The organism is Tenacibaculum soleae (genome assembly GCF_001693415.1).
Classification (GTDB): Bacteria; Bacteroidota; Bacteroidia; order Flavobacteriales; family Flavobacteriaceae; genus Polaribacter; species Polaribacter soleae.
The window spans coordinates 403,701-519,043 of sequence record NZ_MAKX01000001.1; the positions used below are offsets into that span (position 1 = coordinate 403,701).

The following is a 115,343-nucleotide window of genomic DNA, read 5'->3' on the forward strand; positions in this document are numbered from 1 at the left end:
GCTATTTCATTTTCCTTTGCTAAATCTTTTATTTTATTAGTGTGTACTTCACTATCATACTTATTAATAAGACTGTTCATATACCTAATATTATTATTACTAGATATTTGATTTTCTAACTCCATTGATTTATGATAAAAGTCTAATGCTTTTTTATAATTTCCTTTTTTCTGATGTAATTCAGATAAATGATTATATGTTGAAACCAAATTTGAAGGAAGGTTATTTTTTAATCCTATTTTTAAAGATTTTTTTAAATATTCCGCTGCTTTTTTATATTTATTTAATTTTATAGATACCCAACCTAAAGTGTTATATACTTCGGATAAGTAATAATTATTTCCTATTTTTTCAATAGCAGTAACTACTTCTGTAATGTAATTATTAGCTTCTTCAAAAGCTCCTTTTTTAATTAAAACGGCTGCAATACTATTATGACAAATTACTTTCCCTAAACTATCATTATTTAAATTATTATAAAACAATGATTTTTTATAACTATTTAAGGCTATATCTATATTTCCAATATTTTTATGCGCAAACCCAATGTTTTGATAATTTATAGCTAAACCCCTTATATCTTCAAGTTTTTCTTGTATTATAATTGATTCTTTAAATTTATCTAATGCTTTTTCATACTGTTTAAGTGTTAAATAAATATTTCCAATACTATTTATTGCAATACTTTTACTTTTCTTTAAATCATTAGAAGTAATACCTATTTTATTTATAATTTCTAAAGATTGTTGATGATAATTTAATGCTGATCTAATTTTATCTTGACGCCTGTAAACAACTCCTAATTGATTTAATGTTACTATTTCAGCTTCAATACTATTTATTGTTTTTATTATTTTTAACGCTTCATTATATTTTTTAATTGCTTTATTGTATACAGCTTTGTTTCTATAAGAACGCCCTTGAATATTTTTTGCATAAACAACCCCTAAAAGATAATTATTTTGCTTACTATTTTCTAAAAGAAAGTTTGTTTCTTGATCGGTAAAATAAACGTTGTTAAAGAATTTTTGAAGTTTAAAATAGTTCTGTTCTTTTTTTTCTATTCCTGCTAATATTAAACTATCTACATTTTTTTGAGATAGACAAATACTAGTTATCAAACAAAATAAAACTATTATAAAGGTGTTTTTCATTATTAAAATTTATCTAAAAAGTCAGATTTTCTTTGACGTGAAACAGGTATTTTATGGTTATCTTCTAATACGATATATCCATCAGATTTTAAAAACTCTTTAATTTTATTTAAATTTACTACAAATGAATTATGAATTCTAAAAAAATGTTCATCAGGTAATAATGAGTTTACTTCTTTTAACTTTTTTGTTACTACTATTTTTTTATTGTTAACTGTATGTATAGAAGAATAATTACCATCAGATTCAACAAATAAAATATCTGATTCTTCTAAAAAAATTAATTTTCCATCAGTATTTATAGTAATTTTTCTTTTATTAAATTTTTTATTGAATTTTAAGAGTATTTCTTCAAACTTATCATTATTTGTATTTTTGGTATGATAGGTCTTAATTCTTTTTATTGTTTCCTCTAAATCGTCTGAATCCACAGGTTTTAGAAGGTAATCAATAGCTTCATTTTTTAATGCTTTTATAGCATACTCATTATAGGCTGTTGTAATTACAATTGCAAAATCTTTTTTCTTTAATTTTTCAAGTAATTGAAAGCCATCCATCGTAGGCATTTCAATATCTAAAAAAAGACAATCAATAGTATTTTCATTAATATACTTTATCGCCTTTTCTGCTTCGGTAAAGGTTTTTATAACTTCTAAATCATTATTAAAATTAGATAACTCCCAAGTAAGACCTTGTATTGCTTTTGGTTCATCATCTACAATTACGGCTTTCAACATTTACTACTTTTTTAATCAAATATAACTTATATTAATGCAATATTAAAACGCAAAAAGTAGTGAAACAACACTTAAACTCCACAAAAAACACCTAAAACCACAAAACAAAAACCATTTATACATTAATAAACACCATTTACACATTAACTATTTTATAAAATATATTTACATAGTATGTTTGCACTGTAATACACGAGGAAATCGTATTGATAAATTGGGGGATTAATCAATAATGATAATAATAAAAAGCACTACTATTTAGTAGTGCTTTTACTTTTATATAACTTTAACAGTTATTTTATTTATACCCATTTACATAATACACCTCCTATAATAGCTAAAATCACTAATCAATAACTGGTATTAATTGCTATATATTTAAAACTTTTTCTTTCAAATATTACTAAAGTTTGTAACAAAAAAGCTATTAAAAACTAGCTACATATGACAATCCGAAAAACATTACTATATTACCCCCTTTTAAACTTTCTTCAGTAAACTCCATTTCTTTCATCCATGATTTTGCAAAAAGTGGTCCATACCAAATAAACCCTACAATTATAGGTAGAAATGCTGTTAATACGCATATCAAAAATTAAATTTAATTTTTATAAACCTATGATTTATAGTTAAATATAATAATAAAAAGCATCAAATAAATATTTGATGCTTTTCAATAGATTCCTGTATATTTCAATTATTTTATTTTCATTGATTTAGCAATTGCTTCTAATTCAAACAAAAAATCACGTTTGTTTACCGATGGTGCATAGGTAAACCCTTCAAAAATAATTAAACGATTATTTTTCTTATCAACTATTGTATAATTAATAAATGGCCCTGCCATAAAATCATTTTTAACCTCCCATTTTCCTCTTGTCTCATAGGCTTTTTTATCATCTATTTCAGCATCAAAAGTAAATGGTGTATAGGCTTGTTCGGTAATCATATACATACCCTCTTTACTTCCTGGTATGTATTTTTTACCAATAGTATCACGCACTGCAGTAATATTATCAGCAACCGCATTTTCATCGCCTAATGGGACACTATATATTAAAATGTTATTTGTACCATCTCCTCTAGCTATTCCACTTTTTAAATGCTGACGAAACCAAATAAACTCACCTGTATCTTCTACCAATCTAAATCTCTTTGGAATATCTAACGTTAGTCCTATATTGTTTATAGTTTTAAATGCTGTTTCATCGATTCTATCTTTTTTAAAGAGACGTTGTGTAAATTTAATATCTTCATCTTTAAATAATTTAATAATCTCTTTACCTCTAGTGTTTAAAACGTTTATTAACCCTTGCTTATTTTTAGCTGTTACATGAACTATAATTTGAGGAGAGGCATATCTATTATTTTCAATAGTAATAGCTTCTTTTTCTCCTTCCTTTAAGGTTAAAATAGCTTTTCCATGTCGCATAAAACTACTAAACCCAACAGGATCTATTTGACTTACTGACAATAACGTTTCAGGCTGTGGTAATCCCACTTGATGCTCACCAAATACTTTACGTATTTGATCTCCTAATTTTCCTTGCCAGTCTGCACCTTTTACAACCACCATTATTTTATTGGTGTTACCATTAGATGTTGGTAAAATATAACCTTCTTTGCCAGCACCTGATTTACATGACATCCCTATAAATACCAATACAAGTAAAATTATTTTTTTCATAGTTTGTAGTTTTTAGTGTTGATTTTTTAACTCTTAAATATTTTTAGCTTCATTCCTGGTTTCAGACTTTTTACACTCCAAATATTGTTCCACTTTTTAATTTGTTCTATAGAAACTGATGGATATTTTTTAGATATCGTCCATAACGAATCTCCATTTTGCACTACATAAACATCGTGTTTACCTATTGGCACTTTATATTTTTTCTTTGAAACTTGTTTTGAAACCGCTAATCTCTTTGGATAAATACTTAAACGTTGCCCTATTTTTAAGCGATGGCTTCTCATACCGTTCCATCGTTTTATATCACTAACCCTTACACCAAATTTGTTTGCAATTTTCCCTAAATAATCCCCACTACGCACTTTATAGCGAATGCGTTTGTCCATTTCAAAATACTTTGGCAATGGTTTTTCTCTTTTTGCATCATCTTCATTTGCTAATGTGTAAATTTCTTTTTCTTTATCTAAAAAATCTATTATGTTTTTTCGAGGCAATCGAACTGCATAACTTTTACTTTTTACATAAGGAATGATATCTAATTTATATGACGGATTTAAAAAAGATAATAATTCTGTATCTATCTTTGTTTTTTCTGAAATTTGATCAAAACTAATCGTTCTTTTTACGCGAACAGTATCAGTTTCAAAATGAAAAATATTTGGTGGCTTCGGGTAAATATGATGCTGCTCTGCATATTCAAAAATATACATCGTTGCATAAAATGCTGGTACATAACTGGCTGTTTCGCGAGGTAAAAACGGACGAATATTCCAATAATTTCGATACCCCCCTGATCTTTTTATTGCTTTAGAAACGTTTCCTGGCCCTGAATTATAGGCTGCTAAAGCCAAATCCCAATCGCCAAAGATTTTATATAATTGACTTAAATATTTACAGGCTGCTATAGTTGCTTTTACAGGGTTTTGACGTTCATCAACATACGAGTTTACCTTCAAATCAAACTGAATTCCTGTGCCGTACATAAATTGCCACAAACCCGTTGCTCCAACTCTTGACTTTGCCGCAGGACGCAAGGCAGATTCAACAATCGCTAAATATTTCATTTCTAGCGGCACATCAAACTGATCTAAATACTGTTCAAACATCGGAAAATAATACTGTGCCTTTGCCATTAAGGCTGGATAATATCTTTTACGGTGTTTTAAATAACTATTAATTACTTTTTCTAACGCTGGGTTATAAGCTAAATTAAAAGGTGTTTTTAAATTTAAGTCACTCAATCGTTTTTTTAATAAATCGGTAGAAAGTATTGTGGTAGTATTACCTATAATTTCTTTATCGTTAATTACATATTGAATACTATCAAACAGCGAAGAATTAAATTTTTCTTCTATTAATAAACTATCAATAATTTTTAAATCGGCATCAGTGTATAACGTATCAATTTGTTGTGTTTTGATAGTATCTTTAGCTATTAATGTTGAATCAACAACTATTTTTACCTGCTCTTTTGTTACAAAAACACTATCAACAGGTTGCTGTGCAGCAATTGAAAGTGTAAAAAAAAGTAATCCTAAAATATTTTTCATAAGTAGTTTTATAGCGTTAATTCAACAACAATCGGACAATGGTCTGAGTGTTTTGCTTCTGGTAAAATATAGGCTCTTGAAATTTTATCTTTTAACGGCTCAGAAACCATTGCATAATCCAATCGCCACCCCTTATTATTGGCTCTAGAATTTGCTCGATAACTCCACCAAGAATACTCTTGTCTTTCTGGATTTAAATGACGAAAACTATCAGTAAATCCGCTATCAATAAACTGCGTTAACCACTCACGCTCTTCGGGTAAAAACCCAGAAACACCTTTCATTTTCGGGTTGTGAATATCTATTGCTTCATGACAAATATTGTAATCGCCACAGATAACTAAATTTGGAATGGTTTTACGCAAATCGGTCGCATATTCCAAAATTTCATCCATATAATTAAACTTATAATCTAATCTTGCAGCATTGGTTCCTGATGGTAAATACATGCTCATTACCGAAACTTCATCAAAATCTACACGTAAATTTCTCCCTTCAAAATCCATCGATTCAATTCCTGTTCCGTATTCAATATGATTGGGTTCTTTTTTACAAAAAACAGCTACCGATGAGTAGCCTTTTTTTTGTGCTGAAAACCAATAATGATAAGGATAACCTGCATTTTCAAATTCAGATAGGTCTAATTGTTCTTTGTGTGCTTTGGTTTCTTGAATACAAATTACATCTGGATTTGCAGCCTGTAACCAATCAATAAATCCTTTTTTTAATGCAGCACGAATTCCGTTTACGTTGTACGAGATTATTTTCATTAATCTAAAAATATTGGTTTTTTAAGAAAAATCCACGTTAGCTGCTTCCTTTTTCCTGTTTGCGTTTCTATTATTTTTATTCTTGGTGATAAAAAATATCCTAAAGCAATTGCTATCGCTATTCGTAACCAATCAGGCTCTACATGAAATATTTTATCTAAAATCAACAAAAAAAGTATTGCTTGAAGAGGATAAATTAATCTATGAAATTTTTTAAAAAAACCTTCCATATTAAATATTCATCTCAGGAATTTCTCCATCAACAATTAAAGTTCCTTCAGTAGCTTCTTTAATTTCTTCAACAGATACTCCTGGAGCTCTTTCTAACAAATGAAAAGCACCATTTTTAACTTCTAAAACAGCTAAATTGGTAACTACTTTGGTTACGCAACCAACACCTGTTAGAGGTAATGAACATCCTTTTAATATTTTAGATTCGCCACGCTTATTCGTATGCATCATAGCAACAATAATATTATCTGCTGATGCTACTAAGTCCATCGCTCCACCCATTCCTTTTACCATTTTTCCCGGAATTTTCCAGTTAGCGATATCACCGTTCTGTGCAACTTCCATCGCTCCTAAAACAGTTAATTGAACGTGTTTACCTCGAATCATAGAAAAGCTTGTTGCTGAATCAAAAATAGACCCTCCATCTAACACAGTAACTGTTTGTTTACCGGCATTTATTAAATCTGCATCTTCAGTTCCTTCAATCGGAAATGGTCCCATACCTAACAATCCGTTTTCTGATTGAAACTCCACTTCAATACCTTCTGGAATGTAATTAGCCACTAAAGTCGGAATTCCGATTCCTAAATTAACATACCATTTATCTTGTAATTCTTTTGCTATTCGTTGCGCTATTTGTTGTTTACTTAATGCCATTTTATTACGCTTTTGGAGTTACCGTTCGTTGTTCAATTCTCTTTTCATATTTTTCTCCTTGAAAAATACGTTGCACAAAAATTCCAGGAATATGAATTTGATTTGGATCTAATTCTCCTGCTGGCACTAATTCTTCAACCTCAGCTACGGTAATTGTTGCCGCTCCACACATATTTGGATTAAAATTGCGTGCTGTTCCTTTAAAAATTAAATTTCCGGCAGTATCTCCTTTCCATGCTTTTACAAATGAAAAATCTGCTTTAAAAGCTGGTTCTAACACGTACATTTTTCCGTCAAACTCACGCGTTTCTTTTCCTTCGGCTACTTCTGTACCATAACCTGCTGGTGTATAAAAAGCGGGAAATCCTGCTTGTGCAGCCCTACATTTTTCTGCTAAAGTTCCTTGTGGTGTAAGCTCAACCTCTAGCTCACCCGATAACATTTGACGTTCAAATTCGTCGTTTTCTCCTACATAAGAAGAAACCATTTTTTTAATTTGTTTATTCTGTAATAATAAACCCAATCCAAAATCATCAACCCCTGCATTGTTAGAAATACAGGTAACGTTTCTTACATTTAACTTTACAAGTTCAGCAATGGCATTTTCTGGTATACCACATAAACCAAAACCTCCTAACATAAAAGTCATAGAATCTTTTACACCAGCAACAGCTTCTTGTACGTTATTTACTTTTTTATTTATCATTGTAGTTGTTTGTTTAATACTAAAAATTTCTTACAATCTTAAAAATCAGTTTCTTCGGATGATTTTTCATCTTTATTTTCCTCTTTCTGCTTAGCACAGTTAATTTCAATGGAAAGTTTTTCTGATGGCTTTTCAAAATCTGACTGACTAATATTTAAGCTTTTATCAGCATAGCATTTTTGCATAAATAATGCCCATGTTGGTAACGACATTGCTGCTCCTTGCCCTTTTCCGATTCCTGCAAAGTGGGTTGCTCTATCTTCACCACCTGTCCAAACTCCTGTTGCTAAATTTGGTACAATTCCCATAAACCAACCGTCAGACTGATTTTGAGTTGTTCCTGTTTTTCCTGCAATAGGGTTTGCAAATTTATATGGATGCCCTGTAATATAATCTGGATATTTATGTGATAAACGTAAACGGATACCTGATCCTCCTGTTGTTACTCCTTTCATTAAATCTAACACTACATAGGCAGATTCTTCACTTAAAACCTCTTTTGTTTCAGGAACAAATTCTTCTAAAACTGTTCCGTTTTTATCTTCAATTCGAGTAATCATCATCGGACTTACACGTAATCCTTTATTTGCAAAAGTTGAATACGCACTTACCATCTCTATCAACGATAACTCTACAGCACCTAAGGCTATTGATGGATTTGCATCAATCTTTGATTTTATTCCTGCCGATGCTGCTAAACGTGCAACATTTATTGGTGAAACTTTATCAATTAGTTGAGCTGACACTACATTTACTGAATTTGCTAATGCTTTTTTTAATGTTAACTCACCACCGTATTTATTACTGGAGTTTTTAGGTGTCCAATCTTCTGGCATTCCATATTTTTCTTTAGGAATGGTGTACAATACATTTGGCAACTGATCACAAGGTGACATTTTTAGCTGATTAATTGCTGTTGCATATACAAAAGGTTTAAAAGTAGAACCTACTTGACGTTTTTGTTGTTCTACCGCATCATATTTGAAATATTTATGATTAATACCTCCCACCCATGCTTTAATATGACCTGTTTGAGGCTCTATAGAAACTAATCCTGACCTTAAAAAGTGTTTGTAATAACGTATAGAGTCATAAGGTGTCATAACAGTATCTATTTCTCCTTTCCAAGAAAAAACACGCATATCAACATCAGTATTAAAAGATTTTTCAATCTCTTCTTCTGATTTACCTGCAGCTTTTAATCGTTTGTAGCGTGTTGAATTACGTTTACCTCGTTTCATTATTCCGGTAATCGTTCTTTTGTCGATATCGTAAAAAGGGGCTTTTTTATTTCTTTCTTGTTCTTTAAAAAAGAAAGATTGCAGGTTTGCCATATGCTCTCTACTTGCCTCTTCGGCATATTTTTGCATACGAGAATCAATCGTAACATGTATTTTTAATCCATCTTTATAAATGTTATAAAACTCTCCATTATCTTTCGGATTTTCTTTTGCCCACTTTTTTAAACGCTGTTTTAAGTTTTCTCTAAAATAAGTTGCCAATCCATCACTATGACTTTCTGGTGTGAAATTTATTTTTAGTGGTAATTTTTGTAATGAATCTCTTTCTTGATCAGTTATCACGTCATTTTTTGCCATTTGAGCAAACACAACATTTCTACGTTGTAATGATTTATTTCTTGATATCTTTCTATATGGATTAAACTGCCTTGGGTTTTTTAACATGGCTACTAAAATAGCGGACTCTTGCAAGTCTAACTCCATCGGTTCTTTACCAAAATAAATACGTGATGCTGAACGAATACCAGTCGCATTAAATAAAAAACCTTGTGTATTTAAATACATGGTTATAATTTCTTGCTTAGTATATTGTCGTTCTAATTTAACAGCAACTACATATTCTTTAAGCTTTTGAGTAAGTCTTATTAATTTATTACTTGCTCCTCCTTTATTAAATAAATTTTTTGCTAATTGTTGTGTAATAGTACTTGCACCACCACCTGCTCCTAATTTTGAAATTGCCCTTGCCAAACCTCTAAAATCAATCCCTGAATGTTCATAAAAACGTTCATCTTCAGTGGCTACTAATGTTTTTATTAATTTTTCTGGTAAATCTTTGTATTTAATAGGTGTACGGTTTGCTTTTACGTAATATTTTCCTAAAGTTTTTCCATCTGCAGAAATTACTTCAGTTGCTAAATCGCTTTTAGGGTTTTCTAACTCTTCAAAGGTTGGCAATGCTCCAAAAACTCCCCAAGAAGCAAGTAAAAATAAGGACCCTATAAGAAGGAAACCACCTAATATGATTCCCCAAAACCACTTGATGTATTTATTAAAATTAGTTGTTTTTTTCTCTTTCATTATTGCATTTTTTCAATTCTAAATCCTACTTCAGAAATACCTTCAAGTGTATTTATTCCTTTAATTTCACCATTTTTTCTCATGGCTTGTTTTACTTTAAAAGTATATTCTCCTGTATTAGGAAATGTTATATTTTCTTTATAAAATAATTTATTTTCTTTAATATTTGAAAAACCTTTGCCTAAAAATTTCCCTGTAACATCTGCCATATCATACTCTAAAGTATCTATAATTGTTTCTCCGTCAGGAAAGTTTATTTGTGCTATTAAAAACAAATTACTGTACTCGTAATCTTGATTGTTTCTAAGGTTTATAAACAAGTTTTTCTTTTGTATTGAATCTTTTATCGAAAAAGTAAACGTAACAGTATTATTTTTATTCCATAGGCTATTTGGCAATGTTATATACTCATCATAAACTCTTTTTGAGTCACATGATGTCATTGCTAAAAAAACAAAAACTAATGCTAGTATACTATTCTTTTTCATTTTTAGGTTTGGTTGATTTATTTTCGTTCGGTTTTCTATTTCTTTGATTATTATTTCTTCTTTTCTGATTGTTTGGTTTTTTATTTTGAGGTTGAACACCTTTGCTTTTATTATTTGGGGTTTTATCTGTTTTTTGGTTATTCTCTCTAGGATTTTTTCTAGGTTTCGGTTTCCTTGTTTCAACTGAGGCAACACCTGTGTTTTTATTACCTTCTTTTTGTCCTGGTTTTCTTTGAGGTTTTTTATTTGTCTTTACTTCACCAGGTTTCGTACCATTTCTTTTATTTACTGGTTTTCTTGGAGGTCTTCTTTTTGGTTTGGTTTCGTTTGATTGATCACCCTCTGAGTTGTTTGCTGGTTTTCGTGATTTTCTTCTACTATTACGAGATTTCTTTTTAGGAGCATCAAAACGAGTTAAACTATCTTGTCCTACAACATTTTCAAAATCTACCGTTGGTTCCGTTATAATATCTAATTCATATTCATCTAACGGTAAAGAAACTTCATTATTTTTATTTAATTCGATAATTTCATTTACTTGCTCTAATGATAATCGAAACCATTTAAAACTTTCATGCTTATAAGTGTACCAAAGTATTTTTTTAAAGATATCCATCTTTACAAAAACAGCATCTCCTTTTTCTGTTTTCAGTATTTTATCTTGCTTCGGAAAACTTTGTAAAGCATCTAAATACGTATCCAACTCAAAATTTAAACAACATTTTAACTTACCACATTGTCCTGCTAATTTTAACGGGTTTAATGATAGTTGCTGGTAACGAGCTGCTGCTGTATTTACTTTTCTAAAATCGGTTAACCAAGTAGAGCAACATAACTCTCTACCACAAGAACCAACACCGCCTAAGCGCGCTGCTTCTTGACGCATACCTACTTGTTTCATTTCTACACGAATAGAAAAAGTTCCTGCTAAATCTCTAATTAATTGACGAAAATCTACTCGTTCATCTGCAGTATAATAAAAAGTAGCTTTGGTACCATCCCCTTGATATTCAACATCAGATAATTTCATTTTTAGCCCTAAACGGCTAATAATCTCTCTTCCTTTTCGTTGAGTTTCTTGTTCTCTATCTCTGGCGGTGTGCCAAATATCAATATCTTTTTGAGTAGCTTTTCTGTAAATTTTCTTTACATCTTCACTATCTACACTAATTTTTCGTTTTTTCATTTGAACTTTTACAAGCTCTCCTGCTAAGGCAACTATACCTATATCATGCCCCGATGATCCTTCAACCGCTACGACATCTCCCATAGAAACAGTTAGTTTCTCGGTATTTTTATAAAAATGTTTACGTCCGTTTTTAAAACGAACTTCAAAAATATTAAATGGTGCTTCACCCGTAGGTAAAGTCATATTCGATAACCAATCAAAAACGGCAAGTTTATTTCCACTTCCACAAGTACCTGTTGCACAATTTCCATTGCTTTTACAACCATTAGGCACACCGTTTTTGTTAGTTGAGCAACTGCTACAACTCATAAAATAGTATATTATTAGAAATGCTTTTTAAATCTGAATTTTCCCAGTATCAAAAAACACTTTTTTATTATTGATTTTCAGTTAGATAAAAATTAATTATCACAACTTTCCTTAATCAGTAAAGATACGTATTCTATCGAAAATTAAAAATGGAATTTTTTTATAAAAAAACCTTTCTTAATTTTATAAAAATTAAGAAAGGTTGCTAATTAAAATAACTATTGCTATTTAGTTCTTTTTTGCCCAATTATCACGCAAACCAACGGTTTTATTAAATACTAAATTATTGGCAGTCGAGTCGTCATCAACATTAAAATATCCTAAACGTTGAAATTGAAATTGTTGCCCTATTGTTGCTGTTTGCAAGCTTGGTTCTACAAATGCGGTAATTTTTTCTAAAGAATTTGGATTTACAAACTCCATAAAATCTTTGTCTTTATGACTATCTGGTGCTTCATCTAAAAATAAACGATCATAGGCTCTTACCTCAGCTTTTACAGCGTGTTTTACCGATACCCAATGTAAAGTTCCTTTTACTTTTCGTTTACTTTCTTCTGTATTACTTCCTGACTTTGTTAACGGATCGTACGTACATTGAATTTCTGTAATATTACCCTCTGCATCTTTTGTACAGCTATTAGCTGTAATAAAATAGGCATTTTTTAAACGAACTTCTTTTCCTAATTTTAACCTAAAAAACTTCTTATTTGCTTCTTCTCTAAAATCTTCTCTTTCAATATAAATTTCTCTTGAAAAAGGAACCATTCTTGTTCCTGAATTTTCATCTTCAGGATTATTTTCTGCAATTAAAACCTCTTCTTTATCTTCTGGGTAATTAGTAATCACCACTTTTACAGGGTCTAAAACCCCCATTACTCTGTTGGCTGTTTTATTTAAATCTTCTCGTATTTTAAACTCTAACAACGAAACGTCAATAATATTTTCTCTTTTTGATACGCCTACTGTTTCGATAAAATTACGGATAGATGCTGGTGTATACCCACGACGTCTTAATCCAGAAATTGTTGGCATTCTTGGGTCGTCCCATCCTTTTACAATTCCTTCTTCAACCAATGTTAATAACTTACGCTTACTCATTATTGTGTAGCTTAAGTTTAAGCGCGAAAATTCACGCTGTTTTGGTGGATTTGGAAATTCTGTCTTGCTGTATTCGTATACATTATCGCGAAACCAATTGTATAACTCACGGTGAGGTTTAAACTCTAACGAACATAACGAGTGTGAAATTTGTTCTAAATAATCACTTTCACCATGTGTCCAATCATACATCGGATAAATACACCAATCGTTTCCGGTACGGTGATGTGCTTTTTTTAAAATTCGATACATTAAAGGATCGCGCATTAACATATTTGGCGACTCCATATCAATTTTAGCACGTAAAACATGCGTTCCTTCATCAAATTCACCAGCTTTCATTCGGCTAAATAAATCTAAATTTTCTTCAACCGATCTATTTCTAAAAGGACTATTAGTCCCAACCTTTGTTGGTGTTCCTTTTTGAGTACGCATTTCTTCAGAAGATTGACTATCAATATACGCTTTACCATCTTTTATTAATAAAACTGCCCAGTCGTATAATTGCTGAAAGTAATCAGACGAATACAATTCATTTGCCCATTTATACCCTAACCAAGTAACATCTTTTTTAATAGCATCAACATATTCTTGCTCTTCTTTTGCTGGGTTTGTATCATCAAAACGTAAGTTTACTGGTGCGTTATACTTTTCACCTAAACCAAAACTAATTCCGATAGCTTTCGTGTGACCGATATGTAAATATCCATTAGGTTCTGGCGGAAAACGAAAACGTAAATTTTCTTTTGGCAATCCGTTTGCTAAATCTTCTTCTATGATTTGCTCTAAAAAATTCAATGATTTTTTTTCTTCTGACATCTTCTGTTGAAATTGAAGTGCAAAATTACGGAAAATTGTTGAAGAAAATTTTATCCTAAAAAAAGAAAAAGTGAAAACTCTACATAGAGTTTTCACTTTTTTATCAATACCATTTTATAGTGTGATTCTGAAATAAATTCAGAATAACCTTCAAAAGTTTATTTACCAAACGAGTTATTTTCTTGATTGATGTCTGCCATTAATTTTGATGGATCAATTTCAACAGATTTTACTTCTTTAGAAGTTGCAAAAGTATAGGTTGGGTGCGCCCAAGTCCAATCAGTTATTACTGTTGCTTTGGTTGGTTTTTCGCCACGCATCATACGTAACGGAATATTAAATGTTTCTTTACTGCCATCTGTGTAAGTTACCTCAACATCAATAGGCATCGGCATTCTTCCTATTCTTTCTAACACCACTTCTTTACCGTTAACCGATTTTACTCCGTAATCTATGGTGTGCGTTGTTTGTGTCCATTCGTTTAAATACCAGTCTAAATGAATTCCTGAAACTTTTTCGGCAGTTCTTTTTATATCATTTGGCGTTGGGTGTTTAAATGAAAAATCAGTAAAGTATTTTTTTAATGTTTTTGCTACATTTTCCTCTCCAATAATATACTCTAACTGTGATAAGAAAATATTTCCTTTAGAATAACTTGCTACACCGTAAGCTGTGTTTGTATGATACCTATCTGCATGTGTAGATAATGATTCTTCAATGTTATTTTTTACTACATAATTGTAGCCCATATATGAACCTCTGTGTGGATTTTTTACATTTTTACCTAAAATTGCATTTTCTGCTTTGTTAGATATATAGGTAGTAAACCCCTCATCCATCCATGGATGCTTGCTTTCGTTACTTGCTAATAAAAACTGAAACCAAGTATGTGCCATTTCGTGTGCTGTTACACCAAATAAACTTCCCCAGCTACGTTTTCCGGTAATTAAAGTACTCATTGCGTACTCCATTCCACCATCACCACCTTGTATTACTGAATATTGTTTGTATGGATATTGCCCTATGTTTTCAGAAAAATAATTCATTAATTCAGCAGTTTTAGGCTGTAATTTTTTCCAATTTTCTAGATATTTAGCCTCTAATGTTTTTTTGTAAAGGAAATGTAAGTCGATTCCGTTATCCATTTTATAGGTGTCGTGAATATATTCTGGGTCGGCACCCCAAGTAAAGTCATGCACATTTGGTGCTTTAAATTTCCATGTTAATTTTTTTCCTGAAGGAAGATTTAAGGCTTCATTTTTATTCTCATAACCATGCCCTACTTCTTGTGGATTCTGCAAGTAACCTGTACCTCCAACTACGTAATTTTTATCAATATGAAGTGTTACATCAAAATTACCCCAAACACCATGAAACTCTCTAGCTATATATGGTGGTGTATGCCATCCTTCAAAATCATATTCTGCCATTTTAGGATACCATTGACTCATTGATAATGCAACACCTTCGGCACTATTACGCCCAGAACGACGAATTTGATTTGGCACTTGTGCATCAAAAACCATATCAAACGTTACGCTTTCTCCTGGTTGAATTGCTTTATTTAATGTTACTTCTAAAATAGTTCCTACTGTTTCGTGGTTTACTGCAACTCCATTTTGTGTTAACGAGTTAACCTTTATGTAACCTATTTCTGTTGGCGATAGTTTTACAATTTTGTCGGCAATCTTTTTACCTGGATCTTTAATGTTTCTCGAACGAATATCCATTTGAGAATTTGGTTGAAAAGCATTAAAATATAAGTGATAAAAAACTTTATCTAAAACATCTGGCGAATTGTTTGTATACACCACTTTTTGCTTTCCTTTATATTGATATGTTTTTACATCCATATCAATATCCATCGTATAATCAATATGTTGTTGCCAATAGTTTTGACTTTTTGTTTTTTTTATTGGATTTTCTGTTACCTGTTTGCTTGTTGCTGCACAAGAAACAATTGATAATAATGAAAGTCCTAAAATTATTTTTTTCATATTAAATTGATTTAATTCCTATTGTAGTTAGGGTGTTTTTTAAACTATTAAATTCGTTTTCATTTTTTAAAATAGAAAAACTTCTTTTTTTTCCGTTATGTAATTTTAAAAAAATGCGTTCTTTACCATAAATTTTCTTAGTTTCAACACCTTCAATTTTAGATAACTTATAGGTTGTTTTCCATGATCTTTTAAATAAATAAAAGAGTATTGCTACTACTGATATTACTCCTAACAATAACATGAAAATAAATAAAATTTCATTTTTAGAATAACTTATAGAAACCAATTGAAAACTCATATTAACTACATTTACTGATAATAATATTAGTACTAAACGTGAATGTAATGGAACATCATCTTTAATAATTAATAACTCTTTTTGTTTATCAAACTCTAACTGCATAAGGCGTTTTATAACAAAAAAAGAGCATCAAAAATAATGCTCTTTTTTACTTTGTAATTCTACATTTTATTTTCTACCGTTTACCATTCTATCGGCCATTCTAACTGCATTGTATGCATTTACAACACGTCCAGAAACTGATAAATCTGCAAAAGGAACTTTTTCAACTGGCTTACCATATCTAGCACCTGTACCTGGTTTATTAACGTCTAAATTAATTTTAGTACCAGAGTTCATTAAAATATGTTTTACTTGACTTGCTGATAATTCTGGGTAATAAGAACGAACTAAAGCAGCTACACCTGCAGCTGAAGGTGCTGCCATTGAAGTACCGCTAAATTTTTTGTATTCACCATCAGGTGTAGTAGAGTGTACTTGTACTCCTGGTGCAAAAACATCTACATTTAATTTACCATAGTTAGAAAAAGTTGCTGGTAATTTTTCATTATAGTTAGCACTCATTGCTCCTAACGTTAATACATTATCAGAAATTTCGTTTACTAAATCTGGTGCATCATTAGGAAAAGTTTTTTCAACATCGATATTTTTACCATCGTTACCTGCTGCGTTTACAATTAAAACATCTTTAGAAGCTGCATATTTTAATGCTTCGTAAACCCATTCTTTATTTGGTGAAAATGCTTTACCAAAACTAGTATTAATTACTTTTGCTCCGTTATCAACTGCATAACGAATACCTAAAGCTACATCTTTATCATACTCATCTCCGTCAGAAACTGAACGTACTGCCATCATTTTCACATTATTTGCAACACCATTCATTCCTTTACCATTGTTACGCGTAGCACCAATAATACCAGAAACATGAGAACCGTGTGCTTCTCCTTTTTCTGAATGCCCAATATTTCCATCTCCATAACCAGGCTTATCGTTAATATCATAAGCATTATCACCTACAACAGTACGGTAATCTGTTTTTAAGTTATCTCCATTTATTGTTGCATTTGCAGTTTTAACTAACTTAGCTAATTCTTCTTTTGCTTGTGTTAATGAACTTAATCCAAAACCATACATTTGCTTTGCACCTTCAGCAGCCTTTGTTAAAGCAACATCAGTAGTTTTTAAAGCTAATACTTGTTCTTTTGTATAATCTGCTTTTCCAAAATGTTTTGCTAAAGCTGCATCAGCCATAGTTACTCCATCTAACATTTTTTTATAACGGGCTGCATTCTTTTTAGCTGCATCTACTTTTGTTTTTTGAAATGCTTTTACTTCTTTTAAAGTTTCTGCATCAGCAACAGAAGGATTCATTAAAATACGTTCGTACTCTAAATGTTCTTTATAAGAGCTTCCTAAAAAGTTCCATCCGTTAATATCATCAACATACCCATTTTTGTCATCATCAATCCCGTTTCCGGCAATTTCTTTAGTGTTTACCCAAGCAACATCTACTAAATCTTCGTGCTTTAAATCGGTACCAGAATCTACTACTCCAACAACAACTTCAACTCCTTTTTTTCCTTTTAAGAAATCGTAAGCTTTATTAACACTCATTCCAGGAATAGTATCTGTAGCTAAATCTAAATGTTGCCAATTATCTTTTTCATAAGCTGTTAATTCAGCTTTTTTTGCTGAAATATTTACCACAGTATTACTTCCTGTTGGTACTGCCACTTTACTTACTGATGAACAACCTACTAATGTAGTAATTGCAATTGCTGAGTAAAATACGGGTTTCAAAACTCTCATAATCTTTATCTTAATTAAATATATCTGTAAATTTATAACTCTCTTTTAATCGTACTCCTTTTTCGGTGTGCTTTACTGTAATCAACTCGTTATAAGCATCGTGCTCTAAGAACAAGTAAAACTCTTTATCAGCTGCTTCATTTAAAAAGGCTTCTTTTTCTTTTAATGTTAATAATGGCCTGGTATCATAGCCCATCACATACGGTAAAGGTATATGACCTGCGGTTGGTAATAAATCGGCCATAAAAACAATAGTTTTATCTTGATATTGAATTTTTGGTAGCATTTGTTTTTCGGTATGTCCATCTTTAAACAATACATCAAAACCAACATAATCTTTTGCATTTAAGTGTAAAAAATTAAGTTGTCCGCTTTCTTTAATTGGTTGTATGTTTTCTTGTAAAAATGATGCTTTTTCTCGTGGATTTGGGTTTACTGCCCAATCCCAATGACGTTGATTACTCCAAAAACGAGCATTTTTAAATGCTGGCTCGTATCCTGTTTTATCTTTATTCCATTGAATAGACCCTCCGCAATGATCAAAATGTAAATGTGTTAAAAAAACATCGGTAATATCATCTCTATGAAAACCGTGTTTTGCCAAGGAAACGTCTAAAGAAAAATCGCCAAACAAATAATAATATCCGAAGAATTTATCGGATTGTTTGTTTCCGATTCCTGTATCAATTAAAGTTAATCGATTTCCATCTTCAATAAGCATACAACGCATACTCATTGATATCATGTTTTTATCGTCGGCAGGGTTTGTTTTTTGCCAAATTGATTTTGGAACTACGCCAAACATAGCGCCACCGTCTAATTTAAAATTACCTGTTTCTATGGGATAAATTCGCATAACTACAAATATGCGGAATTTTAACGTAACTTTTTGTTAAGAAAAACAAAAAAGATACTCTATTTATGAGCATCTTTTAGTTTATCTTTTTTAAATATTAATTAGTGACTTTTTCTTTTCTATACTATCTTTACTTTTTTTAATTGAAAACAATGCATACTACATCCTTATTAAATTATATACATAAATATATCAATTTAACTTCTGATGAAGAGGCTTTGTTGCTTTCTAAAATAGTTCGCAGAAAATATCTTAAAGATCAATATATTGTACAACAAGGAGATATTTGTAAAACAGAATGTTTTATTTTGTCTGGATGTACCAAAACTTTTTATGTTGATGATGAAGGGCAAGAACATATTGTAATGTTTGCTATTGAAGATTGGTGGACATCTGATATGGGAAGTTTTATAACCCAAACCCCTGCCGATTATAATATACAATGTATAGAAAATACCGAACTTTTTCAGATTTCTTACAATATTATTGAAGAGCTTTATATCGAAATTCCGAAGTTAGAACGATTTTTTAGAAAAATTATTGAACGCGCCTTAGTTGCTTCACAAAAACGTATTGTTAGTAATTTTAGCCTTACCGCAAAAGAAAGATACCTTCTCTTTAAAGAAACCTATCCTAAAATAGAACAACGTGTTCCGCAATATATGATTGCTTCTTATTTAGGAATCACCAAAGAGTTTTTAAGTAAAATTAAAAGTCAACTTATCCAAAATCAATAAATGTTAATCTAGTTTAACATCATTTCATAATCTACTTCATTTTCTAAAAATGTTTTGTTTTAGACATTTGTATCATCATATTTAAAACACAAAAGATGAATACATTATTAGAAAAAATTAGCACAATTAACGATATGATTTTACAAGGAAAAGCTTTAGAAGCTTTTGATGAGTTTTATCATAACGATGTTGTAATGCAAGAAAACGACAACCCAATTATTAAAGGAAAAGCAGCTAACAGACAACGCGAAGAAGAATTTTTTGCTGCAATTACCGATTTTAGAGGCGCCCAACCTTTAAAAGTAACCATAGGCGAAAACACCACTATGGTTGAATGGCATTTTGATTATACCCATAAAGATTGGGGAATTAGAAACTACACTCAAGTTGCCGTACAAGACTGGAAAGATGGTAAAATAATTAAAGAAAAATTTTATTACGGAGCTTAAACTATAACATTAACAATTAAAAAAAATAAACAATGAATAAATCAATAAAAAACATCGCAACTATTGCCTTTATGGCTCTTTTAACTTTTTCTTTTACAACTATAAAAAAGGAAAGAAAGGAAATTAACGTTACTAAAAGTAATGTAATTTGGAAAGGTTATAAAGTTACAGGATCACACCAAGGAACTATTGCAATAAAATCGGGTCATTTAAATTTTAATGACAATAAATTAACTGGGGGAGCATTTGTTATTGATATGCTATCTATTAATAATACCGACTTAGACGGAGAATACAAAGGTAAATTGGAAGGGCATTTAAAATCGGATGATTTTTTTGGAGTTAAAAAATTTCCAACAGCAACTTTAAAGTTTAAAAAGGTAAAAAGTATTGGAAAAAATGCTTACAAAGTTACTGGAGATCTTACTATTAAAGGAAAAACAAACTCTGTTAAATTTACACTATCTGTGTATGGAAATAAAGCTAGTGTATCTTTAAAAATTGATCGTTCAAAATTTAATGTAAAATATGGTTCTACAAGTTTTTTCGATAATTTAAAAGACAAAGCTATTTATGATGAATTTGACTTAGTTGCTGATTTAGAATTTTAAAATTTAATTCAAAGTAAATTTTAAGCGTAAGTATTTTTTACTTGCGCTTTTTTTCAATTTAATAATGATAATGCTAAATTTACGGAACTTGTTAATTCTTTTTTATCTGGATTAATTTTTGAAACTACTCGTACCCCACTATAGATGGTATATAATAAAGAAGCTACTGTTTTTAAATCTTGCTTTGATTTTAATTGTCCTTTATCTTTTCCTTTTTGTAAAGCATTAAAAAATACTGTTTCCAATTCTTTTTTATTTTCTTCTAATGCTTTAAAAATTGTTGGGTCTCCAGGAACCAATTCGGTTGTTGCATTTACCACAAAACAACCTTTTTTATCAGCGTCACAAATTGCCTCATCAATGGCTATTTCAAATAATTTAGAAAATGCTTCCTTTACATTTTCATGATTTTTAAAAAATTGTCTTAAACCTTCAATTCCTGTTTTTCTGTAATACTGAAACGCTTTTTTAAATAACGTATCCTTATCACCAAAAGTACTGTACAAACTAGCTCTGTTAATACCTAAATGGCTCACTAAATCATTAATTGAAGTTGCAGCATATCCTTGTTTCCAAAACAAATTCATTGCTTTGATTAAAACTTCATTCTCATCAAATAACTTAACTCTTGGCATATATAAAAAATGTGGAAGCGTAAAACACTTCCACAAAGATAAAATTATTGGAATCATCATTCCAAAAAATAATAAAAAAATTTAACTCACTAGCGGATTTACATTCGTTCCACCATCAATATTATATTCACTTCCTGTAATAAATGATGCGTCGTCACTTGCTAAAAACGATACTAATTTGGCAACATCTTCTGGTTGACCAAATCGCTTTAAAGGTATGCGATTTTGCAAGGTTGCTGCAAAACCGTTTAATTGCTCCTCTGGCATACCTGTTTTTCTAAAAATTGGCGTTGCTATTGGCCCTGGATTTACCGAATTAATTCTGATTTTTCTTGGTGCTAACTCAGTAGCTGCCGTTCGTGTGTATGAATTTAATGCTGCTTTTGAAGCTGCATAAATTGCTGTATTTGGCATACCTGTATACGCGTTTATTGACGATAAATTAATAATTGAAGCACCATCATTTAAAACTGGTAAAAACTTTTCGGTAGTAAATACAGCGCCTTTAAAATTAATTCCTATTTGATGATCAAACATTTCTTCTGTTATTTGTCCAACAGGTGCAGGTGCAAAAATTCCTGCGTTTACAAATAACACATCTACTTTATTAAAATCGTTTTTTACTGATGCCACTAAGCTATCAATAGCGTTTAGATCGTTTACATCTGCAACAATTCCTTTTACTCCTAATTCTTGCGCTGCTGTTGCTACTTTTTCGGCATTTCTTCCTGTAATAATTACGGTAGCACCTTTGCTTTTTAATTCTTTAGCAGACGCATAACCAATACCACTATTTCCACCAGTTACTACAGCTACTTTTCCATTTAAATTACTCATAATTTCTATTTTTTTTATGTTTTAAACAATACCAGAACAATCGTTCCGTTTGCAAATATATAAATAACAGAATGATTGTTCCAAATAAAATAGTTGATTTTTCAAAAGTAAAAACCTGTATTATTTTTTACTTTTGAAAACCTAAATTTGCTACATTGAAAACTTAAGAAGAACAGTATCTATGAGTGATTTTAACGAAATATCTAATTTTTTTGAAACAGAATATCCTTTAAATCAAAATGGATTAAAAGAGTTGCTTTGTTTATTTAAAAAAGAAACTATAAAAAAAGGTACACAAATATTAAAAGCTGACACTGAAGAAAAACAACTTCGTTTTTTAAATTCTGGAGTTATAAGAGAGTATTTTGCTACTTCAGAAAAAGAAACTAACATTAATTTTTATACCAAACCACAATTTATTACCGATTTATCTTCGTTTAATAACGATTTAAAAACCAAAAAAAATCAAGAAACATTAACTGAAGTAACACTTCTTGTTGTTGATAAAAATGCGTTTGGAGAACTCTTAAAAAAATATGAATGTGGAAAGTCATTTATCGATTTATCTTTTCAAAAATTATTAAAACACAAAGAGCTTTTAGAATATAACAGAATTACGAAAACCGCTGATGAGCTTTATAAAGAATTGTTTATTTATAAACCTACTTGGTTAGAGAAAATTCCACAATATCACATCGCTTCTTATCTAAATATTTCTCCAGAAACCTTAAGCAGAATACGAAAACGCATTTCTTGATTTGAATCAATGGATACTGATCTTTCTTTTTTCAATTTTGTGTCTTAAATAATATAATTATGAAAATACATCATGTAAGAAATGCTACACTCGTTATTGAAGCTAATGATAAAGTTATTTTAGTAGATCCAATGTTAGGAAAAAAAGGAACTGCTGGTCCGCCATTTACATTGTTTAGGTTTAAACCATTACGGAACCCAATACTCGATTTACCTGATAATGCAATGGAAATCGTAAACAAAACCACACATTGTTTAATTACACACCTACATCCAGATCATTTAGATAGAGCAGCTGAAACGTTTTTAAAAGAAAGAAATACTCCAGTAATTTGTAGTATAAAAGACAAAAAAATACTTGTAAAAAGAGGTTTAAATGTAACTCAAACGGTGGCATATTGGAAACAATCCGATTTTCTTGGCGGAACAATTGAAGGTATTCCAGCAAAACACGGTTATGGATTTATTGCCAAGCCTATGGGTAACGTTATGGGATTTTTTATCAATCTTAAAAATGAAAAATCAATTTATATAAGTGCTGATACTATTTACACTAATGATGTTGATAAAGTTCTTAAAGAATACAAACCAGATATTAGTATTGTAGCAAGCGGAACAGCGCAACTAGACATTTTTAAACCGCTTTTAATGACCTTAAAAGATATTACCAAATTTGTTAAAAATGCGCCCAAATTTGTTATTGCTAATCATTTAGAAGCGGTTAACCACTGCCCTACTACTAGAAAACAATTAGAAACAGAATTAACGAAACATCAACTTATTAAAAAAACTTTCATACCAAAAGATGGTGAGGTTATGGAGTTTGAATAAATTTTAAGCACCTTTGTAATAGTAAATATTTATAATGAAAGAGCAATTACAAAAATACTTAATACGTTATGCTGAATTTACTGACCATGAAATTCAACTCATTTATAGTACTTGCACTGAACAAATCTACCAGAAAAAAGAATTTATAATCGAACAAAATCATATTTGTAAATACAAGTATTTTATCCTAAAAGGATTGGTACGTCAGTTTAGAGTGGAAGAAAATGGCAATGAAAGCATCAGTGCTTTTGGGATTGAAAACTGGTGGATTACCAATTTAGATAGCTTTATAAATAAAACACCTACAATTAACTCAATTCAAGCGATAGAAGAAACTACAGTACTTCAAATTACAAAGACGCAATTAGAAGATTTATATGTAAAAGTTCCGCAATTAGAACGTGTTTTTAGAATAATTGCTGAAAATACATTGATTGCACTTCAACGTAAAGATGAAATTTACATGAAAAAAAGCAGTAAAGAGCGTTACTTTATTTTAGTAGCTCAAATACCAGATTTTGCCCAAAGAGTTCCGCAATATATGATTGCTTCTTATCTGGATATTACACCAGAATACTTGAGTGAAATTAGAAAAAAAGGGAATCAAAATTAATTTCTTAAGATATCTTAAGGAAACTTCATCTGTCTGTAAAATACCTTTGTTTCATAATTAAAAACAAATAGTATGGAACGAATAGCTTACAAAGACATTCCAAATGGGATGTTTGAAAAATTACGAGAAATTGAAAACTTTATTGAAGAATCTGCATTGGAAATGCAATTACTTGAAATTATAAGATTACGAGTAGCACAAAAAAATGGTTGTGCTTATTGTGTAGACATGCATTATAAAGAGCTCAAAAAAACAGGCGAGACCGAATTGCGATTATCCTCGTTATGTGTTTGGGAAGAAACTCCGTATTTTACAGATAAAGAAAGGGCTGTTTTAAAGTTTACTGATGCTTTAACAAAATTGTCGCGAGGTATTATTCCAGATGAAATTTATAATCCGTTGTTAGAATTCTTTTCTAAAGAAGAAATATGCTACTTAGCTTTGGCTATATCACAAATAAATACGTGGACTCGATTGATGAAAGTATTTCAATTTACTCCTGGAAATTATAAGGTAACCGAATAAAGAATCATAAAAAAAGGAGTACTAAATTTAGTATTCCTTTTATAGTTTTAATCTTTCTAAGGCATTCTTTTTATACAAATCACCTATCGGAATTTCAATTTTACTTATTTCAATATCTTGTTTCGTATATGCAGTTACCTTTTGAGAGTTTACAATATATGAACGATGCACTCTTATAAAACGATTGTCTAATTTTTCTTCAAAAGCTGAAATACCATGTTTAATTACCAACTTAGCAGCTAACGTATGTATTCTGATATAATCCTTTATACTTTCTATATATAAAATATCTTCAAACAAAACCTTGATGTTTTTTTTATTACTTTGAACAAACATGTGTGTAGCCTCTTCCTTTTTATTAGCAGGTTTCTCTACCGTTTGTGTGTCTAAAAATTTTTCTATCGCCTTAAAAAACCGAGTAAAAACAATAGGTTTTAATAAATAATCAACCACATTTAATTCGTAACTTTCAATAGCATATTCTCTGTGTGCGGTTGTAAATATTACTTTAGGCTTGTTGGCTAAGTTTTTTAAAAATTCAATGCCTTTTAAAACAGGCATTTCAATATCTAAAAACATTAAATCTACCAATTCAGTTTTTAACACACTACTGGCTTCTATTGCTGATGCGCAAACAGCCACAATTTCAAAATCTGGTAATTGATTTAAATGTGTAGCAATTAACTCTCTTGCCAATTCTTCATCATCAACAATTAAACATTTATACTTTTTCATATACCGTTAATTTTAATTCTAAATAATAACTTAATTCTTCATTATTAATTTTTAAAGAATATCCATTATTTGGATACAATAAATTTAATTGTTTTTGGGTGTTTTTCATACCAATTGAATGCTTTTCAACATCTTCTTTTCTTTGATGTGATTTAGGTTTAGTATTCTTTAATTTAAAAATAATTTCTTTTGTAGTAGCTGATAAATCTAACTCAATAATTCCTTTGTTTAATTCTTGACTTATACCGTGTTTAAAAGCATTTTCAACAAAAGTTAGCAAAATTAATGGTGCTATTTTTACATTTTGATTACTATTTTTTTCAAAAATAACTCTTACCCTATTTCCATACCTAACTTTTTCTAAAGCGATGTAGTTTTCTAGTAAATCTATTTCTTTAGCAATAGGCACATATTTATCTTTACATTGATACAATATATAATCTAAAATTTCAGAAAGTTTGGCTATTACTTCTGGGGTTTTATCTGATTTTTTTAATGCCAATGCATATAAATTATTTAAGGTATTAAATAAAAAATGTGGATTTAATTGATGCTTAAGTAAATTAAGTTCGGTCGTTTTTTTTTGCTCCTTTAAAGCAATAATATCCTTTTGATCTTGATAATATTTTATAGCAATTAATATGATTGAAGGAAAAACAAGCCACATAATATTATTGATAAAAGAAACCAAAGAAAGTAATCGATCCCACAATAAAAAAGGCGGTCGCATTTTATAAATTTCAGGAAAAGAAATTTGAAAATAATTGATAATAACAACGATATAAAAAAATCGTAATAAGTAAATAACCATTAAAGCCCCTAGTACAAATAAAACAATTCGTTTTTTATTTAAAAAATACGGAATTAGAAGATAAAAGGTAAAAATGCTAAATAGAAACTGCAAAAATACTTTAAACGCAATATACTGCACCACAAATAATTTATCGTGTTGTTTAAACCAATAAGTACTTAACAAGTAAATAAACATAACAATCCAGAAGATTGTTTTTTGTAAAACGTTTGCAGGTACAATTTTTTTCATCAATATTAAATATACAATTTATGCGAACGCTAAAATCACGTTTTACTTCAAACTTAAAAAAATAAATTATTGCTGCTGATTTTAATAGACAAAAGCTTATAAAGTATGGTTAAACAGTTTTTTTAAGCAAATTAATCGCTCTAAATATAAAAAAGTATTTTCTGTCAACGTTTTGACTCATTAAGTCTACAAATAAATAAAGCTGTCAATTACTTTTCTAGTTTCGTTTGATTTTTAAAATTAAAAAAATGACCATTAAAAAATTAGCAATTTCGTTACTTACACTGTGTATTACTAGCATTACACTAGCCCAAAACACCAATAATTATTTTAGACATTTACGGTACAATCATGTTTCGCCTTATATAAAACTAACCGGAACTTATCCCATTAATGCGGTAACAGCCAAAAAAACGTCGCATTATATTTTTACATACAATAATGCTAATCAACTTATTGAAATAACAAACAATCATTATTTTACTGAAAGAAGACATCCGTTGGCTTCAATCGGCGCATACAAAACAATAATTACTTACATAAATAATACAGAAACGAGGACTTTTTTTAATAAAAATGGAAAAAGAATAACCAATGATAGACAAGTTTATAAAGAAGTTTTTACTGTTGATAAAAAAGGAAATTATTCGAAGCTAGAATTTTTTGATATAAATAATAAACCAATGGAATCTAATTGGCAAATTGCCTGTTACCAATGGTTTAAAAACCGTAAAATGGTGGTTGAGAAAAGATTTGATTTAGATAATAAACCAAGAAATATTTCAAACTATTTTGAATTTGGTATTACAGGAATGACCTTTAGAAAAGACGGATCACCAATAGGAAATTATAATTTAAATAAAAATTTAGATGTTGTAAATAATTCTGTTGGAGTTGCCTCATATCAGGATACTTATGATAAAAACGGCAACCACATAAAGTATACTTATCATGATAAAAATAATAAGTTGGTTATAAATCAATTTGGGTTTTCAATTGGTACTAAAGAGTATGATAAATTTGGAAATTATATCAAACAAGGTCATTACGATCCAAATATGAAATTTTTACGAGGACGAAATATTGCTAATAATCAACATATTACTTTAAGCAAAAAAGCTTCACAAAAAGACAGCTTAGAAATTAAGCGAATTTCATTGGGTTATTTAATTGCGCTGCAAGAATTAAAACCTAATTTAATGCAAGAGGTTATGAATGATAGCTTAAACAAGGTAACGATAGGTTATAATAGAAAATTAAGAAAAGAGGTTGTTACAGCCATTCCTAAAAAAAGAATGCTTAAAAATGCTGCAAATTGGAATAAATCAAATACTCGTTTTCCACCTACCCCAAACAATCAAATTAAAATATTAGATGTTTATCATCGTATAGCAACCGTTAAATTATATTCTGATAATTGGGTAGAATATTTGCATTTAATAAAACTTGATGGTAAATGGAGTATTGTTAATCTTTTATGGCAGCATAAAAACGTTAAGAGATATCCGTTTTAAATAGAAGAGCCTTTTGTAAACAAAAAACCTCAGGATTAAGTTTAATTCTGAGGTTTATGTTTTAACGAATCTAAATACTTTTACTATTCAGCCTCTAATTTAAACCAAGCATTTTTAAAAGATGCTATGGTTGTTTGATAAACCCAAACATCTAAGATTTTTGTTTTTGTAGCGGTTCCATACAATATCCATAAACCTGTTTCTTTATTAAAGTTATAAACTTTTACAGTTTCAGGAGCTGTTGGTAATAAATCGTCGTCAATATCAAACTCTAACGTAGCAGAATGCCCGTTTGCAATATCTAGCCAGTTTTTGGTTGCGTCTTCTAACTTTACGTATACAAATCCATAATTATCTTCACTCATACTATTTTCTCCAGGAATTATAGTTTCTATAGCTAGATTAAATGGAGTTATATGATGAATAACTGGATACATAAATCCAGCGAAAGGACTTCCATCTTCTTTTTTAATATTACCATTAATTTTAAATTTTAATCCAGTCGGAAAATTCACTTCACTATCACCACCAGTACCTAATATTGTTACTAAATGATCGTTTAATAAAGAAAATTTTATAGTGTTGTTTTCTTCTAAACTGGTCAGCATCCGTAAACCACCTATATAATCATCTTTAGCTACTTTAATATACGCATAATCGGTTTCTAAGGTTACGTTATTTAATGTGAAATTTCCATTTTCATCCGTAGTTACTTCGTGTGTGGTTAAAGTTATTGTTGCATTTTCTATAGGCGCATTTGAACCGTCTACAACGGTACCTGTAAAATTATATATTTCTGTGGCAACGATAATTGGTATGTCATCATTATCTGAATTACATGCTGTAAATAGTAAAATACATATTGATAATAGAGGGACTAATTTTTTCATATTAATTTGAATTGTTTATTTTAATCACAACTTAGATTTACTTGCTGATAGTCTGACAGTTGTAAAGTTGGTATATGTTGACCATTTTTAATTTTTATACAAGGTAGATTAGGGTTTCTGTCAGCTAATAAATAATCAAGATTATCAAAATTACTTACATCTAATTGAGTTATAAAGTTTTCGAAGATTGATAAATAATAAAGTTTGTTTTTTAACCCAAAATTAATGTTGGTTAACTTATTATTAGATACATTAATAGCTTCTAATTTAGGATTATTAGCAAAATCTATTGACAGTATTTTATTGGTTAATAAATACACTGTTTCTAAATTAATGGCTTTACTAGCGTCAAACGATACTAATTCGTTATGGCTCATTAAAATGTTAGTTAAACTAGTGTTGTCTAATGTAAATTCTTCAAACAAATTATGTGATAGATTTAACCATTTTAAATTGGTTGCTTTTGATAATCCTTTTATACTTTTTAAATCATTAGCCATTAAATGTAAAGTATCTAATTTTGTGTTTTTACTTATATCTACTGAAGTTAAACGGTTAGCTATTGCGTATAATCGTTTTAAATTGGTAAAACCTTCAATTCCTGTTAAGTCTTCAATTATTTGTGAAGCCCCTGGGTAAGAAATGTTTAAATACTCAACATCTATTACATCTATTCTAAGAACTTTTTGATTTACAATTCCGTCAGAATCAATTCCTTGATTAATCAATTCTTTTTCAAAATTTGCATCAGGAATAACAATAAATTTACTTGTTGAAGAGACATCTATAATATCATCAGAACAAGAAACCATTATAGCTCCTACTAATATTATTATTGTAAAAAGGTGTTTCATTTTCATTTTTTTAGTTGTTAAGTTTATTCGTTAATTTTCACCTTTTTCCTATAAATTTCTCTAGGATAATCAGACATTCTAACGGTATCTTTCTGCAGTTCTGTTAATGCATTTTTTGCTATCCATTTTGCTGATTTATTTTCTAATTTTAGAATATCATTGGCTACTTCTATTACCATTTCGTTTAAGTCAACATTTCGTTTTCCGATATTTCTTAACGCCCAGTTCACCGCTTTTTTAACATACAATCTATCATCTGTTGCTTGTTGTATAATAATCGGAAAAAATTGCTCAAAAAGCTCATTGTCTGATTTTTTATCGGCCATACAATAGGATGCTAAAATTGCAAACCCTGCTCTTTTTTCAAATTCAGCTTTTCGATTTGTCCATTCTAATATTTTAGCCAATGCTAAATCACTTTTTGCAAATAATCCCATAGAAAAACTGTCGCATATTTCCCAATTTTCAAAAGTTACAACCCATTTTTCCATTAACTCTTCCGTAATATCTTTTGGGTTGAATATTTTACTACACAGAAGTCGTGCTTCATAAATTCCGCTATCAAATAACTGCAACGCTAATTCATAATTTGTTCCTATTTCTTTGGCAATCATTTTTAATTCTTTGTGATAAATACCAAAAGAGTTATGCGCTACAATTCCGAATTTCTGCTCTTTAAAAACAATTTTTTCAGGGTCTTGTAAATCATATAAGCATTGTATAACTTCGTTATAGTTCATTTATTTCTATGGCTTGTTTTAGATAATATGTAACCACATTCTTATCAAACTCTTTTACTGATAAAACCCGAACTACTTTTCCCTTTCCTGTAAGGAAACCTAATTCATCCTTCATTTTTGCGCCTTTTAAAAACCCAAAATCAATACCATAAGGCATGGTTCTTAAATAACAAATTCCACCATTTTTATTAGCATACGTTGTAATGCGTTCCTTTTTTGTTTCTATAATTCCATCAAAAGACAAAAGAAATGCTCGTGCTTCTAAAAAAAGACTTTTGTGTACAGATTCTAAATCTTTATCGTATTGCATTGTTTTATCTTTTAAGAATTTACAGCGATAAAAATATCTACTTCGGCATTTAATGGATCTTGAGCTGCTGCTCCGTATATTTCAAAATCGGCGGTGTAACTCCTATCTAAATCTGTTTTCCATATAGTATTCCATTTTTCATAAACAGCTCCTTTGGTTAAATCTCCTTTTGCTATAAATTTTTTATATGATGAAGCTTCTATCGTTATTGCGACAAAACCTTCAGGAATTTCATCAATATTGTTTACGCGGCATCCTAAAATTGTAGTATACGGCTTGGTATAATCACTTTCATAATCGGTATATATTGAATATATATCGGATGCTGTTTTATTCGGAATTTTTTCTAAAATACCTTCCGTCATAAAAGTGTTCCATAATGTGCCTATGTCTTTGGCGGCTTGATTATTTTCATTGGTTGTTCTTACTGCAATACCAATTATTTTAAATGCTTCTAATTCTTGTTTCATAGTTTATTTTGTTATTCTTTATTTTTAAAGACCTAAACGACCCATTGCTTCTTTTTCATAACGACTGTCTTCTGCTGGATAACGTAAAATTGAATCGTATTTTTTTGTTTGCTTTGCTAACGCCCATAAAAGACTTTCGCCTGCTGGAATTGTCACAGGAGTTTTAGCATAAATAGGATCTTTATAAGCTTTTTCTGCATTAACAATCTCCCAACCATTTTTTTTAAAGTGTTTGATTAAATCATCAATAAACAATGCTGATGTTAAATTATGATGCAATAATATATTGTGATGAATTTGTCTGCCAGTTAACTCTTTTCCTAAAGAATTATAATATTCCGCGCGATTAAAAAGATGTTTTAAATAGTAATTTCTATATCCTGAAATATCGCTTTGCGGATTTTCTTTTAAACGTTTTACTAAACGCTGATTAATATACCAATCAGAAGCATCAATTGTTACGTGGCCAGTTTTATAATTCTGTTCTTTTAAAAATTTTCTAAAGCCATCTCTTTTTTCAACAGTGTTGCCTTCTTTTAAATACGGAAACCGAAATAATTTTGTAAAATTTGAATACTTGTTAATTAAAGAATCATTTTTTAATAGTTCTTGTTTAAAACGATTTAAACTTACTTTTTTACTATTAAAATACGGATGAGAATACGTGTGATTTGCGATTAAATGACCCGCATCATTCCAATTTTTTATAATCGTTTTTCCTGCTTCATTATCTAAGTTTTTTCCTTTAACAAACAACACTGCTTTTACATTTTCTGCTGCCAGTTTACCTAGTAATAATTGATTCCAGTCAGCATTTTTATATCCCGGAAAATCTTGTGTAGCACCATCATCAAACGAAAAAGAGATTTTAGGTTTTTCTATTTTCTTTTGATCATTACATGCTGATAGCATTAAAAGACCACAAATTAAAAAACTATATAATAATGAAAATCGGTTCATTTATAATGAATTTTTAATTTCATTTACAATTAAGATATTATCAACCGAACTCTGTACGTGTTTAGACCGCTCTAATAAAATCACTTTTTTTAATGATGGAAATATTTTTTTAGCTCTTTTAATCATTTTTTCGCCAGGAAACATTAAATCATTTTTAGCTGCAAAAAGCGTTATAGGAGTAGTAATTACTTGTGCAGCTTTTGTACTGATTACAGGAACGGGTGTAAAATCCATTGTAAAATGTAAAAACACTTCTGATAAAAACTGTATTGCAAAATTGTCTTGTTCTGTAAATAACTCTTTTAAAAAACGCTGTACATACTTCTCTTTTTTTGTTTTCATATAACGTTTCATCGGAATAAAAACCTTAAACAATGCTTTTAACGGATTCCCATTTACAATGTACGCAGGAGCTGTTAAAAAAACTTCTTTTATATTTTCTTGTTTAAACGCTAATGTTTTTAAAATAACCAATCCTCCAAAGGAAAATCCGGCAAGCGATACATTTTTTAAATGTAAGGCATCAATTACTTCATGCATCCATTTTCCGTAATCATCGTTTTTCATCGACAACCTAGTTTCGGCACTTTTATTAGGCTGTGCTAATACATCAATAGCAAAAATTTGGAAACTTGATTCTAACCCTTTGTAAGTTTCTAAAGCAATGGGTGCACAGCCATTAGAGCCATGCACAATTAACATCGGAGGACTTGACGCATTGCCTGTTACAATAACATTTGTTTTTCCGAAAGAAGTAGTAATTTCTCTCGAATTATAATCAATATTCAAATCTCTTAATTTTTCATTGTAGAGATTTAAAATTGCTATTTTTCCTTTTATAGATTTATAAAGTGAGTTCATTTTTAAAATTTAGGACAAGTTTACTAAAATTAATAATTTTAACCCTATTTTTATGCGTCAAAAAAATGTTAATTATTAAAGGGTGATTAAAAAAACATAATTAGTTACTACACTCTTATTTTTTTGCTTATTTCTGATGTATTATAAATTACAGGCATTTTACCTTTCCACTGTTCCCAAAGTTCATTTTTTGTGATTAGCTTACTCATAAAACTAGCTACATTATTTCTGCTAACGTCACCTGCATTAAAAATAGCACTTCTTGTTGGTGAAGGATGAATTTCATAATCGGTAACTTTATTTTCATTAATCAATGAATCAGGTCTAACAGCAGTCCATTCAATATATTTATTATTTTGACCAATTTGAGAACGTAAATAATCAGCTGCTTTTTCATTATCAACATGTGGAGGTAATAATAATCGAAGTAAAAAAATTACGAATCTTTGTGCAATAGAAATCGGCTCGTTTAAGTCGCGGTTTCTATTCCCTGTTGTATTCATTAAAACAAACTTAATTGTTTGATTTGGGTTGTTGCTTTTTACAGCATCGCAGAGTTTTTTTACCGCATCAGTAACCAATCGCCTGGGTTTTCCATAAATTCCTTTCCAACTCAATGTATGCCCTAAACAAGAAGCTATTGCAGTACAATCGGCAACGATTCTACTCATTTTCTCATCATTTAGTTCTAAAATACTTGCATGAATAATTTCTAAATCACGGTTGTTTTTCCACGATTTTGGTAATTTTTCTGGTGATCTTACAATTACTTTTACCTTATGTTTTTGGGCTAAAAGTTGTGCTACTAATTTTGATCCTGTTGCGCCGCTTGCGCCAACTACTAATGTTTTCATGGCTATTATTTAAGCAGTTTTTCAACTTCATTATCAGTTAAATTCTGAATGTTTTTGGTAATTTTTTCAATATCCCAATTCCACCATTCCAGTTCTAAAAGTTGTGCTATTTTTTCATCAGAAAAGCGTCTTTTAATCTCTTTTGCTGGATTACCTCCAACAATTGTATATGGAGGTACATCTTTTACAACGGTAGCATTAGTAGCGATGATAGCACCATCGCCAATAGTTACACCTGCCATAATTGTTGCATTGTAACCAATCCAAACATCGTTACCAATGTTAATATTTCCTTTTTTCGGATAGGTTTTTCCTTCCATCGCATTTTCCCATCCATTTCCAAAAATTGCAAACGGATAAGTAGAAATACTATCGGTTAAATGATTTGCTCCATTCATAATAAACTTTACATCAGAAGCTATCATACAAAACTTACCAATAATTAATTTATCGCCTGTAAAATCGAAATGATATTTTACATTTTTTTCAAAGTTTTCTACATTTTCAAAATCATCATAATAGGTATAATCGCCAACAATAATATTCGGGTTTTTAATGATGTTTTTTAAAAAACAAAGTCGATCGTAATTAGCTAATGGAAATTTTTGGGTTGTATCTGGTCCTGTCATAATTAGCTTGTTTTTTTGTTTATTTTTTTAGCAGTGAATACTATGAATAGTACAACCAAGCTTATAAAATATGCGCTAGTTGTAATACTTTTTATAATTGTAAACGCACTTGTTATTTTTACTAAAAGAGGTGTTATTTCTGTATAATTATTGAGCATTACAATTATTCCAAAATTTTCTAAATAGTCAAATAACCCTGTAATTAATGGAAGTAAACATAGATATATAAAAGGTTTTTTTAATCTATTTATTTTTTTTAGAAAATATCCTGAAAGCAAGCAATAAGAAATACCAAAAAGGAAAGGGTAAATCATATCAACGGGAAGTTGATTTGTTAGGTAGGTTTTACGACCAACATCGCCAAGTGATGTAAACAACTCGGTAACATAATTATAATCATATCCTGTAGGCATCATATCTAACAATTTCATTCCGTTTGAAAACTTCATTGTTCCAGGAATTGTAATTGTTAACATCAAAGCGTAGATTATATTGGTTAATACAAAAAGTAATAACACCTTTTTTCCTGATATGTTTTTCTGTATAAAACTGATCAATTTCCTCATGGTTTTATTCTATATTTTTAAGAGCTTCAATAGTTATTTCTTTTCTAGCTTTGGTAAATAGATTAGGATTGGTATCTAAATTAGGTTCAATGTTTGTTGCAAAAAAATAGACATTTTTGTTCTTTTCAAGATATCCTACAAACCAGCCATTTCTTTTACCACTTCTAACAGATAAGCCTGTTTTTCCTCTTAATTTAAAATTCTCTATATCTTTTACAAGCATCATTTTTTTCATAATCCCTTCTGTTCTTTTAGAAATAGGAAGTTTTGATTCATAAAGTCGCTTTAAAAAATCGATTTGCTCAAATTGATTGATTTTAGAGCTTCCTTCTAACCAAAAATTATCAATGGTGATTGTATCAAACTTCATGTTACCAAATTCTAATTCATCAAGAAGGTTTTGCATTCTGTTTACACCAACTTTTCTTGCTATTCCTTGATAACAAGGCACACACGAATAATGAAATGCGTTTTTTAAAATTAGGTCTTGTTCCCAAATCTTGTACGCTCTCTTTTCGCCGTTCCAAGCAAATAAAGTACTATCATTTTTAACAATCCCTAACTCTAAGGCAATAATAGAGTTCGGAATTTTAAAAGTAGAGGCTGGTAAACGACCAATTGTTGCCCAATCAAAATCATTGGAATAATAGGTGTTCTTTTTTAAATCATAAATTAGTACAGCTCCTGTTACGTTTTGATTGTTTATAATTTTTTGAAACTCAGGTTCTATTATTTTCTTAATTTCAAGATTAACAATTTCTTTTCTTTTGTTTTCAACTTTATTTTTACAAGCACTTATTGCAAAAAACACTACGAATAAATAGAGGCTATTTCTCATTTTTAAATACTACCGTTAGCTGTTGTTAAAATGATTGGTTTTTTATCAGTAATTAAAATAGTGTGTTCATGTTGTGCTACATAACCTCCTTTATTACCAACCAGTGTCCAACCATCTTTTAACTCTACCGCTACCGTTGACTTAGTTGAAATAAAAGTTTCGATAGCTACAGTTGTATTCTTTTTAAAACGCTCTCTGTTGCTTTTAACTCGGTAATTTAAAATGTTTTCTGGCTTTTCGTGTAAACTTCTTCCAACACCGTGACCTGCTAAATTCTCAATTACCTTAAAGCCTCTTTTTTTAGCTTCAGTTTCAATTATATGACCAATGTCAGCAATTTTAACACCTCCTTTTGTACTATTAATCGCTTTCATTAAAATTTCTTTTGATGCATTTACTAAAGGTTGATGATTGTTTACATCTTTTCCAAGAACAAAAGAACTTCCGTTGTCTGACCAAAAACCATTTAATTCGGCAGAAACATCAATATTTATTAAATCCCCTTCTTTTAAAATAATTTTTTTTGATGGAATTCCATGCGCTGCAACCTCATTTACACTAATACAAGTATACCCTGGAAATCCGTAAGTTTCGAAAGGAGCCGATTTTGCACCGTAACTTTTTAACAATTCAGCACCATAATAATCTAATTCTTTGGTAGACATACCCACTTTTGCAAAAGTTTTCATTTTTTTTAACGTTGTACCTACAGCTTCGCTAACTTTTTGCATTCCTACTAATTCTTCTTCTTTTGTTATCGACATTTTTTCTTTTACAATCTTTTAATTAATTCACTTAAAGCCTTTTTAGCTTCTTTCATAACAGGTAATAACGGCCAAATATGTGGCATTTTATCTCCAAAAACAACTTCAACCTCCACATTGTATTTTTTCATTTTTTGAACAGCTAATTGTTGATCTGGATATGTAATATCGTTTTCAGCTAAAAACAAAATAGTTTTCGGAAACTGATTAAAACTTCCGTTAAGGGGGGAAATTATTTCATTTTTTAAATCAACATTTCCGACACACATTTTCTTAGCGCTTAGTACTCCTTTTTTAGACAACATCGGATCTTTTTTATCAACAATAGCAATTGTTTTATTAGACATTGTTGCATCCATCACAGGAGAAATCAATATGATTTTATTAGGTAATTCATCATTATTCTTGATTAATCGCTGTGTTAAAGTGGTAACTAAAGTACCTCCAACAGAATCACCTATTAATGTTATTTGTTTTCCTTTATACTTTTTTAATGCTTGTTGATATACAGCATCAATATTGTTTGAGATTTCAGTTATTTTGTGTTCTGGAGCTTTCGGATAATTGCACATCCAAATGGTTAAATTTGTATGTTTTGCTATTTCACGCAAAGTATCCCAATGGTGTTTTGCTGGCCCAGAAATAAAAGCACCGCCGTGAATAAATAGCACTAATTTATCTAACGTTTTTTCTGATTTTATCTCTGTAATTGAGGTTTTACTGATTTTAAAACTTCTTATTTTTTTATTTTTAAAAGAACTTGTTTTTGGATGATGCACATTTTCTTTCCTAATTTTTTTATAATCTATAGGCTCGGCACTAAAGGTCTTTTTTACGTCTTTTAGTTTTAAAACTAATAAAGTGATGTAATAAGTAATGCTTTTATTCATTATTGCTTTAACAAATTTATACAGTTAGTGCCATAAAAATAAAGCTTATTACAGAGGTATATAAAATTTTGTGACGAACTGTTATTTAAATACCACCAATCGTTAAATATTGATGATAAAGCTTATTTTCTTAATTCTAAAAAGAAGTTACAATCTATACATAATAGAAAAAAATTAAACGACCATCCATCTATAAAACGTAATTCTTGATTAAAAAATCAGCTTGAAAACCTAGTTTTAAATACAAACCTTTTCCCATCTCCGAAGCTTGTAAAACCATATATTCATTATTGTTTTCGATACCTTTATTTATCAATGCCTTCATGATTTTATCTGCATATCCTTTTCTACGATTATGTGGAGGAACGCCAACTGAATGTGCGCCAATAATAGAATCAGTTTCAAATGTCAACGTAGTTCCTACAGGTTTGTTTCCATCAAGGGCAAGGTAATAGTTAATGTTTTTTAATGTTTTTAACACTGTTTTATCACCAATCACATATCCAAAAGATTTTTGAAACAGCTCCGCCCAAATATTTGCTTCTTTTTCGTTTGAAACCAGTAATAATTTAAAATTCTCGTTTAACTCATAAGATGTTTCTAATTTTAAAGACATACCTACTTGTTCGAACTTTAATTTGAAATCATTGGCTACAAAAAGCTGTATATTATTATTCGGATAATAATCCCAAATAGGAATGGTAATATTTGAAGAAGTTATTGCTAGCTTGCTTTTTATTTCATCAATATTTTTTTGATCTATTTTTTGATCAAACCACAATCTATTTGGCCATTGCGTTCCAAAAACCTCAGCATATTCAAATGCTGGAAATTGATGATATCCATTAAAATAAACTCCAACTGTTTTCCATAACTCTGTTAAATTTTCAATATTTTTTTGTTGTATATTTTTTTCTTTTTTCATTTTAAATTAATTAATAATATTCCTGATAACATGGTAAAAACACCAATAATTCTTTTAATAGTTATGGGTTCGGTTGGTAAATTTAACCACCCAAAATGACCTGCAATTACAGAAAACGCCAATTGACCAAATAAGCCCAACGATATCATTGTTGAAATACCTAATTTTGGAATGGTATAATAATACAAACTGATACCGATTACGCTAAGCAAACCACCTGTAAACCATAAATAAATTGGAATTTCTTTAATAGTTTCTGCTGTTGGTAAATTTTTAGAGCTTATAAAAATAAAAACAATCGCAAAAACTGTACTACTAAAAAAAGCTGCTACAGATGCCATTAATGGGTTTTTTAATAACACTCCTAAATTAGAATTTAAGCCACCTTGAGCTGCCAAAAAAACACCACCAATTACGGCGAGTAATGATAAGCTGTATTGATTCATATTTCTTGAAATAATTCTGTTAATGGTTTTCTAACTTTAGGGCGAAACTGTGTATGATCTTCTGAAGAACGATAACCAATTGGAGCAATAACTGCTGCCGATAAGTTTTGTGCATCTAACCCTAAAATTTCATTGTATTTTTCAACCTCAAAACCTTCCATCGGGCAAGCATCAATTTGTAATTCGGCACAGGCATTTAGTAAATTCCCAAGCGCTAAATACGTTTGTCTTTTTGTCCAATTGATTTTCTCTTTTGAACTCATTTCATCAATTTTACTTTTCATAAAATCGCCATATTCTTCTAAGTTTTTAACAGCTATTTGTTGTGTATTTGCTGTTAATTCTATAAATGCATCTATATCTTCATTTTTAGCTTTTGTATAATTACAAAACACCAATAAGTGAGAAGCATCTGTAATTTGATTTTGATTCCAAGATGCTGGTTTTAATTTTTCTCTTATTGCTTTTTTTTCAATAATTAACACCTTATACAGTTGCAATCCGTATGAAGAAACGGAGAGTTGTACTGCTTGTTTTATTTTTTCTAAATCTGTAAGAGAGACTTTTTTTGCCGAATCAAAAATTTTGGTAGCATAACGCCAATTTAAATGTTTTATAAGTTCCATAATAATCTTGTTTTATAATGATAACACAAAATTATATGGAATTTAAATTGTTCACATCAACATATGTTGATGTGCTACTTATTTTTTTAAATCTTTTCTAATTCGGCTTAATTGAGTTGGTGTAATTCCTAAATGAGCTGCAATATGTAATTGTGGTATTCTTTGATCAATATTTGGATGTTTGGCGAGTAACATTAAATACCTATCGGTCGCATTTTCCATAACCAAAGCTACTTCTCGTTGTTCTTTTTCTACAATCCAATTTTTTTCTAAATAAGCAATATAAAACTCTTTAAGATCATTATTTGTATCGATAAAATGACGATATTTTTTATAATTTAAACTGATTAAAACAGTTTTTTCCAATGCTTCTAATGTAAAATTTGAAGGTGTGTTTTTTAAATACGAAACCGTTGATCCAGCAAAATCATTTTCTAAAAAAATATTTTTATTGTAAATATTACCATCATAATCGGTTACATAAGCTCTTAAAGCACCTTTGCAAATAAAATGAATTTGTGAGGCGGTTTGTCCGTTACGCAATAACACTTCTCCTTTTTTAAGTTCTTGAAAGGTAACAATGGAAGCTATGAGTGATTTTGAGTTTTCTGAAATAGGAGCATAACTTTCAAATTTTTTAAAAAGATCTGCGATGTATTTTTCTTTGTCAATAGGCATTTATAATTCTTTTAAACTTAATTGATACTTTTTTAAATTAACATCCATTTGTTTTTTTGCTAATTTAATAGCTTTTGTATAAACTTGCTTTGCGTGTTTCTTTTTTCCTAGTTTTTTATAGGCATTTCCCAAGCTATTATAGATAAGAGCCGATGTAGGGAATTTAACAAGGTATATATTATATAGCTCAGTCGCTTTTTTTAATTTATGTCTTTGATTTACAATAATAATTTTCAGCTTTTTACTATGGTAATAATTTTTTAAAAACCAATAGCATAAATGTTTTTAACACACCTCACTAACAACTACAAACCAATTGATTAATTATTATTTTTTTTAACGAATAGTTTCCGGATCATATTATTTAATAACATTGGCTCTATATTTATAATACCAAATCAAAACTCAATTTTTCAAATTCAATTCCGTTTACAATAATGGAAACTTGATGCTTACCAATATGAAATTTACGTGTAGTAATTATTTTAAAAGATTGTTTTCTAATTATTGATGTAGCTGAGTTTTCGGCATATACTTTTTCACTAATTTTAAATACTTTTTTAGCTAAGGTTCCGTTTGCTTTTTGATAATACAAACCATATTCTAAACGAATTTTAGCAGCAATAATATCGGTATTTAAAAGGTGAAATGAAAACATTAAAGCCTCTCCAATTTTTACATTTGGAGTTTGAATTTTAAAATTTTTGATCTTTATTTTATCAATAGTACCAAAACCAAATAAGGTCATTATCTCTTGATTGCCTTCTTTTAACAAAGTTCTACTAGCATGTTTTAAAAGTTTGTCAACCTCAACCGTTTTTCCTTGCCAGTTTTTAACAATATCAATTACAATTACTGGATTGTCTTTTGAAATATCGTTTAAATTATTCGCCACACTTCTACGAACAGATTCTGAAACATCGTTTTTTAAGTTTTCAAGAATTGGAAGAATTTCTGATGGATTTTCTTTTAAAGCAGGAATCCCAATTCCCCAAGGTAATCTTGGTCTACAGCCTTCGGTAGCAAGCCTTCTAACCATTGCATGCTTATGGTTTGACCATTCAAATAACTGTGGAATCATAGTAGATGAATAATTAATTATAAAAGGTCTAACAGCAAATTCACAACTTGTAAATTGCGTTGTTTTTTCGATTGCTTTTACTGAAATCGTATAATTATCCAATCCGTAAACTTCAATAAAATCAGGAAAAAACATATATTCTATGCTTTTTTCGCTTATATTATTTTTTTCTAATTGATCAATTATTTTAAAAATAAAATTTATATTTTTCTCGTAATCTTCTGATAAATGATTTTTTAAAACAACGGTAATATGTCGCATTCGTTGTTTTAACTCTTTGTTATCCCAATCAACATCAAAAATATGTTGGAGAAATGATTGTGTGTCAAAATCAGGAATTACTTGTTTAATAATCTTAGTAAATTGATTAAAAAAATCTTGATTATAAATATTCTTAAATAATTCGGCCATTAATTTTTGTAATTTTGAAGCAAAACTACCAAATACATTGATGTATACCACACTTTAAAAATGAGTAAAACCAAAGAAAAAATACTAAACACCTCTAGAATTTTATTTAATGAATTAGGATATGGCAATGTTACCATTAGAATGATTGCTTTAAAGTTAAATATGAGTTCAGGTAATTTAAATTATCATTTTAAAAAACGTGAAGATATTTTAGAAGCGCTTTATTTTGAAATGGTTGCTACTTTTGATGAACGTATTGCTAATTTAGAGCAACAAACTATCACTTTGGATAAAATGCAAATTGATATTAAAACGAGTATGAAAAGAATGGTTGATTATACTTTTTTTTGGAGCGATTTGTATAATTTACTTTCATTAAATAAAAAGATAAAAACACATTTTAATACTGTTTACATCCGAAGAAAAAATGGACTTGATTTTGTGTTTAATCATTTTATTGAGACACAAATTTTAAAACCTTTTGAGTTTAAAAAAGAACGTGAATTTTTAGTTGAAAGAATGATTAATTTCGGCAATACATGGTTGTATGCATCGTCTATATATAAAAAAGAAGCGTTTACAAACAAGTATATTAATAATCAAACAAATAGTTTAATAGCTTTATTATATCCGTACTTAACCGATAAAGGTAAAAAAGAGTTTCAATTACTTGTGCCAACTTTTTTTGATAAATGAATTTTCAGCAACTATTTTTTATAAAAATAAAAACCTCAATTTCAATAAAGAAGTTGAGGTTTTTTTGAGGTGTCTAGCGGATTCGAACCGCTGTACATGGTTTTGCAAACCATTGCCTAGCCACTCGGCCAAGACACCTTTTATTAATTAAGACTGCAAATTTACAGTTTTTATTTTTTAACGCAAGCTTTTTTTAACTTTTACGCACATCTTTTAATACAATTACTACTTCGGCAACATTACCACCAATTGGCGGATTGATTTTAGCAACGCTAACTTCCGCTTCATCAACCAGTTGTATCTCATTAAAGATTCTATCAATAATTCTTTGTGCAACATGTTCTAATAATTTAGATCGAATTGCCATTTCTTCTTTTACAATATGATTTAAGTGCACATAATCAACAGTATCAGTAAGTTCGTCTGTTTTTGCTGATTTTTGTAAATCTGCTTTCACCTCTATATCAACTCTATATTCTGAGCCTATTTTAGCTTCTTCTTCTAAACATCCATGATTTGTAAATAATCTGATGTTGTTTACACGTATAATTCCCACTTTAAAATTTATTAATGATTATTTATCATGAAAACCAGAAACAAGTTCAGATTATCGAATAAAAACCAAGTATTATCTTATTACAAAAATACTCTTTTTACTTTACATCAAAAGTCTGTTCATTATTATTAATTACAACTTTATAAGTTCCTTTAGGTAAATAATAAACATCATTTTTCGCTTTTTTAACTACTGCTTCTTTATATTTTTTAAGATATGCTTTTCTTCCTTTTACAGAAAAAGAAACATCGTACACCGCTTCATTAAATCCTTTATCAATTGTTACTTCTATCGAGTTTACTAAAATGTCTTTCGCGTAAATTTTTACTTTAGTTTTTCCTGATGTATTACTATAAAACGGAATTGCTACTTCTGGAGTATTTGGTTGTAACCATTTGCTCCATGAACTTCCCCAAGAATCTCTTTTTCTAATATTTTTAATAGAAAAAGCAGCTTCTTGACTATTAAACTCTTGTAAAGGTGCAACATTGGCTTTATACAAACTACGTCCGTGTGTTGCTACAATTAAGTGTTTTGCTGTTGGCTGAATTACTAAATCGTGTACTGCAACGTTTGGTAATCCGTTTTTAAATGATTCCCATTTTGTACCTTTATTAAAAGAAACATACAATCCGTTATCAGTACCTAAGTATAAAATATTTTCTTTCTTCGGATCTTCTTTTATCACATTTACTGGTGATGTTGGAATGGTTTTGCCTATGTTTTTCCATGTTTTCCCATAATCATCCGACATATACACGTAACTTGTAAAATCGTCAAATCGATATCCGTTTAAGGTTATATATAGGCGTTCTTTTTTATGTTTTGATGCAATTACACGACTTACCCATAAATTTTGTGGCAAAGAGTTTGATATTTTTTCCCAACTTCCACCAGCATTTTTACTAACATGTACAAATCCGTCATCAGAACCCACATATAACAATCCGAATTGAAACGGACTTTCAGAAATTGACGTTAACGTTCCGTATGCAACATTTCCTTTTTTTTCTCCTTGTGTTAAATCACCCGAAATTGCCTCCCAAGTATCTCCTTTATCTAATGATCGATGTAATTTATTACCTCCTAAATATAAAATATCTTGATTGTGTTTTGATAACTGAATTGGAGTTTGCCAGTTAAATCGATAAGGTACTTCACCTAACGTATGCTTCGGCTGTATGTATTTTTGTCTTCCTGATGCTCTATCAATACGATAGTAATTACCAAACTGATAGCCTGTATATACAATATTCGGATTACGATCATCAACTGCAACTTGCATTCCATCGCCACCCATTAAACTTTCGTACGGGTTTTTACCTGTTTGTTTCCAGCGCTTATCAATTTTTGCATTGTTGTTTGCTACCCAAACTCCGTTATCTTGCAAACCTCCGTACACTTTATAATTTTTTTGATTATCAGCATAAACCGTATAAAATTGCCCTACCGCAGGCTGATTTGCTTTTATCCAGCTTTCGCCATCATCATATGAAACATTTAATCCTCCATCATTCCCTTCAACTAAATGTCCTTGTTTTTTCGGGTTTACCCATAATGCTTGATGATCGGCATGTACGTTTTCTTTACTGATAGATGTAAATGTTTTTCCACCATCTTTAGATTTAATAATTCCAATACCTAAAACATAAATACTATTTTCATCCTGTAGGTCTACTCTTATTTCACCAAAATAATACCCGTAAGAACTATAAATTCCATCTAAGTAACTTGTGTGCTGCTTTTTCCAATTTTCACCTCCATCTGTTGTTTTAAAAACCTCTGCTCCTATTACAGGTTCTTCAAAAACAATAGCCATTTCATCTTCTAAAAAGGTCATTAATTCTTTTGGTTTAACACCTCCAGGTCTTAATAATTGTTTTGCATTTTCTGCTCTAAATTTTTCTTGAAAACCATAAGCTTTCAAATAATTATCTAAAGTTTTGTTTCTTAACGCTAAAACATCAGCAGAACTTAAATTTTCAAATTGTTTTTTAGAAAGGTTAAAAGATGCTGTTTTCTTACCTTCGGATTTTCTTCTATATTGACTGTCATGTAAAGCGTACACAATGTTTTCATTAAAAACCGCTAATCCAATTCTACCAACTCCGTCTCCAACAGGAAATCCACTTTCATCAGAAATTTTTGCCCAAGTTGCACCTGCGTCTGTAGATTTATAAATTGATGAATTTTTTCCATTACCATCAAAATTCCACGCTTTACGTTCACGTTCCCAAGAAGCTGCATACATTACATTAAAATTTTTTGGTGCTACTGCAATATCTATAATTCCGGTGTTTTCATTAATAAACAGGGTTTTATTCCATGTTTTTCCGCCATCGGTAGTTTTAAAAATTCCGCGTTCGGTATTTGAGGAATATAAATGACCGATTACTCCAACTACAACTTCATCTGAATTGTTCGGGTTGATTAATATTCTACCAATATGATGACTATCTGGTAAACCAACATTTGTCCATGTTTTACCTTTATCCGTAGATTTTAAAATACCAATTCCGGCATAACTAGAGCGCGATGAATTATTTTCACCTGTTCCTACCCAAATAGTCCCACTATTCCAATCAACTGCAATATCACCCACATTTTGTGTTGCTGAATTGTCTAAAACTGGCGTAAGGGTTGTTCCGTTATTGTTTGTATACCAAACTCCACCCGAAGCATATCCAACATAAAATTCAGTAGTATTATTTGGATTTACATCAATATCAACTACACGACCACTCATTACTGTTGGTCCAATGTTTTTAAAAGCGATGTTTTTAACTGTTGATGTTTTAGTTAACGCTTCTTTTTGTTGAAGTGATTGTTGAATTTCTGAATAGCTTGTTGGTTGTTGTGCTATTGCTGCTAATGTAAAAAGAGAAGCAACAAATGTAAAAAGGGTTTTCATTGTTGTTTGTTTAGAGTTGATGAAATTACTACATGTAAAACCTATATCAAAAAAATTAACAAAACATTGGTATTTATAACTTTAAACTGCGTTTTTTTCGACTAAAAAAAGAGTAGATTTGTGATATTTCAACATATAAAACTATGACAATTTTTATTCTTTCTGTTAGCGATCTTATCTATTCAACGCAAAGAATATTTAAAGAAGCTAATCGTCGTGGGCATAAAGTTAAAATTATTAATCACTTGATGTGTTCTATAAAACTTACCAATGGTATATCTGAAATAATTTACAAAGGGGAAAATATTATTGATATTCCGGATGTAATTATCCCCAGAATTGGAACTTCTGCATCGAGACATGGTGCTGCTATTGTTAAAGAGTTTGAAATGAACGGAGTGTATACTACGGCAACTTCTTTAGGTATTTTACAATCGCAAAACAAAGCACGTACCTTACAGATTATGAATCGTAAATATATTCCGATTCCAGATACATTGTTTTCTGTAAACCCTGAAAACATAGGTGAACAAATAGATTTTTTGGGCGGAGCTCCTATTATTATAAAATTGCAAGAAGGTACACATGGGGCTGGTGTTATTTTAGCTGAAAGTAAAAAATCTGCAAAATCGATTATTGACACGATGTATAGTACCAATACGAGTATTTTATTACAAGAGTTTATAGCTGAAAGCAATAGCGAAGATATTCGTGCTTTTGTAATAAATGACAAAGTAGTTTCGTCTATGAAACGAAAAGGTTTGGAAGATGATTTTCGCTCAAATATTCATCAAGGGGGCAATGGATTTAAAGTTAATTTATCATCCGAAGAAAAAGAAATAGCTATTAAAGCAGCAAAATATTTAAACTTACCAATTGCTGGTGTTGATATGGTTCGATCAAAAAGGGGACCGTTGCTAATCGAAGTAAATTCAACACCAGGATTACAAGGAATAGAAGCGTATACGAAAGATAATATAGGAAAAGCTATTGTAAAATCATTAGAAGAAAAACTAACTTAAACCTAATAATCAACCAATTACATTTTTATTTTGTATTATTTTTCCCTTTCTTTAATTCCAATTAACTAATTAAAACAATAAATTTTGGAATTAATTATCAGTTTATTAAGTCGTGCAATTGGAGGTAACGTAGCAGGTGCCTTATTAAAAAAATTCTGGCTAAGAACTCTTTAGAATTCGGTTATAGGTATTTTGGTGCACAACTATTAGGAATGCTTGGTATTGATATTGGTGGTATTTTAGGGAATATTGCTGGTAGCGGTGTTGGAGGGTTAGTACTTTTAATTATTGTTGGACTTATTAAAAGTGCCATGAAAAAATAACCATTTAAAGTATATATTATTAATCAAGACATCTTAAAAGGTGTCTTTTTAATTTTATAATACATCCTAATAAATAGCAGTACCTTTGCAACTTCATAGAAATACTTATTTTAAGTGTATTTCTAAAATAATATATATGACATTTAAATCTTTAGGATTATCTGATGCTTTGTTAAAGGCTATCAGCGAAAAAGGATACGACACTCCATCGCCAATACAAGCAAAAGCGATACCACATATTTTAGCAGGAAAAGATGTATTAGCATCTGCACAAACTGGTACCGGTAAAACAGCTGGTTTTACATTACCAGTTTTACAATATTTATCAGAAACCAAACACCCAAAATACCGACCTGTAAGAGCCTTGGTATTAACACCTACGAGAGAACTGGCTGCGCAGGTTTACGATAATGTAAGAGAATATAGTACGTATTTAGATATAAAATCTACCGTAGTTTTTGGGGGCGTAAAAGCAGCTAGTCAAATAAAAACATTGCGTCATGGTGTTGATTTTTTGGTAGCTACTCCTGGTAGATTGTTAGATTTACATGATCAAAAAGCAGTATCGTTTAAAAGAATTGATGTACTTATTTTAGATGAAGCTGACCGTATGCTAGATATGGGTTTTGTTAGAGATATTAACAAAATTATCAGTTTTATGCCTACAAAGCGTCAAAACTTATTGTTTTCTGCAACTTTTTCAAAAGAAATTAAAAAACTTGCAGAGGGTATTTTAAAAAACCCTGTATCTGTAGAAGCTGCTCCACAAAACTCAACTGCGGATAAAGTTTCTCAAAAAGTATATACAGTTGATAAAGGAAAAAAGACAGAGGTTGTTACCAACTTAATTAAAGATGGTAATTGGAGTCAGGTTTTAATTTTTACAAGAACCAAACACGGTGCTAATAAATTAACTAAAAAATTAATTGGTTCAGGCGTTTCTGCTGCTGCAATTCATGGTAATAAAAGTCAGGCTGCAAGAACAAAAGCATTGGCTAATTTTAAGAGTAACGCTATTCGTGTTTTAGTAGCAACTGATATTGCTGCACGTGGAATTGATATTCCTTTATTGCCACATGTTATTAACTTTGAATTACCAAATGTACCTGAAGATTATGTACATAGAATTGGTAGAACTGGTAGAGCTGGTGCAAAAGGAGAAGCTATTTCTTTAGTGTGTAGTGAAGAAACCGAATATCAAAAAGAGATAGAAAAAATACTGCGTCAAAAATTAAACACTGAAGTAATTGAAGGGTACGAACCTACCGATACTGCAGGGCCAAAAAGAGCAGCAACTCAAAAGAAAAAATCTGGTAACGGAAAGAAAAAAGGAGTAGGCGCTACTCATAGAGGTGCGGTTAATAGAAAACCTAAAAGAGAACGCCCTAGTGATCAATCAAGAAAAAACGAAGGAAAATCTACAAGAAAAAATAAACGTAGATAAACTATAAGATGAATTTTTATAGCTACATAGAAAATGTATTAAAATCTCAGCAGTTTGAAAATCAAATTACTGAGATTTTACGTTTTTTTACTCCGTTAACATTAACAAAAAATAGTTTTTTAGTTAAAAAAGGAAACATTTGCAAATACTTTTGCTATATAGAAAGTGGTATTTTACAACATGCCATTGAAACATCCGAAGAAGAAAAAACTACCTATTTAGCTTTAAAAAATTCATGCACATCTGCCTTAAAAAGTTACTTACAAAAAACACCATCACGCAAAAACATTAAAGCGCTAAGTACTTGTAATTTGCAAGTGATTCTAGTGGATGATTTTAATTATTTACTGAAAAATAATAAAGCATTTCATCAGTTTTATTATAGTTTAATTGAAAATCAAATTTTTTTAATTGATGAATATCGCATTGACTTACTTACACTTACACCAGAAGAACGCTACACAAAACTACTTACCAACGAACCAAAATTACTACAAGAGGTTCCGCTACATTATTTAGCTTCTTTTTTAGGAATTTCTACCAGACATATGAGTAGAATTCGTAAAAATATAAAATAGCGCCAAATGGCTAATATTTGCATAGTATCTTTTCTTATTTTTGAAACACGTTTAGTAATTTAATTGAACCTATTATGAAATACAACCCAATAAACCGTGACTTATTTATAAAAAACCGTAAAAACTTTATGGCGCAAATGAAGCCAAATAGTTTAGCTGTTTTTAACTCTAATGATGTGTATCCGGTAAGTGCAGATAGTATGCTTCCGTTTGAACAACATCGTGATATCTTTTTTTTAAGTGGTGTTGATCAAGAAGAAAGTATTTTAGTATTATTTCCTGATTGTCCGAAGGAAAATTTACGTAAAGTATTATTTTTACGTGAAACTAACGAACATATTGCCGTCTGGGAAGGTGAAAAGCTAACCAAAGAAAAAGCATTAAAAACGAGTGGAATACAAACCGTTTTTTGGTTACAAGACCTAGAAAAAGTTTTAGCAGAAATGATGGCACTTGCCGAAACTGTTTATATAAACACCAATGAACATTACCGTGCTACTATTGAAACTGAAACACGCGAAGCACGTTTTACAAAATGGTTATTAGCAAAATACCCTGCACATTCTGTTGCAAAAAGTAACCCTATTTTACAACGTTTACGCTCATTAAAAGACCCGATAGAACTAGACTTATTACAACAAGCCTGTGACATTACCGAAAAAGGATTTAGACGTGTGTTAGATTTTATTAAACCAGGTGTTTGGGAATATGAAATTGAAGCTGAATTTATTCATGAGTTTATTAGAAATCGCTCTAAAAAATTCGCTTACACGCCAATTATTGCCTCTGGTAACAATGCAAATGTATTACATTATATAGAAAACAATCAGCAATGTAAAGCAGGAGATTTAATTTTGATGGATGTTGGAGCAGAATATGCAAACTACTCGTCAGATATGACAAGAACTGTACCTGTTTCTGGTCGTTTTTCTGACCGACAAAAAGCTGTATACAATGCTGTAAACCGTGTAAAAAACGATGCTACAAAATTATTGATTCCAGGAACTATTTGGGCTGATTATCATGTTGAAGTTGGTAAATTAATGACTTCAGAATTATTAGGTTTAGGTTTATTAGATAAAGCCGATGTGCAAAATGAGGATAAAAACTGGCCGGCCTATAAAAAATACTTTATGCATGGTACTTCACACCATATGGGATTAGACACACACGATTACGGATTGCTACACCAACCTATGGAAGCGAATATGGTTTTTACTGTTGAGCCTGGGATTTACATTCCTGATGAAGGTTTTGGTATTCGTTTAGAAGATGATGTGGTGATACAAGAAACAGGTGATCCTTTTAACTTAATGCGCAATATACCTATTGATGCAGATGAAATTGAAGATATTATGAATAAGTAATTTTTATATAAATAAAATCCCCGCTAATTGCGGGGATTTTATTTATATAAAAACTGTATTTAAGCGTTTACTTAACTGTTAAATTATATTGAGGTGTAGGGTTTAATGGGCAAAAATATACATATTCCCCCTTTTTTAAAGTTACTTTTTTAGAAGTAGATTTAGCATTGTTTTTAACTAAAGAAGTTACATAAGCATCTTTAATATGATGTGCTGCTTCTACCATTCCTTTAGGTGCTAATACAAAACCAACATCATGTCCTACATTATTATTAGAAATTTCAAAAACATAAGTTCCTTCCTTTAATGTTAGCTTTTGTTGTGTAAACTTACCTTTGGTTTGTTCTAAAGACACTGTTTTTACTTCTTGTGCGTTTGCTTGAAAATTAACAGTTAATACGAATACTAAAATTGCGATAATACGTTTCATTTTTATTTACTTTTTGATTATATATTTATATGATGAGTATTACTATAAAAAGTAATCCCTCAATTTTTTATTATGCGTTTATGGTGAATTTTCCTGAGTTTACTTCTGGAAAATCAATTTCGGTTTTTGCAATATGATTTACATAGTTTGTTAATGTATTAGAAACTACATTTAAAACTATTTCTAAAATATCACTATCTGTATATCCTGCTACTTTTGCTGCTGCAATTTCATCAGCACTTATATTTCCTCTATTTTTAGTAATGCTCTGAGCTAAATTTAATCCTGCAGCTACTTTTTCATCTGAAGATAATCCTTGTCTATTTTGTTCTGTTTCAGCATCTGTTAAGCCATTCATTTTACCTATTGCTGTATGTGCAGATAAACAGTAATCACATTCGTTCTCTTCAGCAATTGCTAATGCTAGTTGTTCTCTAAACTTATTAGAAAAATTTCCGTTTGCGGTTAAATCACCTAGACTTAAGTAGGTTTGTAATGTAGCTGGTGAATTACCAAATACTTTTATTAAGTTAGGTATAAAACCTAGTTTGTTTTGTACAGCATCAAATAATTCTTTTGATTTTCCTGTTGTTGTTTCTGGGTTTAATGTTTTAATTCTTGTACTCATTTTTTAGATTCTTTAATTATTATTTAGGTTGCTCACAACTACACATTTCTCTTTCAGGAAATTGCTCGTCGTATTCTTGATATCCCCAACAATTAGGGCATTGATAAGTGTCTGTTGTTTTCATCTTTTTATTTTTATATAACCGATAAAACCATGGTTAAAAATTATACTACAAAGATGCGATAGATAACATCTTTTAAAAATGGACAAAGGTTCCTTAAACTTAGATTTCAATAAAAACTTAAAAAAAATGATTTCTTAACCTATGTTAACATTTTAATTGTAAAAACATTATACATTTGTAATGTTATTATTAATAGCATATCCCCTATATGTTAACCCCCCTTAAATAATAACATCCCTTAAAAACAACCCCTAACTTGTGTGTTATGGGTTTTTTTATGCGGTATAATTGCTTCTTACATTAAAAATAGAAAAGGATTCTTTATAATAAACGTTACTTTTAAATTAAAAAACCATTATAAACATAGGTTAATGTATTAACTAAAAACCTGTTGTACATTTGTACTGTTATTATAACTAATATATCCCTTATATGTTAACCCCCTTAAATAATAACATCCCTTAAAAAAACAACCCCTAACTTGTGTGTTATGGGTTTTTTTTATGCTCTTTCTGAAATTGTTTTGGAGATTTTCCTGTTGCCTTGGTAAAATAACGCGTAAAATATGCTGGGTCATTAAAACCTAAGTCAAAAGCTATTTGTTTTATAATATCTGTAGAATATATTAATTTACGCTTTGCTTCTATTATAATTCGATTTTTAATAAAGTCACTGGGGCTTTCAATTCCTGTTTTATGAAAATTTTTGGTTAATGATTTAGGAGAAATACCTAAACGATTAGCGTAATCAGTAACACTATGTAAGTTTTTAAAATTTAACTCAACCAACAGACTAAAATCTTTAAACAACTTTGTTTCAGTATCTTTTTTAAGTACGTGGTATTCTTTTTTTATCCGTACAGCATGTATTATAAACTGTTTTAAATAAGCTTGCAACATATCGTATTGAGCCGCTTCATTGTTTTTAAATTCATCTACTAAGCTCTCGATTATAAAATTAAACTTTTCAATATCTTTTTTACAAGGTCTTACAAACGGAGTTTCATATATATTATTAAACAATACTCCATTACAAGAAATTTCAGAATCATGCGCCTGAATACAATAAAAATCTTGAACAAAACTTAATTGATAAGCTTCTTTTATTTTTTCTGAAGTAACCGAAAACATTTGTCCAGGAGATAAAAAAAATAATACTCCTCCTTTAAATGAGTAACTTTCAAAATCGATATGATAGGTTCCCTCACCTTCCTTTATCCAAAAAATTTTATAGCTATTAATTTGTGTCGGTTTATTAACCACACAAGCTTTTTCAAACTGTATGGTTTGTAATGAAAAAACATCTTGATATTTATAGGTTTTTATATCTTGAATAGCCATTTTTATAACTTCTTTTATTATTGGTCGTTAAAATATAATTAGCTAACAAAACAAGGTAATACTTAAATTAAAGCTATTATATTGTTTATATTCCTAGTTTTTTATTGATTACAATTTAACAAAAAGATACAATATATTTATTTACTAAAACACCTAAAAAGTTTAACTTACACCGTGTATAAATGTTAATCTTTACCTTACAGTAACAAACTTGTTACTAAGTTTTTTTAAGATTGATAAACTAATTAATACTTGATAAACTATAAAATAAATGCAAAAGGTATATTTTATTTCAGGCACAATGTGTACAGTCGATTTATGGCAATTTGTGTTTCCTCGTTTAGAAAATATTTTTCCTGTTCATATTGATATTACTTTAGCTACTTCTTTTGATGAAATTAACAAAGTAATCTTATCAAAAATTGATGAAAAAGCTATAATTGTAGGGTTTTCTTTAGGTGGATTTTCAGCCTTAAACTTTGCGATTCATTACCCTGAAAAGATAAAAAAACTTGTAATAATTGCAGCAAATACAAATGGTTTAAATGATAATGAAGTTCAGTTACGAAAAAGCACCATTGATTTTTTACAAAACAAAAAATACAAAGGTATTTCGCTGGTAAGAATACAGCAATTTTTACACCCCAATCATCAAAATAAAGAAATTATAAGTATTATTAAAAAAATGGATGCAACTTTAGGAAAAGAAGTTTTAATTCGTCAATTAAAATCCACTTCTTCTAGACTTAATATTACGGAACAAGTTTTAAGCCTGAACATTCCAATAATACTTATTGCTGCTGAAAATGATGCATTAATTTCAATTGCAGATGTAAAAATATTAGTATCTAAATTACAAAATGGAAAACATATAATCATCAAAAATTGTGGGCATATGATTCCGTTAGAAAAGCCCGAAGAGTTAGCGAATCTACTTAATTGGATTTAATCTTTAAATCAAAACACTACTCGTTTATTTAAACCCATTCTAAATATTTAATAAAACAATTCGCAAAATTTGTGCAAGTAGTGCATACCTCTTAAATTTGTGTTATATATTTAATATAACAAACAAAATAATGGGATTATTAAAATCTTCTATTGGAAGAAAATTTGCCATGGCACTTTCGGCGTTCTTCTTGATGTTCTTTTTATTACAACATTTTGCAATAAACATCACCTCAATTTTTCCAGACAACGGAGCAACATTTAACAAATTATCTCATTTTATGGGTACTAATGCGTTAATACAATATGTTATGCAGCCTGTTTTGATTATTGGTGTAGTGTTTCATTTTGTAATGGGATTCATCTTAGAATTAAAAAACAACAGTGCACGTACAGTAAGCTATGCTAAAAATAACGGAGCCGCAAACTCTACTTGGATGAGTAGAAACATGATTTGGTCTGGAGCTGCAATTTTAGCATTTGTAGTATTACATTTTATTGATTTCTGGTTTCCAGAATTAAATACAAAATTTATTCAAGGAGATATGTCTGGACTTATCGACCCAAATGTGGCTGATAGCGGACTTAGATACTTTGAAGAATTACAACACAAATTTGTAAATCCACTTAGAGTTGGTGCATACATCGTAGCATTTGTATTTTTAGCATTACACTTATTACACGGATTTACATCTGCATTCCAATCAGTTGGAGCAAACAACAAATACACTAAAGGATTGAAAACATTTTGTAAAGTGTATGCAATTGGTATTCCTGTAGGGTTTATCATCATTGCTTTATTTCACCATTTCAATCACTAATACGAAACAAGTATGGCTTTAGATTCAAAAATTCCAAAAGGTCCAATTAAAGATAAATGGACAACTTATAAAGACAAAATTGACTTGGTAAACCCAGCAAACAAACGTTTAATAGACGTAATTGTGGTTGGTACAGGCTTAGCAGGTGGTTCAGCTGCTGCAACTTTAGCTGAGTTAGGCTACAATGTAAAAGCATTTGCTTATCAAGATTCTCCTCGTAGAGCACACTCTATTGCAGCACAAGGAGGTATTAATGCAGCAAAAAATTATCAAGGTGATGGAGATTCTTTTTACCGTTTATTTTACGATACGGTAAAAGGAGGAGATTACCGTTCTCGTGAAGCAAACGTTCACCGTTTAGCTGAAGTTTCAGCAAACATTATTGATCAATGTGTAGCGCAAGGTGTACCTTTTGCTCGTGATTATGGTGGTTTATTAGACAATCGTTCGTTTGGTGGAGTATTAGTTTCAAGAACTTTTTACGCTAAAGGACAAACAGGACAACAATTATTATTAGGTGCATACTCTGCAATGAACCGTCAAATTGCTCGTGGTAAGATTGAAATGTTCAATCGTCATGAAATGTTAGATGTTGTTAAAGTTGGTGGAAAAGCTCGTGGTATTATCGCTCGTAACTTAGTTACTGGTGAAATCGAACGTCACTCGGCCCATGCTGTTGTTATTGCCTCTGGTGGATACGGAAATGTATATTTCTTATCAACCAACGCAATGGGATCAAACGCAACTGCAGCTTGGAAAATTCATAAAAAAGGAGCATATTTCGCAAACCCTTGTTATACACAAATTCACCCAACATGTATTCCTCGTTCAGGAGATTATCAATCGAAATTGACTTTAATGTCAGAATCGTTACGTAATGATGGTCGTATTTGGGTTCCTAAAAACATGGAAGATGTGATGGCAATTAGAGAAGGTCGTAAAAAACCAACCGAATTGTCTGAAGATGAAAGAGATTATTATTTAGAAAGACGTTACCCTGCATTTGGTAACTTAGTACCTCGTGATGTTGCCTCTCGTGCAGCAAAAGAACGTTGTGATGCTGGTTACGGAGTAAATGCAACTGGTGAAGCGGTGTATTTAGATTTTAAATCGGCAATTGACCGTTACGGTAGAGAGCAAGCAAAATTACAAAACATATCAAATCCTTCGGATGCAAAAGTATACGAATTAGGACAAGCTATTGTTGAAGCTAAATATGGAAACTTATTTCAAATGTACGAGAAAATCGTAGATGAAAATCCATACGAAACTCCAATGATGATTTATCCTGCAACACACTACACAATGGGTGGTGTTTGGGTTGATTATAACTTAATGACAACCGTTGATGGATTGTATTGTATTGGTGAAGCAAACTTCTCTGATCATGGTGCTAACCGTTTAGGAGCTTCTGCTTTGATGCAAGGTTTAGCCGATGGTTATTTTGTATTACCATATACAATTGGTGATTATTTATCTGGAGATATCCGTACTGGAAAAATACCAACAGATACTAAAGAATTTGAAGAAGCTGAAAAAGAAGTTACTGAACGTATCAATTTCTTCATCAATAATAATGGAGAACATTCTGTAGACTATTACCACAAAAAATTAGGAAAAATTATGTGGGAAAAATGTGGAATGGCACGTAACGAACAAGGTTTAAAAGAAGCAATGGCTGAAATTAAAGCATTGCGTGAAGATTTCTGGAAAAACGTAACAGTTCCTGGAGATGCAAATGAAATGAATCCTGAATTAGAAAAAGCAGGTCGTGTAGCTGATTTCTTAGAATTAGGAGAGTTATTTGCTAAAGATGCCTTAAACAGAAATGAATCATGTGGTGGTCACTTTAGAGAAGAATCTGTTGAGTTAGACGGATTACAAAAAGGAGAAGCAAAACGTAATGATAAAGATTACGCGTATGTAGCAGCCTGGGAATATAAAGGAGAACCTGCAGAGGCAGTTTTACACAAAGAAGAATTAGAGTTTAACGATATTGAATTAAAACAACGTTCATACAAATAAGAGGATATTATGAATTTAACACTTAAAATTTGGCGTCAAAAAAACGCAAGTGATAAAGGGAAAATGGTCGATTATAAAGTAACCGACATCTCTGAACACATGTCTTTCTTAGAAATGATGGATGTTTTAAACGAACAGATTATTAACAACGGTGAAGAACCTGTTGCTTTTGATCATGATTGTCGTGAAGGAATTTGCGGTATGTGTTCTATGTACATTAATGGTGAAGCACATGGTCCTGATCGTGGTGTAACCACTTGTCAATTACACATGCGTATGTTTAAAGATGGTGATACAATTACAATTGAACCATTTAGAGCTGCAGCTTTCCCAGTAATTAAAGATTTAGTTGTTGATAGAAGTTCTTTTGAACGTATTCAGCAATCTGGAGGGTATATTTCTGTAAATACTTCAGGAAACACCCAAGATGCTAACTCAATTCCTATTCCTAAAAAAGATGCTGACGACGCAATGGATGCAGCAACTTGTATTGGTTGTGGTGCTTGTGTGGCTACTTGTAAAAACTCATCGGCAATGTTATTTGTTGGAGCTAAAGTATCTCAGTATGCTTTATTACCACAAGGACAAGTTGAAGCTACAGACCGTGTTTTAAACATGGTAGCTCAAATGGATGCTGAAGGTTTTGGTAACTGTACAAATACAGGAGCTTGTGAAGTTGAATGCCCGAAAGGAATTTCATTAGAAAACATTGCTCGTATGAATACTGAGTTTATGAAAGCTAGTTTAAAAGGATAAACCCTCTTATATAAAAATTAAAAATCCCGAGTATTAAACTCGGGATTTTTTTATTTAGAAGCAACAAGATTTTTTTTGCTAACAAACCCTTTAATTTTTAACACTTCTCTTTTTGATTTTGCGTTTGAAATAATGGTAAACATTTTAGAAAACCCTCCTAATCGACTAGTATCATACGACACCTCTATGCTTCCTTTCTTTCCTGGCATAATAGGTTGTTCTGGTTTTTTAGGTACAGCACAACCACAAGTAGAAACTACTTGCTTAATAATTAAAGGAGTATCACCAATGTTGGTAAACTCAAACACACGTTTTTTTTCAGCACCTTGTGCTATTTTACCATAATCAATAGTAGTTTTATCAAACTTAAATTCCTGAGCATTAACGGTAATTGCTATAAAACAAATAACAATAAATGATACTAATTTTTTCATATTTACATTGTTTAATTAATAGTTTGTCTAATGTAAACGATAACTAATACTTAATAAAAACATCAGTATAAACAACCTGTAAACTTATGCAAAACACCCTTAGTTTGTAGTTGATACTCGTATTAATGTAGTTGGTACTTTATTTATAAATTACTCTTTAAAATTTACCTATTTTTAACTGTATATGAATACATTAAAAAAACACGGCGCTGAGACTTTAATACACCTACTTTTTTGGGTGTTGTTTATCATTATATCATTGTTTGTTTTTACGCCTTATTATTGGACTGAAAATCCGTTTTTACAGTATTTTTTCATCCTTGTTAGTATCGTATATATAAACAATCAAATACTATTACCTTTTTTTATGAAAAAGAAATGGTATGCATTATATAGTTTTCTTTTTTTATCTATATCATTTTTAGCAACACAATTGTATTGTTACGTTTTTGCGCGCTGCGGATGTTCGATTATAAAATGTTTAAGTGATTATTTATGGCAAACCTTAACTCCGTTATTATTCTTTTCCTTTATATGGATGTTATTTCGGTATATTGATCAATCCGAAAAAGTAGCTAAAATTGAGCAAGAAAGAGCTGAGATGGAATTAAAATTCTTAAAATCACAGATTAATCCACATGTGTTATTCAATAATTTAAATACTATTTATTCATACGCTATTGAAAAACCTGACAAAGCCCCTGACTTAATTTTACGACTATCGGATAATCTAAAACATGTTTTGTACGAAAGCAATGCCAAGAAAGTTAGTTTGATTAAAGAAATACAATTTATAGACAATTATATTGCTTTTCATAAAATTAGAACTGAGGGGATTAAGCAGATAAATTATAAAACCTCAACCGATAATGAAAGCTACAAAATTGCTCCATTGTTATTAATTACTATTATCGAAAACGCATTTAAACACAGTGTTATTAATAGTACTATTGATATAAACATTAAGGCAACAAAAAATAAATTGATCTGTATTTGCACAAATGATTATGATGATAAATCAATAAAAAATACTGAGGCAATCGGTTTAAAAAACCTTAAAAAGCGGTTAAACTTATTATATCAAAATAATTATGAACTAACTATAAGTAAAACAGATAGCTTTTCGATATCATTAGCTTTAAACTTAAAATAAATGAATTGTATAATTATAGAAGATGAGCTTCCGGCACAAAATGTATTAAAAAATTATATTCGTAAAATTCCTGATTTAGAGTTAATCAATTCTTTTCAAACAGCAATAAGTGCACATCAATTTTTAAAAAATACAAAAATTGATGTTGTTTTATTAGATATAAATCTGCCAGATATATCTGGCTTAGATTTTATAAAAACAATTAAAAATCCACCTAAAATAATAGTTACAACTGCTTATCCTGATTATGCTGTTACTAGTTTTGAGCTAGATACTATTGTTGATTACCTTGTAAAACCCTTTTCTTTTGATCGTTTTTTAAAAGCCATAACCAAAGCCGAAAAACAAATAAACATCACAGAAACAAAAGAAAAAAAAGCCATTTATTTAAATATAGATAAAACTATTTATAAAATATATTTAGAAGAAATACTTTATTTAGAATCAGACAGAAATTATGTAACCTTTTTTATGACTGATAAAAAACTAACAATTATTGATTCTTTAAAAAATTGGAAAAATAAATTAAGTGATAAGGTATTTGTGCAAATTCACAAATCATATATCATAAATATAAAAAAGGTAGAAAAATACAGCAGTACCAACCTGTATATAAACAATAAAGTTCTGCCAATTGGCAGAACTTATAAAGAAAAACTATTGGTTAACTTACATGCTAACCAATAGTTTTATATTTAAATTATTTACTCCCATGTGTTATTGGCTGTAGTACCACCCCAAATAACAGTTGCTAAATAAGGGTTATCAATCATAGGGTTTCTATTACCTTGCTCTTCAGCAATTACATTATTACGGTTTTTTTCAAAATCAGAAACAGGATCTTGAGCATTCCATTGTAATAACAATTCAATCATATTACTATCTGATGCATTAACAGTACCGATAGCAACATTTTTTGGCAAACATTGATTACCATATCGTAAATACATATACATCATCATACGAGCAACATCACCTTTCCATTCATCTCCAGGATACCAACCATTAGAAACTGCAGCTGCTGTACCTGATCCATTGATAAATTTCTTATTACTTCTATTAGAATTCATACGAATGTCAGATGGTCTTAAATGGTGTGCATCTGAACCAGCACCAGCTGTACCTAAATTAGGGTTTCCTAATGATTTAGGGTACACATGCTCTCTATTCCACTGTGTTCCTTGACTACCTCCATTAGCATTTTTACTACGTGATCTATCTGTCACATAATCTCCGTCAGTATCATTATAACCATAAATTAATAAAACCTTACTATTATCTGAAGGATCTAAGTCTGATTTTTTTACAGCTTCCCAAACACCAGGTGTATAGGTTAAAAAAGTAGTATGAGTACTCGTTATTTTAGTAGCAAGTTCATCTTTTAATGCAGCTCCTGTTAATGTAAAATCTACTCCACTATAATAAGATGTTAGTTCAGCAGGAATATTAAAACTACCAGGAGTTGTAGTTGATTCAGCTTTTACAGTTATTTTAATTGTTGCAGTAGCACAGTTTGTGGTGGTTGTAGCGCTACAAATTGTGTATTCAAAAGAATCTTCTCCAATAAAATCGGTAGCAGGTGTATAAATAAACTTACCATCGTTAAGTGTAATATTTCCGTTATTTACTGTACTATTTGGGTTTGGTACTCCTACGCTTATATTAGTATTGGTAAATGTATCATTTGATAAAAAATCAGAAATAGTTAAAGGTACATTTTCAATTGTTTCATAAAAATCATCAACGGCTACAACTTTAGTTACAGGCGGTTCTGGTATTATGTTATCATCAATTCCATTTTGACCACAATTAACAAGTATCAAAGCTGTAAAGCCTAATATTAATATTTTTTTCATTATTCTATTTGTTTTTAATTATTACTCTCTATTTTGTCGTGCACTTTCGTTGGAATATGATCATTCCATACTGTTAAAATATCAGTAGCTACACTTGCACCACTTCCTGCTGCAATGGCAAATTGACTGCGCCAACCTGCTAAAGTTCCGCAAACGTATAACCCTTTTTTAATTAAGTGATTAAAGTTTCGAAGTTGTATTCTATTTTTCATAGCATTAGCTCGCATGTGTGGCTCTACATATTGTTCTAAACCAGCTATTTCAAATGGTTTAGAATAATTTAAGGCTACCACAACTGACTTACTACTATACTCATTTTTATTAGTGATAATTTTATATTCAGTGTTATCCTCTAAAACAGCTACTACTTTTTCATTTTCAATTTGAGAAACGTGTGGATATTGAGTTTTTAATTGCGCTTTTCCTTCAACTAAAATATCACTTCCTAATGTTGCTGAAGGCAACCCTAAAACATTATTAAATAGTGCATCTTGTAAATGAGAAGCTCGTTGATGTAGTATAATACCAATATTTTTATTTTTAGCATACTCTTTTTTATATGCCGATCCTAAAACCAAGGCACATTGCATGCCCGAAACTCCACCACCAATAATTAAGCAATCATATATCATGTTATCCTAATAACTCTTTAAAATTAGCTGCAAATAATTTTACTGCAATTGCTAATAAGATAACTCCGAATATTTTTCTAATAATTTTTATACCGTTAGCTCCAATAATTTTTTCAATCTTTGAGGAGGTTTTTAAAACCACATATATTAGTATTACGTTAAGTAATACAGCTACTATAATATTTTCTATATTAAATTCTGCTCGTAAAGAAAGTAAGGTTGTTAAACTACCTGGTCCGGCAATTAATGGAAAAGCTAATGGAAAAACTGTTGCTGTTAAAGCTTCATCTTCATCCTCTTTATAAAGTGTAATACCTAAAATCATTTCTAAAGCAATGAAAAAAAGGATAAATGCTCCCGCTACTGCAAAAGAATGTACATCAATACCAATTAAACTTAATAATTGTTTTCCTAAAAAAAGAAAAATAACCATAATTACCCCAGCTATTAGTGAGGCTTTTTCAGATTGAATATGTCCTACTTTTTTACGTAAGTCAATAATAATAGGAATATTTCCAATAATATCAATCACCGCAAATAACACCATAAAGGCTGTAAAAATTTCTTTGAAGTTAAAATTCATAATATTTTGTTTTTCAGCTGCAAAATTATACAAGTATTGTTACAATCTAGTATTTTTGCAACTAAATTTTATGTAAAGTTATTGTTAACTATACACTTTTAAATATATTTTATGTTTCAATTAGGAAAAACCATCGTTTCAGAAGATCTTATTGACAAAGACTTTGTGTGTAATTTATCAGCCTGTAAAGGAGCTTGTTGTATTGATGGAGATGCTGGAGCGCCATTAAATAAAGAAGAAACAATTATTTTAGAAGACATTTATCCTAAGATAAAACCTTTTTTACGTAAAGAAGGTATTGAGACGATTGAAAAACAAGGAACTTGGATTACCAGTGATTTTGGAGAGCTTGAAACCCCTTTAATTAACGATGCTGATTGTGCCTATGTTATTTTTGATGATAAAAACACGGCTTTATGTGCTATTGAAGAAGCTTATAATCAAGGAATTGTAGATTGGAAAAAGCCTGTTTCATGTCACCTTTATCCTGTAAGGGTTAAAGATTACAGTGAATTTTCTGCAGTAAATTACGATAAATGGGAAATTTGTGATGATGCCTGTTCTTTAGGAAAAGAGTTACAAGTACCTGTTTATAAATTTGTAAAGCAAGCACTGGTTAGAAAATTTGGCCAAAATTGGTATGATGAATTAGAATTAATAGCCGAAAAACGAAAAGAAGAAAGTAAATAGCATTTCCTATTGCCATAAAAAAACGACGCCGATGGCGTCGTTTTTATGTATGTATTCATTGGTATATTTAGTTTACACTAAAACTCCAAACTTGACCAATAGACTTTGCTCCTGAGTTATCTATCGTATTTATTTTCCAATAATAGGTTTTACCAGTTTCAACAGTTACTTCATATAATTCGTCACTAATTGAATTGGTTGTTACTTTTTCTGGGTCAGTATTTTCGCTAAAAAAAACATCATATGTTAAAGTATCTGATGTATTAGAATCAGCTCCTTTCCATTGTAAATTAAAATTTACAGTATTTATAGTCCCTTCATCTAAAGGTGCAATTAATTTTGCTGTAAACGGTGCGGTATTAGTTTCTCCTTCTCCTTTTGTATAAAAAGCATTTACCGAAGACGGTGTACCTGCTTTACCTTTACTATCAACTGCAGTTACTCTCCAATAATAAGCAACTCCTTTATCTACTGTAATTGATTTTGTAGAAGAACTTACTGTTTCTGTTTTAACAATAACAGCCATATCTCTACTATTTGAAAACTCTACTTTATAACGAATGTTATCATTATTAGCATCTGTAGCATCTGACCAATCAAAAACAACCGTGTTATCTATACATAGTAAATTTTCTGTTGGATACACTAAATTAACAGTACTTGGTGCTTCATTAACTACTTCTGGTTCTTTACTCGTACTGCCACCACAAGCAATGAATAATGAAACTGAAAATAAAGCGATTTTATTTATTACTTTTTTCATTTTTTTAATATTTTAAAGGTATTATTCTTATCGTTTCCTAATTTTAATATATAAATTCCTGATTTATAATTACTAAATGGAATTGACAATTCATTTCCTTGTCTTTCAATGTTTTCGTTTAATACGACTTTACCTGTTATATCAAATACCGTTGCTTTAATTTTTATTGGTGTTTCTAGTGGTACTAATAATTCTATAGATTCTATAACTGGATTACTCCTTAAGAAAACATTATCAATAGTTGTAGTAAATTTACCTTCACAAGCTTTTGCAGTGGTTACTTCAATAAGTCCTTTGCCTTTAACTTTTACATTAAATGTTGATTGATTGAACGTATTAACTAAATCTCCATTTAAAAATACTTTGTAAGGTGCTGTTCCAGAACTTACGTTTACAGTATAATTTTTAGATTGGTTATTTTTAGCTAATCTTAAAGAAACAGTACTGGCTGGTTTTACCTTTATTTCAAAACATTGTTTGTAATTTTTATCATCAACAACGACACATAACTCATAATTTCCTGGTGCTAAATTTTCAAAAGTATACGATGCTGATGTTAATTGTATTGTTTCATTTGTTGTATTTCCTATTAAAGTTAAAGTGTAACTTACAAATGTTTCATTAACATTAACGGTAACTTTACCGTCATTTTCATTGACACAGGTTTCTGATGTAGTTTGAATAGATATATTCTTTTCATCTAAATAACTAGTATCACATACATCTCCTATTTGGTTGTTATTAACATCGGCTTGATCTGGATTTGATGTATTTGGACAGTTATCTACAGCATCCATAACGCCATCATTGTCAGAATCTTGACAAGCATCTCCAATTCCATTATTATCTGCATCTTCTTGGTTTGGATTTGCTGTATTGATACAGTTATCTACCGTATCAATTATTCCATCATTATCTGCATCTTCACACGCATCTCCTATTCCGTTATTATCTGCATCTGTTTGATTTGGATTTGCTGTTGTTGGGCAATTATCAACATCATCTAAAATTCCATCAGCATCTGAGTCCTGACACACGTCGCCTATCCCATCATTATTAATATCTTTTTGATCGGCATTTGGTGTATTTACACAATTATCAATATTATCTGCAACTCCATCATTATCTATATCTTCACATGCGTCTCCAATGCTATTATTATTAACATCTTCTTGATTAGGATTTATTTTATTTACACAATTATCATTGATATCTAAAACACCATCACCATCTGTATCTTGGCACACGTCACCTATTCCATTATCATCTACATCTGCTTGATCTGGATTTGCTGTTGTTGGGCAATTATCAACGTCATTATTTATCCCATCATTATCTTCATCTTCATTAGGATCTAAAAAACTACCTGAAAATATACCTCTACCATAGGTTGCGGCAAAAACTACATTGTCATCTCTTAAATCTAAATCTAAAACTGGTACGTTACTCATTCCATTATATGCTTGTTTCCATGTTGGAGTAACCGCATCAAAATTACTTGTTTTCCAAATTCCTAAATCGGTACCAATAATAACTTCATTTTCATTATAAGGGTTTTGCATTATTGTTTTAACGGGTAAATCTGGTAAATCACCTTCTTTACTTATCCAACTTACACCTGCATCATTAGAGTACCATATACTTACAACTCCATAGTTATGCATAGTAACAAAAATTTCATCTTCATTTTTACCAAATTCGATATCAGAAACTGAGCCTATAAAATTAGAGCCCGTTATTTCTGTCCAAGTACCAGCTCCTACATTGGCATTTTCTACTCTTAATAATTTACCATTTTTTAATCCTAAAAATAATTTACTAGACGTTGTTGTATATGGTGAAATTTTTAGTGCTGATGGCGCATTGTCCATCAATGAATTTGTTAAATCTACTTTAATAATTGTTTCTAATAAATTTGAATATCTTTTTACAATAAAACCACTATTATTTGAGTAGTTCGAATACAAAATATTAAGATTTGAATCTAATTCTTCTTGATTTATAAAATCACCATTAGAACTATTTTCTTCATTAATTTCTATAGACTGGTTTGTTTTATAATTATACAACAGAATACTTTGATTGTACACATAATTAGTTATAAAGTATTCATCGGAACCATCAATATCAAAAAAACTTGCAGCCCCATCTCCTCCAGATGCTGTAATAGAACTATTAATACCTGATGTAGCTTCTTCTATCAATTGTGTTCCGTTATCTTGTGCGCCAGCAATAAAATATTCTTTACCACCAAATACTGCTGTTGGAGCAACACCTACTGTGTAAAATTGTAAGGTGTTATAATTTTTATTTCTTGGTAAAATATTTGTTCCAGAGTTATTTGAATAATACACTCCCCCATCATTACCAAAAACCATCTTACTTGATGATGCAAATGCTAAACCATGTTGATCGGCATGTACATCCTGATAACCAAAACCACCATACCAATGCGACAATTGATTCCATGTGGCTCCGCCATCTGTTGATTTAAACAAATCTATTCCTCCAACATATAAAACATCTTCATTATTAGGATCTACCCTTAGTAATAAATCATAAAAAGCTTGTCCTCTTGTAAAATCATTTGCTTCAATATCTGTGTCAGCATCATTAGGCAATGGCAACTCAGCTATGTTTGCAAAATTATCAGTTGTTTTAAACATCTTTACTGGTGCTCCTGAGGTATTCATTTCTGTTAAAACATATACTGTATTTTTATTTGTTGGCGAAACCGCTATTTCTGTTCTAACTCCATTTGTTATGGTATATACTTTACTAAAGGTAATACCATCTGTAGATTTAAAAATGACTCCTCCACCATCACCATTTGTATCACTTCTTGTAGTACTAATATATAATGAATTATCTGCTGCAATCTTAATATTATTAGGTTCATGCTCATAACCAGCTGCTGTTTTTGGTATATTTAATTTTGAAAAATTAATTCCATCAACCGATTTATATACTCCATAACTATCTCCTCCTAAAGATGTTGCTCCTGTATAAGCAGATTCTCCTGCTGCTACATAAACTTCTGAGTTCCCATTATTATTTCTAACAACTATATCATTAATATGTTGTACTCCAGGTACAAATGTAAGATTACTAGAGTTTGTATTTGTTGCAGATAATGTACCTGTAACTGTTCCAGATTTTAAAACGTTTATTAAATCATCACCATCTCTTTTACCAATCATTACTGTTGGAATGGTTACTTCTGCTCCATTATCACCTGCTGCCATATTAAATGGCGCCGTATTTTGATTATTAACAATTATAACTGCTATAGCACCAGCATCTTGCGCTTTTTTTGCTTTTGCTGAAAAATTACACGTTCCTCGTAAGATTACTGCTATTTTCCCTGCTAATTCTGAACCATTTGTAATCGTTTCACAACCATCTTCTGTTGGATTGGTTCCATCATTTACTAACACTAAGTCTTTTGTAATATCAATTGATAAACCTCCGCCAAACTCTGTGGTTAACACCGTTGCATAATTTCCTGAAATACTAGAAGGTGTGTTAATTGTTAATCTAGAATTTGTATCTAAATAAGAAGCTGAAGTAATACCTCCAAAAACATTATCCCAAGTATTACCGCCATCAACACTTTTCCATAATCCATCGCCATTTACATCGCCATTTACATACGATTCACCCGTACCAATATAAAATATTTTTGAGTTATTAGGATCTACAGCAATACAGGAAACTGCTAAATTTTCTGGAATACCAACACGTACCCATGCTGAATTTCTGTTTGAAATATTGGTGTTTTTCCATAAACCTCCGCTTACACCACCTGCAAATACTGTTTCATTAGTAGCATCATTAGGATCAAAAAGTAAGGCTCTTGTTCTTCCTCCTACATTATTTGGCCCTCTTTCAACCCAATTATTATCTACTTCTCCTGGCGCTCTTCTACTTGCCCTTAAATCATTTAACTTCTTTTGAAGTGCTAAGACATTTTCTTTATGGGTTTTTCCTGTAGATGGATTTATTTCGCTTAAATACTTTTGTTCAAAGTATGCATTTGGGGGTAACCCTTGTGCTTTTCTTTGTTTTTTAGGAAGTTTTCCTGTTTTTTGAAAAGGGTGATTCTTTAAAAATTCAGCATGTTGATTTCTTAATTTATCAATATCTATACCTTGACTATTTGTTGATTTCAAAACAACAATTCCTATGGCTAATAGTGTGAAAAAGCCAAAAAAAAGCCTTCTTTTATTCATAATAATTTTATTTGTGATATAATAACAGTTAGTATTAAAATCACCCTAAAAACTTAATACAAACTATGTTTATTTAATAACTAATTAGGCAATATTTCCTTTTGCTTTTTTAAATAATCGTATTGCAAAACTATCTGATAAACCTGATACATAACTACATATTTGCATGATTCTATCATATAATTGTTCTTTTTCTTGCTGATATTGATCGGGAAGTAAATTTAAAACTAAGGTATCGTAATTTGATGCTACTCCGTTATACTTATTATTTAATGCTGTTACAAAAACATCTAATAAATCAGCAATAATTTTATAACCTGCTACTTCTTTTTCAATAACATCTTTGCTACGATATATTTTAGCTATACTAATTTTAATAATGTCATTAATTTGAGCTTCATATTTACACTTATCTAATAACGATTTATCAAAACTACCATTTAAAATAGCTGTTTCGTTTTCTAAAAAAATGTCGACTGCTTCGTTAATTAATACCCCTATTGCTAAGGCTCTCAGGTAACTTACACGATCTTTTGTATATTTTAAAGAGTGATATTTTTTACTATCAATGGTGTTTTTTACGAGCTTTATCATATACTCTAAGGCATAATCTTCATCGATTAGTCCTAAATTAATTCCATCCTCAAAATCGATAATTGTATAGCAAATATCATCTGCAGCTTCAACTAAATAAGCTAATGGATGACGGTAATATGAAATTCCGTCGCTCTCTTTTTTCTGTAAACCTAAATCATTGGCAACATCTAAAAAAGCAGCTGTTTCTGACTGAAAAAAGCCGTATTTTTTATCAACTATATGTGTTGTTGGTTTTTTAGGTAATGATTCCTTCGGATATTTCATAAATGCTCCTAAAGTTGCATAACTTAAACGCAAACCACCTTCGCTACCGTGATTATTTTCGGTTAAAATCTTAAATCCGTTCGCGTTTCCTTCAAAATCTATTAAATCTTGGTATTCTTTTTCGGTAAGTTGCTCTTTATATTTTAATCCGTTACCAGTTTTAAAATATTCTCCAATAGCTTTTTCTCCTGAATGCCCAAAAGGCGGATTCCCAATATCATGTGTTACGGATGCAGCAGCAACAATAGCTCCAAAATCGTTAAAAGTGTAGCCTAAATTTACTAACCCCGGATGACGTTCTAACAATACTTTACCAACGCGTCTTCCTAACGTTCTACCTACTACTGATACTTCTAAACTGTGTGTTAATCGGGTGTGTACAAAGTCGGTTTTTGATAACGGAATTACCTGTGTTTTATCTTGTAAGCTACGAAAGGCCGATGAAAATATGATTCTATCAAAATCTACTTCAAAGCCTAATCGGGTTTCGTCTTGTAATATGCGTTCACGTTTTTGCGTATCGCCAAAACGTTTTAAAGAAAGGAGTTGTTCCCAGTTCATTGATTTATTTTTAAGATAAGAAGCTAAAAAAGAAGTATAGCTTCTCGAGGGTTCGAATTTACTAAAAAAAGAGAAGCCTTTCGACTTCTCTTTTTTTACTTTTAAGAATATTTACCCCAATCTCTTTTTAAAAACCAATTAGGCTTCCAGTGAATATATTTTGATGGTTGAAAATACAAGCTAGTAAGCTCAATCTTTAAAACTCTGTCTGGCAATAAAGGTAATGGATGCTTCCCTTTCGGACTATCTAAATCTAAAAAGTGATATCTAATTGACTTATCTTTAGACCTTCTACTTGGTCCAACATCAAAAGGAATACATTTTCTTGTTAAAACTCTATTACCATTTGTTACATAAGTGACTCTTACCATCAATTTTCTATTGATTGACTCAATCAAAATTTTTCTATTCATTCTCGTGGTTTTTAAATTATCAACATTATATTTTATTTTGTTGATAAAAATTAAACGTAGCTCCCTAGTTGTTTTTTAACGGGTTATGCTACTTACAATTTATTTATAGAAACATTTAACTTGGCTGTAAGAATTACATTTTGTATTTTTGAAAAACAAAACGGAGATGAGGTAATCTCTTCTTTCCTTTTGTAATATTATTGGGGCCGAATCCAAAAAATATTAAAAAAACCAAGAGCGATGCTTCAAGTGTCGCTTTTTTTTGTGCTTTTGTTTTACTACCTCAGCTATTTTTTTTAACTATATTTCAACTTATTAAGACGAGGAGTATTTTACAACTCCCCAATCTTAATTATAACTTTATTTTAAGAACCACACATTAAACAATCATCGTCTGGTGCTCCGTTTTTAGAAGCATCTACCATGGCTTTAAATTCTGCTGCACTCATTGGTTTATCATCTTCAATTACCTCTTCTTTCTTCTCAATATTTAAAGTAAACTGTTTTGCATTTACTGCCGATTTGGTGCGTAAATAATACATTCCTGTTTTTAAACCGCTTTTCCAAGCATAGAAGTGCATTGATGTTAACTTTGCAAAATCAGGGTCTTTCATAAATAAGTTTAACGATTGCGACTGATCGATAAAATACCCTCTATGGCGCGCCATATCAATAATATCTTTCATACTCATTTCCCAAACTGTTTTGTATAAATCTTTTAAGTCTTGCGGAATGCTTTCAATATGTTGGATAGATCCGTTGGCACGCATAATATCTTCTTTCATATTATTGTCCCATAAATTTAACTCAACCAAGTCTTCTAATAAGTGTTTATTTACTACAATAAACTCACCAGATAATACTCTACGTGTATAAATATTAGAGGTATAAGGCTCAAAAGCTTCGTTGTTTCCTAATATTTGAGAAGTTGATGCAGTAGGCATTGGCGCTACTAATAATGAGTTACGAACTCCGTGCTCCATTACCTCTTTACGTAAATTACTCCAGTCCCAACGACCACTTAAATCTTCTTCTTTAATTCCCCACATATTGTGCTGAAATTCTCCTTGTGACATTGGTGAACCTTTAAAGGTAGAATATGGTTCTTTTGCCTTCGCAATTTCCATTGATGAAGTTACCGATGCAAAATATAAGGTTTCAAATATTTCTTGATTTAACTTTTTAGCTTCATCAGATGTAAACGGCATACGCAACATAATAAAAGCATCTGCTAATCCTTGAATTCCTAATCCTACCGGACGGTGACGAACGTTAGAGTTTTCAGCCTCAATAACAGGATAGTAGTTACGATCAATAACAGTATCTAAGTTTCTGATTACTTTTTTAGTTACGTCAAATAATTTATTGTGATCAAAAAACTTGTTCCCATTTTCATCTTCAGCAACAAACATTGGTATTGCTATCGATGCTAAATTACACACTGCCACCTCATCTTCAGCAGTATATTCCATAATTTCTGTACATAAATTTGAAGAACGAATGGTTCCTAAATTTTTCTGATTCGATTTACGGTTAGCAGCATCTTTGTATAACATGTACGGTGTACCTGTTTCTATTTGCGATTCTAATATTTTTTCCCATAAATCACGTGCTTTTATGGTTTTTCTACCTTTTCCGGCAGCTTCGTAACTGGTGTATAAACGCTCAAATTCTTTTCCATAAGTGTCAAATAAATTAGGGCATTCATGAGGGCACATTAACGTCCAATCTGCATCTTGCTGAACACGCTCCATAAATAAATCAGAAATCCACATTGCGTAAAACAAATCACGCGCACGCATTTCTTCTTTACCGTGATTTTTCTTTAAATCTAAAAAGTCATAAATATCAGCATGCCAAGGCTCTAAATACATCGCAAAAGAACCTTTACGTTTTCCTCCTCCTTGATCTACATAACGTGCCGTATCATTAAATACTTTTAACATTGGTACAATTCCGTTTGATGTACCATTGGTACCCGCAATATAACTTCCTGTAGCACGAATGTTATGTAAAGATAAACCAATACCTCCGGCTGATTGTGAAATTTTAGCCGTTTGTTTTAATGTATCGTAAATACCCTCAATACTATCATCTTGCATTTGTAATAAAAAACAAGACGACATTTGTGGTTTTGGTGTACCTGCGTTAAATAATGTTGGCGTAGCATGGGTAAAATATTTTTTACTCATTAACTCGTATGTAGCAATTGCTTCGTCAATATCTTCTTTATGTATACCAATAGATACACGCATTAACATATGTTGTGGGCGCTCTACGATATTACCGTTAAGTTTTAATAAATATGAACGTTCTAAAGTTTTAAATCCAAAATAATCATAATTAAAATCGCGACTATAAATAATAGTAGAATCTAATTTATCAGCATTTTTCATGATGATTTCATACACATCATCAGCTAATAAAGGCGATTTTTTTTCGGTACGAGGATTTACATATTCGTACAAATCAACCATTGTTTCTGAAAACGATTTTTTGGTATCTTTATGTAAGTTAGATACCGCAATTCTGGCTGCTAATTTAGCATAATCAGGGTGTGCAGTTGTCATTGTTGCAGCAACTTCTGCTGCTAGATTATCTAATTCAGATGTTGTTACACCATCATATAAACCTTCAATAACACGCATGGCTACTTTAACTGGATCAACAATATTGTTTAATCCATAGCACATTTTTTTAACCCTTGCGGTAATTTTATCGAACATTACAGGTTCTTTTCTACCGTCTCTTTTCGCTACATACATATTATTATTGGTTTTAATTTGGTTAATAGGGTCACTAAGAACACTATGGTTTTATAGTAACTTAATTTAGTTGTTAAATGTTGTTGTTTCTGTACAGAAACTTAGGGCGCTAAAGCATTACTATGCTTTGGCAAAAATTACCGCATGTAGGGGATTAGCAGTGATGTTTTTTGTCTTTTTAAAAGTCAGCGTCGAAACTAATATCTCCTGTACCACCTGATGATACACCTGCTTTTTGATATTCTGAAACTCTTTTTTCAAAGAAATTTGTTTTACCTTCTAATGAAATCATTTCCATAAAATCGAACGGATTGGTAGCATCATACTCTTTATCACATCCAAATTCTAGTAATAATCTATCAGTTACATATTCTAGGTACTGCGTCATTAATTTAGCATTCATACCTATTAAACTTACTGGTAAAGACTCTGTAATAAACTCTCTTTCAATGTTAAGAGCATCTAAAATAATTTCACGAATACGATCTTTAGGCACTTTATTTACCATGTGATGATTATGTAAATGAACAGCAAAGTCACAATGCATTCCTTCATCACGAGAAATTAATTCGTTCGAAAAAGTTAGTCCTGGTAATAATCCTCTTTTCTTTAACCAGAAGATAGAACAAAATGATCCTGAAAAGAAAATTCCTTCAACGGCTGCAAAAGCAATTAATCGCTCAGCAAAAGAGTCCGATTCAATCCATTTTAAAGCCCAGTCTGCTTTTTTCTTAATTGCCGGAAAAACCTCAATAGCTTTAAATAAGTTATCTTTTTCTTCTTCATTTTTTACGTAAGTATCTATTAATAAAGAGTAGGTTTCAGAGTGGATATTCTCCATCATTATTTGAAATCCGTAGAAAAATTTAGCCTCAGAATATTGCACTTCATTTACAAAGTTTTCTGCCAAATTTTCATTTACAATACCGTCTGAAGCTGCAAAAAAGGCTAAAATATGTTTAATAAAATAACGTTCATCGTCTGTTAATTTGGTGTTCCAATCATTTAAATCAGAATGTAAGTCAATTTCTTCTGCGGTCCAAAAACAAGCTTGTTGTTTTTTATACCACTCCCATAAATCGTCGTGTTGAATTGGAAATATTACAAATCTATCTTTGTTTTCTTGTAAAATTGGTTCGGTAACAGCCATGCTTATTTTGTGCTAAATTTTGTTCGTTATTTTCTTCTCTTCAGGGAGAAACAAAGATTCAAAAAATTGCTAAAAACTAAAAGCTATACTTATTCACAAATCCCTTGAAGTTGTCAACAAATCATTAAAAAAAGATAAAACTGCGTCATTTTAACAAAAGTACAAATAACTTTAAAACAAGTACTTACAAAGTAAAAATAAGCTTGCGTAGTGATAATCACTGAGTTTCCTATTTTGGTTTTTTTGTATAAAAAAAGTGATGTTTTCACATCACTTTTTAAAATCATTTTTAGGCTTATTTTTCTACCTTTAAAACATCTTTTATAATTTGTTCTATTTGTTGTTTTGGTAATGCACCATTTGCCATTTGTGGTTGCTCATTCATAGGGCAAAACAACATAGATGGTATACTACGAATTCCGAAAGCTGCCGATAATTCTTGTTCAGCTTCAGTATCTATTTTATAAATATCTATTTTTCCTTCATACTCTTCACTTAATTGTTCTAAAACTGGCGCTAAAGATTTACAAGGACCACACCAATCTGCATAAAAATCAATCAAAGCAGGTTTATCTCCTTCAAATTTCCACTCTTTACCTGCTTCAAAATTAAATACTTTTTTTAAAAAAGTTTCTTTTGTTAAATTTTCTGTCATCTTATTATTGTTTTACTACTTTTTATCAGCTATTTTAAAAGTATAAAGGTAGTCGTTTTTATTTCTTAAAAATTACATAAACTTAAACAAGTGTTAAAGTCTTCTTAAAAACAAGAGGCTACTTATTTTTTCTGCTAACTTTGAAAGAATTAACTATTCTTATATCATGAAAAAAATACTGCTTCCAATTATTTGTGCAGGTACTTTATTGGTATCTTGTAACACCGAAAAAAAAGTTAAAAACGACCCTATTTTGAATTACCCTGAAACAGCAAAAAAACCTGTTGTAGATGAATACTTTGGTACCAAAGTAACCGATAATTACCGTTGGTTAGAAGATGATAAAAGTAAAGAAACTGAGGCTTGGGTAAAGGCTGAAAATGAAGTTACTTTTGATTATTTAAGTAAAATACCATACCGCGAACAATTAAAAAATCGATTATCTGAACTATGGAATTACGAAAAAATAGGAACTCCTTTTAAAGAAGGTGAACATACTTACTTTTATAAAAATAACGGATTGCAAAATCAGTATGTGTTATATAGAAAAGATGAAAGCGGAAAAGAAGAGGTTTTCTTAGATCCAAATACATTTTCTGAAGATGGTACTACTTCTTTAGGTGCCGTAAATTTTTCAAAAGATGGTAGTATTGTTGCTTATTCAATTTCTGAAGGTGGTAGCGATTGGCGTAAAATTATTGTAATGAATGCCAAAAACAAAGAAATTATTGGCGATACTTTAGTTGACGTAAAATTTTCTGGAATTGCATGGAAAGCAAACGAAGGTTTTTACTACTCTAGTTACGACAAACCTAAAGGAAGTGAACTTTCTGCAAAAACAGATCAACACAAATTATATTATCATAAATTAAATACAAAGCAAAGTAACGATCCTGTTATTTTTGGCGCAACTGCCGAAGAAAAAAACAGATATGTTGGAGGTTCTTTAACCGAAGATGACAACTATTTAATTATTTCAGCCTCAACCTCAACCTCAGGAAACAAGCTGTTTTTAAAAGATTTAACAACACCTAATAGTAAACTAGTAACTATTTTAGATAATTATGATAGTGATACTTACGTAATTGATAATCGTGATGATAAATTATACTTAGTTACAAACCTAAACGCTCCTAATAAAAAAATTGTTACTGTTGATGCTAAAAATCCAACTCCAGAAAACTGGAAAGATTTAATTGCTGAAACTGAAAATGTATTATCTCCATCAACAGGAGCTGGATATTTCTTTGCAGAATATATGGTAGATGCGGTTTCAAAAATTTTACAATATGATTTTGATGGAAAGTTAATTCGTGAAGTAAAGTTACCAGGAGTTGGATCTGCTGGTGGTTTTGGAGGAAAAACAAGCGCTAAAGAATTGTATTTCTCATTTACCAATTACAATACGCCAAGTTCATCTTATAAATTTAATCCAACCGACGGAACCTACGCTCTTTATTGGAAACCAGCGATATCTTTTAATCCAGATAATTACGAAAGTAAACAGGTTTTTTACACATCAAAAGACGGTACAAAAGTTCCGATGATTATTACTTATAAAAAAGGATTAGAATTAAACGGTAAAAACCCAACAATTTTATATGGTTACGGTGGATTTAATGTTAGCTTAACGCCATCATTTAGTATTGCAAACGCTGTTTGGATGGAACAAGGAGGTGTATATGCCGTACCAAACTTACGTGGTGGTGGTGAATATGGTAAAAAATGGCACGATGCAGGAACACAGTTAAAAAAACAAAATGTATTTGATGATTTTATTGCTGCTGCTGAGTATTTAATCAACCAAAAATATACTTCATCTGATTTCCTTGCCGTACGAGGAGGTTCAAACGGAGGTTTATTAGTAGGTGCAACCATGACACAACGACCAGATTTAATGAAAGTTGCCTTACCAGCCGTTGGTGTTTTAGATATGTTACGCTACCACACCTTTACTGCTGGCGCAGGATGGGCTTACGATTACGGAACTGCAGAACAAAGCAAAGAAATGTTTAATTATTTAAAAGGATATTCACCTGTACATAACGTTAAAAAAGGAGTTTCATATCCAGCAACAATGGTAACCACTGGTGATCATGACGATCGTGTTGTACCAGCACACAGTTTTAAATTTGCAGCAGAATTACAAGACAAACAACAAGGTAAAAGCCCTGTGTTAATTCGTATTGAAACTAATGCAGGTCACGGAGCAGGAACTCCGGTAGCAAAAACTATCGAGCAATATGCTGATATTTTCGGATTCACATTACATAATATGGGCTTTAAACAATTACCAAATAATCCTAAATCAAAAATTAAAAGTTAAAACTGTAACAATTTTAATTTTTAATACTCTTATACAAGAAAAGAAAAGCTAAAGAAGAAAGAAAACGGTTAAATATCACTTGTAATCAAATTAATCAAATCATACACAATGAAAACCATTCACAAAATGCTGTTTACCACTGCTGTTGCTTCTTTAGCTATTGCCTCGTGTAAAACAGGTCCAAAAACTCAGCAAAATCCTGAAGAGAAATCTCAAGGAATTATTTTAGAAAACATGGATACTTCTGTAAAACCTACAGATGATTTTTTTAGATACGTAAACGGAAGTTGGTTAGATAAAACCGAAATTCCTGCCGACCGAACTTCTTGGGGAGGTTTTGGTGAATTACGTAAAAAAACAGATGCTGATGTATTAGTTATTTTAAACAAAGCCATTGAAGAAGGTAATTTTCCAAAAGTAAAAGACGCTCAAGGAAACGAAATAGATTCTGATCAAGAAAAAGCAGTAAACTATTACGAAACCATCATGGATACTGTTGCTAGAAACAAACAAGGTATTGAGCCAATAAAACCTTTTTTAGCTAAAATTGATGAAATTAAAACTAAAAAAGACGTAGAAAACTATATTACAAACATGGCACCTTACGGTGGTGGTGGTTTTTATGGTTTTGGGGTGTATAACGATTTAAAAAACAGTAGCCAATACGCAGGCTATATGGGCGCTGGTAGTTTAGGTTTATCGCGTGATTATTACGTAGATGCTAAAGTAGCAGACAAGCTAGCTAAGTATCAAGAATTTGTTGCTAAGATGTTAGTTACTTTTGGTGATGATGAAGCTACAGCTAAAAAGAATGCAGAAACTATTGTTGCTTTCGAAAAAAGTTTAGCAACACCAATGATGACCAAAGAAGAGCGTAGAGATACACGTAAAATGTATAACCCTATGACAGTTGCTGAATTAACTGAATTAGCTCCTGCAATCGATTGGGAAGCTCATTTAAAAGGTATTGGTGTGAACATAGTTGATAAAGACAACGGTGATTTAAAAGGAGCTCCAGCTGGTAGTATTGATAAAATAATTGTTACCGATCTTGGATACTTTAAAGCATTAAGCGGAATTTTAGATGCTCGTTCTGTAGAAGATATTAAATTGTTATTACGTTGGAACACCATTAACGGTTCATTAGGAGTATTATCTACCGATTTAGAAACTGCTAACTGGGAGTTTTACAGTAAAGAAATGCGTGGTGCAAAGCAACAACGTCCAAGAAACGAGCGTGCTTTAGGTAACTTAAATGGTGCTGTTGGTGAGGCTTTAGGTAAATTATATGTTGATAAAATGTTTCCACCAGAAGCAAAAGCGAAAGCAAAAGAAATGATCGACAATGTAATGTTAGGTTTCGAAAAGCGTATTGCTGGTTTAGAGTGGATGAGTGAAGAAACTAAAACAAAAGCATTAGAAAAATTACACAAATTAACGGTTAAAATTGCCTATCCTGATGTTTGGAAAGACTATTCTGAATTACAAGTAAAAGGATTAGAAAACGGTGGTTCTTATTTTGATAACGCTAAAAATGTTACCAAATGGAATTACAACAAAAACATGGAAAAACTAGGGAAAGCTGTAGATAGAACAGAATGGGGAATGGCGCCTCAAACTGTAAATGCTTACTTTAATCCTGTAAATAACGAAATCGTATTTCCAGCTGCAATTTTACAACCTCCTTTTTATGATTATAAAGCTGATGAAGCTGTAAATTATGGTGGTATCGGAGCAGTAATTGGTCACGAAATTTCTCATAGTTTTGATGATTCTGGAGCTCGTTTTGACGGTGACGGAAACCTTAAAAACTGGTGGACAGATTCTGATTCTGAAAAATTTGCCGTAATTGGTAAGCAATTAGTAAAACAATACAGCAATATCGTTGCTATTGATAGCATGCATTTAAACGGTGAATTTACTTTAGGTGAAAACATTGGTGATTTAGGTGGTGTACAAGCTGCTTATGAAGGTTTACAAATTTTCTTAGCAAAAAACGGAAGACCTGCTGATATTGACGGATTTACTGCTGAGCAACGTTTTTTCCTTTCTTGGGGAACAATTTGGAGAACAAAAATGCGTGATGAAGCTTTAAAAAACTTAATCATGACAAACACCCACGCACCTGGTCAATACAGAGCTTACATGCCTCTTAAAAACGTAGATGCTTTCTATGAAGCTTTTGATGTTAAAGAAGGCGATAAAATGTACTTAAAACCAGAAGAAAGAGTTAGAATCTGGTAAACACAGTATCTTTTGTAATGATTTTCTTTACGGGGAATTGTACAAACTATATCAAAGAAAACCGATACGAAAGTGTCGGTTTTTTTATTCCTGTCACTTCGAGTGATTTTTGAGGCACGAAAAAATTGTATCGAGAAGTTGGGCGTTACCACAAGTGGTCGCGCTTTCACTACTCGCTTTTTTTTTCGTTCCTCAAAAAAAGAGCTCAAACAAACCGTTCAATCACTAACGCAACAAACGATAAAAACATATTTTTGCAAGTATGCTACAAGTTAACAACATTTCATTTGCTTATTCTAAAGAAAAAGCAACACTTAAAAATATAAATTTTCAACTTAAAAAAGGAGAACATTTATGTATTATGGGCGAAAGTGGTTGCGGAAAATCTACCTTATTAAAAGCCATTTATGGGTTATTAGATGTAAATAAAGGAACCTTATTTTGGAATGACATACAAATTTTAGGACCAAAACATCACTTAGTTCCTGGAATGGATTTTTTTAAATACGTTGCGCAAGATTTCGATTTAATGCCTTTTACATCCGTAACTGAAAATATTAAAAAGTTTTTATCTCGTTTTTATCCTCAAGAAGCTGAACAAAGAACTCAAGAATTATTAGAAGTTATAGAAATGACTTCTTTTGCTAACACAAAAGTAAAAAACTTAAGCGGCGGACAACAACAACGTGTTGCAATTGCTCGTGCATTGGCAAAAGAGCCTGAATTATTATTGTTAGACGAACCTTTTAGTCAAATAGATAACTTTAAAAAAAGTTCGCTTCGTAGAAACTTATTTAGTTATTTAAAAGAAAAAAATATTGCCTGTATTGTAGCCACTCACGATGGTAACGAAGCACTATCATTTGCTGATAAAATGATTGTTATTAGAAACTACCAAATAATAGCAAATGATACCCCTAAAAACCTGTATCAAAATCCTAAATTAAAATATATCGCTTCGTTGTTTGATGATGTGAATGAAGTATTTATCAATAATAAAACAGTTTTATTATACCCACATCAAATAAAAATTATTGAAAAATCAAAAATAAAAGCTATTGTTGTTAACAATTACTTTAAAGGATATTATTGGCTTATTGAAGTAAATTATAACGGAAAAATTCTATATCTAAACCATACATCAGTATTAGAAACTAAAAAAACAGTTTCTTTGAAATTTAAAGAAACTGTTTTAAATTAATTCAAAATAATTACTCAACTCTTTTAAAACTTTTTAAGCCTTTTAAAAAAATACACTTCTATCTTGTTAAATAAAAGTGCATTATAAAATTCTTTTTCATTTGAAGGGTGTAGCAACCTTTCCTATTTTACAAACAGTTAACTATTAAATTACCCTACTTTAAAATTAAAAAACGTCTTTTATCACTTGTTTAATATTATTAAAAACAAAACTATCTCCTACCCTTTTTCCTAATAAAATACTCCCTATTGGTGAAGATACAGAAACAGCAAAATAATTTTGATTATTCACCACAAATTGACCTGCACTAATACTTAAAAAAAAAGTAGCGTTAGTGGTTTTAACTACACTTCCTAAATGTGCAATATTTGAATTGTTATCAATTTTTATTTTAGAAAGTATCTCCTTCATTTTTGTGATTCCGGTGAGTTGTTGCCCTGCTTTTTCCATTTCTAACTGTAACATTGCTCTACCAGTTTCATGTTTATCGCCTGCTGAGCTTTTAGTTTCAGATTGTAATGCTTTTTGATTGGATAAAATTATCTCTTCAACCGTTTGCTGTCTTTTATTTACATACGCAATGCATTGAGCGTATAATTCTTCTTTTACTTTCATAATAAATCAGCTAATTCTTTTCCTACCAAACTACCAATCGCAATTCCCATACCACCTAAACGAACTCCGCAAAAAACATTATTTGACAATTGTTTTACAATTGCTTTTTTCTGACTTCCAACACCCATAATTCCACTCCATCTATGTTCAATTTCAAAATTAGTATTGGGTAAAATAGTTGTTTTTAAAATCTTTTCTAATTTATTTTGAATGATTGTTGTTTCTCCAAATTCTGAAGTTTCTTCTGCCTTAAAATCAAGATTTCTTCCACCTCCAAACAAAATTCTATCATCAATATTTCTAAAATAATAATAGCCTTTATCTAAATGAAAAGTTCCTTTAACATGAAGATTTTTAATAGGTTTTGTAATTAATACTTGTGCTCTTGCTGGTTGTATGTTTTCTTTTAATAATTGATTTGCAAATCCGTTAGTTGCAATGCACAATTTATTGGTGGAAAAGCTAATTTTATTGGTTTGTATAGCCACTTTATTTCCAATTTCTTCAAAACTTTTAACGGTAATATTATTTAAAATTTTTATATTACTTTGCTGAATTATCTGAAGTAACTGTGCTACCATTTTACCAGTATCAATTTGCCCTTCAAACTGATTGGTTATATAGTTTTGTTGTATGTTTTTAAATTTAAAAATATTATCATCTACAGAAAAAACATCCGAAGAAAAAAGTGGTTTTAATAATTGGTTAATCTTATTTTTTTCAACCAAGCATTCATCATAAAACTCTTTATCTTCAAATAATTCAAAACCCTTCTTTTGTTGAAAATCGATATTTTTATCACCAAGTGTTTTTCGTAATAGTTGTAGACCTTTCCAACGTTTTTCAACCAAATTATATACCTCTTGTTCGGTATGAGTTTTTAAATCATCAATCAGTTCCGATAAACTACCAAAACACGCAAAACCGGCATTTTTAGTACTTGCTCCTTGAGGCAACATTCCTCTTTCTAAAATTATTATTTTAGCTTTCGGATATTTTTTTCTCAAATTCAATGCACAATTTAAACCTACAATTCCACTACCAATAATGGTAAAATCTACATTTGTAAACCACTCTTTTAACTCCCAATAACTGTAATTCAACATCTTAAAATCTATATATATTTGTACCTTGGCACGCTACTTGAATATTTAAATTTAAACAATAAAAAGTAATATTATGAAGTTATTCGGAATCTTAATTTTGGCTTTAAGCTTTACGCAATGTGCAAGTACAAAGCTAGATACTAATCCTCCTTTTATAATAAAATCAGCAGCATACTCTCATATTACTGGTGGTTTACCAGGCAACAATACCCTTAATTTAATGATTGAATTTACTTCAAATAAGACTATTGATTTTCAAAAAGTATATTTTCAAAATAGAATGATTACCCCTGTAATTGAACAAAAACAAGGTAAAAAATACATTGCTGCTCGTTATAAAACCTCAATAAATAAAAATAGAAAAGATTTGGTTTTAAATGCAAATCCTAAAAAAGAATATGGAAATACCCCAAAAACCAAAGAGGAATTTCCTTTTGAATTAAAAGAGAATGAAGCTATAGTTGCTTATAAGGTAGATGAGAAAATTCATTATTATAAAATAGAAAGTATTAAAAAAAATAAAAGAGTTTTTATGCCCACAGTAAAACCTCAAAACTAACAAAAAACACCTCATATGAGGTGTTTTTTATTTTTGGCACGTATTTTGAAATTCAGTAAGTATAACCATAAAACCAATGCTTATGAAACGTGTAAAATTACTCTTATTAACCCTTGTAACAAGTATAACATTAACATCTTGTGTGGTTCAGGATACTGATTTTTCATTAAACGAATATATTTCAAGCTATGATTTATGGTATATCGATTACCACAGAACTACTGGTAATGGTGATGTTTCGTTTTTATCAAAAGCTTTTACTGTTTCTTTTTTAAACGGAACCATGTATGCTAATAACAATATTGTTGATATTGGTAAAACTGGTAACGGGTTAGGAATTGCTGTAGGTGATTATGTTCCTCGTGGAACTGTCTTAGAAACTTATCATGATTTAGATGGTAATTATAATTTTGAAGTGGTGCAATTAGCAGATGATGAAATTAGAATTGATGATTTATCGCAAAATGTAAGCTATTATTTAATTGGTTATCAAAGAAATAATTTTAATTATGATAAATTATTTAACGATAATATCGAATACTTTTTACAAGAATATGTAGCTTGGGAAAGAACTGAAGAATCTGGCGGTACACCGAATGCATTTGATGACGAACATTTTTTACAATTTACACCTGAAAATGATGTAACTTTTTATTCATCACACGATGCTTTTGGCACAAATATTGATTACATAAATTGGGACTACGAAGGTGGTTATCAAATTGATAATATATCAGGTTTTAATAATTTAAAACTTTTAACACTTAATTATGATGGCGGAGATACAGAAGAGTTTGAGTTAAGCGTTATAAATGATGAAAGGATACAATTATTTCACCTAAGTTCTGAAACAACGTACACTTTTTCTGGTAGAGGATTTGTACAATATTTAAAAAAAGAAAATAAAAGTATTACAAAATCTACTGTAAGGAATAGCAATAGAAAACGTACTAAAATACAACGTAAAACCGTTGATAGAAAACATTTAAAATAAAGTTTGGTTAGTTGATTTTTGGTTGGGGTAGTAGCCAACTAAAAGAAACCGCTCTAGCAATAGAGCGGTTTTTATGTTTTATAATATATGCTTAACATAAAATATTTTACCTTTATAAAAAACTAAAACATGCAACAAACAGCTTTAATTACGGGAGCTACCTCTGGTATTGGTAAGGCAACTGCTATATTATTTGCTAAAAATAATATCAAGCTTATTATCTGCGGAAGACGTGCCAATAAATTAAGTGAGTTACAACACGAACTTTCTGCCTTAACAAAAGTACATACACTACAATTCGATGTTCGTTATAAAGAACAAGTACAACAAGCCATTGGCAACTTACCTAGTGAATTTAAACACATAGATATTTTAATTAACAATGCAGGTAATGCCCATGGATTAAGTAGCATTCAAGAAGGAAGTATTGATGATTGGGATGCCATGATTGATGGAAATGTAAAAGGGCTATTATATGTTTCGAAAGCTATAATTCCGCAAATGGTTAATAGAAATAACGGTTTTATCCTTAACATCGGCTCTATTGCTAGTAAAGAAGTGTATCCTAACGGAAATGTGTATTGTGCCTCAAAATTTGCGGTAGATGCCCTAAATAAAGGAATGCGTATTGATTTAAATAAACACAATATTAGAGTATCAGCAATTCATCCTGGATTGGTAGAAACTGAATTTTCAGACGTTCGTTTTAAAGGAGATACCGAGAGAGCAAAAACTGTATATCAAGGCTACAAAGCATTACAACCTGAAGATATTGCTGATATTATTTACTTTGTAATCAGCAGGCCTTACCATGTAAATATTGAAGATTTAGTGGTGTATCCTACTGCACAAGCTACCGCTTCAATAATTAATAAAAACATGTAAATTGTGATTAATAAACGCCTTTTAATTAAAAACTTACTTTCTCATAATGATGAGAATAGTTTTTATGATAAAAAGCAAAAATTATCTTTAAATTCTAAAGAAGGAAAAGCCAAGTTTATAAAACATATTTGTGCGCTTTCAAACTCTAACCCCAATAACAATTCTTATATAGTTATTGGGGTTGAAGATGAAGAAAATAAAATTATGGGAGTTGATTTTTACGACGATAGTAAAATTCAGAATTTGGTAAATGCCTATTTAAAAAATCCTCCTAAAATTGATTATGAAAATGTGCCATTTCCGCGTTTACCAAGACATAAAGTAATTGGCTTAGTTACTATTTATCCGAATAATCAAACAACAGCACTTTTAAAAAACATATGGAAATATCGTAAAAATACTGTTTTTTTTCGCAGAGGAAGTAATTCAATACCTATTGAAAATGATTTTAAACCTAATAATAAAAATAACACTATTGTTGCAGCTATTGAAAAAAATGCTAGTAATAATATACAATTAACGCTCGATGGAGTTTTTGATTTTATCAACAATCATAAGCCTGAATATAATCCGCAATACAAAGTATTTAAAGAACAATTTGTATTGTGTTGGGCAGGTAAAAAGAAATTGATTAATAATAAAGAGTTTTTTACACGTGTTGATATTGAATTAATAAATGAACAAGTGCGTTTGTTTTTTTCTGCCTTAGATGATGTTCAAATTAGTTATAATGAACAATCATTTATAATAACCGAATATATTGTATTAGGAATCGATAAAAGTCAAAAACATTATCCTTTAGAAAAAACTATAATACATTTTAAAGACAATGGTAAACACGATATTATTACCGAATTTTTATTTAAAGCACCATTATTTGATCCTATAATTTTAAAACATATTTACGATAATAATAATCGTATCATTACTAAAATTGAAAATAACAAACCGCTTTCGGTAATTGATAATGAAGATATTTATAAACTACCTACCTCCTACTTAATTTGTTATTTAAATGGATTTTTAGAAGCTCCAAAACAACTTAAAAAAGCCAAAACCTACATTAAAAATTTAGAAAAAAAAACAACTTACATCAAGTATAAAGAAGCCATCCGTGTTTTACGTAAAGTGAAATATAATTAACTTAAAAAGCTTCCAAATAAGTAACCTTATTTGAAAGCTTTATTTTTCATAGATAATATTTTTACTCTTTACTCATTTCAAAAATAAGTTCTCCTCCGTTTATAATATCAGCATGAGAAAGTACATTATCAGTTATTTTCTTACCGTTTACTGTTATACTTTTTACAAATACGTTTTCTTTACTTTGATTTTGAGCCGTAATTTTTAAGACTTTTCCATTTTCTAAATAAATAGTAGCTTCTTTAATATTTGGGCTTCCTATGGCATAATTTGGCGAACCTGGTGTTACAGGATAAAACCCTAAACTACTAAATATATACCAAGCACTCATTTGACCAGCATCATCATTACCACACAAACCATCAACGGTATCACTATACATGGTATCCATAATCATACGAACTCTTTGTTGTGTTTTTTTAGGATGCCCTGTCCAATTATATAAATACGGAATGTGATGTCCTGGCTCGTTACCATGAACATAGTTTCCAATAATTCCGTCGCGAGTAATATCTTCATGATTTGAAATATACTTGTCTGCAATTTCTGTAGTAAATAATTCGTCTAGTTGATTACTAAATTTTTCTTTACCTCCCATCATTTCAATCATCTTATCAATATTTTGAGGGACATACAATCCATAATTCCATGCATTTCCTTCAATAAATCCTTGTCCATGAGTATCCATTGGATCAAAGTTTTTTCTAAAAGTACCATCTGATAACTTAGGTCGCATAAATCCGATTGTTGGATCGTACACATTTTTATAATAGGTTGATCTTGTTAAATACTCTTTTTCTACCTCAGAATTTCCTACTTTTTTGGCAATTTGAGCAATACACCAATCGTTGTAAGCATATTCTAGTGTTTTTGATACTGATGAATGGCTTTTGTCTTCTGGAACATATTTATAATCAATATAATCTCCAATACCATCAAAATAACGAACAGTGGCTGTGTTTGTTGATGCTTTAAGTGCGTGATTCACATCAAAATCTCCTACATTTTTTGCTAATGCATCTGCAATAACTGAAGTTGCATGATACCCAATCATACACCAATTTTCGTTGGCATAATGACTCCAAATTGGTAACATATTATGCACACTTTGATCGTGATGTGCTAACATCGATTTTATCATGTCGTTGTTTCGCTTTGGTTGTGTTATATTGTATAAAGGATGTAATGCGCGGTAAGTATCCCAAAGAGAAAATATCGTATAATTAGTAAAACCATCAGAAGTATGTATGTTTTGGTCTAACCCTCTGTATTTTCCATCAACATCTTCGTACAAAATAGGTGATAAATTAGTGTGATATAAAGCTGTATAAAAAGTAGTTTTATCTTTTTCAGAAATTGTTTCTACATCAATTTTACCCAATTCATTATTCCATTTATCTTTTGTTTCTTGTACTGTTTTATTAAAATTCCAATGCGGAATTTCTTGTTTTAAATTGTTTAAAGCTCCATTTGTACTTACTGGTGATAAGGCAAATTTTACATTTATTTTTTCACCTTCTTCTGTATTAAAATTAAAATAAGCTCTTATATCTTTTCCTGCCATTTCAGGAAAGTTTTCGTTTTGTTTAAAACGTCTGTAAAAACCATCATACGTTTCTTTATTGTATTTTTTATGACCGTAACTTTTAAACGGTTTAGAAAACTGCATTGCAAAAAACACTTTTTTGGTTCTTGCCCATCCTTTTGTTTGCCTATAACCAGTTATTAAACTATCATTTTCTACACGAATAAATGTCCAAACATTTTTATTATCATGATGGTATATGTTATAAACTAAATCTAAAATAATATGAGAATCGTTAGATTTAGGAAATGTATATTGATGAAAACCAACACGCTCGCTAGCTGTTAATTCAGCTTTTATATTGTAACTATCTAAATTAACTTTATAGTAACCTGGAGATGCTTTTTCAGTATCATGTGAAAACCTTGAATAAAATCCTTTAGTTCCTTCTTTTGTTTTTAACGGATCTAATGTTAATTTTCCTGTAGTTGGCATTACCAAAAAATCACCTAAATCGGCATGTCCTGTTCCGCTAAAATTAGTGTGGGCAAAACCTATAATTGTTGAATCTTTATGTTGATAACCCGCACAGTATTCATATGTTTTACTATTGTAGCTACCGTTTTCATTAAACATAACTTCAAAATTAGTCTGCGGACTTAACTGTACCATTCCAAAAGGAGCTGTTGCTCCAGGAAAAACATGTCCCATTTTACTGGTTCCAATTAAAGGATTTACATGTTTTGTAAAATCTTTTTTAATCTCCTTTGTTATTAAATTTTCTTTTTGTGCTTCTTTACAGCTTATTATTGATAAACAAAAACTTAAGGCTAGTAAAAAGAATCTGTATTTTTTCATAATTTTTAATAAAAGTATATTTATACTGCTAAAAAAGTAAAAAAAAAGTAAAAAAGCACCTCTATAATATTAAAAATACAAAAAATAACTAATATTAACATTATCTTCAATATTGTTTAATTTTAAACAAAAAAGAAATTCTTTAAATTAAAAAACTTATATTCTGTAATAATCTAATTATTATAGAATAAACACTTAGTTTTAAGGATACTTTAAGAAGTAATCCTAAATATTTGTTAAGTATTCAATACCCTTGAAACCTTTTATTTAAATCGTCGTCTTTTTAATAAATAAACCTAAATATTGAAAAACTTAACATTATGAAAAAATTTATCTTTACTACATTGGCGATCGCATTATCTTTCGGAACTATTACTGCCTCAGAAATAAATAAAACTGCTTTAAATACAGTAATTGAATATCCGAATGTAAATACTTTTTGTAAATTAATTACTTCAGGTAATTTCGAAGCTGTTAAAGCAATGGTTGAAAATGGGACTGATGTTAACAAAAAATCTACGGGCTTAACTCCGTTAATGTTTGCTGCTAGATATAATAAAACTAAGATTGTAACGCTTCTTATTAAGAATGGTGCTAAATTAAAAACAAAATCTAAAAAAGGATACACAGCTTTGCAATATGCTAAAATGTCTAAAGCAAATGATGCCTATAAAGTTATTGCTGCAGCATTAAAAAAATAAAACACCTCGAATTTTATTAAAAAAGGGATATCAAAATTTGATATCCCTTTTTATTTATATAATATAATTTTACCTATAAATCGAACTTTATTCCTTGCGCTAAAGGCAATTCATCAGAATAATTTACAGTATTTGTTTGTCTTCTCATGTAAACTTTCCAAGCATCAGATCCAGACTCACGTCCACCACCTGTTTCTTTTTCACCTCCAAAAGCACCACCAATTTCAGCACCAGATGTTCCGATGTTTACATTTGCAATACCACAATCAGAACCAGCGTATGATAAGAACTTTTCAGCTTCTTTCATTTCGTTTGTCATAATTGCAGAAGATAATCCTTGAGCAACACCATTTTGTTTTGCTATGGCATTTTCAACTTCTCCAGAATATTTCATTAAATATAAAATTGGAGCAAAAGTTTCATGTTGAACAATTTCAAAATGATTTTCTGCTTCAATAATAGCTGGTTTTACGTAACATCCGCTTTCGTAACCTTCTCCTTCTAAAACTCCACCTTCAACTAATACGTTACCTCCTTCAGCTTTTGCTTTTTCAATTGCAGCTAAATAAGTATTTACAGCATCATGATCAATTAACGGCCCAATATGATTCTTTTCATCTAAAGGGTTACCAATAGTTAATTGCCCGTAAGCACCAACAATTGCATCTCTTACTTTATCATATACAGATTCGTGAATAATTAATCTTCTTGTAGAAGTACAACGTTGTCCACAAGTTCCAACAGCACCAAATACAGCACCAGGAACAACCACTTTTAAATCAGCAGTTGGTGTAATAATAATTGCATTGTTTCCTCCTAATTCTAATAAAGATTTTCCGAAACGCCCTGCAACTGTTGCTCCAACAATTCTTCCCATTCTTGTAGAACCAGTAGCAGATACTAAAGGAATACGAGTATCGGTAGTCATCATTTCACCAACCTTGTAATCTCCATTAATAATACAAGAAATTCCTTCTGGTAAATTATTTTGTTTTAAAACATCAGCAATAATGTTCTGACATGCTACAGCACATAAAGGTGCTTTTTCAGAACCTTTCCAAACACATACATCACCACAAATCCAAGCTAAAGCTGTATTCCAAGCCCAAACTGCAACAGGAAAGTTAAATGCAGATATAATACCAACAACACCAATTGGGTGCCATTGCTCTCTCATTACGTGTCCTGGACGTTCAGATGGAATTGTTTGACCATTTAATTGTCTTGATAATCCTACAGCAAAATCACAGATGTCAATCATTTCTTGAACTTCACCGTAACCTTCTTGTAAAGATTTACCCATTTCATAAGAAACTAATTTACCTAAAGGCTCTTTTAAATCTCTTAATTTATTACCAAACTGACGAACAATTTCTCCTCTCTGTGGAGCTGGCATATCTCTAAAACTTAAAAAAGCTTTAGTTGCCGTATCCATTACCTTATCGTAATCTTCTCTTGTAGTCGCTTTTACTTTTCCTATTAATTTTCCATCAACTGGAGAGTAACTTTCAATAATTTCTCCATTAGAAAAATTGTTAGAACCTGTAGAAGTTCCATCATTTATATCCTTTACTCCTAATTGAGCTAAAGCTTCTTTAATTCCAAAATCTGCCATTTTGTTGTTCCGTTTTTGTTGTTTACATTCGAAGAACGAAATTACAAATAAATTTACATATATCTAAATTCAACAAAAACAATACTTATTGTTTAATTTTAAACATTTAATTATGAGGAAACTTCTTTTCATTACTTCAATTTTTTTAATATCATTTGGTTGTAAAACAGAAAAAACACCATCAACAAAAGAAGTTTCTAAAAAAATAAATGATTTTGCTATTATAATTCATGGTGGTGCAGGAACTATTTTAAAGAAAAATATGTCTGATGAAAATGAAGCTGCTTATAAGACTAAATTAGAAGAAGCTATAAAAATTGGTCATACTATCCTTAAAAATGGAGGTACAAGTCAAGAAGCAGTTATGAAAAGTATTCAAATTATGGAAGAATCTCCATTATTTAATGCTGGTAAAGGAGCTGTTTTTACGCACGAAGAAACGAATGAATTAGATGCTTCTTTTATGGATGGAAGAACATTAAATGCTGGTGCTGTTGCAGGTGTAACAAGTGTAAAAAGTCCAATAGAATTAGCTATAAAAGTTATGACAGATTCAGACCATGTTATGCTTTCAGGAAAAGGTGCAGCAATTTTTGCTAAAGAAAGAGGGTTAGAAATTGTTGATCCTAGTTACTTTTATACAGAAAAACGTTTTAAATCTCTTCAAAGAATAAAAGATAAAAATAAAACAGCTTTAGATCACGACGATAAAAAGGCTACTTTTTATGATGCTGATATTAAAAATGCAAAGTTCGGAACTGTGGGTTGTGTAGCTTTAGATAAAAGTGGAAATATTTCTGCTGGAACTTCTACTGGTGGAATGACTAATAAACGTTGGGGTAGAATTGGTGATTCACCTGTTATTGGTTCTGGTACTTATGCAAACAATAAAACTTGTGGTGTTTCTTCAACTGGTTGGGGTGAATATTTTATTAGAGGGCAAGTAGCTTATGATATTTCTGCACAAATGGAGTATCAACAAAAAACATTAAAAAACGCAACAAGAGATGTTATTCAAAATAAACTTACTGCGCTTGGTGGTACTGGTGGTGTTGTGGCTTTAGATAAAAATGGAAACATGTCTTTTGAATTTAATACCGCGGGGATGTATAGAGCTTCAATGAACGACAAAGGTGATTTAGTAGTAAAAATTTATAAAGAATAAGTTACTTTTGTCTTGTAATGCAAGATCAAATATTTAACATACAATCAAAAGAAGAATTTAAACAAGTTGCTTTAGATGTTTTTAAACATCAGTTTACAAACAATAAAGTGTACCGTTCTTTTTGTGATTTATTATATGTACACCCTTCTGATGTAACAAAAATTGAAGAAATTCCTTTTTTACCAATTCAATTTTTTAAAAATAAAAAAATACTTTCATCTTCTGATAAAATTCAAGAAACGTTTACCAGTTCTGGAACCACAGGAAGTATAACTAGTAAACATCATGTTACAGATTTATCGTGGTATGAAACCAGTTATTTAAAAGGTTTTCATCATTTTTATGGAGATATAAAAGAATATGTTGTTTTAGCATTATTACCTAATTATTTAGAAAGAAAAGGGTCTTCATTGGTGTATATGGTTGATGATTTAATTAAAAAATCTGAACAACCTGAAAGTGGTTTTTACCTCGATAATTTAGAGGAATTAGCAAAAAAACTAATTGAATTAGATAAAAAAGGTCAAAAAATACTACTTATTGGCGTTTCTTTTGCTTTATTAGATTTAATTGAACAGCAAAAATTTATCCTTAAAAACACCATTATTATGGAAACAGGTGGAATGAAAGGAAGAAGAAAAGAGCTTATAAGAAACGAATTACATCAAATTTTAGGAGAAGGTTTTGGTGTTCAAAAAATTCACTCAGAATATGGAATGACCGAATTGTTAAGTCAAGCTTACTCTAAAGGAAATGGTGTTTTTAATTGCCCGCCTTGGATGAGTATTTTAATTAGAGATACTGAAGATGCTTTAACTATTTTACCAAAAGAAAAATCAGGCGGAATTAATGTTATCGACTTAGCTAATTATAATTCTTGTTCTTTTATTGCAACCCAAGATTTAGGAAAAGTATACACTGACAATAACTTTGAGGTTATTGGTCGTTTTGATAATTCTGATATACGTGGCTGTAATTTAATGGTTTTGTAATTATTTTGTAAGGTTTCTATTTGATTCTCGACTTTCATAAAAATTTACTTTTTATGAAAAATCTACTAGTTTTACTATTCATAACAGCTAGTTTTAATTTAGCTGCGCAAAAAACAAGTTATAATACTAAAAAAGGCTTTGTTGCTGAAGGTTATGATGTAGTTTCTTATTTTGTAAATAAAAAACCTTTAACAGGTAAAAAGAAATTTCAAACTACATATGATGGTGTAAAATTTAAGTTTTCAACCGAAAAAAACTTACAGACTTTTAATGAAAACCCGACAAAATATATTCCGCAATATGGTGGTTATTGTGCGTATGCCGTAGCTGAAAGAAATAAAAAAATGTACATCGATCCCGAATTTTATGAAATTAGAGATCATAAATTATACCTTTTTTATAATCCATGGATTGGTAGTGTTTTAGAAAATTGGCAAGAAGGAGATGTTGAAAAAAGAAGAGAAAAAGGAGATATTAATTGGAAAACCTTAAAAAATAAATAACATGAAGTTTTTATATCTCTTTCTTTTTTTATTTTCGACCACTATATACAGTCAACAAAAAGAGTACAATACTAAAAATGGAGTACTAGCAAATGGTTATGACGTGGTTGCTTATTTTTCAAATAAAGCTGTAAAAGGAAATAAAAAAATTAGCGCAAAATACAAAGGCGTCTCTTTTTTATTTTCATCACAAAAAAACTTACAATTATTTCAAAAAAACCCAGTAAAATATATTCCTCAATATGGTGGTTATTGTGCATATGCTATTGGTAAAACAGGAAAAAAAGTAAGTATTAATCCAAAAACCTTTGAAATTAGAAACCATAAATTGTACTTGTTTTACAATTCTTGGGGAACCAATACCTTAAAACTTTGGCAACAAGAAAACCCTGAAAAATTAAGGAAACAAGCCAATAAAAATTGGAAAAAAATAACTAATTAATACTATTTTATCTTTAAAAAATCTTTTTAAAAGAGCTGAAATTATTCAGCTCTTTTTTTTCTTATTTTTGTTACATAAAAAGCTACCTATGAACAATTTTTCTTTTTTCAACCGAAAAAATATTCAAAAAGAATTACAAGAAACCGAATATGATATTTTAATTATTGGTGGCGGAATTACCGGCGCAGGTATTGCTTTAGATGCCGCTTCTCGAGGAATGAAAGTTGCTTTAATTGAAAAAAACGATTTTGCTTCTGGTACCTCCAGTAAATCAACCAAACTAATACATGGTGGGTTACGTTATTTAAAACAATTTGATTTTTGGTTGGTAAAAGAAGTAGGTACCGAGCGTGCCATTGTACATAAATTAGCACCACATTTAGTGGTTCCTGAAAAAATGATTTTACCACTTATTGATGGTGGAACTTATGGTTCGTGGTTAACCTCTGTAGGCCTAAAAGTGTACGATGTTTTAGCTGCAGTTGAAGGAGATGATAAGCGTAAAATGTTAACAAAAAATGAAGCTTTAATAAAAGAACCTTTGTTACCATCAGCTATTTTAAACGGTGCTGGTTATTATGCCGAATATCGTACTGATGATGCGCGTTTAACCATAGAAGTTTTAAAAACAGCCACTCAATACAATGCGCAAGTATTAAATTATACAAAAGCAACCGAATTTATCTATGAAAAAAATAGAGTTGTTGGCGCAAAAGTTACTGATGAATTTACAAATGAAAACTACAATATTAATGCTAAATATGTAGTAAACGCCGCAGGACCTTGGGTAGATGAATTACGACAAATTAACAACTCTAAAATTGGTAAAAGATTACACTTAACAAAAGGTGTACATTTGGTGGTAGCTCATGATAAATTACCTGTAAAACAATCGGTTTATTTTGATGTGCCCGATGGTCGAATGATGTTTGCTATTCCTCGTGGAAAAGTTACCTATTTTGGTACTACTGATACCAATTATCAACAAGATAAAAATGAAGTAAAAACTTCAATTGTTGATGCTTTGTATTTAATTGAAGCGGTAAATAATATGTTTGCAAATGTTACTTTAACTTTAGATGATATACAATCGTCTTGGGCAGGCTTACGTCCCTTAATACATGAAGAAGGTAAATCGGCTTCAGAATTATCTCGTAAAGATGAAATTTTTGTTTCAGACACCAAACTAATATCAATTGCTGGAGGTAAACTTACAGGATACCGTAAAATGGCAGAACGTATTGTTGATATGGTTGCTAAAAAAATGAAGCGTCGTTTCGAATCTGAATTTGACCCAATACAAACCGAAGAAATTGTATTAGCTGGCGGACCATTTCAAAATTATAAATCTGTAAATATCTATATCAATCAAGTTTTTAAAAATCTAAAAAATTATGGATTTACAAAAACAGATGCTGCTTATTTAATACATAATTATGGAAAACAAACCGACATTATTATTGATAAGTTTGATGAATTAAAAGAAACTAATTTAGAACTTCGTTTATTAAAAGCCGAAGTTTGGTTTACCATTAATCATGAAATGACTTGTACACCAACTGACTTTTTTATGAGGCGTACCGGACGTCTATTTTTTGATAAACCAAGTGTAGACACCTATAAAAAAGCAATTTTAAATGAGTTTGTTAAATACTTTAATTGGTCTGAAGCAGCTACTGAAATACAACTACAAGAGTTAGAAAGTAAAATAGATTTAGCCGTAAATTTCAAATAATATATAAATAACAATAATATTGTATCTTTGCTGACCTTAATTTTTTTAAAATTAAAAAGCTATTGTTATCCCCTAAATTTCAGTAAGATGAAACTAAAAATTATAGTTGTATTATTTCTATTCACAAGCTTTATAAGTTTTGCTCAATCAGTAAATATTATATCTGATACTGATTTTGATAATCTTAAAATAAATAGTGCAAAATTAGTTGATTTAAAAAAAACTAAAGGTAATCAACCCAAAGTTGAAACCTTATTAGGTGCAGTAACTTCATATAAAGTTGACGAAAACGAAACGTATTATTATTTTGTTTTTAATGGCCTTAAAATTGATTTTTCAACTCTTGGAAAAAGCAAACCTTATATAGAATCATTTGAAGTAAATAGTAAGGATGCTACTTTGGCTATTAAAGATATAAATATTACTATTGGAGATAATATAAGTAAATTAGGTACTATTGTTTTTAGCGTAGGAAGAAATGGTGCTAAAAGTATTTTATATTCAACTTGCGAAGATTGTGATATTTTTGTGAATATCGAATTTGATCAAACATCAAATCTTATTACTAAAATTAGTTATATGGATATGTCATAAATTAAATTTCTAATTTTAACAATAAAAAAAAAGAGGTAGTATTTTAAAATACTACCTCTTTTTTTTATGTTATATTTTCATGCGCCTCTAAATCCTTTGTTAAATCTAACTTTCGTAATGTAGGGTTTATAATTCCTGTAGTTACAACGGTAATTAAGGTCATAGTTCCGCCAAAAACAACAGCTGTTATCGTTCCCATTAACTTTGCTGTAACACCACTTTCAAAAGCGCCTAATTCGTTAGAAGAACCAACAAACATCGAATTTACCGAAGCTACTCTACCTCGCATATGATCGGGAGTTTTTAATTGTAAAATTGTTTGACGTATTACCATTGAAACTCCGTCGGTAACACCACTAAAAAATAAAGCAAGTATCGAAATCCAAAATACGGATGACAAACCAAATACAATAATACAAATACCAAAGCCAAAAATAGCCGTTAATAGCTTCATTCCAGCATTTTTACTAATAGGTATATAAGCAGTAATTAACATTGTTAAAAAAGCTCCTATTGCTGGTGCTGCGCGTAAGGCACCAAAACCTTCAGGTCCTACTTTTAAAATATCTTGCGCATATATAGGTAATAAAGCTACTGCCCCTCCAAAAAGTACCGAAATCATATCTAAAGTAATGGCACCCAAAATAGCTTTTGTTTTAAATACAAAACGAACCCCTTCTCTTAAACTTTTCATTACTGGTTCTCCAATTTTTGGATTTAATATTGGTTTCTTTTTTACAAAAAATACCATTAAGAAAGAGAATAATACTAATCCGAAAACAATACAAAGTGACCAATGAACGCCCATCCACGAAATGGTAAAACCAGCAAAAGCGGGTCCTAATACCGAGGCCATTTGCCAAGTAGAACTACTCCAGGTTGCTGCATTAGGATATAATTTTTTAGGTACTATTAAGGCTATTAATGAAAATATAGTTGGTCCAAAGAATGAACGTAAAAGTCCACCAAAAAAAACCAATGCGTATATAGCATATAACACTGTGTTTTTTTTCCATCCTTCAATAAAACTTGGTAGTGTTAAAAAAAATAAGCCTAAACTTATTAAAGAAAAGGCACCGATGCAGAGTGCTAGTAAATTTCGTTTTTCTTTCTGATCAACAATATGCCCTGCAAATAATGCCATTGATACCGCCGGAATTACTTCCATTAAACCTATAATACCTAATGATAACGGATTTTTAGTAATACTATACACTTGCCATTCGATAATAATAAATTGCATAGACCATGCAAAAACTAACGCAAAACGAACTAAAAGAAAAATATTAAACTCTTTGATTCTTAGTGATGCGTAAGGATCTTTTTTATCCATTTTATTAATTCAGTTTTAGGTCCATCAAAATAGCAAAAGTTTCGTTTACATCTTCTTCTTTTACAACAATCGTCATTTCATGAGTTGTAGAAATTACTTCTTGTACAGCAATATTTGCCCAAGCAAATTGCTTTAAAATAAAGTAATAAATCCCTGACTGTTCTAAGTTATCCTTAGGAAGTTTAATGGTTATAGAAGCTAAATCATTAACATTATTTATTAATGTTTCACTTTTAAAAATTTCTTCTACATAATGTTGTAAATTTTTACTGGTAACAATATTTGTTTCGAAAATTCCTTGAGAAACCGTTAAAAAGTAATCATTACTATCAGCTGATTTACTTAAAATTTTAGCAATTTCTTTTAATAATGATGGCGTATTTTTAAAGGTAAAATCACATAAATCAGATCGAACAATAACGTCTCCTAAATCGAGTGCTAATTTTTTAATATTTTTTCGAACACGAAGTTCATTTGCAGGTGATAATCTATTTATAGCCATCATAACTGCACCAACCTTTACATCCTTTTTAAGTAATTTAGATACTTCTGGTAGTACAACTCTTGCTAACGAAGATACATTGATTAACTTTTCATTTAAAGCCTCTTCAATAAAAGGAGTTTTTCTTATTGTAATTTCTACGGCTTCTTGAATTGTTTTCATTTATTTGTTTAATTTTAAACAAAAATAATTAAAATATAACTAACAGTAAAATTAATCTATTTTTAAATATTTGTAATAAATACTACAAAAATATTTGTTAATCAGAATTTTAAATTAAATTTGTTTCTTATACAAAACCTACACAACTAAATTACAGAAGCGATTGATGGGTCAACTTCTTTTTATTAAGAAGGATTATTTGTACAAATGCAAACAACTAATCTAATCTATTTGTTAACTTTAAAAACTCATCTTTCGCTTCTTTTTTACCGTATAACACATTGTACACAGCATCAATTATAGGAGTTTTTGCGCCATTTTTTTGATTGATTTCAAAAGCACTCTTAGTAGCATAATATCCTTCAGCAACCATACTCATTTCTAACATTGCCGATTTTACAGTGTAGCCTTTACCAATCATGTTACCAAACATTCTATTTCTACTAAAAACGGAATATCCGGTAACTAATAAATCACCTAAATAAGCTGAGTTATTAATATTACGTTTCATTTTATGTACCTTTTTAATAAAACGTTTCATCTCTCTTATACCATTACTCATTAATACTGCCTGAAAATTATCACCATATCCTAAACCATGAGCAATACCAGCTGCAATAGCATAAATATTTTTTAACATAGCTGCATATTCGGTACCAATAATATCATCAGATATTTTAGTTTTTATATAACGCCCCGAAATGTACTTACTTAAATCGGTTGCTTTTTCTTGATCTTGACAAGCTAAAGTTAAATACGATAAACGTTCCATTGCAACCTCTTCTGCATGACAAGGCCCAGTAATTACCCCAATATTATTAAAAGGTATATTATATTTTTGATGAAAATGTTCGCCAACAATCAATCCTGTTTCAGGTACAATTCCTTTAATTGCTGAAAAAATTATTTTATTTTTTAATGATGCAGTTAATTTTTCGAGTTCAGTATTTACAAAAGCAGAAGGAATTGCAAAAATTAATATATCGTAATTTTTAACGATATAATTCATATCCTCTGATAAATTTAATTGTTTTGGATGTAATTCTGCAGAGCTTAAATAACTAGGGTTATGCTTATTACGTTTTATATGTTCAATAGCATATATACTTCGCATATACCATCCAATAGTGTCTAAATTTTCAGATAACATTTTTACAATGGCAGTAGCCCAACTTCCGCCACCTAAAACTGCTATTTTAGCTTGCTTACTCATATCGTAGTTTGTTTGTTATACAAAATTAATAAAACTATATACTACTATCTAAACCTTAAGGGTATTATATTTGAATATTAAAAAAATTAAATCGAATGAACGTACAAATAATCAACAAATCAAAACATCAAACTCCTACTTATGAAACTGAAGCTTCTGCCGGAATGGATTTACGTGCAAATATTGAAGAAGCAATTACACTAAAACCTTTAGAAAGAACTATTATAAAAACTGGTTTATTTATCGCTTTACCTGTTGGATTTGAGGCACAAGTACGTCCGCGAAGCGGATTGGCAGCTAAAAAAGGAATTACTGTTTTAAATGCTCCTGGAACTGTGGATGCTGATTATCGTGGTGAAATTGGTGTAATTTTGGTAAACTTATCTAATGAAGTTTTTATAGTAAATGATGGTGAGCGTATTGCACAATTAGTTATTGCAAAACACGAACGTGTAAACTGGCAAGAAGTTACTTTTTTAAATGAAACTGCACGTGGTACAGGTGGTTTTGGTAGTACGGGAGTTTAAGTTATTTTTTTATAAAGTTGACTCATTTTACGAACCTCATCATATAATAGTTCAAAACATAAAAAACAATGTGAATAATATTGGTATTCGAATTTTTTATAAAATTCAAAAGCTTGTGGTTGCGCATCCATCGCATCTAACCAAACTATTTCATATTGTTTTTTAATAGCTTGATTTTCTAACCAACTTAATAATTTTTTACCGATTCCGTTGCCTTGTGTTTTTTTATGTAAATAAATACGGTGTAATTTTACGCATTTTTTGGTGTTAAAATCTCCTAGTTTTTCTTCCCAAATAATTCTAAAATTACCTATTATTTCATTGTTAAAAATCACAAAATAATTTTCAGATTTTTTATCTAAAAGTTCATTATTAAATTTTTCTTTTGAGTATTGCGTATTTACGTACCAAGCTCCTCCATCTTTCCAAAAATGACTATAAGCTGGTGGATAAATTTCTTTCATTAATCTGAAAAAAATCTCTGAATCTGTATTCAAAATTTCTTTTAAATGTATGTTTTCTGAAATGTAAATCATTCTTTTAAAATCTAAATTTATATTAATATACTAAACAAAAAGCTGTTGATTTCTCAACAGCTTTTTTAATAAATAAACCTTTTAATTTAAAACTTATTCTTGATTTTCAATAGCATCTTTTATTTTACCTTCAAGTTCTTCCATTAATTCAGGATTATCTTTAATTAAGTTTTTAACGGCATCTCTACCTTGCCCTAATTTTGTATCTCCATAGCTAAACCATGAACCACTTTTCTTTATAATTCCGTATTCTACACCAATATCTAAAACTTCACCAACTTTTGATATTCCTTTACCATACATAATGTCAAATTCTGCAATTTGAAAAGGTGGTGCTACTTTATTTTTTACCACTTTTACTTTGGTACTGTTACCAATAACTCTGTCGCCATCTTTTATTTGTGTTCTACGACGAATGTCTAAACGAACAGAAGCATAAAATTTTAATGCATTACCACCAGTTGTAGTTTCTGGGTTACCAAACATTACCCCAATTTTTTCACGTAATTGGTTAATAAATATAACAGTACATTTTGTTTTACTAATAGTACCTGTTAATTTACGTAAGGCTTGCGACATTAAACGGGCATGTAATCCCATTTTAGAATCTCCCATTTCACCTTCAATCTCTGATTTTGGTGTTAAAGCAGCAACCGAATCGACTACTACAATATCAACAGCACCTGATCTAATTAAATTATCAGCAATTTCTAGGGCTTGCTCACCATGATCTGGTTGTGAAATAATTAAATTATCAGTATCAACTCCTAAACTTTCTGCATAAAAACGATCAAAAGCGTGTTCTGCATCAATAAAAGCAGCTATACCTCCTGCTTTTTGAGCTTCGGCAATTGCATGTATTGTTAAGGTTGTTTTACCTGATGATTCTGGTCCGTATATTTCAATAACTCTTCCACGAGGATATCCTCCTACTCCTAAAGCTAAATCTAATCCTAAAGATCCTGATGAAATTGCATCTATATCTTCTACTTGACTGTCACCCAGTTTCATAACTGTTCCCTTACCATAAGTTTTATCTAACTTATCAAGTGTAAGTTTCAGCGCTTTTAGTTTTGCTTCTTTTTCTTTATCTGCTGCCATAAATCGTGCTAATTATATTAAAAATAAGAGCAGCTAAGTTATGAAAAACTACTTTTATTTTACTACCTTTTATGTTACAATATTTGTATTATTGTTTTCATTTAAATTTAAAAAAATGAGTGCGATTATTATTTTAAAAAATACCCTAAGTTTAGCTACTATAAATAATGGTGAGCTTGTTAGCTTTATTGTTAATAACAAAGAATTTATGCATAGTAAAGAGGCTCCTGGTTGGAATGCTTCTGATACTGAAATGTTTCCTATTATTGGGCCTACAAAAAATAATGATTATACTATTAATACTACAAACGGTATTGCCAAACAAGATCAACATGGATTATTAAGAGAGCTTAGTTATCAATTAATTTCTAAAAATAATACAACGGTAATTTTTGAAAAAAAATATGTAAAAAACACCTTGGTTAAAAATGCTAAATTTTCGCATAAATCAACTCAAGAATTTTTGTTTTGGCCTTATGATTTTACTTTCAGAAAAATAATTTCATTAACAGATACATCCATAAAAATAGATTTTGAAATTACCTCTGATAAAGGAATGCCTTATATGTTTGGGTACCATCCGAGTTTTAAATTATCGGGTTTAGGTACAGAAATTATAAAAACAGAAGAGGAAAAAATTACTTTAAATTCAATTTTAAATGTAGGTTCAGCGGCTTACAAAGTTTTAAATATTGATGAAATTATTTTAATTAAAAATAATACTCCTAGCTTAAAAATTAATACTAAAAACTTTAATAATTTTATGTTATGGACCGAAGTTAATAACATGCTTTGTATTGAGCCTATAACTCAATATCCACTGTTAAAAACTCAAAAATATTCAGAAAAAAATATGAGAATAAGTACTGGTAAGGAATTATTTTCGGTAACCATTAGTAGTTTATAAAAACATGGAACATAGGCACTTTATAATTTACAAACCATTTGGCTTTTTATCACAATTTATTACCAATCAAAAAAAAGGTGGTAAACATAAAATGTTAGGCGAATTACATGATTTTCCTGAAGGAACCATGGCTGTAGGTAGATTAGATGTAAAATCGGAAGGTTTATTGTTATTAACTACCGATGGAAAAGTAAGTGATTTTATTACCACCAGGGGTAAGGTAGAAAAAGAATATTATGTACAAGTTAACGGGCTAATAACCCAAGAAAAAATTGAACAATTACAAAAAGGTGTTGAAATTGGTTTTGATGGTAAAAAATACCAAACCAAACCTTGTAAAGTTCGATTAATTGATATTCCTGATTTTCCAGAACGCTCTAAAAAAATACGGGACGACCGTCATGGACCTACGAGTTGGATTTCTGTTACTTTAACCGAAGGTAAATTTAGACAGGTTCGTAAAATGACATCGGCTGTTGATTGCCCTACGCTACGTTTAGTACGTGTTCGTGTAGGAAATATTTTATTAGGTAAAATGGATTCTGGTGACGTTATTGAAGTAGAAAAACTACTGTAACCTATGTTACTTTTTAAAAATTTTCTTTTGATTAATTTTACTGTATGAGAGATAATTCAAATACTTTTATTTATATAATTGCAGCTATAATAATCTTACATTTTATAGTAGGATTTGGATACTTGTTATATAAAATAAATAAAAAAGAGAAAAAGAAATAACTATGCTCTAACCATCTTAATATGCGGAATATTATCTTCTAAATACCCTTCTCCTACTTGCTTAAATCCGTGAGATTCATAAAATTTTTGTAAATAGGTTTGTGCCGAAATTGTAATTTTATTTTCGCTATAATTATCAACAATTCCTTGTATAGATGCTTTTATTAAATCGTGTCCATAACCAAATTTACGTTCACTATTTTTTACAACTACCCTACCAATACTAGGCGTATCAAAATATTGCTTACTATCAAACAAACGAGTGTACGCTATTATTTTATCATCTTTAAAACCTAAAACATGTAATGCTTTTTGATCTTTAAAATCAATATCTTGATATACACAATCTTGCTCAACAACAAAAACTTCAGAACGTAATTGAAGTATTTCATACAGTTCTGAAGTTGTTAATTCTTTAAATGTTTTTATTTTAAATATCATTAGCAATTACACGCTATTTTATTAACTCTATTTGCATGACGACCTCCTTCAAATTCTGTTGCTAAAAATAATTTTACAAAACCTAATGCTTGTTGTAATGATACAAAACGAGCCGGAATAGTTAAAATATTTGCATTATTATGTTGGCGGGTTAATTGTACCAATTCATTATTCCAACATAAAGCAGCACGCACTCCTTGGTGTTTATTAGCAGTCATTTGAGCTCCGTTACCGCTACCGCATAAAATAATTCCCATTTGAGCTTGTTCGGTTTCTACAGCTTCGGCAGTTGGATGTATGGCATCAGGATAATCCATACTACTAGTATCATTAGTTCCAAAATTAATTACTTTATGGCCTAATTCTTCTAAAAGAGTAATAATTTCAAATTTATATTCGGTACCTGCATGGTCATTTCCGATGGCAATTGTCATAATTTGTTGATTTTAATTTAGTTGTGTACTACAAAAATACAGTTATTAACGGTTATCAACAGTAATTAACAATGCTTTTTTTAGTATTCTTAATAAGCCTTTAAAAATTAAGTACTTAAATGATATTAGTTAATTGTTAAGAACTACTAGAAGATTTTAAAAAGTTTATTTGATTATTTACATTTTTTTTACAATACAAGAACAAGTATTACATACACAACTTTTTTTATGAGTTTCTAATAAACATTTATCAACATAAAATTAACCTGTTGTTTACAATATAAAATCAATTAACTATTCATAAAATTAAGTGAATTATTGTTTATAACTATTGTTAATAACTCTGTTTTATAGTTGATTTTAAAGTTTTTAATTAACTAATAACATGTTTATTTTATTTAATAAGTGATATTGACAAAAATTTAAACACTAAGTTATGCTACATATTAACACACTATAATAACAATAATTTCTTTTTTTAAATTTTAAAAATCTTTTATATAAATAATATTATATGTTAATAACAGTTTTTAGAAAATTGAAATTTTAAAATGAATATATATTTTACTAATTAAGAATATTTTTAAAATATAAAATTCTTAATAAAGTATATATAAAACTAGTGATGTTGATAAGTAAGTATAAAAGATACTAATAGTGTTTAAGCGTTTCTTTTTCCTTTTTTTAGAAGATAAACTGAGTCTTTAGCTTTAACTATATTGGTAGGCGTTTTTTTATTTAAAGTCGTATTAATACTTATTACAGTAACAATAATACCTGTAATAAAGATAAAAATAAATAATCCTATTATTTTATGTAAGTTTTTCATTAAAAACGACTTGTATACTTATAAAGACGTAAAATTTTAAGAAATGTTACAATTTTATTAAGATTTTTTTAACTTTTTAAGGAATTACAAATCGTAAAGCTTTATGAATTATTGATGCTGTTACTTTTCCGGTACCAATTAATTCGCCATCAGCTTGTATAAATGGTTGAATTTTAGCGTATTTAGGAGTTATTAACAAAGTGTTTGAAAGATGTGTTTCTACTTTTTTATGATTAATTATTAAGCCATCATATAGCTTTTTTATATTACGAATCAAATCAATTAATGCTAAATTTTTAGCTATTGTAATATCAAATAAACCATCTGTAGTATCTTTATAATCAGTTAATTGCATACCACCAGCTGAATATTTACAAATACCAAAAAGTGTCATTAAACATTTTGTTTCTATAGATAGATTATTTACCTCAATAGTAAAAATTGTTTTTTTATATAATAATAATCCAGCAATACCACTTAAAAGATAAGCTATTGGCCCAAAACATTTTAATTTATTTAGTTTGTTAACAACATAGCCATCATAACCAATACCGGCAACATTATTAAAAAAAGCACTAGTATTTGTTAATTGTAAATACCCAACATCTTGTAAAATTGTTTTTTTATGATGAATTAAATTTATCGAATTAGCTACATTATTTGGCATATTATAAGTCTTAATCCAATCGTTTCCGGTACCTAAAGGAATTACACCTACGGTAATATCAGAAGTTTTTACATATCTTTGCGTCATAATTCCGTTTACTACATGATGTAGTGTACCATCTCCGCCAACGGAAATTATATTTCTATACCCTTGTTGAATAGCTGTGTGTACCAATTCAATTTCATGTTTAGAATGTGTTGTAAAAGCAACAAAAAAATCGATATTTTTTTCGTTTAATAATTGCTCAATTTCTTTCCATTTTTTAGAAAGTTTTTTATTTCCAGAAACTGGATTAGCAATTACAAACCAAGAATGTATCATAAATAATAATGTATAATAACGCCAAAATACAAAATAGATTGATAACACTTATTTAATAAACAAAGCTGTGTATTTATTTGTAAATTGGTAACAATTATAAAAAGAAGAAAGATTAATGACTAGAAAGAAAAAAATCTACAAAAAAAAGGGGAAAGTAATTAAAGATTTAACCCGAAATATATTTAAAATACTTAAAGAAGATACTTCAAAAACCTATAATTACAAGCAAATTGCTAGTAAAATGAAAATTTCTGATACAGACGGAAAAACGCAAGTATTAAAAAAATTAACTGAATTAACAGCTACCAAAAAAATTAAAGAAATTGATAGAGGTAAATATCAAATAAACGAAGATCGTAAATATCATATTGGTACGTTAGATGTAACATCTAATGGAAACGGATATTTTATGTGTGATGATTTTGAAAATGATATTTTTATACCTTCAATAAATTTAGGAAAAGGATTACATCAAGATACCGTAAAGGCGTTTGTTTATAAAAAACGACGTTCAAATAAATTAGAAGCTGAAGTTGTTGAAATCATAGAACGCCATAAAACAGAATTTGTTGGTGTTTTACAAATGAATAAAACTTTTGGTTTTGTAATACCAGATAATCAAAAAATGTATGCTGATTTATTTATTTCTCAAAATAAAATAAATGGAGCAGAACATGGTGATAAAGTGGTTGCAACAATGACAGATTGGCCTGATAATTCTAAAAACCCGTTTGGTAAAATAACCCAAGTTTTAGGTAAACCAGGCGAGCATGAAACAGAAATTCATTCTATTTTATTAGAATACGGATTGCCTTATGAATTTCCATCAGAAGTAGAAAAAGAAGCGGAAAGTTTACCAATTGAAATTACTGAAACAGAAATTGCGAAACGAAGAGATATGCGTAACGATTTAACCTTTACCATTGATCCTAAAGATGCTAAAGATTTTGATGATGCATTATCGTTTACCAAATTAGAAAATGGAAATTACGAAATAGGTATTCATATTGCCGATGTTTCTCATTATTTACAACCAAAAACTATTTTAGATGATGAGGCTTATGAGAGAGCAACATCAGTTTATTTAGTTGATAGAGTGGTACCTATGTTACCAGAAATGCTTAGTAACGGTGTTTGTTCATTACGACCAAATGAAGAAAAATTAACATTTTCGGCAGTATTTGAAATCAATGAAAAAGCACAAATTATTAAGCAATGGTTTGGTAGAACTGTAACCTATTCAGATCAACGATTTGCGTATGAAGAGGCACAATCTATTATAGAAAATTGTACACTTTCTGATGATATTCAACCTTATACAATGCCACTTGATGTTTCAATTATAGATAAAGAATATCAAGTAACTCCAAAAATTGTAGAAGCCACTTTAAAATTAGATGAATTAGCAAAAAAACTACGTAAAAAACGTATGAAAGCTGGTGCAATTTCATTTGATAGAGTTGAAGTTAAATTCAATTTAGATGAAGAAGCAAATCCTGTGGGAGTTTTCTTTAAAGAATCTAAAGATGCTAATAAACTTATTGAAGAATTTATGCTATTAGCTAATAGAAAAGTAGCAGAATTTATCGGTTTTTCTAAAGGAAAAGAAACTAAAAATACTTTTATTTATCGTACACATGATGAACCAAATATTGATAAATTAGCTTCATTACAAAACATTATCAATAAATTTGGATATAAAATTAATACAGAAACCAAAGAAAAAACTTCACAATCTTTAAATAAATTATTAAGTGATGTTCATGGAAAAGGTGAAGCTAATATGGTTGAAACTTTAGCAATCCGATCGATGAGTAAAGCAGCTTATACTACTCAAAATATTGGGCATTACGGATTAGCTTTTGATTATTATAGTCATTTTACATCGCCAATTCGTCGTTATCCCGATGTAATGACGCATCGTTTATTACAACATTATTTAGACGGTGGAACTTCACCAAAAGCAGATGATTATGAAGTTAAATGTAAACATTCATCACAAAGAGAAGAATTAGCTGCTAAAGCCGAACGATCTAGCATTAAATATATGCAGATTAAATATATGAAAGATCACCAAGATGAAGAATTTGTTGGTGTTATTTCAGGAGTTACAGAATGGGGTATTTATGTAGAAATTTCTTCAAATAAATGTGAAGGAATGGTTCGTATCAGAGATATAAAAGATGATTATTACATTTTTGATGAAAAACAATACGCCATTGTTGGTCAATCTTCACACAATGTAATTCAGTTAGGTGATGAAGTGGTTGTTAAAGTTAAAAATACAGATTTAGAACGTAAACATTTAGATTTTCATTTAATTTCGCATTAATATATCTTTTTTGTCACAATAAATTTTAATATTTGTCTTTATACTATTGGTATAATTATTGAATATACCCCATAATTAACAACAATTAAAATGAAAAAAATAACCCTTTTATGTTTGTTTTTGATGTCCGTTTTAGCATCAGCACAAACAACAATTACAAAAAGTTTAGGAGAATTTTCTACAATAAAAGTGTATAACGGAATTGATGTAGAGTTGATAAAATCTACAGAAAATAAAATTACTGTTACTGGTGAAAAAGCTGAAAAAGTAACAATAAAAAATAAAAATAATACTTTAAAAATATCATTAAAATTTCCTGAAACTACTGCCGATGGAAAAGTAAAAGTAAAACTGAATTATGCAACAATATTAAAAATAATTGATGCAAATGAAGGTGCTACTATTACAGGTAAAGGTATTAAACAGACTCAAATTGAAATTAAAGCTCAAGAGGGAGCTTTTATTAACATGGTAGTTGATGTTAAGCATTTAAAGGTTAAAAGTTCATCAGGGGCCGTTATTAAGCTTTCTGGTACCACAAAAAATCAAAATGTAAATGCTGATTTAGGTGGTATGTATCATGGTTATAAATTAATGGTAAGTGATTTAAATCATGTACGTGCTGGTTCTGGTTCTAAAGTAGAAGTACAAGCAGGTGAAACATTAGATGCTAAAGTTTCTTTCGGAGGATCTATTTTTTACAAAGGAAAACCTGAAGTTTTTAAAAATAAAAAAGTAATCGGTGGCGTAATAGAACACCGAAGTTAATTTTGTATCTTTGTAATGTAAAATTTTATTAAAAATGATTTCACATAGTATATTTTTAGGAATGATAGGACCATGGCAAATAGCTATAGTTGTTGCATTGGTATTATTAATGTTTGGAGGAAAGAAAATTCCAGAATTAATGAAAGGCTTAGGTACAGGTATTAAAGAGTTTAAAACTGCTACTAAAGATGATGAAAATGAAGAAAATAGTAAAGTAGAAGAAACCAAATAATTAACTTTTCACTTACATAATAAAAAAACCGAAACTATAATTAGTTTCGGTTTTTCGTTTTTAAAATTTTATAGCAGTACCAGAGGCTGTAACCATTAACATGCCACCATTTTTACCTACGGTCTCATAATCTAAATCTACACCTACAATTGCGTCAGCACCTAATTGTTTAGCGCGTTCCTGCATTTCTCTTAAAGATGTATCTTTTGCTTCGCGTAAAACCTTTTCATAAGAACCTGAACGTCCGCCTACAATATCTCTTATTCCAGCAAAAAAGTCTTTAAATATATTAGCACCAATAATTGTTTCACCACTAACAATTCCTAAATATTCTTTAGCTGGTTTGTTTTCTATGGTATGTGTTGTAGATATTATCATAGTTATTCTCCTTTTTTAAGCTGTTTACTTTCCTTCATACTCTCCCCTATTTGATTTGTAGCTGCAAAACTAGCAACCATATCATTTAACATAGAACTAGCCGCATTTGGGTTATTTGGTAACAAAATTAAGTTACTGTTAGTATCTGCACCTATTGATTGTAAGGTATCATAATGTTGTGTAATTACAATTAAAGCTGATGCTTCTTGTGAATTAATACCAGCTCTGTTTAAAACTTCTACAGATTCTTCTAAACCACGAGCAATTTCGCGTCGTTGGTCAGCAATACCTTGTCCTTGTAAACGTTTACTTTCAGCTTCTGCCTTAGCACGTTCAACAATTAAAATACGTTGTGCATCTCCTTCATATTGTGCAGCAGTTTTCTCTCTTTCTGCAGCATTAATACGATTCATAGCTTCTTTTACTTGAGCATCTGGGTCAATATCAGTAACCAGCGTTTTAATAATATCATAACCATAAGTCATCATTGCTTCGTTTAACTCAGATTTTACAGCAATAGCAATATCATCTTTTTTAACAAATACATCATCTAACCTCATTTTAGGTACTTCAGCACGCACAACATCAAAAACATAAGATGTAATTTGATCATGTGGATAATCTAGCTTATAAAACGAATCATAGACTTTGTCTTTAATAACTTTATATTGAACGGATACTTTTAATTTAACAAATACATCATCCAACGTTTTCGTTTCAATTATTACATCTAATTGTTGAATTTTTAAACTCAACTTACCTGCAATCCTGTCTACTAAAGGAATTTTTAAATGTAATCCTGATTGACGAATACTATGAAACTTACCAAATCGCTGTATAATAGCTGCGGTTTGTTGTTTTACTGTAAAAAATGATGAAAAGAAAATAATGATTCCGAAAAAAATAACGGGATACAAATAGATTGGCATAATTTAGTTTTTTTGAATTAGTAATTTATAGATAAAGATACTATTTATAATAGATATATATAGGACGTTTTTTTTTAGTTTTGTTACATTATTTATTTATAAATTATATTTGCTACAAAATCAATTATATGGAACTTATACAACAGCATGCTACCGAGATTTTAATCTTACTTTTTTTAATAGTTACTTTTTTACAATCTGGAATTGATAAGGTAACCGACTTTAATGGTAATGCTTCTTTTATAAAAGAGCATTTTAAAAATTCGCCATTAAAAAACTCTGTACCACTTTTATTAGTAATTATTCTTGTTATGGAATTAATTGCGGGTGCTTTTATGTTTATTGGTATTTTTAATTTAGTAACTACTGGAAATACTTACCTAGCTTTATTAGGAACTCAAATTGCAGCCTTATCATTAATTTTTCTTTTAGTTGGTCAAAGATTAGCAAAAGATTATGCAGGTGCTATGACGCTAGCAGTTTATTTTATTATTACAATTTTTGGTATGTATTTATTAAATCAATAAAATTTATTTTAATTTATTTTTTAATAATTTTTACTGATTAAAAAACCTCTTAAATATTACATTTAAGAGGTTTTTTAATTTTAGTAAGGTATTTGTATATTTTATAAATTAAAACACACTTAATAACTGTTAAAATACCTTTTAGATATTTTTTACAAGGTAAATTAATGATGAATACTCTCCTGAACGTTTTGCTTTTGTATTTGAAGTTAAACCAATAAAAAAAGCACGTATCGGGTTTGTTTTTTTAGTTCTATTTTTTTCCGACAATAATGAAACATAATACGCATCAAATTTCATTGGTAGTATTTTTTCTATTTGCATTTCAACTTCACTAAATAATTTTTTTATTGAGTTTTTAGAGAAATGCCATAAATGTCTTGGTACATCATAAGCTGCCCAAAATTCTTTATAATGTTCTGCATCGTAACTTTTGTAATTAGGTACAGCTATTATTAAAATGCCTTTTGGTTTTAATAATTTTTTTAACTCAGTAATGTATTCAATTAAATTAGGTACATGTTCCAAAACATGCCAAAGTGAAATAACATCAAATTGTTTTCCTTTATATTCATCAATACTTTCTTTTAAATTAACTTTTTTATTAAAAGCAAAATCTCTTGCTTTTTTTGCTGGTTCTACTCCATTAATTTCCCAACCATTATTTTTACAAACTTTTAAAAAATCACCAGTACCTGCACCTACATCTAATATAGATTTCTCTTCAGTATTAAATGAATTTATTAATTTTAATTTCTGCTTTAAAGTATGATTTTTTACTAGTTGATAAACAGTATCAAAAATAGTTTTTTTACTATCTGTGTGCGATATATAATTTTCACTTAAATAATAATCTTCTAAATTTTGAGGTACAGGTGAAGTAACAAGCATTTCATATTCTTTATTATACATTACTTCATAGCTTTCATCAGAAACTGTATAATCAATACAATTTAATAAAGGAGTTAAGTTTTTATATAGTTCTTTTTTTGTGTTCAATTTCTTTTTCTTTTTATATTGTTCCATGTGGAACAATGTTTACTGTTGTTGCAATATTACGTAAAAAGAAAAAACGCTCCACAAGGAACGTTTTATTTTTTTTAATTCTAAATACAATTTTACCTGCCCATATAAACTAGTAAAACAGAAATATCACTTGGTGACACTCCACTTATTCTACTTGCTTGTGAAATAGATGTTGGTTGTATTTTAGATAATTTTTCTCTAGCTTCAAATGATAAAGATTTTACTTTACTGTAATCAAATTTAGAAGGAATTGGAACATTTTCTAGTCTATTTAATTTATCAGCATTGTTTTTTTCCTTTTCAATATATCCTGAATATTTTAAATGAATTTCTACTTGTTCAATTATTTCTTGATCAATATTATTTTCGGTTAAATAGTTATCTAGTTTTTTGATCGATTTAAAATCTAAAAAGGTTAACTGTGGTCTTGCTGCAATCTTAAATAATTTTACAGACTGATTTACTAAACTTAAGCCTTTACTTTGTAAGATAGGATTTACCTCTTCTTGTTTTACACTTAAATTTTCTATAAACTTAATTAATGCTTCTGTTTTAGTCTTCTTATTTTCTACTCTATCTAGTCTTTCTTTAGATGCTAAACCGATGTTAAAAGATTTTTCAGTTAAACGTAAATCAGCATTATCCTGTCTTAATAGTGTTCTGTATTCAGCACGAGAAGTAAACATTCTATATGGTTCTTCTGTTCCTTTGGTGATTAAGTCATCTATTAAAACACCAATATAAGCTTCACTTCTTTTAAGGATAAATGGTTCTTTATTTTTTGTTTTTAAAGCAGCATTTACCCCAGCCATTAATCCTTGCGCAGCTGCTTCTTCATAACCAGTTGTTCCGTTTATTTGACCTGCAAAAAATAAGTTTTCAATTAATTTAGTTTCTAAGTTGTGCTTTAATTGTGTTGGTGGAAAATAATCATATTCAATTGCGTATCCAAAACGTAAGAATTTTACATTTTCAAATCCGGCAATAGAACGTATTGCTTTATCCTGAACATCTTCTGGTAACGATGTTGAAAATCCGTTTACATAAATCTCTACTGTATTCCACCCTTCGGGTTCTACAAAAACTTGATGTCTTTCTTTCTCTGCAAAACGATCAATTTTATCTTCAACAGACGGGCAATATCTTGGTCCTGTTGATTTAATTCTACCGTTAAACATTGGTGAACGATCAAAACCTTCACGAAGTAAATCATGTACTTCAGGATTGGTGTATGTTAAGTAACAAGACCGTTGTTTTGTTAATGTATTGGTGATTGGTAAGTATGAGAATTTCTCTGGATTTACATCACCAGGTTGTTCTGTCATTTTAGAATAATCTAAAGATCTTCCATCAACTCTTGGTGGAGTTCCGGTTTTCATTCTTCCAGATTCAAACCCTTTTTCAATTAAATCTTCCGTAATTCCAGTTGAAGCTCCTTCTCCTGCTCTACCGCCACCAAATGTTTTTTCACCGATATGAATTAATCCATTTAAAAAAGTACCTGCGGTAACAATAACTGTTTTAGCTTTTATTTCTAATCCTAAAGCTGTTTTTACTCCAACAATTTTATCATCATCAAATAATAATCCGTTAACAGAATCTTGATAAAAATCTAGATTATCAGTTTTCTCTAACATGGTTCTCCAACACTCTGCAAATTGCATTCTATCAGATTGTGCTCTCGGACTCCACATAGCAGGTCCTTTCGATTTGTTTAGCATTTTAAACTGTATAGCTGTCTTGTCTGTTACAATAGCGCTATAACCACCTAAAGCATCAATTTCGCGAACTATTTGACCTTTTGCAATTCCTCCCATTGCAGGGTTACAACTCATTTGAGCAATGTTTTGCAAGTTCATAGTAATTAACAAAGTGTGTGCACCCATGTTTGCGCTAGCTGCTGCAGCCTCGCTACCGGCATGTCCACCTCCTACTACAATTACATCGTATGTTGTGTTAAATAAACTCATTTTTTACTACTGTTCCACGTGGAACGATTTTAGTTTCTGTTTAAAATTTCTAAAGAATCATTTTCTTTAGCGCGCATTATTTGTTTCTCTTCATCGGTTTTATCTTTGTATTTCATATAATGTAAAATACCATGAATAATTACACGATGTATTTCGTTTTCAAATAACACATTAAATTCTTTTGCATTTTCTCTTACTCTTTCAACTGAAATAAAAATATCTCCCCCAACTAATTTACCTAAAGTATAATCAAAACTAATAATATCTGTTAAGGTATCGTGTTGCAAAAACTCTACGTTCATTTTGTGTAAATAAGCATCATCACAAAAAATATAGTTGATTTCACCTAACTCAAAACCTTCATTTTGTATACAGGTTTTAATCCATTTTAAAGTTTTGTCTTCGTTTTTTAGAGTAAAATCTGTTTCGTAATTAAATACAATCATCCTTTAAATTGTTTAATAATAACATAAAATAATGTTGATTACTTATTGTTGTTTTGAAGATTAAAATACTCTTGAACCTTCTTTTTGTAATTAGGGCGCAAAGGTAATGCTTCTCTGTTTAATATTTCTGTTTGGTTATAAAACAACTTTTTAAACTTTAAATCTTTCGCTTTTTTAATATTGTACTCTTCTGTATTGGTATTTGCTTTTCTTTTATTATCCTTATTTTGTTTAAATGTAGCTCCTTCTAATTTTAATAATTGGTGGTTTAACTGTTGCATTCTGTTAATAGTTTTTTGTGTAAAACCTTTTTCTAGAATGTCATTTTCTAATTGTTCCATCTCTTTTAAGGCTTTTTTAGCTTTATCATTACCTTCTCTATTTCCTTTAAGTGCATCTTCAAGTTGTTGCCTTAATTGAGATTGTTCTTTATAAATTTGATACAAATCTCCATCTAATCCTTCACCCTGCTGTTCACTATTCTGATTTCCATTTTCACCTTTTTTTCCATTCTCTTTCTCACTTTTTCCATTTTTTCCATCTTTTGATTTTCCTTGATCTTTTTGCTGCATACCTTGTTGCATTTTTTTCATTAAGTCACTTTGTTTTTGAATAATGTCAGGTAAGCTAAAAGATTTTCCTTTACCTTTTCCTTTACCTTGTCCAGGTTTTGGATTTTTCATAGCATCTAATGTACTACTTAACATATCGATTAAAGTATTTGCAGCAGTCATTACATAACGTTGATTTGTAACTCCGTTGGTAAATTTATTATCTGCAAAATTTTCTAATGATTCATTTAAATTATAATGAGCTAATGATAACTGATCTTGAATTTTAGAAGATATTTTTGGGTTTTTTATTGATAAAACAAATAAGCTGTCATCAATATGCTCAAAGTAGGTTTTAAGTTGATATTGTTTTTGTAAGTTTTTACCAAAATTAGGATGTGAGGAATTAGTACTTGAAAATATATTCATTAATGCTTCTTGATCAAAAGAAAATGTAATTAAGTTTTCTAATACCTGACGTAAACCTTCCATGTTTTCTTCTTCCATTTGCATGCTCATTTCCTGCATAGATTGTTGCATGTTCTGACTCATTTTTTGCATTTTTTCAGAAGCCTTTTTCTGATTTTTTTTAGCTTCACCTTGTTGCTTATCTTTTATATTTTGATTAGCTGTATTAAGCTGTTCTTGCGTCTTTTTAGCTAATGCATCCATTTCAGGTAATTCCATCTGATTTTTTAACTCCTTATTTTCTTTTTTAATGTTATCTAAATCCTTTTTAATCTGCTGAAATTCTTTATTTATTTCTTCTTGCGCCTTAGTATTAATT

116 protein-coding genes and 1 tRNA gene (2 of these 117 cut by a window edge) are annotated in these 115,343 nt (G+C 30.0%); 41 read left to right on the forward strand and 76 right to left on the reverse strand.

The window, feature by feature from the left end:
• The 17 genes from BA195_RS01765 to BA195_RS01840 all read right to left on the reverse strand — a co-directional run.
• Positions 1-1,121, reverse strand: partial view of a tetratricopeptide repeat-containing sensor histidine kinase gene (locus BA195_RS01765; RefSeq protein ID WP_176714937.1) — the 5' portion only. Its footprint begins 760 nt before the window's first position; 1,121 of the gene's 1,881 nt are visible here — the first part of the coding sequence; its start codon is at positions 1,119-1,121; its stop codon lies beyond the left edge, outside the window.
• Between the two features lie 35 nt (positions 1,122-1,156).
• Complete coding sequence (locus tag BA195_RS01770) at positions 1,157-1,891, reverse strand: LytR/AlgR family response regulator transcription factor (RefSeq protein WP_068701829.1); 735 nt, start codon at positions 1,889-1,891, stop codon at positions 1,157-1,159.
• A gap of 427 nt (positions 1,892-2,318) precedes the next feature.
• Positions 2,319-2,483: a DUF1761 family protein gene (locus tag BA195_RS14140; protein WP_084443005.1), complete on the reverse strand. Its 165-nt coding sequence runs from the start codon at positions 2,481-2,483 to the stop codon at positions 2,319-2,321.
• A gap of 105 nt (positions 2,484-2,588) precedes the next feature.
• Entirely contained in the window at positions 2,589-3,578 is a 990-nt protein-coding gene (locus BA195_RS01775) for a DUF4837 family protein (RefSeq protein ID WP_084443007.1), read from the reverse strand.
• Positions 3,579-3,604: 26 nt separating this feature from the next.
• Positions 3,605-5,131 (reverse strand): lytic transglycosylase domain-containing protein, encoded by a 1,527-nt coding sequence (locus BA195_RS01780; protein ID WP_068701831.1) that lies wholly within the window; start codon positions 5,129-5,131, stop codon positions 3,605-3,607.
• Positions 5,132-5,139: 8 nt separating this feature from the next.
• Complete coding sequence (locus BA195_RS01785) at positions 5,140-5,901, reverse strand: exodeoxyribonuclease III (protein ID WP_068701833.1); 762 nt, start codon at positions 5,899-5,901, stop codon at positions 5,140-5,142.
• Positions 5,901-6,068, reverse strand: a complete 168-nt coding sequence (locus tag BA195_RS01790) for a hypothetical protein (RefSeq protein WP_176714938.1) — start codon at positions 6,066-6,068, stop codon at positions 5,901-5,903. Before BA195_RS01790 ends, BA195_RS01785 begins: the two co-directional genes overlap by 1 nt.
• Before the next feature lie 64 nt (positions 6,069-6,132).
• Positions 6,133-6,789 (reverse strand): 3-oxoacid CoA-transferase subunit B, encoded by a 657-nt coding sequence (locus tag BA195_RS01795; RefSeq protein ID WP_068701837.1) that lies wholly within the window; start codon positions 6,787-6,789, stop codon positions 6,133-6,135.
• Between the two features lie 4 nt (positions 6,790-6,793).
• Entirely contained in the window at positions 6,794-7,495 is a 702-nt protein-coding gene (locus tag BA195_RS01800) for a CoA transferase subunit A (RefSeq protein WP_068701839.1), read from the reverse strand.
• 38 nt (positions 7,496-7,533) lie between these two features.
• A complete protein-coding gene (locus tag BA195_RS01805; protein WP_068701841.1) occupies positions 7,534-9,816 on the reverse strand; it encodes a transglycosylase domain-containing protein in 2,283 nt (760 codons plus the stop codon).
• A complete protein-coding gene (locus BA195_RS01810; protein WP_084443009.1) occupies positions 9,816-10,304 on the reverse strand; it encodes a gliding motility lipoprotein GldH in 489 nt (162 codons plus the stop codon). The genes BA195_RS01805 and BA195_RS01810 overlap by 1 nt, the downstream gene beginning before the upstream one ends.
• On the reverse strand, positions 10,291-11,802 hold the full coding sequence (locus BA195_RS01815) for a PSP1 domain-containing protein (protein WP_068701845.1): 1,512 nt from the start codon (positions 11,800-11,802) through the stop codon (positions 10,291-10,293). Before BA195_RS01815 ends, BA195_RS01810 begins: the two co-directional genes overlap by 14 nt.
• A 228-nt stretch (positions 11,803-12,030) precedes the next feature.
• Positions 12,031-13,719, reverse strand: coding sequence for a glutamine--tRNA ligase/YqeY domain fusion protein (locus tag BA195_RS01820; protein ID WP_068701847.1), 1,689 nt, complete (start codon positions 13,717-13,719; stop codon positions 12,031-12,033).
• Positions 13,720-13,877: 158 nt separating this feature from the next.
• Complete coding sequence (locus BA195_RS01825; RefSeq protein WP_068701849.1) at positions 13,878-15,716, reverse strand: M1 family metallopeptidase; 1,839 nt, start codon at positions 15,714-15,716, stop codon at positions 13,878-13,880.
• A gap of 1 nt (position 15,717) precedes the next feature.
• Complete coding sequence (locus BA195_RS01830; protein ID WP_068701851.1) at positions 15,718-16,122, reverse strand: hypothetical protein; 405 nt, start codon at positions 16,120-16,122, stop codon at positions 15,718-15,720.
• A 66-nt stretch (positions 16,123-16,188) separates the two neighbouring features.
• Positions 16,189-17,832 (reverse strand): S8 family serine peptidase, encoded by a 1,644-nt coding sequence (locus tag BA195_RS01835; protein ID WP_068701853.1) that lies wholly within the window; start codon positions 17,830-17,832, stop codon positions 16,189-16,191.
• Positions 17,833-17,842: 10 nt separating this feature from the next.
• Entirely contained in the window at positions 17,843-18,688 is an 846-nt protein-coding gene (locus tag BA195_RS01840) for an MBL fold metallo-hydrolase (protein WP_068701855.1), read from the reverse strand.
• A 152-nt stretch (positions 18,689-18,840) separates the two neighbouring features.
• On the opposite strand from BA195_RS01840, the gene BA195_RS01845 reads away from it, so the two are divergent.
• The 3 genes from BA195_RS01845 to BA195_RS01855 all read left to right on the forward strand — a co-directional run bounded on the left by BA195_RS01845 (position 18,841) and on the right by BA195_RS01855 (position 20,485).
• Positions 18,841-19,425, forward strand: coding sequence for a Crp/Fnr family transcriptional regulator (locus BA195_RS01845; RefSeq protein WP_068701857.1), 585 nt, complete (start codon positions 18,841-18,843; stop codon positions 19,423-19,425).
• Between the two features lie 95 nt (positions 19,426-19,520).
• Positions 19,521-19,874 carry a nuclear transport factor 2 family protein gene (locus tag BA195_RS01850; protein WP_068701859.1) on the forward strand — a complete coding sequence of 118 codons (354 nt, stop codon included), beginning with the start codon at positions 19,521-19,523 and terminating at the stop codon, positions 19,872-19,874.
• A 32-nt stretch (positions 19,875-19,906) separates the two neighbouring features.
• Positions 19,907-20,485: a YceI family protein gene (locus BA195_RS01855; RefSeq protein ID WP_068701861.1), complete on the forward strand. Its 579-nt coding sequence runs from the start codon at positions 19,907-19,909 to the stop codon at positions 20,483-20,485.
• 53 nt (positions 20,486-20,538) lie between these two features.
• On the opposite strand, the gene BA195_RS01860 is transcribed toward BA195_RS01855, so the two are convergent.
• Together BA195_RS01860 and BA195_RS01865 are read right to left on the reverse strand one after the other, a co-directional pair.
• Positions 20,539-21,180, reverse strand: coding sequence for a TetR/AcrR family transcriptional regulator (locus tag BA195_RS01860; protein ID WP_245662307.1), 642 nt, complete (start codon positions 21,178-21,180; stop codon positions 20,539-20,541).
• Positions 21,181-21,201: 21 nt separating this feature from the next.
• Positions 21,202-21,957, reverse strand: a complete 756-nt coding sequence (locus BA195_RS01865; RefSeq protein ID WP_068701865.1) for an SDR family NAD(P)-dependent oxidoreductase — start codon at positions 21,955-21,957, stop codon at positions 21,202-21,204.
• A 181-nt stretch (positions 21,958-22,138) separates the two neighbouring features.
• Here BA195_RS01865 and BA195_RS01870 point away from each other — a divergent pair, with 181 nt between their 5' ends.
• From BA195_RS01870 to BA195_RS01885, 4 genes are all read left to right on the forward strand, one after another.
• On the forward strand, positions 22,139-22,714 hold the full coding sequence (locus tag BA195_RS01870) for a Crp/Fnr family transcriptional regulator (RefSeq protein ID WP_068701867.1): 576 nt from the start codon (positions 22,139-22,141) through the stop codon (positions 22,712-22,714).
• Between the two features lie 59 nt (positions 22,715-22,773).
• A complete protein-coding gene (locus BA195_RS01875; RefSeq protein WP_068701870.1) occupies positions 22,774-23,544 on the forward strand; it encodes an MBL fold metallo-hydrolase in 771 nt (256 codons plus the stop codon).
• Positions 23,545-23,578: 34 nt separating this feature from the next.
• Positions 23,579-24,157, forward strand: coding sequence for a Crp/Fnr family transcriptional regulator (locus BA195_RS01880; protein WP_068701872.1), 579 nt, complete (start codon positions 23,579-23,581; stop codon positions 24,155-24,157).
• A 72-nt stretch (positions 24,158-24,229) separates the two neighbouring features.
• Complete coding sequence (locus BA195_RS01885; protein ID WP_068701874.1) at positions 24,230-24,682, forward strand: carboxymuconolactone decarboxylase family protein; 453 nt, start codon at positions 24,230-24,232, stop codon at positions 24,680-24,682.
• A gap of 39 nt (positions 24,683-24,721) precedes the next feature.
• Here the strand turns inward: BA195_RS01885 and BA195_RS01890 are convergent, their stop codons facing one another.
• Both BA195_RS01890 and BA195_RS01895 read right to left on the reverse strand, forming a co-directional pair.
• On the reverse strand, positions 24,722-25,417 hold the full coding sequence (locus BA195_RS01890; RefSeq protein WP_068701876.1) for a LytR/AlgR family response regulator transcription factor: 696 nt from the start codon (positions 25,415-25,417) through the stop codon (positions 24,722-24,724).
• Positions 25,404-26,459 carry a sensor histidine kinase gene (locus tag BA195_RS01895; protein WP_068701879.1) on the reverse strand — a complete coding sequence of 352 codons (1,056 nt, stop codon included), beginning with the start codon at positions 26,457-26,459 and terminating at the stop codon, positions 25,404-25,406. Before BA195_RS01895 ends, BA195_RS01890 begins: the two co-directional genes overlap by 14 nt.
• Positions 26,460-26,707: 248 nt before the next feature.
• Between BA195_RS01895 and BA195_RS01900 the strand changes: the two genes are divergently transcribed.
• On the forward strand, positions 26,708-27,973 hold the full coding sequence (locus BA195_RS01900; RefSeq protein ID WP_068701881.1) for a nuclear transport factor 2 family protein: 1,266 nt from the start codon (positions 26,708-26,710) through the stop codon (positions 27,971-27,973).
• Between the two features lie 83 nt (positions 27,974-28,056).
• Here the strand turns inward: BA195_RS01900 and BA195_RS01905 are convergent, their stop codons facing one another.
• From BA195_RS01905 to BA195_RS01990, 19 genes are all read right to left on the reverse strand, one after another.
• Entirely contained in the window at positions 28,057-28,863 is an 807-nt protein-coding gene (locus tag BA195_RS01905) for a carboxypeptidase-like regulatory domain-containing protein (RefSeq protein ID WP_068701883.1), read from the reverse strand.
• Positions 28,864-28,883: 20 nt separating this feature from the next.
• A complete protein-coding gene (locus BA195_RS01910) occupies positions 28,884-29,717 on the reverse strand; it encodes a leucine-rich repeat domain-containing protein (RefSeq protein ID WP_141677642.1) in 834 nt (277 codons plus the stop codon).
• Between the two features lie 23 nt (positions 29,718-29,740).
• A complete protein-coding gene (locus BA195_RS01915; protein ID WP_068701887.1) occupies positions 29,741-30,457 on the reverse strand; it encodes a DNA alkylation repair protein in 717 nt (238 codons plus the stop codon).
• Positions 30,447-30,767 (reverse strand): hypothetical protein, encoded by a 321-nt coding sequence (locus BA195_RS01920; protein ID WP_068701889.1) that lies wholly within the window; start codon positions 30,765-30,767, stop codon positions 30,447-30,449. The genes BA195_RS01915 and BA195_RS01920 overlap by 11 nt, the downstream gene beginning before the upstream one ends.
• Positions 30,768-30,778: 11 nt before the next feature.
• The gene (locus BA195_RS01925; RefSeq protein WP_068701891.1) at positions 30,779-31,237 is read right to left on the reverse strand and encodes a GyrI-like domain-containing protein; all 459 of its coding nucleotides are present in this window, start codon (positions 31,235-31,237) and stop codon (positions 30,779-30,781) included.
• Between the two features lie 24 nt (positions 31,238-31,261).
• Complete coding sequence (locus tag BA195_RS01930; RefSeq protein WP_068701893.1) at positions 31,262-32,197, reverse strand: polysaccharide deacetylase family protein; 936 nt, start codon at positions 32,195-32,197, stop codon at positions 31,262-31,264.
• Complete coding sequence (locus tag BA195_RS01935; RefSeq protein WP_068701896.1) at positions 32,198-33,058, reverse strand: alpha/beta hydrolase; 861 nt, start codon at positions 33,056-33,058, stop codon at positions 32,198-32,200.
• A 107-nt stretch (positions 33,059-33,165) separates the two neighbouring features.
• Positions 33,166-33,912 carry an NAD(P)-dependent oxidoreductase gene (locus BA195_RS01940; protein ID WP_068701897.1) on the reverse strand — a complete coding sequence of 249 codons (747 nt, stop codon included), beginning with the start codon at positions 33,910-33,912 and terminating at the stop codon, positions 33,166-33,168.
• Between the two features lie 5 nt (positions 33,913-33,917).
• Positions 33,918-34,541 (reverse strand): CatB-related O-acetyltransferase, encoded by a 624-nt coding sequence (locus tag BA195_RS01945; protein ID WP_068701899.1) that lies wholly within the window; start codon positions 34,539-34,541, stop codon positions 33,918-33,920.
• A gap of 2 nt (positions 34,542-34,543) precedes the next feature.
• Complete coding sequence (locus tag BA195_RS01950) at positions 34,544-35,107, reverse strand: hypothetical protein (protein ID WP_068701901.1); 564 nt, start codon at positions 35,105-35,107, stop codon at positions 34,544-34,546.
• 4 nt (positions 35,108-35,111) lie between these two features.
• The gene (gene blaOXA / locus BA195_RS01955) at positions 35,112-35,945 is read right to left on the reverse strand and encodes a class D beta-lactamase (RefSeq protein ID WP_068701903.1); all 834 of its coding nucleotides are present in this window, start codon (positions 35,943-35,945) and stop codon (positions 35,112-35,114) included.
• 2 nt (positions 35,946-35,947) lie between these two features.
• On the reverse strand, positions 35,948-36,709 hold the full coding sequence (gene map / locus BA195_RS01960; protein WP_068701905.1) for a type I methionyl aminopeptidase: 762 nt from the start codon (positions 36,707-36,709) through the stop codon (positions 35,948-35,950).
• Between the two features lie 8 nt (positions 36,710-36,717).
• Positions 36,718-37,599 carry an alpha/beta hydrolase fold domain-containing protein gene (locus BA195_RS01965; RefSeq protein ID WP_068701907.1) on the reverse strand — a complete coding sequence of 294 codons (882 nt, stop codon included), beginning with the start codon at positions 37,597-37,599 and terminating at the stop codon, positions 36,718-36,720.
• A gap of 190 nt (positions 37,600-37,789) precedes the next feature.
• The gene (locus tag BA195_RS01970) at positions 37,790-38,524 is read right to left on the reverse strand and encodes a GNAT family N-acetyltransferase (protein ID WP_068701909.1); all 735 of its coding nucleotides are present in this window, start codon (positions 38,522-38,524) and stop codon (positions 37,790-37,792) included.
• Positions 38,521-38,970 carry a DMT family transporter gene (locus BA195_RS01975; RefSeq protein ID WP_068701911.1) on the reverse strand — a complete coding sequence of 150 codons (450 nt, stop codon included), beginning with the start codon at positions 38,968-38,970 and terminating at the stop codon, positions 38,521-38,523. The genes BA195_RS01970 and BA195_RS01975 overlap by 4 nt, the downstream gene beginning before the upstream one ends.
• Positions 38,967-39,596, reverse strand: coding sequence for an NAD(P)H-dependent oxidoreductase (locus BA195_RS01980; protein ID WP_068701913.1), 630 nt, complete (start codon positions 39,594-39,596; stop codon positions 38,967-38,969). Before BA195_RS01980 ends, BA195_RS01975 begins: the two co-directional genes overlap by 4 nt.
• A gap of 78 nt (positions 39,597-39,674) precedes the next feature.
• Positions 39,675-40,274 (reverse strand): Crp/Fnr family transcriptional regulator, encoded by a 600-nt coding sequence (locus BA195_RS01985; protein WP_068701915.1) that lies wholly within the window; start codon positions 40,272-40,274, stop codon positions 39,675-39,677.
• Complete coding sequence (locus BA195_RS14620; RefSeq protein WP_084443013.1) at positions 40,275-40,511, reverse strand: tetratricopeptide repeat protein; 237 nt, start codon at positions 40,509-40,511, stop codon at positions 40,275-40,277.
• Between the two features lie 148 nt (positions 40,512-40,659).
• On the reverse strand, positions 40,660-41,817 hold the full coding sequence (locus BA195_RS01990; RefSeq protein WP_245662308.1) for a DNA alkylation repair protein: 1,158 nt from the start codon (positions 41,815-41,817) through the stop codon (positions 40,660-40,662).
• 9 nt (positions 41,818-41,826) lie between these two features.
• Here BA195_RS01990 and BA195_RS01995 point away from each other — a divergent pair, with 9 nt between their 5' ends.
• Entirely contained in the window at positions 41,827-42,462 is a 636-nt protein-coding gene (locus tag BA195_RS01995) for a TetR/AcrR family transcriptional regulator (protein ID WP_068701919.1), read from the forward strand.
• Between the two features lie 67 nt (positions 42,463-42,529).
• Here BA195_RS01995 and BA195_RS02000 read toward each other — a convergent pair.
• From BA195_RS02000 to BA195_RS02010, 3 genes are all read right to left on the reverse strand, one after another.
• Positions 42,530-42,600, reverse strand: a tRNA-Cys gene (locus BA195_RS02000).
• A gap of 55 nt (positions 42,601-42,655) precedes the next feature.
• A complete protein-coding gene (gene folB / locus BA195_RS02005; RefSeq protein ID WP_068701921.1) occupies positions 42,656-43,018 on the reverse strand; it encodes a dihydroneopterin aldolase in 363 nt (120 codons plus the stop codon).
• Between the two features lie 97 nt (positions 43,019-43,115).
• The gene (locus BA195_RS02010; protein WP_068701923.1) at positions 43,116-45,929 is read right to left on the reverse strand and encodes a WD40/YVTN/BNR-like repeat-containing protein; all 2,814 of its coding nucleotides are present in this window, start codon (positions 45,927-45,929) and stop codon (positions 43,116-43,118) included.
• 143 nt (positions 45,930-46,072) lie between these two features.
• On the opposite strand from BA195_RS02010, the gene BA195_RS02015 reads away from it, so the two are divergent.
• From BA195_RS02015 to BA195_RS02035, 4 genes are all read left to right on the forward strand, one after another.
• Complete coding sequence (locus BA195_RS02015; RefSeq protein ID WP_068701925.1) at positions 46,073-46,951, forward strand: RimK family alpha-L-glutamate ligase; 879 nt, start codon at positions 46,073-46,075, stop codon at positions 46,949-46,951.
• 459 nt (positions 46,952-47,410) lie between these two features.
• Positions 47,411-48,718 carry a DEAD/DEAH box helicase gene (locus BA195_RS02025; protein ID WP_068701927.1) on the forward strand — a complete coding sequence of 436 codons (1,308 nt, stop codon included), beginning with the start codon at positions 47,411-47,413 and terminating at the stop codon, positions 48,716-48,718.
• A gap of 8 nt (positions 48,719-48,726) precedes the next feature.
• A complete protein-coding gene (locus tag BA195_RS02030; protein ID WP_068701929.1) occupies positions 48,727-49,296 on the forward strand; it encodes a Crp/Fnr family transcriptional regulator in 570 nt (189 codons plus the stop codon).
• 74 nt (positions 49,297-49,370) lie between these two features.
• The gene (locus BA195_RS02035) at positions 49,371-50,663 is read left to right on the forward strand and encodes an aminopeptidase P family protein (RefSeq protein ID WP_068701931.1); all 1,293 of its coding nucleotides are present in this window, start codon (positions 49,371-49,373) and stop codon (positions 50,661-50,663) included.
• A gap of 67 nt (positions 50,664-50,730) precedes the next feature.
• Here BA195_RS02035 and BA195_RS02040 read toward each other — a convergent pair whose 3' ends face one another.
• The 3 genes from BA195_RS02040 to BA195_RS02050 all read right to left on the reverse strand — a co-directional run bounded on the left by BA195_RS02040 (position 50,731) and on the right by BA195_RS02050 (position 53,185).
• On the reverse strand, positions 50,731-51,093 hold the full coding sequence (locus BA195_RS02040; protein WP_068701933.1) for a cupredoxin domain-containing protein: 363 nt from the start codon (positions 51,091-51,093) through the stop codon (positions 50,731-50,733).
• A gap of 70 nt (positions 51,094-51,163) precedes the next feature.
• Positions 51,164-51,721: a carboxymuconolactone decarboxylase family protein gene (locus tag BA195_RS02045; RefSeq protein WP_068701935.1), complete on the reverse strand. Its 558-nt coding sequence runs from the start codon at positions 51,719-51,721 to the stop codon at positions 51,164-51,166.
• Between the two features lie 612 nt (positions 51,722-52,333).
• Positions 52,334-53,185, reverse strand: coding sequence for an AraC family transcriptional regulator (locus tag BA195_RS02050; RefSeq protein ID WP_068701937.1), 852 nt, complete (start codon positions 53,183-53,185; stop codon positions 52,334-52,336).
• 271 nt (positions 53,186-53,456) lie between these two features.
• Between BA195_RS02050 and BA195_RS02055 the strand changes: the two genes are divergently transcribed.
• From BA195_RS02055 to BA195_RS02070, 4 genes are all read left to right on the forward strand, one after another.
• Positions 53,457-54,134, forward strand: a complete 678-nt coding sequence (locus BA195_RS02055; protein WP_084443015.1) for an alpha/beta fold hydrolase — start codon at positions 53,457-53,459, stop codon at positions 54,132-54,134.
• Positions 54,135-54,261: 127 nt separating this feature from the next.
• Positions 54,262-54,954, forward strand: coding sequence for a succinate dehydrogenase cytochrome b subunit (locus BA195_RS02060; protein ID WP_068703884.1), 693 nt, complete (start codon positions 54,262-54,264; stop codon positions 54,952-54,954).
• Between the two features lie 12 nt (positions 54,955-54,966).
• Positions 54,967-56,979: a fumarate reductase/succinate dehydrogenase flavoprotein subunit gene (locus BA195_RS02065; RefSeq protein WP_068701941.1), complete on the forward strand. Its 2,013-nt coding sequence runs from the start codon at positions 54,967-54,969 to the stop codon at positions 56,977-56,979.
• Positions 56,980-56,988: 9 nt separating this feature from the next.
• The gene (locus tag BA195_RS02070) at positions 56,989-57,735 is read left to right on the forward strand and encodes a succinate dehydrogenase/fumarate reductase iron-sulfur subunit (RefSeq protein WP_068701943.1); all 747 of its coding nucleotides are present in this window, start codon (positions 56,989-56,991) and stop codon (positions 57,733-57,735) included.
• A gap of 50 nt (positions 57,736-57,785) precedes the next feature.
• Here the strand turns inward: BA195_RS02070 and BA195_RS02075 are convergent, their stop codons facing one another.
• Positions 57,786-58,169, reverse strand: coding sequence for a DUF1573 domain-containing protein (locus BA195_RS02075; protein ID WP_068701945.1), 384 nt, complete (start codon positions 58,167-58,169; stop codon positions 57,786-57,788).
• Between the two features lie 184 nt (positions 58,170-58,353).
• On the opposite strand from BA195_RS02075, the gene BA195_RS02080 reads away from it, so the two are divergent.
• Positions 58,354-59,322 (forward strand): sensor histidine kinase, encoded by a 969-nt coding sequence (locus BA195_RS02080; RefSeq protein ID WP_068701947.1) that lies wholly within the window; start codon positions 58,354-58,356, stop codon positions 59,320-59,322.
• The gene (locus tag BA195_RS02085) at positions 59,323-60,009 is read left to right on the forward strand and encodes a LytR/AlgR family response regulator transcription factor (protein WP_068701949.1); all 687 of its coding nucleotides are present in this window, start codon (positions 59,323-59,325) and stop codon (positions 60,007-60,009) included.
• 17 nt (positions 60,010-60,026) lie between these two features.
• Here BA195_RS02085 and BA195_RS02090 read toward each other — a convergent pair whose 3' ends face one another.
• Genes BA195_RS02090 through BA195_RS02100 form a run of 3 tightly spaced genes read right to left on the reverse strand, consistent with a single transcriptional unit; the run spans position 60,027 to position 62,393 of the window.
• Positions 60,027-61,178 (reverse strand): endonuclease, encoded by a 1,152-nt coding sequence (locus tag BA195_RS02090; protein WP_068701951.1) that lies wholly within the window; start codon positions 61,176-61,178, stop codon positions 60,027-60,029.
• Between the two features lie 14 nt (positions 61,179-61,192).
• Entirely contained in the window at positions 61,193-61,810 is a 618-nt protein-coding gene (locus BA195_RS02095; RefSeq protein WP_068701953.1) for an NAD(P)/FAD-dependent oxidoreductase, read from the reverse strand.
• A 1-nt stretch (position 61,811) separates the two neighbouring features.
• Positions 61,812-62,393, reverse strand: a complete 582-nt coding sequence (locus tag BA195_RS02100; RefSeq protein ID WP_068703886.1) for a MarC family protein — start codon at positions 62,391-62,393, stop codon at positions 61,812-61,814.
• Between the two features lie 111 nt (positions 62,394-62,504).
• On the opposite strand from BA195_RS02100, the gene BA195_RS02105 reads away from it, so the two are divergent.
• Positions 62,505-63,083, forward strand: coding sequence for a DUF3109 family protein (locus tag BA195_RS02105; protein WP_068701955.1), 579 nt, complete (start codon positions 62,505-62,507; stop codon positions 63,081-63,083).
• 67 nt (positions 63,084-63,150) lie between these two features.
• On the opposite strand, the gene BA195_RS02110 is transcribed toward BA195_RS02105, so the two are convergent.
• The 7 genes from BA195_RS02110 to trxA all read right to left on the reverse strand — a co-directional run bounded on the left by BA195_RS02110 (position 63,151) and on the right by trxA (position 74,483).
• Positions 63,151-63,846, reverse strand: a complete 696-nt coding sequence (locus BA195_RS02110; protein ID WP_068701957.1) for a hypothetical protein — start codon at positions 63,844-63,846, stop codon at positions 63,151-63,153.
• Entirely contained in the window at positions 63,843-68,078 is a 4,236-nt protein-coding gene (locus tag BA195_RS14595; RefSeq protein WP_068701959.1) for a thrombospondin type 3 repeat-containing protein, read from the reverse strand. Before BA195_RS14595 ends, BA195_RS02110 begins: the two co-directional genes overlap by 4 nt.
• An 84-nt stretch (positions 68,079-68,162) precedes the next feature.
• Positions 68,163-69,500 carry a deoxyguanosinetriphosphate triphosphohydrolase gene (locus tag BA195_RS02120; RefSeq protein ID WP_068701961.1) on the reverse strand — a complete coding sequence of 446 codons (1,338 nt, stop codon included), beginning with the start codon at positions 69,498-69,500 and terminating at the stop codon, positions 68,163-68,165.
• Between the two features lie 101 nt (positions 69,501-69,601).
• On the reverse strand, positions 69,602-69,913 hold the full coding sequence (locus tag BA195_RS02125; RefSeq protein ID WP_068701963.1) for a hypothetical protein: 312 nt from the start codon (positions 69,911-69,913) through the stop codon (positions 69,602-69,604).
• 365 nt (positions 69,914-70,278) lie between these two features.
• On the reverse strand, positions 70,279-72,678 hold the full coding sequence (locus BA195_RS02130; protein ID WP_068701965.1) for a ribonucleoside-diphosphate reductase subunit alpha: 2,400 nt from the start codon (positions 72,676-72,678) through the stop codon (positions 70,279-70,281).
• Between the two features lie 178 nt (positions 72,679-72,856).
• On the reverse strand, positions 72,857-73,828 hold the full coding sequence (locus BA195_RS02135) for a ribonucleotide-diphosphate reductase subunit beta (protein WP_068701967.1): 972 nt from the start codon (positions 73,826-73,828) through the stop codon (positions 72,857-72,859).
• Positions 73,829-74,123: 295 nt separating this feature from the next.
• Positions 74,124-74,483 (reverse strand): thioredoxin, encoded by a 360-nt coding sequence (gene trxA / locus BA195_RS02140; RefSeq protein WP_068701970.1) that lies wholly within the window; start codon positions 74,481-74,483, stop codon positions 74,124-74,126.
• 166 nt (positions 74,484-74,649) lie between these two features.
• Here trxA and BA195_RS02145 point away from each other — a divergent pair, with 166 nt between their 5' ends.
• The 3 genes from BA195_RS02145 to BA195_RS02155 all read left to right on the forward strand — a co-directional run bounded on the left by BA195_RS02145 (position 74,650) and on the right by BA195_RS02155 (position 80,254).
• Entirely contained in the window at positions 74,650-76,809 is a 2,160-nt protein-coding gene (locus BA195_RS02145) for a prolyl oligopeptidase family serine peptidase (protein ID WP_068701972.1), read from the forward strand.
• Between the two features lie 108 nt (positions 76,810-76,917).
• Positions 76,918-79,053, forward strand: a complete 2,136-nt coding sequence (locus BA195_RS02150) for a M13 family metallopeptidase (RefSeq protein ID WP_068701974.1) — start codon at positions 76,918-76,920, stop codon at positions 79,051-79,053.
• Between the two features lie 262 nt (positions 79,054-79,315).
• Entirely contained in the window at positions 79,316-80,254 is a 939-nt protein-coding gene (locus BA195_RS02155; RefSeq protein ID WP_068701976.1) for an ABC transporter ATP-binding protein, read from the forward strand.
• Between the two features lie 165 nt (positions 80,255-80,419).
• Here the strand turns inward: BA195_RS02155 and BA195_RS02160 are convergent, their stop codons facing one another.
• Together BA195_RS02160 and BA195_RS02165 are read right to left on the reverse strand one after the other, a co-directional pair.
• Positions 80,420-80,869, reverse strand: coding sequence for a 3-oxoacyl-ACP synthase (locus BA195_RS02160; RefSeq protein ID WP_068701978.1), 450 nt, complete (start codon positions 80,867-80,869; stop codon positions 80,420-80,422).
• Positions 80,866-81,972 carry an NAD(P)/FAD-dependent oxidoreductase gene (locus BA195_RS02165; protein ID WP_068703888.1) on the reverse strand — a complete coding sequence of 369 codons (1,107 nt, stop codon included), beginning with the start codon at positions 81,970-81,972 and terminating at the stop codon, positions 80,866-80,868. The genes BA195_RS02160 and BA195_RS02165 overlap by 4 nt, the downstream gene beginning before the upstream one ends.
• A gap of 76 nt (positions 81,973-82,048) precedes the next feature.
• On the opposite strand from BA195_RS02165, the gene BA195_RS02170 reads away from it, so the two are divergent.
• From BA195_RS02170 to BA195_RS02185, 4 genes are all read left to right on the forward strand, one after another.
• Complete coding sequence (locus BA195_RS02170) at positions 82,049-82,534, forward strand: hypothetical protein (RefSeq protein ID WP_068701980.1); 486 nt, start codon at positions 82,049-82,051, stop codon at positions 82,532-82,534.
• Positions 82,535-82,616: 82 nt separating this feature from the next.
• Positions 82,617-83,528: a hypothetical protein gene (locus BA195_RS02175; protein WP_068701982.1), complete on the forward strand. Its 912-nt coding sequence runs from the start codon at positions 82,617-82,619 to the stop codon at positions 83,526-83,528.
• A 129-nt stretch (positions 83,529-83,657) separates the two neighbouring features.
• Complete coding sequence (locus tag BA195_RS02180; RefSeq protein ID WP_068701984.1) at positions 83,658-84,413, forward strand: SDR family NAD(P)-dependent oxidoreductase; 756 nt, start codon at positions 83,658-83,660, stop codon at positions 84,411-84,413.
• Positions 84,414-84,416: 3 nt separating this feature from the next.
• Positions 84,417-85,556 (forward strand): ATP-binding protein, encoded by a 1,140-nt coding sequence (locus BA195_RS02185; RefSeq protein WP_068701986.1) that lies wholly within the window; start codon positions 84,417-84,419, stop codon positions 85,554-85,556.
• A 61-nt stretch (positions 85,557-85,617) separates the two neighbouring features.
• Here the strand turns inward: BA195_RS02185 and BA195_RS02190 are convergent, their stop codons facing one another.
• Complete coding sequence (locus tag BA195_RS02190; protein ID WP_084443019.1) at positions 85,618-87,939, reverse strand: GH92 family glycosyl hydrolase; 2,322 nt, start codon at positions 87,937-87,939, stop codon at positions 85,618-85,620.
• 320 nt (positions 87,940-88,259) lie between these two features.
• Here BA195_RS02190 and BA195_RS02195 point away from each other — a divergent pair, with 320 nt between their 5' ends.
• Positions 88,260-88,640: an ankyrin repeat domain-containing protein gene (locus BA195_RS02195; protein ID WP_068701988.1), complete on the forward strand. Its 381-nt coding sequence runs from the start codon at positions 88,260-88,262 to the stop codon at positions 88,638-88,640.
• 73 nt (positions 88,641-88,713) lie between these two features.
• Here the strand turns inward: BA195_RS02195 and amaB are convergent, their stop codons facing one another.
• The gene (amaB, locus tag BA195_RS02200) at positions 88,714-90,255 is read right to left on the reverse strand and encodes an L-piperidine-6-carboxylate dehydrogenase (protein WP_028888108.1); all 1,542 of its coding nucleotides are present in this window, start codon (positions 90,253-90,255) and stop codon (positions 88,714-88,716) included.
• A 112-nt stretch (positions 90,256-90,367) separates the two neighbouring features.
• On the opposite strand from amaB, the gene BA195_RS02205 reads away from it, so the two are divergent.
• The 6 genes from BA195_RS02205 to BA195_RS02230 all read left to right on the forward strand — a co-directional run bounded on the left by BA195_RS02205 (position 90,368) and on the right by BA195_RS02230 (position 95,686).
• Complete coding sequence (locus tag BA195_RS02205) at positions 90,368-91,420, forward strand: isoaspartyl peptidase/L-asparaginase family protein (RefSeq protein ID WP_068701990.1); 1,053 nt, start codon at positions 90,368-90,370, stop codon at positions 91,418-91,420.
• A 17-nt stretch (positions 91,421-91,437) separates the two neighbouring features.
• Positions 91,438-92,412, forward strand: coding sequence for a LuxE/PaaK family acyltransferase (locus BA195_RS02210; RefSeq protein WP_068701992.1), 975 nt, complete (start codon positions 91,438-91,440; stop codon positions 92,410-92,412).
• 53 nt (positions 92,413-92,465) lie between these two features.
• On the forward strand, positions 92,466-92,915 hold the full coding sequence (locus tag BA195_RS02215) for a YHS domain-containing (seleno)protein (protein ID WP_068701994.1): 450 nt from the start codon (positions 92,466-92,468) through the stop codon (positions 92,913-92,915).
• Position 92,916: 1 nt separating this feature from the next.
• Complete coding sequence (locus BA195_RS02220) at positions 92,917-93,357, forward strand: YHS domain-containing (seleno)protein (RefSeq protein ID WP_068701996.1); 441 nt, start codon at positions 92,917-92,919, stop codon at positions 93,355-93,357.
• Between the two features lie 88 nt (positions 93,358-93,445).
• Complete coding sequence (locus BA195_RS02225) at positions 93,446-95,092, forward strand: glycerol-3-phosphate dehydrogenase/oxidase (RefSeq protein WP_068701998.1); 1,647 nt, start codon at positions 93,446-93,448, stop codon at positions 95,090-95,092.
• An 87-nt stretch (positions 95,093-95,179) separates the two neighbouring features.
• The gene (locus tag BA195_RS02230; protein ID WP_068702000.1) at positions 95,180-95,686 is read left to right on the forward strand and encodes a hypothetical protein; all 507 of its coding nucleotides are present in this window, start codon (positions 95,180-95,182) and stop codon (positions 95,684-95,686) included.
• A 64-nt stretch (positions 95,687-95,750) separates the two neighbouring features.
• On the opposite strand, the gene BA195_RS02235 is transcribed toward BA195_RS02230, so the two are convergent.
• The 3 genes from BA195_RS02235 to BA195_RS02245 all read right to left on the reverse strand — a co-directional run bounded on the left by BA195_RS02235 (position 95,751) and on the right by BA195_RS02245 (position 98,896).
• Positions 95,751-97,019, reverse strand: coding sequence for an MFS transporter (locus BA195_RS02235; protein WP_068702002.1), 1,269 nt, complete (start codon positions 97,017-97,019; stop codon positions 95,751-95,753).
• Positions 97,020-97,023: 4 nt separating this feature from the next.
• Positions 97,024-97,683, reverse strand: a complete 660-nt coding sequence (locus BA195_RS02240) for a hypothetical protein (protein ID WP_068702004.1) — start codon at positions 97,681-97,683, stop codon at positions 97,024-97,026.
• Between the two features lie 217 nt (positions 97,684-97,900).
• Positions 97,901-98,896 (reverse strand): NAD(P)H-dependent glycerol-3-phosphate dehydrogenase, encoded by a 996-nt coding sequence (locus BA195_RS02245; protein ID WP_068702006.1) that lies wholly within the window; start codon positions 98,894-98,896, stop codon positions 97,901-97,903.
• A gap of 95 nt (positions 98,897-98,991) precedes the next feature.
• Here BA195_RS02245 and dut point away from each other — a divergent pair, with 95 nt between their 5' ends.
• A complete protein-coding gene (dut, locus tag BA195_RS02250; protein ID WP_068702008.1) occupies positions 98,992-99,423 on the forward strand; it encodes a dUTP diphosphatase in 432 nt (143 codons plus the stop codon).
• Here dut and BA195_RS02255 read toward each other — a convergent pair.
• Positions 99,420-99,959: a GNAT family N-acetyltransferase gene (locus tag BA195_RS02255; RefSeq protein ID WP_068702010.1), complete on the reverse strand. Its 540-nt coding sequence runs from the start codon at positions 99,957-99,959 to the stop codon at positions 99,420-99,422. The genes dut and BA195_RS02255 overlap by 4 nt on opposite strands.
• Positions 99,960-100,052: 93 nt before the next feature.
• A complete protein-coding gene (gene recA / locus BA195_RS02260) occupies positions 100,053-101,060 on the reverse strand; it encodes a recombinase RecA (protein ID WP_068702012.1) in 1,008 nt (335 codons plus the stop codon).
• 115 nt (positions 101,061-101,175) lie between these two features.
• Here recA and BA195_RS02265 point away from each other — a divergent pair, with 115 nt between their 5' ends.
• Positions 101,176-101,967 carry an aldose epimerase family protein gene (locus tag BA195_RS02265; RefSeq protein WP_068702015.1) on the forward strand — a complete coding sequence of 264 codons (792 nt, stop codon included), beginning with the start codon at positions 101,176-101,178 and terminating at the stop codon, positions 101,965-101,967.
• Between the two features lie 4 nt (positions 101,968-101,971).
• Positions 101,972-102,544, forward strand: a complete 573-nt coding sequence (locus BA195_RS02270) for a pseudouridine synthase (RefSeq protein WP_068702017.1) — start codon at positions 101,972-101,974, stop codon at positions 102,542-102,544.
• 161 nt (positions 102,545-102,705) lie between these two features.
• On the opposite strand, the gene BA195_RS02275 is transcribed toward BA195_RS02270, so the two are convergent.
• The 4 genes from BA195_RS02275 to BA195_RS02285 all read right to left on the reverse strand — a co-directional run bounded on the left by BA195_RS02275 (position 102,706) and on the right by BA195_RS02285 (position 105,397).
• The gene (locus BA195_RS02275) at positions 102,706-103,146 is read right to left on the reverse strand and encodes a GNAT family N-acetyltransferase (RefSeq protein ID WP_068702019.1); all 441 of its coding nucleotides are present in this window, start codon (positions 103,144-103,146) and stop codon (positions 102,706-102,708) included.
• Complete coding sequence (gene rpiB, locus BA195_RS02280; RefSeq protein WP_068702021.1) at positions 103,146-103,580, reverse strand: ribose 5-phosphate isomerase B; 435 nt, start codon at positions 103,578-103,580, stop codon at positions 103,146-103,148. The genes BA195_RS02275 and rpiB overlap by 1 nt, the downstream gene beginning before the upstream one ends.
• A 661-nt stretch (positions 103,581-104,241) precedes the next feature.
• Entirely contained in the window at positions 104,242-104,409 is a 168-nt protein-coding gene (locus tag BA195_RS14305) for a hypothetical protein (protein WP_176714940.1), read from the reverse strand.
• Positions 104,410-104,485: 76 nt separating this feature from the next.
• Complete coding sequence (locus BA195_RS02285; protein WP_068702023.1) at positions 104,486-105,397, reverse strand: diacylglycerol/lipid kinase family protein; 912 nt, start codon at positions 105,395-105,397, stop codon at positions 104,486-104,488.
• Positions 105,398-105,512: 115 nt separating this feature from the next.
• On the opposite strand from BA195_RS02285, the gene rnr reads away from it, so the two are divergent.
• The 3 genes from rnr to BA195_RS02300 all read left to right on the forward strand — a co-directional run bounded on the left by rnr (position 105,513) and on the right by BA195_RS02300 (position 108,729).
• Complete coding sequence (rnr, locus tag BA195_RS02290) at positions 105,513-107,729, forward strand: ribonuclease R (RefSeq protein ID WP_068702025.1); 2,217 nt, start codon at positions 105,513-105,515, stop codon at positions 107,727-107,729.
• A 90-nt stretch (positions 107,730-107,819) separates the two neighbouring features.
• Positions 107,820-108,497: a head GIN domain-containing protein gene (locus BA195_RS02295; RefSeq protein WP_068702027.1), complete on the forward strand. Its 678-nt coding sequence runs from the start codon at positions 107,820-107,822 to the stop codon at positions 108,495-108,497.
• Positions 108,498-108,531: 34 nt separating this feature from the next.
• Complete coding sequence (locus BA195_RS02300) at positions 108,532-108,729, forward strand: Sec-independent protein translocase subunit TatA/TatB (protein WP_068702029.1); 198 nt, start codon at positions 108,532-108,534, stop codon at positions 108,727-108,729.
• A 60-nt stretch (positions 108,730-108,789) separates the two neighbouring features.
• Here BA195_RS02300 and BA195_RS02305 read toward each other — a convergent pair whose 3' ends face one another.
• Complete coding sequence (locus BA195_RS02305; protein WP_068702031.1) at positions 108,790-109,107, reverse strand: heavy metal-binding domain-containing protein; 318 nt, start codon at positions 109,105-109,107, stop codon at positions 108,790-108,792.
• Between the two features lie 2 nt (positions 109,108-109,109).
• Positions 109,110-110,036: an SPFH domain-containing protein gene (locus BA195_RS02310; RefSeq protein ID WP_068702033.1), complete on the reverse strand. Its 927-nt coding sequence runs from the start codon at positions 110,034-110,036 to the stop codon at positions 109,110-109,112.
• Positions 110,037-110,164: 128 nt separating this feature from the next.
• Here BA195_RS02310 and BA195_RS02315 point away from each other — a divergent pair, with 128 nt between their 5' ends.
• Positions 110,165-110,563, forward strand: a complete 399-nt coding sequence (locus BA195_RS02315; RefSeq protein ID WP_068702035.1) for a DoxX family membrane protein — start codon at positions 110,165-110,167, stop codon at positions 110,561-110,563.
• A 141-nt stretch (positions 110,564-110,704) separates the two neighbouring features.
• Here the strand turns inward: BA195_RS02315 and BA195_RS02320 are convergent, their stop codons facing one another.
• From BA195_RS02320 to BA195_RS02335, 4 genes are all read right to left on the reverse strand, one after another.
• On the reverse strand, positions 110,705-111,589 hold the full coding sequence (locus BA195_RS02320; protein WP_084443021.1) for a class I SAM-dependent methyltransferase: 885 nt from the start codon (positions 111,587-111,589) through the stop codon (positions 110,705-110,707).
• Positions 111,590-111,681: 92 nt separating this feature from the next.
• A complete protein-coding gene (gene mnmG, locus BA195_RS02325; RefSeq protein WP_068702037.1) occupies positions 111,682-113,559 on the reverse strand; it encodes a tRNA uridine-5-carboxymethylaminomethyl(34) synthesis enzyme MnmG in 1,878 nt (625 codons plus the stop codon).
• Positions 113,560-113,588: 29 nt separating this feature from the next.
• A complete protein-coding gene (gene ybeY / locus BA195_RS02330) occupies positions 113,589-114,005 on the reverse strand; it encodes an rRNA maturation RNase YbeY (protein WP_068702039.1) in 417 nt (138 codons plus the stop codon).
• A 38-nt stretch (positions 114,006-114,043) separates the two neighbouring features.
• On the reverse strand, positions 114,044-115,343 hold the final stretch of the coding sequence (locus BA195_RS02335; protein ID WP_068702041.1) for a DUF4175 family protein. The gene runs 2,015 nt beyond the window's last position; 1,300 of the gene's 3,315 nt are visible here — the last part of the coding sequence; its start codon lies beyond the right edge, outside the window; the stop codon is at positions 114,044-114,046.

Excerpts from the sequence above, each read along its gene's own strand:
- BA195_RS01770 (WP_068701829.1), bottom strand. The coding sequence starts at position 1,891 with ATGTTGAAAGCCGTAATTGTAGATGATGAACCAAAAGCAATACAAGGT.
- BA195_RS01775 (WP_084443007.1), bottom strand. The coding sequence starts at position 3,578 with ATGAAAAAAATAATTTTACTTGTATTGGTATTTATAGGGATGTCATGT.
- BA195_RS01780 (WP_068701831.1), bottom strand. The coding sequence starts at position 5,131 with ATGAAAAATATTTTAGGATTACTTTTTTTTACACTTTCAATTGCTGCA.
- BA195_RS01785 (WP_068701833.1), bottom strand. The coding sequence starts at position 5,901 with ATGAAAATAATCTCGTACAACGTAAACGGAATTCGTGCTGCATTAAAA.
- BA195_RS01795 (WP_068701837.1), bottom strand. The coding sequence starts at position 6,789 with ATGGCATTAAGTAAACAACAAATAGCGCAACGAATAGCAAAAGAATTA.
- BA195_RS01800 (WP_068701839.1), bottom strand. The coding sequence starts at position 7,495 with ATGATAAATAAAAAAGTAAATAACGTACAAGAAGCTGTTGCTGGTGTA.
- BA195_RS01805 (WP_068701841.1), bottom strand. The coding sequence starts at position 9,816 with ATGAAAGAGAAAAAAACAACTAATTTTAATAAATACATCAAGTGGTTT.
- BA195_RS01810 (WP_084443009.1), bottom strand. The coding sequence starts at position 10,304 with ATGAAAAAGAATAGTATACTAGCATTAGTTTTTGTTTTTTTAGCAATG.
- BA195_RS01815 (WP_068701845.1), bottom strand. The coding sequence starts at position 11,802 with ATGAGTTGTAGCAGTTGCTCAACTAACAAAAACGGTGTGCCTAATGGT.
- BA195_RS01820 (WP_068701847.1), bottom strand. The coding sequence starts at position 13,719 with ATGTCAGAAGAAAAAAAATCATTGAATTTTTTAGAGCAAATCATAGAA.
- BA195_RS01825 (WP_068701849.1), bottom strand. The coding sequence starts at position 15,716 with ATGAAAAAAATAATTTTAGGACTTTCATTATTATCAATTGTTTCTTGT.
- BA195_RS01830 (WP_068701851.1), bottom strand. The coding sequence starts at position 16,122 with ATGCAGTTAGAGTTTGATAAACAAAAAGAGTTATTAATTATTAAAGAT.
- BA195_RS01835 (WP_068701853.1), bottom strand. The coding sequence starts at position 17,832 with ATGAGAGTTTTGAAACCCGTATTTTACTCAGCAATTGCAATTACTACA.
- BA195_RS01840 (WP_068701855.1), bottom strand. The coding sequence starts at position 18,688 with ATGCGAATTTATCCCATAGAAACAGGTAATTTTAAATTAGACGGTGGC.
- BA195_RS01845 (WP_068701857.1), top strand. The coding sequence starts at position 18,841 with ATGCATACTACATCCTTATTAAATTATATACATAAATATATCAATTTA.
- BA195_RS01850 (WP_068701859.1), top strand. The coding sequence starts at position 19,521 with ATGAATACATTATTAGAAAAAATTAGCACAATTAACGATATGATTTTA.
- BA195_RS01855 (WP_068701861.1), top strand. The coding sequence starts at position 19,907 with ATGAATAAATCAATAAAAAACATCGCAACTATTGCCTTTATGGCTCTT.
- BA195_RS01860 (WP_245662307.1), bottom strand. The coding sequence starts at position 21,180 with ATGATGATTCCAATAATTTTATCTTTGTGGAAGTGTTTTACGCTTCCA.
- BA195_RS01865 (WP_068701865.1), bottom strand. The coding sequence starts at position 21,957 with ATGAGTAATTTAAATGGAAAAGTAGCTGTAGTAACTGGTGGAAATAGT.
- BA195_RS01870 (WP_068701867.1), top strand. The coding sequence starts at position 22,139 with ATGAGTGATTTTAACGAAATATCTAATTTTTTTGAAACAGAATATCCT.
- BA195_RS01875 (WP_068701870.1), top strand. The coding sequence starts at position 22,774 with ATGAAAATACATCATGTAAGAAATGCTACACTCGTTATTGAAGCTAAT.
- BA195_RS01880 (WP_068701872.1), top strand. The coding sequence starts at position 23,579 with ATGAAAGAGCAATTACAAAAATACTTAATACGTTATGCTGAATTTACT.
- BA195_RS01885 (WP_068701874.1), top strand. The coding sequence starts at position 24,230 with ATGGAACGAATAGCTTACAAAGACATTCCAAATGGGATGTTTGAAAAA.
- BA195_RS01890 (WP_068701876.1), bottom strand. The coding sequence starts at position 25,417 with ATGAAAAAGTATAAATGTTTAATTGTTGATGATGAAGAATTGGCAAGA.
- BA195_RS01895 (WP_068701879.1), bottom strand. The coding sequence starts at position 26,459 with ATGAAAAAAATTGTACCTGCAAACGTTTTACAAAAAACAATCTTCTGG.
- BA195_RS01900 (WP_068701881.1), top strand. The coding sequence starts at position 26,708 with ATGACCATTAAAAAATTAGCAATTTCGTTACTTACACTGTGTATTACT.
- BA195_RS01905 (WP_068701883.1), bottom strand. The coding sequence starts at position 28,863 with ATGAAAAAATTAGTCCCTCTATTATCAATATGTATTTTACTATTTACA.
- BA195_RS01910 (WP_141677642.1), bottom strand. The coding sequence starts at position 29,717 with ATGAAACACCTTTTTACAATAATAATATTAGTAGGAGCTATAATGGTT.
- BA195_RS01915 (WP_068701887.1), bottom strand. The coding sequence starts at position 30,457 with ATGAACTATAACGAAGTTATACAATGCTTATATGATTTACAAGACCCT.
- BA195_RS01920 (WP_068701889.1), bottom strand. The coding sequence starts at position 30,767 with ATGCAATACGATAAAGATTTAGAATCTGTACACAAAAGTCTTTTTTTA.
- BA195_RS01925 (WP_068701891.1), bottom strand. The coding sequence starts at position 31,237 with ATGAAACAAGAATTAGAAGCATTTAAAATAATTGGTATTGCAGTAAGA.
- BA195_RS01930 (WP_068701893.1), bottom strand. The coding sequence starts at position 32,197 with ATGAACCGATTTTCATTATTATATAGTTTTTTAATTTGTGGTCTTTTA.
- BA195_RS01935 (WP_068701896.1), bottom strand. The coding sequence starts at position 33,058 with ATGAACTCACTTTATAAATCTATAAAAGGAAAAATAGCAATTTTAAAT.
- BA195_RS01940 (WP_068701897.1), bottom strand. The coding sequence starts at position 33,912 with ATGAAAACATTAGTAGTTGGCGCAAGCGGCGCAACAGGATCAAAATTA.
- BA195_RS01945 (WP_068701899.1), bottom strand. The coding sequence starts at position 34,541 with ATGACAGGACCAGATACAACCCAAAAATTTCCATTAGCTAATTACGAT.
- BA195_RS01950 (WP_068701901.1), bottom strand. The coding sequence starts at position 35,107 with ATGAGGAAATTGATCAGTTTTATACAGAAAAACATATCAGGAAAAAAG.
- blaOXA (WP_068701903.1), bottom strand. The coding sequence starts at position 35,945 with ATGAGAAATAGCCTCTATTTATTCGTAGTGTTTTTTGCAATAAGTGCT.
- map (WP_068701905.1), bottom strand. The coding sequence starts at position 36,709 with ATGTCGATAACAAAAGAAGAAGAATTAGTAGGAATGCAAAAAGTTAGC.
- BA195_RS01965 (WP_068701907.1), bottom strand. The coding sequence starts at position 37,599 with ATGAATAAAAGCATTACTTATTACATCACTTTATTAGTTTTAAAACTA.
- BA195_RS01970 (WP_068701909.1), bottom strand. The coding sequence starts at position 38,524 with ATGAAAAAAGAAAAAAATATACAACAAAAAAATATTGAAAATTTAACA.
- BA195_RS01975 (WP_068701911.1), bottom strand. The coding sequence starts at position 38,970 with ATGAATCAATACAGCTTATCATTACTCGCCGTAATTGGTGGTGTTTTT.
- BA195_RS01980 (WP_068701913.1), bottom strand. The coding sequence starts at position 39,596 with ATGGAACTTATAAAACATTTAAATTGGCGTTATGCTACCAAAATTTTT.
- BA195_RS01985 (WP_068701915.1), bottom strand. The coding sequence starts at position 40,274 with ATGCCTATTGACAAAGAAAAATACATCGCAGATCTTTTTAAAAAATTT.
- BA195_RS01995 (WP_068701919.1), top strand. The coding sequence starts at position 41,827 with ATGAGTAAAACCAAAGAAAAAATACTAAACACCTCTAGAATTTTATTT.
- BA195_RS02010 (WP_068701923.1), bottom strand. The coding sequence starts at position 45,929 with ATGAAAACCCTTTTTACATTTGTTGCTTCTCTTTTTACATTAGCAGCA.
- BA195_RS02015 (WP_068701925.1), top strand. The coding sequence starts at position 46,073 with ATGACAATTTTTATTCTTTCTGTTAGCGATCTTATCTATTCAACGCAA.
- BA195_RS02025 (WP_068701927.1), top strand. The coding sequence starts at position 47,411 with ATGACATTTAAATCTTTAGGATTATCTGATGCTTTGTTAAAGGCTATC.
- BA195_RS02030 (WP_068701929.1), top strand. The coding sequence starts at position 48,727 with ATGAATTTTTATAGCTACATAGAAAATGTATTAAAATCTCAGCAGTTT.
- BA195_RS02035 (WP_068701931.1), top strand. The coding sequence starts at position 49,371 with ATGAAATACAACCCAATAAACCGTGACTTATTTATAAAAAACCGTAAA.
- BA195_RS02040 (WP_068701933.1), bottom strand. The coding sequence starts at position 51,093 with ATGAAACGTATTATCGCAATTTTAGTATTCGTATTAACTGTTAATTTT.
- BA195_RS02045 (WP_068701935.1), bottom strand. The coding sequence starts at position 51,721 with ATGAGTACAAGAATTAAAACATTAAACCCAGAAACAACAACAGGAAAA.
- BA195_RS02050 (WP_068701937.1), bottom strand. The coding sequence starts at position 53,185 with ATGGCTATTCAAGATATAAAAACCTATAAATATCAAGATGTTTTTTCA.
- BA195_RS02055 (WP_084443015.1), top strand. The coding sequence starts at position 53,457 with ATGCAAAAGGTATATTTTATTTCAGGCACAATGTGTACAGTCGATTTA.
- BA195_RS02065 (WP_068701941.1), top strand. The coding sequence starts at position 54,967 with ATGGCTTTAGATTCAAAAATTCCAAAAGGTCCAATTAAAGATAAATGG.
- BA195_RS02070 (WP_068701943.1), top strand. The coding sequence starts at position 56,989 with ATGAATTTAACACTTAAAATTTGGCGTCAAAAAAACGCAAGTGATAAA.
- BA195_RS02075 (WP_068701945.1), bottom strand. The coding sequence starts at position 58,169 with ATGAAAAAATTAGTATCATTTATTGTTATTTGTTTTATAGCAATTACC.
- BA195_RS02080 (WP_068701947.1), top strand. The coding sequence starts at position 58,354 with ATGAATACATTAAAAAAACACGGCGCTGAGACTTTAATACACCTACTT.
- BA195_RS02085 (WP_068701949.1), top strand. The coding sequence starts at position 59,323 with ATGAATTGTATAATTATAGAAGATGAGCTTCCGGCACAAAATGTATTA.
- BA195_RS02090 (WP_068701951.1), bottom strand. The coding sequence starts at position 61,178 with ATGAAAAAAATATTAATATTAGGCTTTACAGCTTTGATACTTGTTAAT.
- BA195_RS02095 (WP_068701953.1), bottom strand. The coding sequence starts at position 61,810 with ATGATATATGATTGCTTAATTATTGGTGGTGGAGTTTCGGGCATGCAA.
- BA195_RS02100 (WP_068703886.1), bottom strand. The coding sequence starts at position 62,393 with ATGAATTTTAACTTCAAAGAAATTTTTACAGCCTTTATGGTGTTATTT.
- BA195_RS02105 (WP_068701955.1), top strand. The coding sequence starts at position 62,505 with ATGTTTCAATTAGGAAAAACCATCGTTTCAGAAGATCTTATTGACAAA.
- BA195_RS02110 (WP_068701957.1), bottom strand. The coding sequence starts at position 63,846 with ATGAAAAAAGTAATAAATAAAATCGCTTTATTTTCAGTTTCATTATTC.
- BA195_RS14595 (WP_068701959.1), bottom strand. The coding sequence starts at position 68,078 with ATGAATAAAAGAAGGCTTTTTTTTGGCTTTTTCACACTATTAGCCATA.
- BA195_RS02120 (WP_068701961.1), bottom strand. The coding sequence starts at position 69,500 with ATGAACTGGGAACAACTCCTTTCTTTAAAACGTTTTGGCGATACGCAA.
- BA195_RS02125 (WP_068701963.1), bottom strand. The coding sequence starts at position 69,913 with ATGAATAGAAAAATTTTGATTGAGTCAATCAATAGAAAATTGATGGTA.
- BA195_RS02130 (WP_068701965.1), bottom strand. The coding sequence starts at position 72,678 with ATGTATGTAGCGAAAAGAGACGGTAGAAAAGAACCTGTAATGTTCGAT.
- BA195_RS02135 (WP_068701967.1), bottom strand. The coding sequence starts at position 73,828 with ATGGCTGTTACCGAACCAATTTTACAAGAAAACAAAGATAGATTTGTA.
- trxA (WP_068701970.1), bottom strand. The coding sequence starts at position 74,483 with ATGACAGAAAATTTAACAAAAGAAACTTTTTTAAAAAAAGTATTTAAT.
- BA195_RS02145 (WP_068701972.1), top strand. The coding sequence starts at position 74,650 with ATGAAAAAAATACTGCTTCCAATTATTTGTGCAGGTACTTTATTGGTA.
- BA195_RS02150 (WP_068701974.1), top strand. The coding sequence starts at position 76,918 with ATGAAAACCATTCACAAAATGCTGTTTACCACTGCTGTTGCTTCTTTA.
- BA195_RS02155 (WP_068701976.1), top strand. The coding sequence starts at position 79,316 with ATGCTACAAGTTAACAACATTTCATTTGCTTATTCTAAAGAAAAAGCA.
- BA195_RS02160 (WP_068701978.1), bottom strand. The coding sequence starts at position 80,869 with ATGAAAGTAAAAGAAGAATTATACGCTCAATGCATTGCGTATGTAAAT.
- BA195_RS02170 (WP_068701980.1), top strand. The coding sequence starts at position 82,049 with ATGAAGTTATTCGGAATCTTAATTTTGGCTTTAAGCTTTACGCAATGT.
- BA195_RS02175 (WP_068701982.1), top strand. The coding sequence starts at position 82,617 with ATGAAACGTGTAAAATTACTCTTATTAACCCTTGTAACAAGTATAACA.
- BA195_RS02180 (WP_068701984.1), top strand. The coding sequence starts at position 83,658 with ATGCAACAAACAGCTTTAATTACGGGAGCTACCTCTGGTATTGGTAAG.
- BA195_RS02190 (WP_084443019.1), bottom strand. The coding sequence starts at position 87,939 with ATGAAAAAATACAGATTCTTTTTACTAGCCTTAAGTTTTTGTTTATCA.
- BA195_RS02195 (WP_068701988.1), top strand. The coding sequence starts at position 88,260 with ATGAAAAAATTTATCTTTACTACATTGGCGATCGCATTATCTTTCGGA.
- amaB (WP_028888108.1), bottom strand. The coding sequence starts at position 90,255 with ATGGCAGATTTTGGAATTAAAGAAGCTTTAGCTCAATTAGGAGTAAAG.
- BA195_RS02205 (WP_068701990.1), top strand. The coding sequence starts at position 90,368 with ATGAGGAAACTTCTTTTCATTACTTCAATTTTTTTAATATCATTTGGT.
- BA195_RS02210 (WP_068701992.1), top strand. The coding sequence starts at position 91,438 with ATGCAAGATCAAATATTTAACATACAATCAAAAGAAGAATTTAAACAA.
- BA195_RS02215 (WP_068701994.1), top strand. The coding sequence starts at position 92,466 with ATGAAAAATCTACTAGTTTTACTATTCATAACAGCTAGTTTTAATTTA.
- BA195_RS02220 (WP_068701996.1), top strand. The coding sequence starts at position 92,917 with ATGAAGTTTTTATATCTCTTTCTTTTTTTATTTTCGACCACTATATAC.
- BA195_RS02225 (WP_068701998.1), top strand. The coding sequence starts at position 93,446 with ATGAACAATTTTTCTTTTTTCAACCGAAAAAATATTCAAAAAGAATTA.
- BA195_RS02230 (WP_068702000.1), top strand. The coding sequence starts at position 95,180 with ATGAAACTAAAAATTATAGTTGTATTATTTCTATTCACAAGCTTTATA.
- BA195_RS02235 (WP_068702002.1), bottom strand. The coding sequence starts at position 97,019 with ATGGATAAAAAAGATCCTTACGCATCACTAAGAATCAAAGAGTTTAAT.
- BA195_RS02240 (WP_068702004.1), bottom strand. The coding sequence starts at position 97,683 with ATGAAAACAATTCAAGAAGCCGTAGAAATTACAATAAGAAAAACTCCT.
- BA195_RS02245 (WP_068702006.1), bottom strand. The coding sequence starts at position 98,896 with ATGAGTAAGCAAGCTAAAATAGCAGTTTTAGGTGGCGGAAGTTGGGCT.
- dut (WP_068702008.1), top strand. The coding sequence starts at position 98,992 with ATGAACGTACAAATAATCAACAAATCAAAACATCAAACTCCTACTTAT.
- BA195_RS02255 (WP_068702010.1), bottom strand. The coding sequence starts at position 99,959 with ATGATTTACATTTCAGAAAACATACATTTAAAAGAAATTTTGAATACA.
- recA (WP_068702012.1), bottom strand. The coding sequence starts at position 101,060 with ATGGCAGCAGATAAAGAAAAAGAAGCAAAACTAAAAGCGCTGAAACTT.
- BA195_RS02265 (WP_068702015.1), top strand. The coding sequence starts at position 101,176 with ATGAGTGCGATTATTATTTTAAAAAATACCCTAAGTTTAGCTACTATA.
- BA195_RS02270 (WP_068702017.1), top strand. The coding sequence starts at position 101,972 with ATGGAACATAGGCACTTTATAATTTACAAACCATTTGGCTTTTTATCA.
- BA195_RS02275 (WP_068702019.1), bottom strand. The coding sequence starts at position 103,146 with ATGATATTTAAAATAAAAACATTTAAAGAATTAACAACTTCAGAACTG.
- rpiB (WP_068702021.1), bottom strand. The coding sequence starts at position 103,580 with ATGACAATTGCCATCGGAAATGACCATGCAGGTACCGAATATAAATTT.
- BA195_RS14305 (WP_176714940.1), bottom strand. The coding sequence starts at position 104,409 with ATGAAAAACTTACATAAAATAATAGGATTATTTATTTTTATCTTTATT.
- BA195_RS02285 (WP_068702023.1), bottom strand. The coding sequence starts at position 105,397 with ATGATACATTCTTGGTTTGTAATTGCTAATCCAGTTTCTGGAAATAAA.
- rnr (WP_068702025.1), top strand. The coding sequence starts at position 105,513 with ATGACTAGAAAGAAAAAAATCTACAAAAAAAAGGGGAAAGTAATTAAA.
- BA195_RS02295 (WP_068702027.1), top strand. The coding sequence starts at position 107,820 with ATGAAAAAAATAACCCTTTTATGTTTGTTTTTGATGTCCGTTTTAGCA.
- BA195_RS02300 (WP_068702029.1), top strand. The coding sequence starts at position 108,532 with ATGATTTCACATAGTATATTTTTAGGAATGATAGGACCATGGCAAATA.
- BA195_RS02305 (WP_068702031.1), bottom strand. The coding sequence starts at position 109,107 with ATGATAATATCTACAACACATACCATAGAAAACAAACCAGCTAAAGAA.
- BA195_RS02310 (WP_068702033.1), bottom strand. The coding sequence starts at position 110,036 with ATGCCAATCTATTTGTATCCCGTTATTTTTTTCGGAATCATTATTTTC.
- BA195_RS02315 (WP_068702035.1), top strand. The coding sequence starts at position 110,165 with ATGGAACTTATACAACAGCATGCTACCGAGATTTTAATCTTACTTTTT.
- BA195_RS02320 (WP_084443021.1), bottom strand. The coding sequence starts at position 111,589 with ATGGAACAATATAAAAAGAAAAAGAAATTGAACACAAAAAAAGAACTA.
- mnmG (WP_068702037.1), bottom strand. The coding sequence starts at position 113,559 with ATGAGTTTATTTAACACAACATACGATGTAATTGTAGTAGGAGGTGGA.
- ybeY (WP_068702039.1), bottom strand. The coding sequence starts at position 114,005 with ATGATTGTATTTAATTACGAAACAGATTTTACTCTAAAAAACGAAGAC.